This is a genomic window from Streptomyces sp. NPDC029466 (assembly GCF_055574515.1).
Genome location: NZ_JBVHZH010000007.1, coordinates 77,175 through 192,517, shown reverse-complemented (window position 1 = coordinate 192,517; position 115,343 = coordinate 77,175). Strand labels below are relative to the sequence as shown.

77 protein-coding genes and 1 tRNA gene (1 of these 78 only partly in view) are annotated in these 115,343 nt (G+C 71.4%); 36 read left to right on the top strand and 42 right to left on the bottom strand.

Annotated features, from left to right (window positions below):
• The 7 genes from ACZ4XD_RS09215 to ACZ4XD_RS09185 form a co-directional block, all read right to left on the bottom strand.
• On the bottom strand, positions 1-146 hold the 5' end (the start) of the coding sequence (locus ACZ4XD_RS09215) for a DUF8010 domain-containing protein (protein WP_468039761.1). The gene continues 586 nt to the left of window position 1, outside the view; the window shows 146 of its 732 coding nt (coding positions 1-146); it begins with the start codon at positions 144-146; its stop codon lies off the left edge, out of view.
• On the bottom strand, positions 143-577 hold the full coding sequence (locus ACZ4XD_RS09210; protein ID WP_078885802.1) for an acyl-CoA thioesterase: 435 nt from the start codon (positions 575-577) through the stop codon (positions 143-145). The genes ACZ4XD_RS09215 and ACZ4XD_RS09210 overlap by 4 nt, the downstream gene beginning before the upstream one ends.
• A gap of 5 nt (positions 578-582) precedes the next feature.
• Entirely contained in the window at positions 583-2,247 is a 1,665-nt protein-coding gene (gene ettA, locus ACZ4XD_RS09205) for an energy-dependent translational throttle protein EttA (RefSeq protein ID WP_468039758.1), read from the bottom strand.
• A gap of 619 nt (positions 2,248-2,866) precedes the next feature.
• A complete protein-coding gene (locus ACZ4XD_RS09200) occupies positions 2,867-4,276 on the bottom strand; it encodes a Cys-Gln thioester bond-forming surface protein (RefSeq protein WP_468039756.1) in 1,410 nt (469 codons plus the stop codon).
• 227 nt (positions 4,277-4,503) lie between these two features.
• Positions 4,504-5,463 (bottom strand): single-stranded DNA-binding protein, encoded by a 960-nt coding sequence (locus tag ACZ4XD_RS09195; RefSeq protein ID WP_468039768.1) that lies wholly within the window; start codon positions 5,461-5,463, stop codon positions 4,504-4,506.
• Between the two features lie 460 nt (positions 5,464-5,923).
• Positions 5,924-7,984: a YfjP family GTPase gene (locus tag ACZ4XD_RS09190; protein WP_468039754.1), complete on the bottom strand. Its 2,061-nt coding sequence runs from the start codon at positions 7,982-7,984 to the stop codon at positions 5,924-5,926.
• A 953-nt stretch (positions 7,985-8,937) separates the two neighbouring features.
• Positions 8,938-10,992 (bottom strand): ATP-binding protein, encoded by a 2,055-nt coding sequence (locus tag ACZ4XD_RS09185; protein ID WP_468039752.1) that lies wholly within the window; start codon positions 10,990-10,992, stop codon positions 8,938-8,940.
• A gap of 302 nt (positions 10,993-11,294) precedes the next feature.
• On the opposite strand from ACZ4XD_RS09185, the gene ACZ4XD_RS09180 reads away from it, so the two are divergent.
• A tRNA-Arg gene (locus tag ACZ4XD_RS09180) sits at positions 11,295-11,370 on the top strand.
• Positions 11,371-11,589: 219 nt separating this feature from the next.
• Here the strand turns inward: ACZ4XD_RS09180 and ACZ4XD_RS09175 are convergent.
• Positions 11,590-12,147, bottom strand: coding sequence for a MarR family winged helix-turn-helix transcriptional regulator (locus ACZ4XD_RS09175; protein ID WP_468039750.1), 558 nt, complete (start codon positions 12,145-12,147; stop codon positions 11,590-11,592).
• A 250-nt stretch (positions 12,148-12,397) separates the two neighbouring features.
• Here ACZ4XD_RS09175 and ACZ4XD_RS09170 point away from each other — a divergent pair, with 250 nt between their 5' ends.
• From ACZ4XD_RS09170 to ACZ4XD_RS09160, 3 genes are all read left to right on the top strand, one after another.
• Positions 12,398-13,468, top strand: a complete 1,071-nt coding sequence (locus ACZ4XD_RS09170; RefSeq protein ID WP_468039748.1) for an alkene reductase — start codon at positions 12,398-12,400, stop codon at positions 13,466-13,468.
• A gap of 84 nt (positions 13,469-13,552) precedes the next feature.
• Entirely contained in the window at positions 13,553-14,458 is a 906-nt protein-coding gene (locus tag ACZ4XD_RS09165) for an NADP-dependent oxidoreductase (protein ID WP_468039746.1), read from the top strand.
• 145 nt (positions 14,459-14,603) lie between these two features.
• Positions 14,604-15,752 carry an alpha/beta fold hydrolase gene (locus ACZ4XD_RS09160; RefSeq protein WP_468039744.1) on the top strand — a complete coding sequence of 383 codons (1,149 nt, stop codon included), beginning with the start codon at positions 14,604-14,606 and terminating at the stop codon, positions 15,750-15,752.
• A gap of 142 nt (positions 15,753-15,894) precedes the next feature.
• Here the strand turns inward: ACZ4XD_RS09160 and ACZ4XD_RS09155 are convergent, their stop codons facing one another.
• The 3 genes from ACZ4XD_RS09155 to ACZ4XD_RS09145 are packed head-to-tail and all read right to left on the bottom strand — an operon-like array spanning position 15,895 to position 21,397.
• Positions 15,895-16,782, bottom strand: coding sequence for a DUF6339 family protein (locus ACZ4XD_RS09155; protein ID WP_468039742.1), 888 nt, complete (start codon positions 16,780-16,782; stop codon positions 15,895-15,897).
• The gene (locus tag ACZ4XD_RS09150; protein WP_468039740.1) at positions 16,779-17,771 is read right to left on the bottom strand and encodes a hypothetical protein; all 993 of its coding nucleotides are present in this window, start codon (positions 17,769-17,771) and stop codon (positions 16,779-16,781) included. The genes ACZ4XD_RS09155 and ACZ4XD_RS09150 overlap by 4 nt, the downstream gene beginning before the upstream one ends.
• Positions 17,768-21,397, bottom strand: coding sequence for a sigma-70 family RNA polymerase sigma factor (locus ACZ4XD_RS09145; protein ID WP_468039738.1), 3,630 nt, complete (start codon positions 21,395-21,397; stop codon positions 17,768-17,770). Before ACZ4XD_RS09145 ends, ACZ4XD_RS09150 begins: the two co-directional genes overlap by 4 nt.
• Positions 21,398-21,493: 96 nt before the next feature.
• Here ACZ4XD_RS09145 and ACZ4XD_RS09140 point away from each other — a divergent pair, with 96 nt between their 5' ends.
• From ACZ4XD_RS09140 to ACZ4XD_RS09125, 4 genes are read left to right on the top strand one after another with little or no spacing between them, the layout of a single operon-like run.
• Positions 21,494-23,110, top strand: coding sequence for an NERD domain-containing protein (locus ACZ4XD_RS09140; protein ID WP_468039736.1), 1,617 nt, complete (start codon positions 21,494-21,496; stop codon positions 23,108-23,110).
• Positions 23,107-26,265: a helicase-related protein gene (locus tag ACZ4XD_RS09135; protein ID WP_468039734.1), complete on the top strand. Its 3,159-nt coding sequence runs from the start codon at positions 23,107-23,109 to the stop codon at positions 26,263-26,265. Before ACZ4XD_RS09140 ends, ACZ4XD_RS09135 begins: the two co-directional genes overlap by 4 nt.
• 4 nt (positions 26,266-26,269) lie before the next feature.
• Positions 26,270-28,162, top strand: coding sequence for a DrmB family protein (drmB, locus tag ACZ4XD_RS09130; protein ID WP_468039732.1), 1,893 nt, complete (start codon positions 26,270-26,272; stop codon positions 28,160-28,162).
• Positions 28,159-29,256, top strand: a complete 1,098-nt coding sequence (locus tag ACZ4XD_RS09125) for a DEAD/DEAH box helicase (protein ID WP_468039730.1) — start codon at positions 28,159-28,161, stop codon at positions 29,254-29,256. The genes drmB and ACZ4XD_RS09125 overlap by 4 nt, the downstream gene beginning before the upstream one ends.
• Before the next feature lie 168 nt (positions 29,257-29,424).
• On the opposite strand, the gene ACZ4XD_RS09120 is transcribed toward ACZ4XD_RS09125, so the two are convergent.
• Positions 29,425-30,279, bottom strand: a complete 855-nt coding sequence (locus tag ACZ4XD_RS09120; protein WP_468039728.1) for a LysR family transcriptional regulator — start codon at positions 30,277-30,279, stop codon at positions 29,425-29,427.
• A 572-nt stretch (positions 30,280-30,851) separates the two neighbouring features.
• Here ACZ4XD_RS09120 and ACZ4XD_RS09115 point away from each other — a divergent pair.
• The 10 genes from ACZ4XD_RS09115 to ACZ4XD_RS09070 all read left to right on the top strand — a co-directional run bounded on the left by ACZ4XD_RS09115 (position 30,852) and on the right by ACZ4XD_RS09070 (position 39,614).
• A complete protein-coding gene (locus tag ACZ4XD_RS09115; protein WP_468039726.1) occupies positions 30,852-31,625 on the top strand; it encodes an alpha/beta fold hydrolase in 774 nt (257 codons plus the stop codon).
• Positions 31,622-33,196: an amino acid adenylation domain-containing protein gene (locus tag ACZ4XD_RS09110; protein ID WP_468039724.1), complete on the top strand. Its 1,575-nt coding sequence runs from the start codon at positions 31,622-31,624 to the stop codon at positions 33,194-33,196. Before ACZ4XD_RS09115 ends, ACZ4XD_RS09110 begins: the two co-directional genes overlap by 4 nt.
• Complete coding sequence (locus tag ACZ4XD_RS09105; RefSeq protein WP_052718961.1) at positions 33,193-33,456, top strand: acyl carrier protein; 264 nt, start codon at positions 33,193-33,195, stop codon at positions 33,454-33,456. Before ACZ4XD_RS09110 ends, ACZ4XD_RS09105 begins: the two co-directional genes overlap by 4 nt.
• Entirely contained in the window at positions 33,453-34,613 is a 1,161-nt protein-coding gene (locus tag ACZ4XD_RS09100; protein ID WP_468039722.1) for an acyl-CoA dehydrogenase family protein, read from the top strand. The genes ACZ4XD_RS09105 and ACZ4XD_RS09100 overlap by 4 nt, the downstream gene beginning before the upstream one ends.
• A 44-nt stretch (positions 34,614-34,657) precedes the next feature.
• Positions 34,658-35,848, top strand: coding sequence for an acyl-CoA dehydrogenase family protein (locus ACZ4XD_RS09095; RefSeq protein ID WP_468039720.1), 1,191 nt, complete (start codon positions 34,658-34,660; stop codon positions 35,846-35,848).
• Entirely contained in the window at positions 35,842-36,360 is a 519-nt protein-coding gene (locus ACZ4XD_RS09090; protein WP_468039718.1) for a flavin reductase family protein, read from the top strand. The genes ACZ4XD_RS09095 and ACZ4XD_RS09090 overlap by 7 nt, the downstream gene beginning before the upstream one ends.
• 81 nt (positions 36,361-36,441) lie before the next feature.
• Positions 36,442-36,858 carry an aspartate 1-decarboxylase gene (gene panD, locus ACZ4XD_RS09085; protein ID WP_190146187.1) on the top strand — a complete coding sequence of 139 codons (417 nt, stop codon included), beginning with the start codon at positions 36,442-36,444 and terminating at the stop codon, positions 36,856-36,858.
• Positions 36,859-36,889: 31 nt separating this feature from the next.
• A complete protein-coding gene (locus ACZ4XD_RS09080) occupies positions 36,890-37,624 on the top strand; it encodes an SDR family NAD(P)-dependent oxidoreductase (RefSeq protein ID WP_468039715.1) in 735 nt (244 codons plus the stop codon).
• A 74-nt stretch (positions 37,625-37,698) separates the two neighbouring features.
• On the top strand, positions 37,699-38,511 hold the full coding sequence (locus ACZ4XD_RS09075) for a phytanoyl-CoA dioxygenase family protein (protein WP_468039713.1): 813 nt from the start codon (positions 37,699-37,701) through the stop codon (positions 38,509-38,511).
• Complete coding sequence (locus tag ACZ4XD_RS09070) at positions 38,508-39,614, top strand: zinc-binding dehydrogenase (RefSeq protein ID WP_468039711.1); 1,107 nt, start codon at positions 38,508-38,510, stop codon at positions 39,612-39,614. Before ACZ4XD_RS09075 ends, ACZ4XD_RS09070 begins: the two co-directional genes overlap by 4 nt.
• 141 nt (positions 39,615-39,755) lie before the next feature.
• On the opposite strand, the gene ACZ4XD_RS09065 is transcribed toward ACZ4XD_RS09070, so the two are convergent.
• Positions 39,756-40,577, bottom strand: a complete 822-nt coding sequence (locus ACZ4XD_RS09065; protein WP_468039709.1) for a helix-turn-helix domain-containing protein — start codon at positions 40,575-40,577, stop codon at positions 39,756-39,758.
• Between the two features lie 160 nt (positions 40,578-40,737).
• Here ACZ4XD_RS09065 and ACZ4XD_RS09060 point away from each other — a divergent pair, with 160 nt between their 5' ends.
• The gene (locus tag ACZ4XD_RS09060; protein WP_468039707.1) at positions 40,738-41,952 is read left to right on the top strand and encodes an MFS transporter; all 1,215 of its coding nucleotides are present in this window, start codon (positions 40,738-40,740) and stop codon (positions 41,950-41,952) included.
• Positions 41,953-42,067: 115 nt separating this feature from the next.
• Here the strand turns inward: ACZ4XD_RS09060 and ACZ4XD_RS09055 are convergent, their stop codons facing one another.
• Entirely contained in the window at positions 42,068-43,540 is a 1,473-nt protein-coding gene (locus ACZ4XD_RS09055; RefSeq protein ID WP_468039706.1) for an amino acid permease, read from the bottom strand.
• 545 nt (positions 43,541-44,085) lie between these two features.
• Here ACZ4XD_RS09055 and ACZ4XD_RS09050 point away from each other — a divergent pair.
• Together ACZ4XD_RS09050 and ACZ4XD_RS09045 are read left to right on the top strand one after the other, a co-directional pair.
• Positions 44,086-45,585, top strand: coding sequence for a glutamate synthase subunit beta (locus ACZ4XD_RS09050; protein ID WP_468039703.1), 1,500 nt, complete (start codon positions 44,086-44,088; stop codon positions 45,583-45,585).
• Positions 45,586-45,898: 313 nt separating this feature from the next.
• Entirely contained in the window at positions 45,899-47,293 is a 1,395-nt protein-coding gene (locus ACZ4XD_RS09045) for a transcriptional regulator (RefSeq protein WP_468039701.1), read from the top strand.
• Between the two features lie 185 nt (positions 47,294-47,478).
• On the opposite strand, the gene ACZ4XD_RS09040 is transcribed toward ACZ4XD_RS09045, so the two are convergent.
• From ACZ4XD_RS09040 to ACZ4XD_RS09025, 4 genes are all read right to left on the bottom strand, one after another.
• Positions 47,479-48,003, bottom strand: coding sequence for an ATP-binding protein (locus ACZ4XD_RS09040; RefSeq protein ID WP_468039699.1), 525 nt, complete (start codon positions 48,001-48,003; stop codon positions 47,479-47,481).
• 425 nt (positions 48,004-48,428) lie between these two features.
• Positions 48,429-54,770, bottom strand: coding sequence for an SDR family NAD(P)-dependent oxidoreductase (locus ACZ4XD_RS09035; RefSeq protein ID WP_468039697.1), 6,342 nt, complete (start codon positions 54,768-54,770; stop codon positions 48,429-48,431).
• Positions 54,771-54,806: 36 nt separating this feature from the next.
• Positions 54,807-56,141: a beta-ketoacyl synthase N-terminal-like domain-containing protein gene (locus tag ACZ4XD_RS09030; protein ID WP_468039695.1), complete on the bottom strand. Its 1,335-nt coding sequence runs from the start codon at positions 56,139-56,141 to the stop codon at positions 54,807-54,809.
• Between the two features lie 79 nt (positions 56,142-56,220).
• Complete coding sequence (locus ACZ4XD_RS09025) at positions 56,221-56,427, bottom strand: DUF5988 family protein (protein ID WP_042154910.1); 207 nt, start codon at positions 56,425-56,427, stop codon at positions 56,221-56,223.
• A 1,664-nt stretch (positions 56,428-58,091) separates the two neighbouring features.
• On the opposite strand from ACZ4XD_RS09025, the gene ACZ4XD_RS09020 reads away from it, so the two are divergent.
• A complete protein-coding gene (locus ACZ4XD_RS09020) occupies positions 58,092-59,090 on the top strand; it encodes a tyrosine-type recombinase/integrase (protein WP_468039692.1) in 999 nt (332 codons plus the stop codon).
• Between the two features lie 95 nt (positions 59,091-59,185).
• On the opposite strand, the gene ACZ4XD_RS09015 is transcribed toward ACZ4XD_RS09020, so the two are convergent.
• The 4 genes from ACZ4XD_RS09015 to ACZ4XD_RS09000 all read right to left on the bottom strand — a co-directional run bounded on the left by ACZ4XD_RS09015 (position 59,186) and on the right by ACZ4XD_RS09000 (position 65,116).
• Positions 59,186-60,004: an IPT/TIG domain-containing protein gene (locus ACZ4XD_RS09015; protein ID WP_468039690.1), complete on the bottom strand. Its 819-nt coding sequence runs from the start codon at positions 60,002-60,004 to the stop codon at positions 59,186-59,188.
• A 516-nt stretch (positions 60,005-60,520) separates the two neighbouring features.
• Positions 60,521-61,582, bottom strand: a complete 1,062-nt coding sequence (locus ACZ4XD_RS09010; RefSeq protein WP_468039688.1) for an alpha/beta fold hydrolase — start codon at positions 61,580-61,582, stop codon at positions 60,521-60,523.
• A gap of 189 nt (positions 61,583-61,771) precedes the next feature.
• Positions 61,772-62,851, bottom strand: a complete 1,080-nt coding sequence (mreB, locus tag ACZ4XD_RS09005; RefSeq protein ID WP_468039686.1) for a rod shape-determining protein MreB — start codon at positions 62,849-62,851, stop codon at positions 61,772-61,774.
• A gap of 150 nt (positions 62,852-63,001) precedes the next feature.
• On the bottom strand, positions 63,002-65,116 hold the full coding sequence (locus tag ACZ4XD_RS09000) for an FUSC family protein (protein ID WP_468039684.1): 2,115 nt from the start codon (positions 65,114-65,116) through the stop codon (positions 63,002-63,004).
• Positions 65,117-65,384: 268 nt separating this feature from the next.
• On the opposite strand from ACZ4XD_RS09000, the gene ACZ4XD_RS08995 reads away from it, so the two are divergent.
• On the top strand, positions 65,385-66,404 hold the full coding sequence (locus ACZ4XD_RS08995; RefSeq protein WP_468039681.1) for an alpha/beta hydrolase: 1,020 nt from the start codon (positions 65,385-65,387) through the stop codon (positions 66,402-66,404).
• Between the two features lie 31 nt (positions 66,405-66,435).
• On the opposite strand, the gene ACZ4XD_RS08990 is transcribed toward ACZ4XD_RS08995, so the two are convergent.
• The 10 genes from ACZ4XD_RS08990 to iolC form a co-directional block, all read right to left on the bottom strand.
• The gene (locus tag ACZ4XD_RS08990; RefSeq protein WP_468039679.1) at positions 66,436-67,296 is read right to left on the bottom strand and encodes an ABC transporter permease; all 861 of its coding nucleotides are present in this window, start codon (positions 67,294-67,296) and stop codon (positions 66,436-66,438) included.
• A complete protein-coding gene (locus ACZ4XD_RS08985; protein ID WP_468039677.1) occupies positions 67,293-69,992 on the bottom strand; it encodes an alpha/beta fold hydrolase in 2,700 nt (899 codons plus the stop codon). Before ACZ4XD_RS08985 ends, ACZ4XD_RS08990 begins: the two co-directional genes overlap by 4 nt.
• Positions 69,993-70,189: 197 nt before the next feature.
• Complete coding sequence (locus ACZ4XD_RS08980) at positions 70,190-71,437, bottom strand: sensor histidine kinase (RefSeq protein ID WP_468039675.1); 1,248 nt, start codon at positions 71,435-71,437, stop codon at positions 70,190-70,192.
• 290 nt (positions 71,438-71,727) lie between these two features.
• Positions 71,728-72,189 (bottom strand): GNAT family N-acetyltransferase, encoded by a 462-nt coding sequence (locus tag ACZ4XD_RS08975; protein WP_468039673.1) that lies wholly within the window; start codon positions 72,187-72,189, stop codon positions 71,728-71,730.
• A 454-nt stretch (positions 72,190-72,643) separates the two neighbouring features.
• Positions 72,644-73,783 carry a hypothetical protein gene (locus ACZ4XD_RS08970; RefSeq protein WP_468039671.1) on the bottom strand — a complete coding sequence of 380 codons (1,140 nt, stop codon included), beginning with the start codon at positions 73,781-73,783 and terminating at the stop codon, positions 72,644-72,646.
• 179 nt (positions 73,784-73,962) lie between these two features.
• Positions 73,963-75,456 carry a CoA-acylating methylmalonate-semialdehyde dehydrogenase gene (locus tag ACZ4XD_RS08965; RefSeq protein ID WP_468039669.1) on the bottom strand — a complete coding sequence of 498 codons (1,494 nt, stop codon included), beginning with the start codon at positions 75,454-75,456 and terminating at the stop codon, positions 73,963-73,965.
• 37 nt (positions 75,457-75,493) lie between these two features.
• Positions 75,494-77,410, bottom strand: a complete 1,917-nt coding sequence (gene iolD / locus ACZ4XD_RS08960; RefSeq protein ID WP_468039666.1) for a 3D-(3,5/4)-trihydroxycyclohexane-1,2-dione acylhydrolase (decyclizing) — start codon at positions 77,408-77,410, stop codon at positions 75,494-75,496.
• Positions 77,407-78,300 carry a 5-deoxy-glucuronate isomerase gene (gene iolB / locus ACZ4XD_RS08955; protein WP_468039664.1) on the bottom strand — a complete coding sequence of 298 codons (894 nt, stop codon included), beginning with the start codon at positions 78,298-78,300 and terminating at the stop codon, positions 77,407-77,409. The genes iolD and iolB overlap by 4 nt, the downstream gene beginning before the upstream one ends.
• Positions 78,301-78,330: 30 nt before the next feature.
• Positions 78,331-79,218, bottom strand: coding sequence for a Cgl0159 family (beta/alpha)8-fold protein (locus ACZ4XD_RS08950; protein ID WP_468039662.1), 888 nt, complete (start codon positions 79,216-79,218; stop codon positions 78,331-78,333).
• Between the two features lie 113 nt (positions 79,219-79,331).
• Positions 79,332-80,324: a 5-dehydro-2-deoxygluconokinase gene (gene iolC / locus ACZ4XD_RS08945; RefSeq protein ID WP_468039660.1), complete on the bottom strand. Its 993-nt coding sequence runs from the start codon at positions 80,322-80,324 to the stop codon at positions 79,332-79,334.
• A gap of 282 nt (positions 80,325-80,606) precedes the next feature.
• Between iolC and ACZ4XD_RS08940 the strand changes: the two genes are divergently transcribed.
• The 5 genes from ACZ4XD_RS08940 to ACZ4XD_RS08920 all read left to right on the top strand — a co-directional run bounded on the left by ACZ4XD_RS08940 (position 80,607) and on the right by ACZ4XD_RS08920 (position 85,561).
• Entirely contained in the window at positions 80,607-81,527 is a 921-nt protein-coding gene (locus tag ACZ4XD_RS08940; RefSeq protein ID WP_328546971.1) for a sugar phosphate isomerase/epimerase family protein, read from the top strand.
• A 137-nt stretch (positions 81,528-81,664) separates the two neighbouring features.
• The gene (locus ACZ4XD_RS08935; protein WP_468039657.1) at positions 81,665-82,684 is read left to right on the top strand and encodes a Gfo/Idh/MocA family protein; all 1,020 of its coding nucleotides are present in this window, start codon (positions 81,665-81,667) and stop codon (positions 82,682-82,684) included.
• A gap of 356 nt (positions 82,685-83,040) precedes the next feature.
• Positions 83,041-84,462, top strand: a complete 1,422-nt coding sequence (locus ACZ4XD_RS08930; RefSeq protein WP_468039655.1) for a sugar porter family MFS transporter — start codon at positions 83,041-83,043, stop codon at positions 84,460-84,462.
• A 140-nt stretch (positions 84,463-84,602) separates the two neighbouring features.
• Positions 84,603-84,971 (top strand): peptidoglycan-binding domain-containing protein, encoded by a 369-nt coding sequence (locus tag ACZ4XD_RS08925; protein WP_468039653.1) that lies wholly within the window; start codon positions 84,603-84,605, stop codon positions 84,969-84,971.
• A 395-nt stretch (positions 84,972-85,366) separates the two neighbouring features.
• Complete coding sequence (locus ACZ4XD_RS08920) at positions 85,367-85,561, top strand: helix-turn-helix transcriptional regulator (protein WP_018093041.1); 195 nt, start codon at positions 85,367-85,369, stop codon at positions 85,559-85,561.
• 86 nt (positions 85,562-85,647) lie between these two features.
• Here ACZ4XD_RS08920 and ACZ4XD_RS08915 read toward each other — a convergent pair whose 3' ends face one another.
• Positions 85,648-86,766 (bottom strand): LacI family DNA-binding transcriptional regulator, encoded by a 1,119-nt coding sequence (locus ACZ4XD_RS08915; protein WP_468039650.1) that lies wholly within the window; start codon positions 86,764-86,766, stop codon positions 85,648-85,650.
• A 205-nt stretch (positions 86,767-86,971) separates the two neighbouring features.
• On the opposite strand from ACZ4XD_RS08915, the gene ACZ4XD_RS08910 reads away from it, so the two are divergent.
• Positions 86,972-88,003, top strand: a complete 1,032-nt coding sequence (locus ACZ4XD_RS08910; RefSeq protein WP_468039648.1) for a Gfo/Idh/MocA family protein — start codon at positions 86,972-86,974, stop codon at positions 88,001-88,003.
• A gap of 130 nt (positions 88,004-88,133) precedes the next feature.
• Here the strand turns inward: ACZ4XD_RS08910 and ACZ4XD_RS08905 are convergent, their stop codons facing one another.
• Positions 88,134-88,778 (bottom strand): DedA family protein, encoded by a 645-nt coding sequence (locus ACZ4XD_RS08905; protein ID WP_468039645.1) that lies wholly within the window; start codon positions 88,776-88,778, stop codon positions 88,134-88,136.
• A 253-nt stretch (positions 88,779-89,031) separates the two neighbouring features.
• On the opposite strand from ACZ4XD_RS08905, the gene ACZ4XD_RS08900 reads away from it, so the two are divergent.
• Both ACZ4XD_RS08900 and ACZ4XD_RS08895 read left to right on the top strand, forming a co-directional pair.
• On the top strand, positions 89,032-89,319 hold the full coding sequence (locus ACZ4XD_RS08900) for a heavy-metal-associated domain-containing protein (RefSeq protein ID WP_467114612.1): 288 nt from the start codon (positions 89,032-89,034) through the stop codon (positions 89,317-89,319).
• A gap of 4 nt (positions 89,320-89,323) precedes the next feature.
• Complete coding sequence (locus tag ACZ4XD_RS08895; RefSeq protein ID WP_468039642.1) at positions 89,324-91,588, top strand: heavy metal translocating P-type ATPase; 2,265 nt, start codon at positions 89,324-89,326, stop codon at positions 91,586-91,588.
• 423 nt (positions 91,589-92,011) lie between these two features.
• On the opposite strand, the gene ACZ4XD_RS08890 is transcribed toward ACZ4XD_RS08895, so the two are convergent.
• The 5 genes from ACZ4XD_RS08890 to ACZ4XD_RS08870 all read right to left on the bottom strand — a co-directional run bounded on the left by ACZ4XD_RS08890 (position 92,012) and on the right by ACZ4XD_RS08870 (position 99,089).
• On the bottom strand, positions 92,012-93,301 hold the full coding sequence (locus ACZ4XD_RS08890; protein WP_398832534.1) for a citrate synthase: 1,290 nt from the start codon (positions 93,299-93,301) through the stop codon (positions 92,012-92,014).
• Positions 93,302-93,477: 176 nt separating this feature from the next.
• Positions 93,478-95,691: an SF1B family DNA helicase RecD2 gene (gene recD2 / locus ACZ4XD_RS08885; RefSeq protein WP_468039637.1), complete on the bottom strand. Its 2,214-nt coding sequence runs from the start codon at positions 95,689-95,691 to the stop codon at positions 93,478-93,480.
• Positions 95,692-95,938: 247 nt separating this feature from the next.
• Positions 95,939-96,799, bottom strand: a complete 861-nt coding sequence (locus ACZ4XD_RS08880; RefSeq protein WP_468039635.1) for a sugar phosphate isomerase/epimerase family protein — start codon at positions 96,797-96,799, stop codon at positions 95,939-95,941.
• Positions 96,796-97,941, bottom strand: a complete 1,146-nt coding sequence (locus tag ACZ4XD_RS08875) for a dihydrodipicolinate synthase family protein (RefSeq protein WP_468039633.1) — start codon at positions 97,939-97,941, stop codon at positions 96,796-96,798. Before ACZ4XD_RS08875 ends, ACZ4XD_RS08880 begins: the two co-directional genes overlap by 4 nt.
• Positions 97,938-99,089 (bottom strand): Gfo/Idh/MocA family protein, encoded by a 1,152-nt coding sequence (locus ACZ4XD_RS08870; protein ID WP_468039630.1) that lies wholly within the window; start codon positions 99,087-99,089, stop codon positions 97,938-97,940. The genes ACZ4XD_RS08875 and ACZ4XD_RS08870 overlap by 4 nt, the downstream gene beginning before the upstream one ends.
• Before the next feature lie 165 nt (positions 99,090-99,254).
• Here ACZ4XD_RS08870 and ACZ4XD_RS08865 point away from each other — a divergent pair, with 165 nt between their 5' ends.
• The 3 genes from ACZ4XD_RS08865 (at position 99,255) to ACZ4XD_RS08855 (ending at position 103,337) form a co-directional block, all read left to right on the top strand.
• Positions 99,255-100,238 (top strand): bifunctional helix-turn-helix transcriptional regulator/GNAT family N-acetyltransferase, encoded by a 984-nt coding sequence (locus tag ACZ4XD_RS08865; protein WP_468039628.1) that lies wholly within the window; start codon positions 99,255-99,257, stop codon positions 100,236-100,238.
• A 71-nt stretch (positions 100,239-100,309) separates the two neighbouring features.
• The gene (locus ACZ4XD_RS08860) at positions 100,310-101,215 is read left to right on the top strand and encodes a sugar phosphate isomerase/epimerase family protein (protein WP_468039626.1); all 906 of its coding nucleotides are present in this window, start codon (positions 100,310-100,312) and stop codon (positions 101,213-101,215) included.
• A 280-nt stretch (positions 101,216-101,495) separates the two neighbouring features.
• Complete coding sequence (locus ACZ4XD_RS08855) at positions 101,496-103,337, top strand: glycoside hydrolase family 3 protein (protein ID WP_468039623.1); 1,842 nt, start codon at positions 101,496-101,498, stop codon at positions 103,335-103,337.
• A gap of 107 nt (positions 103,338-103,444) precedes the next feature.
• Here ACZ4XD_RS08855 and ACZ4XD_RS08850 read toward each other — a convergent pair whose 3' ends face one another.
• From ACZ4XD_RS08850 to ACZ4XD_RS08840, 3 genes are all read right to left on the bottom strand, one after another.
• Positions 103,445-104,863 carry a S28 family serine protease gene (locus ACZ4XD_RS08850; RefSeq protein WP_468039619.1) on the bottom strand — a complete coding sequence of 473 codons (1,419 nt, stop codon included), beginning with the start codon at positions 104,861-104,863 and terminating at the stop codon, positions 103,445-103,447.
• A gap of 175 nt (positions 104,864-105,038) precedes the next feature.
• Positions 105,039-108,965: an ABC transporter ATP-binding protein gene (locus ACZ4XD_RS08845; protein ID WP_468039616.1), complete on the bottom strand. Its 3,927-nt coding sequence runs from the start codon at positions 108,963-108,965 to the stop codon at positions 105,039-105,041.
• Between the two features lie 209 nt (positions 108,966-109,174).
• A complete protein-coding gene (locus ACZ4XD_RS08840; RefSeq protein WP_468039614.1) occupies positions 109,175-112,108 on the bottom strand; it encodes a discoidin domain-containing protein in 2,934 nt (977 codons plus the stop codon).
• A 222-nt stretch (positions 112,109-112,330) separates the two neighbouring features.
• Here ACZ4XD_RS08840 and ACZ4XD_RS08835 point away from each other — a divergent pair, with 222 nt between their 5' ends.
• Complete coding sequence (locus tag ACZ4XD_RS08835) at positions 112,331-113,170, top strand: ATP-binding cassette domain-containing protein (RefSeq protein ID WP_468039612.1); 840 nt, start codon at positions 112,331-112,333, stop codon at positions 113,168-113,170.
• Positions 113,142-115,220, top strand: coding sequence for a YhgE/Pip family protein (locus ACZ4XD_RS08830; RefSeq protein ID WP_468039610.1), 2,079 nt, complete (start codon positions 113,142-113,144; stop codon positions 115,218-115,220). The genes ACZ4XD_RS08835 and ACZ4XD_RS08830 overlap by 29 nt, the downstream gene beginning before the upstream one ends.
• Positions 115,221-115,343 lie beyond the last annotated feature (123 nt).

Here is a 115,343-nt window from a genome sequence, read left to right as displayed (position 1 = left end):
AAGGACGGCGGGCGGCCGAAAACGGCGAGCACCCCGCCGCCGGCCTGGAGCCGTACCGCGGCGGCGCGGTCGTAGTGGATCAGGCGGGCGAGGAAGGCGGCGAGATCCGCCGCCTCCCCCGCATCGGCCAGGTGCAGCGCCGTCATACCGCGGCGGATCCCCCCTGATGCGCGGCGTCGTCCAGATACTCCTTGAGGATCGCCTTCTCCTCCGCGCTGAGACGGCGGGGACGCTCCTCGGTGAAGTCGAACGGGACGACGACGGTCGAGGCCCGCAGGTAGAGGGTGTCCTCGTCCTTGACCTCGTAGCCGACCGTCATCGACGCGGCGCTGATCTTCGTCACCCACAACTCGACGGTCACCGGGGCGTGCCGGTGGACCAGCGGCCGCACATAGTCGATCTCGTGCCGGGCGACGACCGAGCCGCCCGTGAACGACGGGCTGCCGTCCCCCGGCGCCAGCCGGCGCATGAAGTCGATCCGCGCCTCTTCGAGGTAGCGGACGAACACCGCGTTGTTGACATGGCCGAACGCGTCCATGTCCGACCAGCGCAGGGGGCAGGAGTAGAGGTGTCGCACGCCGGTCAGCCCCGGGTGAGCTTCTTGTACGTGGCGCGGTGCGGGCGGGCCGCGTCCGCACCGAGGCGCTCGACCTTGTTCTTCTCGTACGACTCGAAGTTGCCCTCGAACCAGAACCACCGGGAGTCGCCCTCGTACGCCAGGATGTGCGTGGCGACGCGGTCGAGGAACCAGCGGTCGTGGGAGACGACCACGGCGCAGCCCGGGAACTCCAGGAGCGCGTTCTCCAGCGACGACAGGGTCTCGACGTCGAGGTCGTTGGTCGGCTCGTCGAGGAGCAGGAGGTTGCCGCCCTGCTTGAGGGTGAGCGCCAGGTTGAGGCGGTTGCGCTCACCACCGGAGAGCACCCCGGCCGGCTTCTGCTGGTCCGGGCCCTTGAAGCCGAACGCGGAGACATACGCCCGCGAGGGCATCTCGACCTGGCCGACGTTGATGTAGTCCAGCTCGTCGGAGACCACGGCCCACAGGGTCTTCTTGGGGTCGATGTTCTCGCGGCTCTGGTCGACGTAGGAGATCTTGACGGTCTCGCCGACCTTGATGTCGCCGGAGTCCGGGGTCTCCAGGCCCTGGAGCATCTTGAACAGCGTGGTCTTGCCGGCGCCGTTCGGGCCGATGATGCCGACGATGCCGTTGCGCGGCAGGGTGAAGCTCAGGTCCTCGATCAGGACCTTCTCGCCGAAGGCCTTGTTGAGCTTGTCGACCTCGACGACGACATTGCCCAGCCGCGGGCCCGGCGGGATCTGGATCTCCTCGAAGTCCAGCTTCCGCATCTTGTCCGCCTCGGCGGCCATTTCCTCGTAACGGGCCAGTCGCGACTTGGACTTGGCCTGCCGCCCCTTGGCGTTGGAGCGCACCCACTCCAGCTCTTCCTTCAGACGCTTCGCACGCTTGGCGTCCTTCTGGCCCTCGACCTTGAGACGGGTCTGCTTGGTCTCCAGGTACTTGGAGTAGTTGCCCTCGTAGCCGTGGGCGCGGCCGCGGTCGAGCTCCAGGATCCAGCCGGCGACGTTGTCGAGGAAGTACCGGTCGTGGGTGACGGCGACGACGGTGCCGGGGTACTTGGCGAGGTGCTGCTCCAGCCACTGCACGGACTCGGCGTCCAGGTGGTTGGTGGGCTCGTCGAGGAGCAGCAGGTCAGGGGCCTCCAGCAGCAGCTTGCACAGCGCGACGCGGCGGCGCTCACCACCGGAGAGGTTGGTGACCGGCCAGTCGCCGGGCGGGCAGCCGAGGGCGTCCATGGCCTGCTCCAGCTGGGTGTCCAGGTCCCACGCGTTGGCGTGGTCGAGGTCCTCCTGGAGCTTGCCCATCTCCTCCATGAGCTCGTCGGAGTAGTCGGTCGCCATCAGCTCGGCGACCTCGTTGAAGCGGTGGAGCTTGCCCATGACCTCGGCAGCGCCGTCCTGGACGTTCTGGAGCACCGTCTTGGACTCGTCCAGCGGCGGCTCCTGAAGGAGCATGCCGACGGTGTAGCCCGGGGAGAGGAACGCGTCACCGTTCGACGGCTGCTCAAGACCAGCCATGATCTTCAGCACCGTGGACTTACCGGCGCCGTTGGGACCCACGACACCGATCTTTGCGCCCGGCAGGAAGCTCAGCGTCACGTCATCGAGGATGACCTTGTCGCCGTGCGCCTTGCGCGCCTTGCGCATCGTGTAGATGTACTCAGCCAAGAGAAACCGTCCGGCAGATTGGATCGATAAGGGTCTGTGCGGCACCGCCCCGGGGCCCTCGTGCGCGGCAACCGTGGGAGGCCAGATACACCCCATCTTGCCGTACGCCTGCGCTCAGGCGGAAACGAGTAGGTCAGAGCGCCCCTGCTCAGCCCCGACCTGCCATGCCTCCGTGTCCACTTGATCGCCGTCTGTCAGCGTTGATCACCTGGGGGCGGACTTCGGCTGTGCGTGCTGCGTGATGCGTGCTGTACGGCCTGCCCGGTGTGCGTGGGCTCGGTCGGCCGGCTGTCGGGCTGGCGGGCTGGCGGGCTGGCGGGCTGGCGGGCTGGCGGGCTGGCGGGCTGGCGGGCTGGCCACGATGCGTCTGCCTGGACCGTCGTACGTCGGCCCGGCCCTGCCTTGCCCTATGGGTGCCCTGCCCTGCACGGTGCCCTGCCCTGCCCGCTGTACGTCGGCTGCTGGACAGCGGGGGCCGGGGCGGGGTGGGCACCGAGGCGCCGCGCGAACGCCGACGGCCCCGGAGCGCTGCTGCGCTACGGGGCCGTCGGGGGCTCACCCTCGGGTCACCGAGTGGTTACCGGGTGCGGCCGGACGCTGGGGCACCGGCCGCCGGGTGTTACTGGGCGGGGGTGCCGGTCTTCTTCTTACGGAGGAAGAACACCGCCGCGCCGCCGACCACGACGAGGACGACCGCGATGCCCGCGATCATCGGGGTGGCGTTGCTGGAACCGGTCTCGGCGAGGTCGCCGCCCTTGTCCCCACCGGTGTCCCCACCGGTGCTGCCACCGACCGAGGCCGGGCTGGGCTGGCTGGAGGGCTTGCCGCCGCCGCTGCCGGCGGTCTTGCAGTCCAGGACGCCGGAGAACGACTTCTTGAAGCCGCCCTCACCCTTGATCGTGATGTTGTACGGCTGGTCCTCGGCCACCGGCACGGTCACGGTCTGCGACTTGCCCGGCGCGATCTCGTAGTCCTTGCCGGAGAGCTGGAAGCGGAACGCCTCATCGCCCTTGTTGCTCGCCGTGACGTCCACGCCACCCTTGGCGCAGTTCTTCTCCGCGGTGATCGCCGGGATGGCGCCCTGCTTCTTCCACGAGAACGTGGCGGCCGCGGAGACCGTGGACTCGCTGGAGCCGGCCAGGATCTGGGTCTGGCTCTTGGCGTGCTCACCGATGCCGGTGAAGGCACGGCCGACCGGGACCTTGGTGGCGGCCTGCGCGGTCAGCGAGCTGCTGCCGTCCGCGGCGCCCGCGGGCACGTCGAAGAACAGCTGGGTGCCGTCGGTCGCGCTGGTGACCGGCTTACCGTCCTTGCCGACGACCTTGGCACCGGCAGGCACGCCGGCCGCCGGGGAGATCGTGACGCTGTCGGCGTTGGTGTGCACGGTGACCGGACCGAGCTTGCTGCCGGACTTGCCGGAGACGGCCGGCGGGTCGAGCGTCAGCGAGGCCTTGGGCTCGGCGACGTTCTGCGCGCTCTTCTCGAGGTAGTCGGCGAGCTTCTCGGCCGCCGGGTCGACCGCGTCCACCTTGGCGTGGTCGGAGAAGCGCCAGATCGCGACCTGGGTGCCGGCCGCGGCGGTCTTCTCGGTGAGGTTGCCGGCACCGGCCTTGGCGGCGAGCGCGGCCAGGTCGTTCACCTGCGGGTAGGAGTTCTGAAGAATCCAGCGGATCTTGCCCGCGTCCCCGTTGTTGTGCAGCGACGAGGCGCTCCAGGGCACTTCCTGGTACTTCGCCTGCTGCTGCGTCGGGTTGTGGATGTCGATGCAGTACGTCTGGAGCGTGCCGCCGTTGTCGACCGCCATCTCGAAGAGGCCGGCGCCGACGCGCTGGTCCCCTCCGTCGTTGTGCACGACCGCCTGGTCGAAGGTCTTCAGACCGCCGAGCGTGGCGGTGGCACCCCCATGGGCGGGGGTCGTCTCGTCCGCCGCGGCAGGCCCCGCGGTGGCTATCGCACCCGCCGCGACCAGGCCGGAGGCCACGACCGCGGCGGCAAGGCGGGCTGCGCCCCGCCTCTTTATCGAAAGCATGAAATTCCCCTCTGGGCGAGGCGGTCGAAGTGGGAGAGGTTGCCTCGCCGGAAAGATCCCAAAGAACTCAACAGCCGAACACGTCAGCCCCCGTGAGTACTTGTCGGATCTTATGGAGCAGGTGCATCAGGGTCCCCAGTAATGGCATCCCATAAGCGATCCGAATCGCAATCGTTACCGATCACGAGCACCTTGACCTGGCATTATCGACAAATCACCAGAACTTTTCAGGGCACAGTCACCTTCTCTGGCGAATGGGTCACGGAGGAAGGTGCTGCGGCGGAGTCCCCCGATCCTCCGGCACCAGCTGCAATCCCGCTGGTCATAGGCGTTTTGGCGGTCGTGGAGCCCTTGGCGGCCCTCTGCTCCTTGAGAACTCGCCGACCTCTGACGCCCGTCCGAGGTCTGGAACCCGGCCGTGCTTCACCGGCTGCCCGCGCCTTGGCATCCGTGGGCGGGGTGGCGTCCGTTGGGGAGTTGGCGTCCGTTGAAGAGTTGGTGGTGGGCGAGTTGGCCGCCGTTGGAGTGTCGGTCGTCGCGGGAGAGCCAGCTGACGTCGGCACCTTGGGGACAGTCCGGGTGCCGACTTCCGGCAAGGGGCCTTCCCATAAATCTTGTTGTGCTGGCCTGGCCGGGTGCGGCGGTCGCGATCGTTGTGGGGAGGGAGCGGGAGAGGGAGAGAGGGAAGGAGAAGGGGAGGGGGACGGCGACACGGACTCCGATGGTGGCGATGGCGATAGATGCGGTCTCGGCGCGGGAGAGGAGACCGGTGTCGGGGAGAGTTGTTGAGCTGAGGCCGAGGGGCCGTCCGCTGCCGTACGTACCGCCCGGAGGACCCTTCGGAACGCGGCGGTGCCCCGCGTGAGATCGTGGCCGATCGCCACGGCGTCGACCTCCGCCGAGAACCAGCGCTGCCCGCCCTTCTCGGGCGGCTGCTCCCCCTCCCGCAGCCGTAACCGTCCCTGGACGATGAGTGGTTCACCCACCGCCACCGACGCGGCCACATTGTCGGCGAGCCCACGCCACGACCGGACCGTGTAGAAACTCGTCTCGCCGTCGGTCCAGCGCTCCTGTGCCTTGTCCCACCGACGGGATGTCGCCGCCAGCCGGAACCTCGCCACCGTCACACCGGCCGCCGTCTGGCGATGCTCCACCGCCGTCGCGGCATTCCCCACCAGCGTCACCATCGTGTCGTTCACCTGCTACGCCTCCCCCGTGTCCGGCGGTCGCTCTCGTCGCGTACCGCTCGCGCTGCGATGACCTCATGCTGCACGGATTCGGCAAGCGCCGCGGCGGCGTGTGGACAGGTGGCCGACTGTGGACAACTCGGCCACCCGGAAGGGGGAGAGAAGGAGAGAGAAGGGGGATGAGGGCGGGGTGTTCACGGCCCGGGGTCACCATCTGCTCTCCCCCTCCCCTGGGTCTGCCAGCAGTCGTCAGGCCTTCTCCGCGCTCCCCAGCCGCCATCGGCCCCCCGGTCGTCATCCGCCCCGGCCGCCCTCAGTCCCCTCGCCCTCGGTCCGGTCGTTGCCGGCCCCGGTCACTACCGCCCGGCCGCCTCGGCAGTCCCATCCACCCCGTCGGCCGCCAACTCCCTCCCCCGCCCGGCCGTTACGCCGCGCCCTGCTGCTCAGCCCCCTCCCGCCGTCACACGCCGGATGCCACCGCGTACTGCTCCCGCACCTCGCGATAGCGCAGCAGCTCGGCAGCCACCGGCTCCAGCACCCGCGCCCGCCCGCACGCCGCAGCCGCACTCCGCAGGCGCCGCTCGGCGTCCTGCCCGTAACGCCGGGCCGGGCCGCGCGCCACCACCCGGCACATCCACGCCAGCGCCGGCCCGCCCACCGACCCGAGAACCGCGGGCAGCAGCCCGGAGATCCAGGCCGTCGCATCGCCCACGCCCGTCATCGCACCCAGCAGCCAGAGCACGCCGACGACTTGGAGGACGGACAACATCCCCTGCAACGAGGCGGCAACCGTCCACCACCGCGGCTTCACGGCCGGCCCGCCCCGTAGGGCCTCTTCGGCATCCGCTGCCACCTTGTCCAGCGCCTCCGGCAGCCCGTAGGCACCGCGGTCCGCCGCCTCCCGCACCGCATGGGCCCAGGGCGCCGGCAACCCGTGCGCCGCCTCGGCGGCCACCGTGCGGACGGCGTGTTCCACCACCGGCCGGGCGGCCGCCCGGCCGTCCACCGCCGACGCACCCACCTCACCGGCCCCGGCCTCAGGCCCGGCCCCGCCGTCTCCCGGATGCCCGGCCGCCCACTGCCGCTCCACCAGGCCCTGCCGCCTGCCGCGCCGCCCGGAAGCCGTCAGACCCTCGGGGCCCTCACCGTTCCGACCGGTACGGGCCCGGCCCGTGCCCGTCCGCACCGCTTCGCCGTGCCCCGCGCAGACCTGCCCCATGGAGGTCCGCCCGTCCCGGCTCCACCTCGTTCCCGCCCGCCCCCTACGGCCCCGCGCCGCGTCGATCCGCCCCTCATCGGTCCGTCCGGCGCCCGTCTGCCCGGCGCCCGTCTGCCCGGCACCTGCACGCCCTCCACCCCGGCCAACCCCCGCTCCCGTAACCCCCACTCCGGTCGTTCCCGCTCCCGCCGCTCCGGTCACCCATCCCTCGTTCGCCCCCGCCCCGAAGCCACCGGCCCCCCTCCGACTCCCCCGCAACCGCCACCGCCGCATCCGCGACCACGGAGAGCCGCAGGCACGCTCCGCGTACCGCAGCCAATCGCGCTCCGCCGCCCGCCCGGTGGCCACCGCCCCGACCGCCTCCGCCAAACGGTCGTCGAACTCCGCACGGGCCCGTTCGGTCAGCCCGACCCCGTTCTGCGCCACGTACGCCGACCGCAACCGCTCGGTCGCCGCGTCCACATCCGCCGCCAGCCGACGGTCCGCCGCGCCCCGTTCCGCGACGAACTGGCCCAGCGCCTCCCGCAGTTCCCCCACGCCCCGGCCGGTCGCGGCGGACAGCGCGAGCACCGCCGCCCCGGGCTCCCCGTGCTCGCCGAGCGCCAGCCCGTCCTCGTCCAGCAGCCGGCGCAGATCGTCCACCACCTGGTCGGCGGCGTCCCCGGGCAGCCGGTCCACCTGGTTGAGCACGACGAACATGACCTCGGCGTAGCCCGCCAACGGCCGCAGATACCGCTCGTGCAGCACCGCGTCCGCGTACTTCTCCGGGTCCACCACCCAGATCACCGCGTCCACCAGCTCCAGCATCCGGTCCACCTGGGCGCGGTGCTCAGTGGCCGAGGAGTCGTGGTCGGGCAGATCGATCAGGATGAGTCCGCGCAGCTCGGAGCTGCCGTCCGCCGGGACGTGCCGGCGGTGGGCGGGCACGCCGAGCCGGTGCAGCAGCCCGTCCGCGCCCGGCCGGCTGCCCGGCCAGACGCAGGCCACCGGCTCCGCGGTCGTCGGCCGCCGCGGCCCGACCTGTGAACGGTTCGCCCCCGCCAGCGCGTTGAACAGCGAGGACTTACCGCTGCCGGTCGCCCCCGCGATGGCGACGACGGTGTGCTCACCGGACAGCCGGTACCGCTCGTCCGCCGTCTCCAGCACCCGGCCCGCCCCCGCCAGCGTCCGCCCGTCCAACCGGGTCCGGGACAGCGCGATCAACTCCCGCAACGCATCCAGCCGCCCGCGCAGCCCGCCCCCCGCGGCCCGCCGCCCCCCATCCGCGACCCACCGGTACGCGCCTCCGGCACCGCTCTCCATCTCGGCAGGCAAACGCGGTTGAACCATGGCCTCCATTCGCGGGTCGGCACGCAACGCGCCACGTGCGCCCTCGCCACGCGCCCTCTCCATACGGGCCCCCGCGCCATGAGCTGCCGCCATACGGGACCCCGTGCCATGCGCTGCCGCCATACGGGCCGCCGCGACACGGGCTTCCCCAGTACGGGTAGCCCCGGCACCGGGCCCCTCGGCAGGAGCCGCACCCCCCACCCGCACACCCGCCTCGGCACCCGCCCCGACCGACACACCGGCCGCCGTGCCGCCGGGCGCACCGGCCGACGTGTCATCGGGCGCACCGGCCGACGTGCCGACCGAGTTGCCTGCCGAGGTGCCCACCCCCGCCGCCACAGCTGCCCCCGCAGACGGCTCTCCCCTCGTCCCCGGCCTGGGCACACCCGCACCCCGCGCCCGCCGCGCAATCAACCCGTCATCCCACGCACCGCCCACCGCTGCTTCTTGCGCAGCCGCCCCGGACTCGCGCTCCGCCTCTGACACCACGGCCCCTTGAGCCCCTTGAGCCGCTTGAGGCTCCGCAGCCCCCATCGACGCCTCAGAAGCCACACAAACCTCAGGAGGAGCCACAGCCCCTGCACCCACCCCAAGCTCCCCCTCCACGGGAGACGCGCCCGCAGTCCCCGCCGCCCCCGCCGCCCCTGCAGCCCATGCCGCCCATGCCGCCCCTGCCGCCAACTTCCCCGGCCCCCGCTCTCCCCCAGCCACCTCACCCATCACCGGCAACTCACCCACCACCAACGGCTCACCCACCACCGCCGCATTACCAGCCACCGACGCCGCCCCCCTCCTCAACACCACACCCTCACCCGGCATCCCCGGCATCGCACTCTCACCCGCCGCACCGCCGGCCTCCCCCTCCCCCGTCCCCCGCCGCCCGTTGTTCTCCGCGCCCTCCCCGGAACCAGCCGCCTCGGAATCGCTCACCCCGACACCTCCTCCTTCTCCATCGCCCTCGCCCGCTCCTCCGCCTGCCGCTGCTCCTGCCGCGGTTCGCTCTCCGTCTCCCGCTGCTTCTCCCTCTGCAATACGGACAGCGCGGCAATCAGCTCCGCCTGTTGGTCCAGTGGCACGGTCAGCTGGTCCAGGGGGGCCAGCCGCCGCTCGCGCTCACCGTCCAGCGCGCGCTCCAGATACGTGGCCAGGAGTCGGCCGCCCCGCTCGCAGAGCCGGAGCGCGGTCTGTGCCCCCAAGAGGTCGGCGAGGTTCTCGCCCGCCGTACGGGCGCGACGGCCGCCGAGCAGAGCGGTGGCCAACAGTGCCGCCGACTCCTCCGGCTCCACCGACCCCGCACGCTCCCCGGCCTGTCCGGCGCGCGCCTCGCGGGTCTCCTCCTCGGCCAGCTCCTCCAAGCAGCGCCGCCAGCGCCGGACGATCACCCCGAGCCGGCCGCCCGCACCCGAAGCGCCCGCGGCGGCCGTCAGCGACACCTCAGCCGCCGCGGGGTCCCGCCGCCAGGCCTCCGCTGCCCGCTCGTCGGCCTCGTCCACGGCGCAGGTCAGCAGCGAGGTGAGCCCGTCGGTCAGGGCGTCGAGCAGCTCGTCCGACCGGCCGTCGAGCCCATGGTCCCGCCAGTGGGCGCGCGCGTCCCCGGACAGCACCTCACCGGCCGCGACCTCCTGCCGTACCCGCTCAGCGGCCCGCTCGTACGCCTCCTCGACCCGGCCTGCCAGCCGCAGCGCCGCGGCGTGCTGGGCGGCGGCGGCCCCGGCCAGCGCGGGCAGCCGGCTACGCAGCGAGGCGATCACCCCGGCCGCCGTACGCTCCGCCGCGGCGGAGCGGGCCACGGGGTCCTGGGCGTGCCGCTCCAGCCAGCCCCGCAGCGCCGCGACGGCCGTGGCGGGCAGCAGCCCGCTCCCTCCACCGGCCGATTCGGGCAGCTCGGGAATGGTGAATCGCGGGACATGGCCGAGCCCGGCCCGCTGGAGAAGTTCGGCGTACCGCCCGGCGATGTCGGTGGCGATCTGATGCGGCACCCGGTCCAGCACGGTCACCAGCGTGACGTCGTACTCCTTGGCCGTACGCAGCAGATGCCAGGGCACCGCATCCGCGTACCGGGCGGCCGTGGTGACCAGCACCCAGACATCCGCCGCGCAGATCAGCTCGGCGGCCAGCTCCCGGTTCCGCGCGACCAGCGAATCGATGTCCGGTGCGTCCAGCAGCGCCAGCCCACTGGGCAATGCCGGATCCGTCTCGATCCGCACCGTCAGCATCCCCGCGTCGGCCCCGCCCCTGTCCCTCCCGATCCCTACGCCACTCCCCCCGCCGCCGTCGCCATACGCCCCATAACCCCCACCAGCCGCACTCCCACCCACCACGGCCCCATATCCATGCCCCTCCGCGGCCCCCGCCGCCTCCTCCTCCACATACAGCTCGGACGCCCTGCGCTCCGCTCCCGCCCCACCAACACGCGCCACCCCATGCGCGCCAGCACGGCCCTCCGGGCCGGCCTCCGGCCCATGCCCCCCATGAGGCTCACGATGTCCCCCGTGAGGCGCATGACCCGCGCAGGACCCATGCGCCATACGGGCGCCCGGCCCGCTGGCCGCCCCACGCCCCCCACCCGCCGCATACGCACCCTCGCCGCCGTCATCCTGCTCAGGGACCCACACCCGGGCGAGCTGCGGCAGAACGCGTGGGCCGGCGAACCATTGGAGATCGTCGGGATGGCAGACCAGCACCGGCGTACGCGTCGTCGGGCGCAGCACCCCGGCCTCCGAGACCCGCCGCCCGACCAGCGAATTGACCAGAGTGGACTTGCCCGCCCCGGTCGATCCGCCGATCACCGCGAGCAGCGGGGCCTGAGGAGAGCGCAGACGGGGAATCACATAGTCGTCGAGCTGGGCGAGCAGCTCGGCCCGGTTGCGCCGGGCGCGGGCAGCGCCCCGGAGTGGCAGTGGAAAGCGTGCGGCGTCGACGCGGTCGCGCAGAACGGACAGTGCGTCGATCAGCCGGGGTCGTACGTCCAAGGTCGCCACATGTGCAGAATGCCCAATTTCGTTAGGTTTTTGAAGCGTATAACCCCTCGTGCGCGCCGCAAGAACCCCTACAGAACGGGATAAGTGGCGCGCGAGACGTCCGCGACAAGTGAGGCGCAGGCATAACGAGTGCACAACACCCGCCGCACGAGGCGCCAAAAGCGGTGCAGGATTCGTACCTGCCTGCGATTATCGGGACCGCTTCACCGAACCTCCACAACGTGCCACGGAGGTGAAGCAACCGGGACGAGGCACCCGGACCTCTATCCTTGTCCGCGGTCCGTGATCCACGTCCACACCCGGCCCCCGTAGCTCAGTGGATAGAGCAGGTGCCTTCTAAGCACTTGGCCGCAGGTTCGAGTCCTGCCGGGGGCGCCAGACCAGACCCTCCCCCTTGGGAGGGTCTTTTTGCTGTTCAGGGCAGGTTCGGCCACACGCAGAAGAGCGCCTGACGCTCCCCCGGCGGCCCAACAACCTCCGACACCGGCGCCCCCCAGAGGGCGCAACGCGGGCCACCCCTCTGAACGCTTCGAGCCCGCAGCGCACTTGGGCCGGCCGTGCGACTACAGCCCCGTTCGCATGGCGGCGCCTGTTGCGCTATGCATCCCCGCCCGTAGCCGTCGCCCCCGCATCGCCGGCCTCGCTCCCCTCAGCCGCCGCTCGGACCAGGTTCTGTTCCAAGCGTTCCAGGGTGTGCAGGGCTGCCGTCCGTTCCCCGTCGGAGAGGCCTGCCGTGGAGAGGTCCTCCAGGTGGCTCCAGACCTGTTCGACCTCGCGGCGCAGGGCGTGGCTGGCCGCTGTGGGTTCGATGAGGGAGGCGCGCTTGTCGGTGGGCGAGGGGCGGCGGCGGACGAAGCCGGCCTGCTCCAGGCGGCGGACGGTGCGGGTCATGGTGGCGGCGTCGGAGTCCATCAGGCGCACCAGGTCGGTCTGCCGCTGGGGGCCGAGTTCCCACAGGTGCATCATGACCAGCTCCTGACCCGGGTGCAGGCCGATCCGGCGCAGGAGCTGGCCGGCGAACATGCGGTGCAGACGGGCCAGGCGGAAGATCGCGTGACTGACCGGCCCGCCACTGGCCGCGGCCGGTACCGGGACGGTGGCTTCCTGCCCGATCCCTGCGGGGCCCTTCCCGGCTTCCGGCGTGGACTGCGTCATCTGAATCTCACTTTCCTGTTTGGGCAAGTTAATCCTACCTCCCGGGCTGGAGGCTCCGTGGCGTCCACTCCCCTCTGTGGCCGATAGGGGCAGGCAGGAGTGGGTTACGTACTTCACATCGGAAAGCGGGAAGGGATTCGAGGTCGTTACTTGTTCGGACAGGTGGTTTACTTGTTCAGACAGGCATTCGCGGCAGCGGGCACCCCGAGCGTCCGTGCCGCGGCACCTCACGACTCCCGAGGAAGAGACCATGACCACTGCTTTTGATCCGATCGTCCTGGGCGGCAAGCACCTGGCGAACCGCCTGGTGATGGCACCGATGACGCGTAGCCGCGCGTACGGGCCGGGCTCCGGGCCGACCGAACTGATGGCGACGTACTACGCGCAGCGGGCCGGCGCCGGGCTGATCGTCACGGAGGGCATTCAGCCCTCGCTGCTCGGCCAGGGATACCCCGACACCCCCGGTCTGCACACGGCCGGACAGGTGCGGGCGTGGCGGACGGTGACCGACGCCGTGCACCGTGAGGGCGGTGCGATCTACGCGCAGCTGATGCACACCGGCCGGATCGGCCACCCCAGCCTGCTGCCCGACGGACTGGTCCCGGTGGGGCCGTCGGCGGTCACCGCCAAGGGCCAGGTCTTCACCCATGAGGGGCCGAAGGAGTTCGTCACGCCGAAGGAGCTGACCGAGGCGGAGATCCGGCAGACCGTCGCCGACTTCGCCGAGGCGGCCCGTAACGCGGTCGCGGCCGGGTTCGACGGTGTGGAGCTGCACGGTGCCAACGGCTACCTGATCCACCAGTTCCTCGCGCCCAACACCAACCTCCGCACCGACGCCTGGGGCGGCGACACCGAAGGCCGGATCCGCTTCGCCGTCGAGGTCGTCACCGCCGTGGCCGAGGCGATCGGGAGCGACCGGGTCGGCCTGCGGATCTCGCCCGGGAACCAGTACAACGACATCGCCGAGGACGACCCGGACGAGGTCTACCTCGCGCTGCTGGACCGGCTCGCCGGCCTGGACCTGGCCTATCTGCACCTGATGGAGGGGCCGAACCGCGAGCTGACCCCGCGGCTGCGCAAGGTCTGGCCCGGCACGTTCGTCCTCAACCCGTTCACCTACCCGGACTCCACGGGTCCGGACGCGCTGGGGCTGATCGAGGACGGCAGCGCGGACATGGTGGCCTACGGCGCGCTGTTCCTGGCCAACCCCGACCTGCCGCGGCGTCTCGCCTCCGGCGGTCCGTTCAACTCCGCCGACAAGGCCACCTTCTACGGCGGCGACCACCGCGGCTACACCGACTACCCCACCCTCCCCGCCTGAGCGGTGCCCCCGCCGAGGCGGCCGCAGCGTGCGTGACAGCGCGTGCGGTTTCCTTCTCCACCCGCCCCCACCTGGGAGTTTGCGATGTCCAAAGCGATCACCTTCTCCGAGTACGGCGCACCCGAGGTGCTGCGACTGTCGGAGGTCCCCACGCCGGAGCCGGGCCCGGGCCAGGTCCGGATCCGTGTGCGGGCCGCCTCCGTGAACCCTCTTGACCTCAAGATCCGGTCCGGTCTGATGGCCAAGGCCGCCCCGGCCCGCTTCCCCGTGGTCCCCGGTCTGGACGCGGCCGGTGTCGTCGATGCCGTCGGCGAGGGGGCCGGCGTGGCCGTGGGCGACGAGGTTCTCGGTGCCGCGGTCGGCGGCAGCTACGGCGAATACGCCCTGCTCGACCGGCCGGTGGCCAAACCACGGGCGCTGTCGTGGGAGGTCGCCGCCTCGCTGGTCACGGTCGGCCGGACCGCGTTCCGGGTGCTGGGGCAGCTGGAGGTGAGGGCGGGGCAGACCCTGCTCGTCCACGGCGCCGGCGGCAGCGTGGGCACCGTCGCGGTGCAGCTGGCCGCCGCCCGCGGCCTCGATGTCGTCGGGACCGTCGGCGAGCACGACATCGAGCGCGTCACGGCGCTCGGAGCCACCGCGGTCCGCTACGGCGACGGCTGGGTGGAGCGGGTGCGGGCCGCGGCTCCCCAGGGAGTCGACGCCGTCTTCGACGCCTCCGGTGCCGGCGTACTCGCCGACTCCGTCGCGCTGACCGGTGACAGCGACCGTGTCATCACCATCGCCGATATGTCCGCCGCACAGCACGGCGTCCGCTTCAGCGCCGGCGGCGCCGACGCGGCAGACGACCCGCTGAGGCAGCTGGTGGATCTGGCCGCGGCCGGCGAGCTCGATCTCCCCGTATGGCGGGCCTATCCGCTGGACGAGGCCGCCACCGCACACGGTGACATCGAGGCCCGCCGCAACCGGGGCAAGGTCGTTCTCCTTCCCTGACCCCATGCCCCTGGCTTCCTGGCCCCCTGACCGCCGCCCCGCGGCGCCGGAGCGGCCCGGACGGGCCGCAGTCGAGACCCCGGCCGGCTGCGGCCCACCCACCCACCTGACACCCCCTCACCAAGGACGCGAGACCGCGAGACCCATGGCAGTCCGGCCCCACCCCGTGCCGCTGACGGCCGACGCGGACCTCGTCGCCGCGTTCGAGGTCCTCGGCCAGAAGTGGACCGGCGTCATCCTCCACACCCTGGCCACCCGCCCCGCCCGTTACGGCGAACTGAGCGCCGCCATCGAGCGCATCAGCACCAAGGTGCTCGCCGACCGGCTGCGCGAACTCGTCGGGGCCGGGCTCGTCACCCACGTCCAACTCCCGCCCGGGCCCGCCACCTACACGCTCACCGCCGACGGCCGGGCCCTGCTGCCCGCCCTGGAACAGCTCCGCTCCTGGTCGCGGCTCCGCCCCCACCCACCCCGTCACTCCTCAAGGAAGGCAACTCCCATGTCCGCACGCACCCTGCCCGAAGCCACCTTCGCCCGCACCGTCCTGGGCTCCGGCCCCGGCCTCGCCCTCGCCCACGGCGCCGGCAGCAGCGTGGCCGGCACCTACGGCCCGATCCTGGACGGTCTGGCCGCCCACCACACCGTGGTCGGTGTCGACTACCCCGGCAGCGGCGACACTCCCCGCTCCGCCACGCCGCTGTCGCTGGACGACCTGGCCGATCAGCTCGTCGCCGCCGCTGTCGCCGAGGGCCTGGAGACTTTCGCGGTGTCCGGCTACTCCCTCGGCGGCCCGGTCGCCATCCGCGCGGCGGCCCGCCACCCCGAGCGCGTCACCGCCCTCGTCCTGACCGCGACCTTCCCCCACCGGGACAACCGGCTCGCGCTCGCCGTGCCGGTCTGGCGCAAGCTGGCCGAGTCGGGCAACCGCGAACTGCTGGCCGAGTACCTGACGATGATGGCCCTGGGCGCCGACGCGCTGGAGGCGATGCCGGACGAACAGCTCCAGCAGGCCATAGGGTTCACCGCCGCGAGCATCGCCGAGGGCACCCCCGAGCACGCCGAGCTGGCCCCCCGGGTCGACGTCCGCGACGACCTGCCGGGCCTCCAGGCACCCACCCTGGTCATCTCCACCACGCAGGACTGGTTCACCTCCACCCGCCTGCACCGGCAGCTCGCCGACACCATCCCGCACGCCCAGCTCGTGGAAATCGCCACCGGCCACCTGCCCATGGTCGAACGCCCCGAGGAATGGCGGCAGCTGATCACCGACTTCCTCACGCAGCACAGCGCCTGAGGACCCGCGGGCGTCGAAAGGCGTGGGGCCGCATCGGCAAGGGCGGTGCGGCCCCGCGCGGGGTGTTCGCCCTTCGGCGCAACAGGCCTTGACGGACCCTCGGCTTCTCGGTGCGGTGGCCCGGGGCGCACGCAGCGCAAGATCACCCTCGCTCCTCGGAGACTCGCCCCCTTACCGATACATCCGCGAAGAGCCCTTCGAAATGAGCGGCCAGACGCTCCACGGACTCGTCCGGCGCAGGATCCTCCGCCGGCCCCTCCGGCAGAACGTGTCGGGAGACCGCGCGTGAGGTCTCGGCGGCCGCGATCCAGTCCCGCAGTGGATCAGGGTCGTACTCCACGTCAGGAGCAATGAGGTCATACATCAGCGTGGCAGCCGACGCGTTCACAGCGGCCACCAGAGCGTTGACCTCTCGACCGGTCTGCACGATCTTGTGGTCCATGAGACGTACGAGCGCCTGAGCGGTGGGGCGATGGTCTATGACATCCAGGCGAAGCGTGGTGTTCAGCATGTCCTGGTTGCCGCATGCCCTGGCCGCCGGCCCGTAGTCGGCCCCGTCGCGGAAGAGCTCGGCAGCCCACCAGAGGCGAGCGAATGCCTGGGTGTGGTGCGGACCGAGAAATCGCTTCCGGGCGACGCCTCGCGGCGCCTCGTCCGCCTTCGGCTCGGGCCGGTGCCGCCACACGACGTAGTCCGGTGCGACACCAAGTGCCAGGTAGGACCAGAGTCCGGCATCGGCCGCTTCACGCCGGCTCAGGCGGAGCGTCGCGTGCAGGCGCGGCGCCAGCCAGGCGTCGGCCGCCGTGGGGCGGGTCGCCTGAAACTCCTGAAGTGCCTGCTCGATCAGATCCCGCACGGGGTGGAGACGACCCCGCTCGTCGTCCCCCTCGAGTGGTTCGGCGACCTTGTTCAACGCGATCGACGCCACGTCCTCGCGTCCGGCGAGCAATCCCGCGGAGATGAACTCGGCAGCCTGCATATCGGAGATCCGAGCAAGCCTCTCCGGCAGATGCTCAGGCCTGGCGGTCATGCGTGGTTCTCCTGCTCAAGTCGCTCGATCTTACGGACGGTGTCGGTCAGGGTCCTGGGAACTCCGGCACGGCGCGTGGCCGCGATATGGATACGCGGCTGAAGTTCGGCCCAGCTCCCGTCGCCGCGACGGCGCGTGTGGACCTCGCGCAGGGCGTCCTCCACCGAGTGTCCGGGCACGACGTCCGGGAGCATCTCGCGGAGCACCTCCCCGCGCCAGTCCGGCGGCAGGAGCGGGGTTCCATCGTCCTCGATCTCCAGGTCACCGATGGCGGTGTGGAACACCGCCGTCCACACGTCGGTGCACATCTGGGCCATCAGCATCTCCCCGACGACGCTCTCGACCTTCGATGCCTCGCCTTCCACGAGCGCGAGGAGCCCCTCGAAGTCGGAGTTCAGCCGGACGGTGGGCATCCGCCCCGAGGGGTCCACGATCCAGGGCGCGTCCCGATAGGGGCGCAACCAGGCGGCACCGCGCGCGAAACTGCTGGTGGTGACGTCCAGTTCACGGTCCCTGAGCGGTACGTCCGCCGTCACGTCGACCATCCATTCCCGCTCGGTGGAAGCGATGATCCGTCCTGCCACCCCGTCGACGGTCGCCACCACGTGCACGGCAAGTGAGGCGCGGTCAACAAATCCGGGCCGGTGAACCTCTATCTCTCCCGCCCACTCCTTGCCGTCGCCGGCGGGACAACCGAGTCGCGTGACGAACCGTGCGTTGGTGGCCTTCTCCGTCAGAACAGCCACCACGGCCACTTCGGACCATCGCCCCTTTTCCGCGATCTCGCGCGCGGGGATCGTCGCCGACAGAGAGAGCCGGGCCGTGTGCCAATCGTCCCGCTCGGCCCGCCCCAGAGCCACGACGTGCTCCACCACGGAGAAGCCCTTGGTGTCCAGATCCTCCCGCACGTCGCCGGGGCCCCTGAGTCGCACAGCCGTGACACGGGCCGTCACCGCTCCGGAGAGACGTGGATACGGATAGGCCCTCATGCGGGGTCTCCCTTGCCTGCCTGGAGTTCGACGACGAGTCCGGTGAGCGCCGCGCGGACCGGATGGGTCGACACGTCCGTGACGCCCCTGAAGACAGCACGACGCGTACCCGGCGTGAACTGAATCGTGTCGCCATCGAATTCACAATTGCTCACGGCTTCGAGCTTGGCCCACTTGACCACCGGGCGCGGGCCCGATCGCACCTCCAACTTGGCCACAGGACTCATGCGCCAGGTCTCTCCACCGGTCGGCACCTTGACCTCGGCCGTGACCTGCCACGCTCCGGACGTGTCGACCACGGCATCGAGGTCGTCGAGCTGCGGAGGTTCGGTCGGACCCTTGACCTTCGCCGACGCATTGCCGGTGATTTTGAGCCGCTTACGCACCTTTCCCGTGCCGCTGGGCTTCTTCTCCTGCGGGATGGCCACGAGCTCACGCACGGCCTTGTTCGTCTCCGTGGTCAACGCTGCGATCCTGCGATGAGCCGAGGGCGTATAGCGCATCCTCAACTCCTCCGTCTGGCCCCACTTGTTGTGCTCCGGTGGCTCGGAGGTCCGCAGAAAATCCTCTGCCTCCGCGGCGAACGGGGCGTCCTCACCCGCGGCCCGGCCCGCGAGCAGAACAGCCTGAAACGGATTGGTTCCGATGGGGAGGTCCGGCACCCGGCTCGTCTTGACCGTCATGCGATTGCCGCGCATGGCCGTCACCTGGTTGATCCTGCCGTCGGCGTCCGATGCCTCGGTGACGAGGAGAACAGCCCGGTGTTCGCCTACCGCTCCGGTGGTTCCGTCCCGCGCCGGCACCTTCAACGGGACGGTGGTTGCGGCCACTTGCCCGGCAGAGGTGAGGCGGTCCACCGTGGTGCCGCTGAAGAACGCCTGAAGGGCACGCGAGCGCGCCGGCTGATGAACCTGCGGATCGATGCGTTCCTCCTCGATGAGCTCGACACCGTTGCGCAGCGTCCGCACCGAGGCCTCCAGCAAGGGCCGTTGAGCGCCTCCTGCCGTCATCGCAGCCCAGAAGTTCCGGCCGAGTGCCCGGACCAGACGCTGGTGCATGACCTCGAGGCTGTCCTCGTCGTCGTCTCCTTCGTTGTCCCGGCCGACCTCCGCGAGGCTGGCAACGTCGTGCGCTCCGACGATCAGGAAGGAGGTACCCGGGTCATCGCCCTCGCGGGTGAGGTGAAGGTTCTCGACCGTGCTTTCGTCGCCCCACCAGGAGCGCACCACGTCCGCATTGTCCGCCTCGGCGTCGGGACGGCCGAGCCAGGCCGGGCCGGAGTACCGCTTGCCTTGCACCTCCCGCCACGGCAGATCGAGTCGTCCGACCAGCCGGCGCGCCAGGCGCCCCTCGTGAGGTTCGGAGAGCGTGGAGTTCATGAGGACCAGTCCCAATCGGCTGGTTGCCCAGAGAGTGGCCTTGCCCAGGCCGTACGAGCCCCCTGCCGCGACATCGGACTTGTGGCTGTCGAGTTGACGCCGCACAACGGCGGAGAACCGACCGTCCTCGTAATCGTCTCCGGTCAGTCCGTTGGCGTTGTAGTCGTCGACGCGGAGGAGTACCAGTCGGTCCCGCTTCCGCATCTCCCTCAGGCCGACGCTGATGACACGTCCGACCTTCTGATCCTGGAGGGCGGCCGCCTCATAGTGCGGCAGAAGGTCGTCCCAGCGGATCGCCGTACGGAAACGAGCCAGGGCGTCTCCGGTCAGTTCATGCAAGGTGTAGCGAACCCGGACCGGCCGCTCGTTCCCCTTGCAGCGCTCGTCCAGACTGTTCTGAGTCGCCTCCCGTGCCAGCACCTCCAGGTCGGCCTCGAAGGCAAAGGCCGCTGCGTTGCCGAACTCCCGTCCACCGTCGTCATGTCCAGGGCGGTGGTACCACACGGCCGGGGTCTCCGACGGTTCGTCCCGACGTTCCGGACCGTCCGCGGGGCCACGTCGGCTCTCTTCGTCGGGCGTGAACACCTCCCGCACCGCGGCCAGGCGGTCCGGGCCCGGAACGGAACGGGCCTCCAGCCAATCGGAGACAAGCTCCCGGGTCGCTCCCAACCTGCGCGCCAGCTCGACTTCGTCCATCCCACTGCTGTGCATCCGCTCGGCCAACCAGCGGCCGACGTCTTGCTCTTCTGAGCTCAATGCTCCATCTCCATCTCCCCCTTCGGAACCCTTCTCCGCCTCGAAAGTGAGGTCCTTGCCACTGGATGGCTCTCCGACATCTGGTCCCCCCTGTCCCTCCGCGCATTCCTGGCGTCCCACCCGTCCAGCGGCCTCCTTCGCACTGTCCCGGGCTGCTCTTTTACGACGTCGCTCCTCGGCTGGATCGTCGGGATCCAGGCCCATATAGGTCCTTATCTCCTGCATGGCGCGTTTCTCGATCTGCCTGATGCGCTCCCGCGTGACGCCGACTCTCCCGCCGATTTCTTCCAGCGTCCAGGACCTGCCGTCGACGAACCCGTACCGCAGGAGAAGAACCTCTCTCACCCGATCCGTAAGTGCGCATGCCTGGAAGAGCTGAAACAGTTCCTCGCGCTGAAAACTCGAATGAAGAGTCTGCTCGGGGCCCGGCACCGATTGCCCTTCGTCGACGATCAGTTCTGCGAGCGTGGTGTTCTCACCGACAGGAAGTTCGAGGGAGACCACCGGACGGCGACTGAGCCGTAGGCACTCCACCACCTTCGCCGGACTGATACCACACGCCAGGGCCAGATCCTCCACATTGGGCTTGATGCCTTGGTTCAGGAATATCCGCTCTCGCTTGCGAACCTTCGCGATCTGGTCCCATATGTGAACCGGAAGCCGAATGAACGAGCCTTCGTTGATCACCGCTCGACTGATGTGCTGGCGAATCCACCAGGTTGCGTAGGTCGAAAACTTGCAGCCCAGCGAAACATCGAACTTCTCCACCGCCCGTATCAAGCCGGTCATACCGTGCTGAGCAAGGTCTTCGTAATCGGAGCCCCCCTCCCGGTATCCCAAGGTGTTCAGAATCTTGTGAACAAGTCGCTGATTGTGGACGATCATCGCAGTGAAGGCCCCGTAGGGTTCGCTGTCTCTCGGCAGTCGTGCCGCGTAACCGGAGGTCAATGACTCCGATGGCGTCCGCACCGCCCGGAACAGGAGACAGAGCCCCACCTCCTCCTCGGCGCTCAGCAGTCGCTGTTCCAGGTCCACCCCCTTGGCATCGGCCGCGAGGAGGGCTCGCGCAGCGCGTCTTGCCGCATGGTGGTCTTCGACGCGCACCGTGCCTCGAAACGACTCGAGGTCCGGGACCTCCTCCACCCCTTCCTCGGGATCCTCCTCAGGGGAATCGAAATCGTCGGCGAGCTCATCGATCTCGGCACCCTCCCCCGCGCCGCACTCCCGTTCGAATGTGGTTCCTTTGCTCTCCGCTTCCTTGGCTGTCACCGCCGCGTGCAAGGCCTGCCCCTGCGACGCATCGAGTCGCGCAGCCCTCATCACCTGCACCAGGGCGACGCGAAGTTCGATGCCCTCCGCCATGAATCGCCGCACGAGCCGGACAAGCGCATTCCAACCACCGGCCCCCACCGACTCGTCGGATGCACCGTCCCGTTCCCTCGTCATCACACCCCCGAGCTCCGCTTTCGCTCCTCCCAGTCCATCATTCATCGAGCCGCACTGCCGGCAACTTCCTCAACGGCTCTGCAACGTGACGATCAATCACTCGATACCTTGGGGGCGTTGGCGTGACCATGGGGAGAGTTGATGCGGATCATTCCGAGCGAGATCTCGAGCAGTACCAGGAGCCGGGCCGAGCGCAGCGTGTTCGCCGCGCTCAAGGCCATCCCGGACGACGAGAGCGTCGCGCTGCACACAGTCCACCTTCCCAAGCACCACAAGAAGCGACTTGGCGAGATCGACTTCATCGTCATCACGCCCGACCTCCTGCTCTTCATCGAGGTGAAGGGCGGCCGCGTGCACCACAAGGACGGAAGGTGGTTCTACGGTCCCGTCGGCCGCGAAGTCGGGCCCAAGGAGAGCCCCTGGGAACAGGCCAACGGGGGTATGCATGAGTTCGAACGCGAATTGGGCGCGCTGGTCGGTAACTTGAGGCACCTCGGCGTACCCAGCGGCTACCTGGTGATCACCCCGGACGTCAACATCCAACGTATGACCCAGTTCGAGCCCCAGCAGTACCTGGGTCGGGATGCCTACGCCGGCGGGCGCGGCTTGGCCCAGGGTATGGAACGGGCTATCCGATTCTGGCTTCCACGGAACAGTTGGGCGCGCACCCCCATCCCCGCCCCCCTGCGCAAGAAGATGCTCGAGGCGGTGCGGCCGGACTTCGACCTCGTTCCGAATCTGCAGTCCCGGTTGACGCATCTCGAAGTCGCCTTCGAGCGACTGACCGCCGAACAGCTCGACAGGCTGGATGAGTTGGAGTCGACCCCACGCCTCATCTGGACGGGCGGAGCCGGCACGGGCAAGACGTTTCTCGCCGCCGAGGCGGCCCGACGCAAGTCGGCCGTCGGCACAGTCCTGTTCACCTGCGCCAGTGTCACGCTTGCGACTCACATGGGCGGCATCCTCACCGATGAGGCGATCACCGTCTTGCCCTTCGACCGTCTCGACGAAGTTCGAGGACGCACCTTCGACCACCTGATCGTGGACGAAGCACAGGATCTGATGAACTTCGCGAGCCTGGACACCCTGGAGAAGCTGGTCGATGGCGGTCTCACAGAGGGCCGATGGCTCTTCATGCTCGACCAGAACAACCAGGTCTTGGCTCCGGAAGCCTACGACCCGGGTGCCTGGGAGTACCTGCACCCGCTCGGATTCCCCTACGGACCGTTGAAGCGCAACTGTCGCAACACCGTGCAGATCGTCAAGCAGGTGTACTTCCACACGGGCGCGAACCTGGGCGTGGCCTCCGCGGGCGAGGGTGAACCGGTTCGGTTCACCGAGGTACGCAGTGCGCAGGAGGAGGCGACTGCTCTCGATGCCTATGTGAACGAGCTCGTACAGCAAGACGTGTCCCCCAAGGACGTCACCCTGCTGTCTGTGTCCGGGGACTGGCAGACGAGTTCAGCCCGCCTCTCACAGCGCGCCTCCAAAATCGAACGATTCGCGGACGTGGTCGGAACCGATCGCACCAAGCACCGGCTCACCTGGTCCTCGGTCGCCGACTTCAAGGGCCACGAGAACAATGTCGTCTGCCTCATCGACCTCGAACCCGAACACCTGGAAGGCAGGCTGGACGCCATCTATGTCGCCTGGACGAGAGCCCGCGCTCAGCTCTGGGTGGCTTGCCGTCCCGGCACCCGCCCAGTGCTCAAAGAACTCGGTGTGGCGGTGCTGAAGCGGGAGGGACGTCTCGGATGAACGACATCGACTCCCGGCTCTCCAAGCATCGCGACGACTTCGTTGAGTACCTCCGCGACCAATTGGTCGGGCCGGCCATGGGCGAGGACGAGACGCTCGTCGACCCCCCTGACCGGCGCTATCTCATGGGCACCTTGTATCCGCGTGGTGCTTCCCTGACGAAGCACTCGCAGAACGACGGCGAACAAGACTTCAACGAGACCGCGGCGGGCATCGGGGAAGAAGACGGATTTGCCGACGACCCCGTGGCCGAGGCGAATGCTTGGCTCCCTTCCTCTCTCGGATTCTCCTTCTTCACCAATGCCCGTCATATCGAGGTGACGTGTGCGGCATCCCGTTACGTGACATCCCGCGACGGCGGGCGGCGTAGTTGGCAACGGCAGCCTCGGCTGTCCGCCACGGAGACCATCTCCGTGGAGCAGACGACTCCCGTCCCGGTTCTGGACGGACACGGGCGCCTCCATGTCCGTTGGCGCCCCTTCGGTCGTGGATATCTCGTCACATGCGTGCTCGCCAATGCGCATGACGAGGAGGAGAGCTCCCACAAGGACCGGGACCTGATGCTCTTCCAAGCCGAGTTGTGGGCCACGACAATCGGCGGCACGATCCGCGAGTACCCGAGCACCCGCCTCAACAGCCGAGACGAGGAAGAGCAGGAGCTGCGGGTCCAGTACCGACACATCCTGACGCGAGCCGTGGGGCACGGATGCGCCGTCGAGTGGGACGAGGACTCCGAAGAGGTCACCACCGTAAGGGCACAGATCATGCCCTCGCAGGTGGTCGAGCACATCAAACCCGACGGGCCGAAGAACCTGTCGGTGCTCAACCTCGCGTATCTCTCCCGACCGGCACTCACAGTGGACGATCTGCGGGCCGGGCTGGACTCCTTCGTCCTCGGATATCGCGAATGGTGCGATACCCAACGGTCGGAGGCCGCGACCCTGGACTCGTGGGCCTCGGCGCCCGCCGCCCGAATTCTCAAGCGCATCGATACCGCGCTCCACCGCATGGAATCGGGCGTGCGGGCTCTCACCGCATCGACCCCGGCGGGGGCCCAGGCGCGCGAGGCGTTCAGGCTCGCCAACCGCGCCATGGCACTTCAAATGCTCCACAGTTCCCCCGAGTTGGCGGGCCGCCGCCGCAAGAGGGACAGCGAGGTAATCGAGCTGGCCGAGCCCCCCGCCCACTACGCATGGCACCCGTTCCAACTCGCCTACTTCCTTCTTGTCGTCGAGGGGCTGATGAACCCCGAGCACGAGGACCGCAAGACAGTCGATCTCATCTGGTTCCCCACGGGCGGTGGCAAGACGGAGGCATACCTCCTCACGGCCTGCTTCGAGATCCTCTGGCGCCGGCTGCGCTTCGGCGCAGCGGGCGGAGGCACTGCCGTCCTGAGCCGATACACGCTGAGCCTGCTCACCACTCAGCAGTTCCAACGCACGGCAACGGCCATCTGCGCCCTCGAGTACATCCGTGCGGGACACGACGGTCCCCTCTCCCACGACCTGGGGGAGGAGCCCATCTCCATCGGGCTCTGGGTGGGCAAGGACACCACACCGAACAAGATCGCCGCCGCTCGGGACGAGCTCAGCGTCCTCAAGCAGATGAACCAGCCCGATGATCGGTTCCTGCTGGAGCGCTGCCCTTGGTGCGGCACCGAGATCGTCCCGGCCCGGCAGGGACAGGACAAGGACTTCGGCATCAAGGCGGACGGGGTCACCACCTCGTTCTTCTGCCCTCGCGGCACCTGCATCTTCCACGAGCGACTTCCGGTTTCCGTGGTGGACGAGCAGATCTACGAAGAACCGCCGACCTTCGTGCTCGGCACCGTGGACAAGTTCGCCCGACTGGCGTGGGAACCGAAAGCGGGAAACCTCTTCGGCCGGAACGGCACACGTAAACCCTCGCTGGTGATCCAGGACGAGCTGCATCTCCTGGCCGGTCCTCTGGGAACAACCGTCGGCCTGTACGAATCGGCGATCCTCGAACTGTGTGCGTGGGACGGTACCGTCCCGAAGGTCATCGCTTCCACCGCAACCATTCGGCGTTCGCAGGAACAGGTCCGCAGTCTTTACGGTCGCCCTGCCCAACTCTTCCCCCCGGCCGGTATGAAGGCCGGCCACTCGTACTTCGCCTCACCGGACAAGGAGAAGCCCGGCCGCCGGTACGTCGGCGTCATGGCTCAGGGGCACACGGCGTCCACCTCGACCGTCCATGTGGGGGCGGCCGCACTGCAGGCCCCCAAGGAGATCTGCGACGATGACGCCCTTCGGGACACGTACTGGACCGTGGTCGCCTACCACAACAGTCTGCGAGAGCTGGGCCGAACCGTCACGATCGCCCGGGACGACATCCCCGCCCGCCTCGCGCACCTGACGAACGACGCCACACGACGCCGGACGCTGAATGAGGACTCGGTGCTCGAACTCACCAGCAACATCCCGCGCGCCGTCCAACCACGGCTCCTCGAACGTCTGGGCAAGCATTTCAAGGAACGCGACAGCATCTCCTTCCTCGCCACGACCAATATGCTCTCGGTCGGTGTCGACGTTCCACGACTCGGCCTCATGCTCATGAACGGGCAGCCCAAGACGACATCGGAATACATCCAGGCCACCAGTCGCGTTGGCCGACGTCACGTGCCCGGATTGATCGTCACGCTGTTCCGCTCCAGCAAGCCACGCGATCGATCGCACTACGAATCCTTCGGTATCTACCATCGCTCGCTCTATCGTCACGTCGAACCCACCAGCGTCACGCCGTGGTCGATGCCCTCCCGCAAACGCGCCCTGCATGCAGTCCTCACCATCCTCGTACGTCATGGACTCGGCCTGAGCGCCGAGAATCGGGCGGGCGAAATCCTCGATGATCCGGACGGTGTCGCACGGGTCCGCGAACTCATCGTTGATCACGTACGGCGGGCCGACCCGATGGAAGCCGATGACGCAGCCGAGAAGCTCGACAGACTGATCGAGACCTGGCAGCAGGAGGCCGAAATCGCTCGAGGCGATGGCAGCCGCCTCTATTACCAACCCCAGGGGCGCTTGCACACATCGCTCCTCACCGACTTCGGCAAGCAGGGCGGCATCTGGGAAACACCGCAGTCGATGCGCAATGTCGACCGCGAGTGCCTGATTGCTGTGAGAGGAGCATGAAGCAGTGAAGGACATTCGTCGAAAAGTTCGCAGGGCTCAGACCATCGTGCCCTTCGGTGTCGGTGGGATCATCGACATTCGAGGCGAATCCTTCGTCGCCGCAGACATTCGCAGTTGGGCGGCCAACGGAGAACGAGTCGAATCCCCCCGGCTGGCGGCAAAACTGGGCGTGCAAGGCTTTCGCTCGGCACCCGTCATTCCCTCCGGCAAGGCCGCATACGCGACCCGCATCGGGCCCACGTATGTACGATTTCCCAAGTGGTTGTTCTGCCCTCAGTGCAGGAAGATGGTGCTCTGGCGGCAGAACCTGGAGCAATGGGAGAAGCAGGCGGTATGTGGCATCTGCCCGGGAAAGCCGCAACTGGCCCCGATGCGTTTCATCCAGGTGTGCCGGGAAGGCCACATGGCTGACATCGACTGGCGGCGATGGGCCCACTCCAGGAGCGAAGGACACGACCAACGCCAGTGCCGAGTTTACAAACTTCGATTCGTGGCAACTCCCGAATCCTCCGGGTTGGAAGCCCTGCGAGTCGTCTGCTTCGCCTGCCATGCCGGAAGGAATCTGGCAGGGATCAGCCAGAAGAACGTTCTCAAGCAGGTCGGCCTGGAATGCACGGGAAGCCATCCATGGCAGTCCACGGATGATGAGGCGGATCCCTGCGAGGAAACACCGCAAGCTGTGCAGCGCGGCGCATCCAACGTGTACTTCCCGATCACGCACTCGGCCCTGGACATCCCTGCACCCGAAGGGCTTTCCGAGGACGACGAGATGGCGCAGCTGGTCGTCAACCACCGCATGTGGCCCGACTTCAAGAGCTCCGAAAACAGTCCGGCCTCCGATGTCTTCAGAGAGTACATCGCACGGGACTGCGGGGTCCCTGAGGAGTTCATCGAGACTCTGCGTCGCCGGTACGCGGACGAAGCCGCCTCGATGCCGTCAGCGGATGACCCTGACGACGATCTCAGCATCGCCGAATGGGCGGCCTTCTCCGCGCCGAAGCCCGGTGCCGGCTCTCAGACGTTCTCCGTCCGTCGCACTCACCTCGGAGTGGACCATGACCACCCCGAATCCATGCGTGAGCTGGACGCGCGAATCTCCGGGGTCGTCGTGGCCGATCGGGTGCGCGAAGTCCGCGCGCTCGAGGGTTTCTCGCGATACGAACCCAGCACCGGCGACGGCGAGGAGGCCGACGGCGGCCGCGTGGTATCGGTCAACACGCAAGGACGGCCCCTGTGGTTGCCCGCCATCGAGACTTACGGTGAAGGGATCTTCATCTCCGTCGAGGAGCATCGTCTGCGCACTTGGGAGGAACTTTCCTCGGTTCGCGACTGGACTCTACGGATCGAGCAGAACCTGGACGCCTCGTTCAAAGCCGACCGCCTCAGGGATAAGTCCGGCCCGAAGCTTCTCCCGCGATTCGTGATGCTGCACACCTTGGCCCATCAGTTCATCCGCCAGCTGTCCTACGACAGTGGCTACAACTCGGCCGCACTGCGTGAACGCGTCTATGCCCGAAGCCACGCCCCGGGCAGTGAACTGCCACCACAGGCAGGGGTGTTCATCTATACGGCCGCAGGGGACTCGGAGGGCACACTGGGCGGGCTCGTCCGTCAAGGTCAAGCACCGAATCTGGTCGAGACCCTGATCCGTTTGCTCGAATCGGCGCAATGGTGCTCCCAGGACCCGCTCTGCGCCGATTCGACGGGGAGGTCCCTGGCCAACCTCAATCGAGCCGCTTGTCATGCGTGCACGCTCCTCCCCGAGACCTGTTGCGAGATCGACAACTCCCTGCTGGACAGGACCCTGCTGATCGGTGACGGCGCGGTCCCCGGGTTCTTTCGGGACGTTGTCCAAGCGGCACTGGACGAGTCGGCAGAGGTCATTGATCTGCCGTGAGATTTCCTTCCCTTCTCGGCCTCGAGCCCGAGCAACAAACGGTCGTCGATCTCCCCTTCCACGGATGCCACGTGGTCACCGGAGCACCTGGTGCCGGTAAGAGCGTGATGGCCGTCTATCGAGCCTGGATGCTGGCCACGGCAGGTCGCGAAGTCACCCTCTTCGCACGCTCCAACCTGCTGCGGCAGTACCTGGCCCAGGCGGCCCCTGACCTCACCGCGGCCCTGACCGTCACCACATTCCATCGATGGGTCAGAGATTTCTGGAAGGCACGATTCCAAACTGCTCCCCCGCAGACGGACGAGGGTGGTTGGAGCTACGACTGGTTCGAGATGCAGCGGCACTGCATCCTGCAGCACGTCACATCCCAAACCCATCTGGTGATCGACGAAGGTCAGAATCTTCCAGTCGCCTTCTATGATTTGTGCCGAATTCTCAACATCAGCGTCACTGTCTTCGCCGACGAGGAACAGCGAATCGGTGAAGACCAGAGCACCCTGCTTGAAATATGCGAAGCGCTCGCAGCACATTCCGGTCCACTCGTCCTGCGCAAGAACCACCGAAACAGCCGCGAAATCGTCATGCTGGCGTCCGAGTTCCATCACCCCTGTGGAGAGAAGGGGCTTCCTGCAACCGCCGGGCAGCTGCCCTGTGTCCTGAAGGTCCCCTCCTTGGGGCACCTCCTGACCAGGATCGCTCAATACTTCAACGCGCAGCCGGAGCAGAGAATCGGGATCATCTGTAGGTCGACCCTGCTGATCCGGGAAATCCAGAGCAGACTCACGCAGCACGGTCTCGCCAAGTACACCCAGGCGTATGTGCACGACGACGAGCATCGAAAGCGTATGGACTTCTTGGGGAGATCCATCCGGATTGTGAGCACGGCGAGCATGAAGGGCCTCGAGTTCGACAGCGTCTTCGTCCCGGACCTTGACACATACACGGAGGATCCGACGAGCGTCGACGCGCGTCTGCGCTTCTTCGTGCTGTGCACTCGTGCTCGCGAAGATCTGCACTTCGCCTATCGCGGCTCCCAGGAGCCCGCCATCTTGTCCGGCATCCCGGAGTCCGTGCTGGCCCGACGCTCCGATTGAGCTTTCGGCGCAGTCATTTGCACCCCAGGGCAAGATCATCCATGGAGGGCTTTCTGCTGGTCAGCGGCAGGCTCGTGGAACTCGGGCAGCCGGCGGGCAGGCGACGAGGTCCCGACCGGAGCATGGCCGGGACCTCGTCGCCCGGAGGCACCGGCGCTCCCGCCGCCCCTACTCCCGGAGTTCCTGGGCCGTTCGCCTGGCCAGATCGGCGAAGCGGGGCGCCTGGGGGTGGGCGCCGTGGGAGGGGTGGGCGAGGTAGGCGCGGACGGTGGGGGCGCCGGTGAGGGGGACGAGGCGGACGGAGGGGTGGGTGTAGCGGCGGGCGGCGGAGACCGGGGCGGTGCCGACGCCGAGGCCGACGGCCACCTGTTCCAGCCATTCGTCCATGTTGCGGCATTCGGCGCCGACCACCGGGCGGCGGCCGTCGGGCCACATGTCGGGGAAGGTGACGCCGCTGACGGTGTTGATGATCAGCGGCAGGTCGGCGAGCTCCGCCCAGTCGAGTGCGGTGCGTTCGGCCAGCTGCCAGCTCGCGGGGACCGCCGCGATGCGAGGCTCCTCGTAGAGGAGGACGGTGCGCAGGCCCTTCGGCAGGGGTTCGCCGCGCAGCAGGCCCAGATGCGCCTGGCCGGTGTCGAGTCCGGCCTGGGGGGTGTCACAGCGGATGAATTCGACGCCGACGCCGGCCTCCGCGCCGAAGCGGGAGGCGAGTCGCGACAAACCCTGGGGCAGTCCCCAGCTGAAGCCGATGCGCAGTTTCTCCCCGTTCTGTAATTCCCGCAGCGTCGCATCGAGTTGGCGCAGCAGCGGGGTGACGGCGGCTCGCAGGGTCTGTCCTTTTTCGGTCAGCTCCGTTCTCCGGGTGCTGCGTTCGAAGAGCCGCACTCCCAGGGACTCCTCAAGCGTTCTGATGTTGCGGGTCAGGGTCGGCTGGGCGAGATGCAGCCGTCGGCCTGCGGCCGTGAAGCCGCCTTCCTCGGCTACCGCGAGAAAGCAGCGCAGATGACGCAGATCGACGTTCATTCGTGGGGCGTATAGGCGGTTCAGCAATTTCATTTCTCCAGCCCCTGCCCAGTGTCTAGTCTTCTTGATGCCACCGAGCGGACCGGGTGCCAGGAAGCCGGCACCGGTCGTCGACACCGCTGGTGAGCAGTCATGCGTGCAACGGGGCGTTCAACGGGGGGCATGTGCAGGGGCATTGGTGCAGCGCCGTCAATGGGCACGGCGCAAAAATTGACCAAAGTGAATGTAAAAGAATGTCTGGCCGGCCGGGCCGTCCAGCAGGTTTCCGTGCTTGAAGTTGCTTTGTCACCGCCTCTGAGAACGTTTCGTAGCTGAGTTACCGGCCGGCGCCGTCCACGGGTGGCGCCGGGTGCGGAACGAGCGATTCGACGTCATGTGATGCGTCGTTCCCGCGTCGCCGTCCCATTGATGACCACCACCCTATCCAACTATTTTTCTTCAACTATTACTGCCGCCCGCCGGCCCGTCATTCACCTTTCTGCCGCGTTCCGGCACGCCGCCGTGGCGTGCCGCCGGCTTGCGTTTTCCGGAATTCCCCTGCTGCTGCCGTACATCACTGAGAAGGATTTGCTGTGCCCGTAATCGATACGCGCAACGGTCCCCTTGAACATGTCCTGATCGACGGTGACCCGGACCTGGCGCCCCTGGTCTTCCTGCACGGCGGACTCGGCTGCCTCGCGGCCTGGGGACGCTTCCCCGCCCGGCTGGCCGCCGCCACCGGACGCCGCGCCCTGGTCTACTCCCGCCACGGCAACGGCGGCAGCGGCCCCGACCCGCTGCCGCGCACCCCCCGCTATATGCATGAGCACGCCCAGGACGTCCTGCCCGAACTGCTCGGCGCGCTGGGCCTTGACCGCCCCGTCCTGGTCGGCCACAGCGACGGTGCGTCCATCGCCCTGCTGTACGCCTCGGCGCACCCCGTCGAGGCCGTCATCGGGATGGGCCCGCACATGTACTTCGAAGAGGAGAACCGCGTCGGCATCGAGAACGCCCGCGCCTCCTACGACGCGGGCCCGCTCGCCAGGAAGATGGCCATGGTGCATGACGACCCCCGGGGCGTCTTCGACCGCTGGAGCGGGGTGTGGCTCTCGCCCGCCTTCCGCAGCTGGTCCCTGGAGCACGACCTCGACATCACCGCGCCGGTACTGATGATCCAGGGAGACGCGGACGAATACGGCTCGCTGGCCCAGGTCGACGCCGTCGAGCGCGCGGTCAGCGGCCCGTTCCGGCGCCTGGTCCCCGAGGGCTGCGACCACTACCCGCACCTGGTCCGCCCCGGCCTGGTCACCGACACCGTGTGCGACTTCCTCGCCGGGCACGCGCAGTCCGCGGGGGCCGCCCGATGACCGCGCCCGCTCCCGTACGCCTCGACGCCCTGCTGGCCCGCTCTGCCCGGGTCCACCCCGACCGCACCGCCCTGGAGGGGGCCGGGGAGAGCTGGACGTACGACCGACTCGACCGTGCCGTTACCGCGTTGGCCGCCCGGCTGACCGCCGAGGGCGTGGCACCGGGCGACCGGGTCGGCGTCTACGCCCCCAAGACCCCGGCCACCGTCATCGCCCTGTACGCGGCGCTGCGGGCCGGTGCGGTGACCGCGCCCCTGGACACCGCCGACCCGCCCGAGCGCACCGCCCGGATGATCCGCAACGCGGGGCTGTCCCTGCTGGTGACCGTCGACCGGGCGCTGCCCGGGGCCCGCCGCGCCGCCACCCGCGCCCGCGACGGCGCCCCGGCCGACGAGGGCACCCTCGACCACGGTCTGCACCGGCTGCGGATCCTCGCCCCCGAGGAGCGGCCCGCACCGCTGCCCGCGCCCGCCGGCTCCGGCGGCTACATCCTCTTCACCTCCGGCAGCACCGGCTGGCCCAAGGGCGTGCTGCTCTCGCACGAGAACGTGGCCCACTACGCGCTGTGGGCCGCCGGGGAGTTCGGCCTCACCCCGGACGACCGGATCGGCTCGCAGGCCGCGCTCACCTTCGACCTGACCACCTTCGACCTGTTCAGCGCCGCCGCCGCGGGGGCCTGTACGGTCCTGATGCCGGATCTGCTGCGGGCCTTCCCGCGCGATGTCGTCGGCTGGCTGACCGAACAGCGCATCACCGCCTTCATGGCCGTGCCGTCGCTCTACCACAACATGCTCCAGCAGGGCGGTATCGCCGACGCCCCGCCGCCCGCCCTGCGCATCGCGGCCTTCGGCGGGGAGGCGTTCGCTCCCGAACTCCTGGAGCGCTATCTGCGGTTGCTGGACGGGGTGCCGTTCTACAACCTGTACGGGCCGACCGAGACCAACGCCTGCACCTACTACCGGGTGCCGGCCGACTGGACCGCCGACCGGGAACTGCCCATCGGCCGCGGGATCGGCGGCGTCCACATCGAGGTGCTCGACGAGGACGGCGCGCCCACCGACGGCGAGGGCGAGATCCATATCGCCGGGCCCGTCGTCTTCCAGGGCTATCTGCGCGGCGGCGCCCCCGACGACCCCACCACCATCATCGCCTGCCGCGACGGCGTCGCCCGCCGCGCCTACGCCAGCGGCGACCTCGGCCGGATCACCCCCGACGGCCTGGTCTTCCTGCGCGGGCGGCGCGACAACCAGGTCAAGCGGCGCGGGCACCGTATCGACCTGATGGACGTGGAGAACGCCGTCCTGGAGCTGCCGGGGATCGCCACCGCCGCGGTCGTCGCCAAGGACGGCCCGCACGCCGGCCAGATCTGGGCCTACGCACAGACCGACGCCACCGAACGGGAGGTCCTGGCCGCGCTACGCGAGGTGCTGCCCCGGCGGATGCTGCCGGACCGGATCGTTCCGCTCGCCACCCTGCCCACCACCACCAGCGGGAAGGTCGACCGCCGCGCGCTGCGCGACACCGACGGCCACCCCGCGGCCCCCGCACTCCCCGAGGAGCTCACCGTATGAACAGCGTCGAAGAACTCTGCACCCTGATCGGCAGCCGGATCACCTGGGGACCCGGCGAGGACGCCGGCTCCCTGGACGCCGACACCCCGCTGCTGGAACGGGGTCTGGTCGACTCGCTGGCGATCATGGAGATCGTCGCGGCACTCGACAAGGAGGCCGGCGTCAGCCTGCCCGACACCGAGATCGTCGCCGCCAACTTCCGCAGCCCCAAGGCCCTGTGGGCCGCCATCGAGAAGCTCTCCGCCGAGGGCGGCAAATGAGCGCGGCGGCCACCGCGGCGCTGCGCACCGGCGCACCGGAGACCGAGGGCTTCGTCGACACCTACCAGGCGCTGGCCGCCCCGGTGCTGGAGCAGCTGGCCGGCCAGGACTTCCGCGCCCAGTGGCAGGCCATGGCCGACCTCGGTGTGCTCAAGCTCGCCGCGCCGGAGGCCACGGCACCCGGCCCGGTCACCCGCTCGCTCGCCATGATCGAGGGGATCGGTCTGGCCGGCGCCGACCCGGGCCTGTGCTACGCGCTGGCCTCGCAGATCTTCGGGATGCAGTTCCCGCTGCGGGACGCCCTCGGCGCCGACGCCTGGCGCGCGGTCGCCGAGGTCCAGGAGGGCCGGGAGCTGCTGTGCCACGCGCTGACCGAACGCGGCGGCGGCAGCGACCCGTTCTCCATGGAGACCCGCGCCCGGCGGGACGGGGACGGCTTCGTGCTCGACGGCGCCAAGACGTTCATCACCGCCGCCCCGGTGGCCGACCGGGCGATCGTCTTCGCCCGTACCGCCGAGGGACGCTCACCGTTCGCGCTGTCCGCGTTCCTCTTCCCGCTCGATCTGCCGGGGATCCGCCGCGGGGAGACCTTCACCAAGACGGCGCTGCCCACCGTGCCCATGGGGGAGCTGCTCTTCGAGGGCGCCCGGCTGCCGGCGAGCGCGCTGCTCGGCCAGGAGGGCTCCGGGCTGGCGGTGATGGCCTCCACCACCGCCTGGGAGCGTTCCCTCGTCCTCGGTTACGCCCTCGGCCCGATGCGGCGCCTGCTGGCCCGTACGGTCGACTGGGCCGCGGAGCGCGACCACTTCGGCCGCCGCATGGGCGCCAGCCACCAGGTCGCGGGGCGGATCAGCGAGATGGCCCTGGCGCTGCACCGCTCCCGCGTCCAGCTCTACGCGATGGCCGCCCGGCTCGACGCCGGTACCCCCGCCCGGCAGCTCGCCGCCGGGGCGGCCCTCACCAAGATCTCCGTTTCCGAGGACTACGTACGGATGACCGAGCACGCCACCGCGCTGTCCGGCGTCCGGGCCTTCCTCCCCGGCTTCGACCTCGCCGCCGACCTGGCCGCCCCCATGGCGGCCCTCACCTACGCCGGTCCGAACGACCTGCTGCGCGTGGGTGTGGCCCGGCAACTCGGCCTGCCCGTCGAGAACTGACCGGTCGGAACCCGACCGGCCGATCACCGACCCGAAGGACTTCGATGACGCTGCCGACCCCCCTCAACGATCTCCGCAAACTCGCCGCGGAGACGGGCGAACGGCTCGCCCCGCTCGCCGCGGACACCGACGCCGGACGCGACAACGGCCACGAGAGCTACCGCATCCTGCGCGAGTCCGGTCTGCTCGCCCTGCTCGTCCCCCAGGAGGCGGGCGGCGCCGGCCTCGGCTTCGGCGACTACTGGCGGGTGCTGGCCGAACTCGGCGCGCACCACGGCGCCGCCGCCCTCGGCTTCAACATGCACCATGTCGTCATCGGCGCGCTCGCCGATGCCGCCGGCACCCGGCTGCCCCCGGCCGCCGAGGCCTTCCGCGCCTGGATGCTGGACGAGGTCGTGCACGGCCGCAAGCTGTTCGCCTCCGCGACCTCCGAGGCCGGCCGCGGCGCCAAGCTCCGCGGCATGCAGACCCGTTACCGGCTCTCCGACGACGGCACCCACTACCTCCTCAGCGGCACGAAGTCGTTCGTGTCGCTGGCCGGCGCCGCCGACTACTACGTCGTCGCGGCCGCCCCCGACAGCGGCGGCGAGGACACCGGCGAGGCCTCGCACTTCGTCGTCGCCGCCGACGACCCCGGGGTCAGCTTCGGCGCCGTGCCGCAGCTGTCCGCGATGTACGGCACCAGCACCGCCCCGATGACGCTGGACGAGGTCCCGGTGCCCCGCTCCCGGCTCTACCTCGGCGTCGAGGGCATGTCCCTGTTCAAGGTCGTACGCGAACCGCACTGGATGATCGCCGGCTACACCGGCGCCTATCTCGGCATCGCCGAGGCCCTCTTCCAGCACACCGTCGACCATGTCACCGCCTCCCCCGCCCGCGCGGACTCGCCCGTGGTGCAGCAGGAGCTGGGCCGGATGTCCGCCCGGCTGCGGGCCGCCCGCGCCCTGGTGCACGAGGCCGGTGATCTCGTCACCGCCCAACGCGGCAGCCTGGAGGCGAACGCCATGGTGCACGCCGCCAAGTACGTGGTCGGCGAGGTCGGGCCGCGGCTCGCCCAGGACGCGCTGCGGCTGTGCGGCTCGGCCGCGATCAGCCGCAGCCATCCGCTGGAGCGGCTGATCCGCGAGGTCCAGTTCGCCCATGTGATGCCGGCCAAGCCGCAGGAGTGCCTGGAGTACCTGGGCAAGGCCGCCGTCGGGGTCAATCTCTACGACGCCCGGGCGTTCGCATGGTGACCCCGGTCCAGGACGAACTCGCGGTGACCCGGGACGCGTTCCGGGCCCTGATGAGCTCGCACCCCAGCGGGGTCGCCGTCATCACCACCGCCGACGCCGGGGGCACGCCGTACGGCTTCACCTGCACCGCCTTCTGCTCGGTCTCGCTGGACCCGCCGCAGCTGCTGGTGTGCGCGGGCAACAACGGCAGCACCCTGCCGGTCCTCGCCGCGCGCGGGGCCTTCACCGTCAACCTCCTGCACAGCGCGGGGCGGCGGGCCGCCGAGGCGTTCGCCGGGCCGGCCGCCGAACGCTTCCGCACCGTCCCCTGGCAGCCGGCGCCCGCCACCGGGCTGCCGGCGCTGATCCAGGACGCCCATGCCACCGCCGAGTGCCGGGTCGCCCGGCTCACCCCGGCCGGCGATCACACCATCGTGATCGGCGAGGTGCTGGGCATCCGGACGCACACCCCGGCCGCCGAAGAGGCGCCGCTGCTGTACGGCATGCGCCGCTACGCGACCTGGCCGGCCTGACCCGGCCGTTGCCCCACCGGCCGGCCCCACCCGCGGCCGCGCCGTGCCATCACCCCCTCCCACCACACGTGAGGAATCCGCATGTACCGCACCCTGATGAAGTCGAAGATCCACCGCGCCACCGTCACCCAGGCCGATCTGCACTACGTCGGCTCGGTGACCGTCGACGCCGACCTGATGAAGGCCGCGAACCTGATGGCCGGCGAGAAGGTCGACATCGTCGACATCGACAACGGCGCCCGGCTGTCCACCTACGTCATCGAGGGCCCGGCCGGCTCCGGCGTCATCGGCATCAACGGCGCCGCGGCCCGGCTCATCAGCCCCGGCGACCTCGTCATCCTCATCGCCTACGCCGCCATGACGGACGACGAGGCGGCCTCCTTCGTCCCGAACGTCGTCTTCGTCGACGCCCACAACGGCATCAGCGGCGTGGGCGGCGACCCGGCCGAGGTGCCCGAGGGCTCGGGCCTCCGGCGCGGCGACCTCGTCGCCAACTGACCGTTTCCACACGCCACTTCAGGGAGATGTCATGACGCTCTCCGTGGTCAGCGGGGGCACCCGCGGCATCGGGCGGACACTGAGCCTCCGGCTCGCCGCCCTCGGCCACCGGGTGATCGCCCTCTACCGCGGTGACGACGCCGCCGCGCAGCGGACCGTGCAGGCCGGTGACGGCCGGATCGAGGCGCTGCGCTGTGACCTCGCCCGGCCCGCGGAGATCCGGGCGGTCGGCGCCCGGATCACCGACGGGTACGGCGCCCCCGCCGTCCTCGTCAACAACGCCGGCGTCAACCGCGACCGGCCGTTCCTGTCGATGGCCGACGAGGACTGGGACACGGTGCTGGCCACCAACCTCTCCGGCCCCTTCCACCTCACCCGGGCCCTGGCGCCCGCGATGGTGGCGGCCGGGGGCGGCGGCATCGTCAACGTCGCCTCCACCACGGCGATCCGGCCCCGGGCGAACGGCGTCAACTACTGCGCGAGCAAGGCGGGGCTGCTCCAGCTCACCAAGTGCCTGGCCCTCGAACTCGCCCCGCACATCCGGGTGAACGCCCTGCTGCCCGGCTTCACCGACACCGAAGAGGTCACCGAGCGCTACCGCCTCGATGACCCGGAGCGGCTGGCCGCCGTCCTGGGCACCATCCCCGGCGGCCGGCTCGGCACGGCCGAGGACATGGCCGACGCCCTCGAATTCCTGGTGACCGCGCGCAGCGGCTATGTCACCGGACAGCAACTCATCGTCGACGGCGGGCACTTCATGGGCTGACCCCCCACCCACCGGTCCGCTCACCCCACCGGTCCGCCCCGACGGATTCCCTCACCTCTCAGGAGAAGAACCGCATGCGACTGACCCAGCAACAGGCCGACCAGTACCACGAGCAGGGGTTCCTGCTGCTCGAATCCCTTCTCGACCCGCACGAGGTGGCGGCCCTCCGCGCCGCCTTCGAGCGCGACGCGAGGGTGCCCGGCCCGCAGGTGGTGACCGAGGACGGCGGCACAGAGGTGCGCGCGGTCTACTCCTCGCACCAGCGGCAGCCCGAGTACGCCGGACTGATCCGCGACCCGCGCATCCTGGAGCCCGTCCGGCAGCTGCTCACCGACGACGTCTACATCTACCAGTTCAAGATCAACGCCAAGCCGGCGTTCGGCGGCGACAAGTGGGCCTGGCACCAGGACTTCCTGGCCTGGCGGCTGGCCGACAACCTGCCCGCTCCGCGGCAGGTCAACATCGGCGTCTTCCTCGACGAGGTCACCGAGTTCAACGGCCCGGTGATCTTCCTGCCCGGCTCGCACCGCGGCGGACTCGTCCACGAGGGCCGCTCGGCCGCCGCACGGTCCGAGCAGCACCTCGACCCGGACGACATCTCGCTGTCGCCGCAGCAGCTCGCCGAGCACGTCGACCGGCACGGGATGACCAGCCCCAAGGGCCCGGCCGGCTCCGTCGTGCTGTTCTCCCCGGAGATCGTGCACGGCTCGTCCCCCAACATGTCGCCGTTCGCCCGCCGGCTGCTGATCGCCACCTACAACGACACCGCCAACCTGCCGCGGCCCGTGGGCGAACCCCGTCCGGAGCATGTGGTGTGCCGCGACACCGAGCCACTGCGCCCGCTGGCGGCCCCGTTCTCCCGGAGCCTGAGCGCGGTGACGGCATGACCGGGCGCACCGGACGCGCCGTCGTCCTGGAGGAGTTCGGCCAACCGCTGCGGCTGCGGGAGTTCCCGCTGCCCCCGGCCCCCGCCGGCGGGATGGTCGTGGCCTGCGGCTACGGCGGCATCTGCGGCACCGATCTGCACCTTCAGCAGGGCCATCTGGACATCCCCGTCCCGCTGGTCCTCGGGCACGAAGGACTCGGTGTCATACAGGAATTGGGGGACGGCCTGTGCCAGGACGCCACCGGCGCCCCGCTCGCGGCCGGCGACACGGTGATGTGGGCCTCCTCCCTCGCCTGCGGGGTCTGCCCGCCCTGCCGGCTGCACCGCGAACCGACCCTGTGCGAGCGGCGCCGCACCTACGGCGTCAACCGCGCCCTGGCCGACGGGCCGGAACTCTCCGGGGCCTGGGCCGACCACATCGTGCTCCAGCCCGGCACCACGGTGATCAAGGTCCCCGACGGCACCGACCCGCTCGCCGCCATGTCGCTGGCCTGCGCCGGTCCCACCGTGGCGCATGCGCTGTACGAGCGGCGGCCGGTGCGGCTCGGGGAGACCGTCGTGGTGCAGGGCAGCGGCCCGGTCGGGCTGGCGGCCGCCGCGTTCGCGCAGCTGGCCGGGGCCGCCAAGGTCGTGGTCGTCGGCGGTCCGGCCGGCCGGCTGGAGCGGGCCGCGGCGGCCGGCATCGGGGACGTCCACCTGAACATCGCCGACGCCGACGACCCCGAGAAGGTCCTGCGCGAGGTACGGGCCGCCACCGGAGGCGACGGCGCCGACCTGGTGATCGAGTGCGCCGGGGTGCCGGCCGCCGTCGGACAGGGCCTCACCCTGGCCCGCCGGGGCGGCAGCTACCTGATCATCGGCCAGTACACGGACGCCGGGGACACCCTGATCAACCCGCACCAGATCGTCCACCGGCAGCTCGACGTGGTCGGCTCCTGGGCCTTCACCGGCGCCCATCTCGTCGAATACGTCCGGCTGTTGCCGGCCCTCACCGCCCGCTTCGACCTGGCGAGCCTGGTGACGCCGTTCCCGCTGGAGCGGCACGCCGACGCGCTCACCGCGGTGGCCGACGGGTCGGTGATGAAGGCGGTGCTCACGTCCTGACACCGCCTCCCTGACGCCCGCCCCTGCCGCACCGACCCCCGCGGTGCGCAGTCGGCGCGGGCGACGGCCCGGCCGCAGCCCTCCGGCGCGGCCGGGCCGGCACCGTTTCCCCCGCGCCCCGCCGCACGGAGCGGCGCCGGCTCACCCGGTGAGCGCCGTCAGCGCCTCCTCCGTCGCCGGGTCGTCGGGAAGGTAGGCCAGCAGATGGTGGCCCGGCTGGTCCACGGCGGCGAGTTTGACGTACCGCAGCCGCAGATCCCCGGCCACCGGGTGCCGGAAGTGGCGGACGGCGGGGTGGAACGCCGAGGTCTCCCGGCGGCCGTACCAGCGGACCGCGTCCGGGTCGGCCAGCAGCTCCTCGGTGATCTCCGCATAGCGGCCGTCCTCCGGATGCCGGGCCGCCTTCGCCCGGAACTGGCCCAGCAGACTCCGCGCCTCCGGCTCCCAACTGGCCAGCAGCGACCGGGCCGGCGGCCAGCGGAACACCAGCCACAGCAGATTGCGCTGCTTGGGCGCCAGCCGCGCCAGGTCGGTGAGCAGCGCCGTGTAGCCCGCGTTCCAGGCCAGCAGGTCCCAGTGCGGGTCGAGCACCACGGCCGGGTTCGGTGCCAGCTTCTCCACCAGCGACAGCAGATTGCGCGACACCCACCCCGGTGACCGCTCGGCTGGTGCGGCGTGCTCCACGAACGACAGCACATGCGCGGTCTCGTCCGGGTTCAGCCGCAGCGCCCGCGCCACGGACCGCAGCACCTGCTCCGACGTACGGACCCGCCCCTGCTCCAGCCACGCGTACCAGGAGCTGCTGACCCCGGCCAGTTGGGCGACCTCCTCGCGCCGCAGGCCCGGGGTGCGGCGCCGCGGTGAGCCGGGCAGCCCCACGTCGGCGGGCGCCAGCCGCTCACGGCGGGAGCGCAGGAACGCGCCCAGTTCGCGGCGCGGGCCGCCGGATCCGCCGTCGTTCACGCCCCACTCCCCCCCGCACCGCCGGCCTGCCGCTGGGGCCTCGGCCGTGCCCCAGGGTGTGAGCAAGGGTAATCGGCTGCGGGGTCCCGCCGGCCGGCCGCGGTGATGGGCTGGAGCCGCCGGTCCGACCACACCGGCAGTGCACGCCACGAGGAGCCCCATGGACACCGCCGACGCACCCCGCACCACTCCCCCGCCCGCTCCGGCCGCCGCCACCGGCCCGGCCGCCCCGCCGATGCCCGCCGCCTCGCTGCGGCTGCTGCGCACCGCCGGATTCGTCAGCAACTTCGACCGCTTCTGCATCACCCCGATGCTGCTGCTCATCGGCACCCAGCTCGGCGTCCCGCTGACCACGGTGATGCTCGCGGCCAGCGGCTACTTCCTCGCCTACGGCCTGATGCAGCCGGTCTGGGGGCTGCTGAGCGACCGGCTGGGCCGGGTGCGGGTGATGCGGCTCTCGCTGGCCGGGGCCGCCGTCGCCGCCCTCTGCTCGGTGCTCGCACCCGGCGCGACGGTCCTGATCGTGGCGCGGGTGGCGGCCGGCGCGTTCTTCGCCGCGTCCATCGCCGCGTCCATCACCTACGTCGGGGACACCGTGCCCGCCGCGGTCCGCCAGCGCCCGCTCAGCGAGCTGATGACCGCGTTCGCGCTGGGCACCGCCGTGGCCACGGTCGTCGCCGGGGCGCTGGCGCACTACGTCAGCTGGCGGCTGGTCTTCGCCCTCCCCGGTGTGATCGCCGGCTTCCTGGTCGTCGCCCTGCGGCGGCTGCCGGAACCGCCGCGGGCGGCTCCCGGCGCGCTGCTCGCCCCGTTCAAGGTCGTGCTGCGGTCCCGCTGGCAGTGGTACGTCATGGCCGTCGCGATGCTCGAAGGCGCCGTCCTGCTGGGGTTCCTGACCTACCTCGCACCGGCGCTGGAGGCCCAGGGCGCCTCGGCGACGCTGGCCGGTGCGGTGTCCGCGCTGTACGGCGTGGGCTCGATGGCCGCGGCGCAGCAGGTCAAGCGGCTGGTGGGGCGCTGGACGCCGGTGCGGCTGATCGTGGTCGGCGGGGTGCAGATGGCGGTGGCGTTCGGCCTCGCCACGGCGAGCCAGTCGGTGCCCGCGCTGGTGGGGTGCGCGCTGCTGCTCGGTGGCGGCTGGTCGTTCATGCACTCCACGATCCAGTCCTGGGCCACCGCGCTGTCCCCGGCGGCCCGCGCCACCGGCGTCGCGATGTTCGGCGTGGCCCTCTATGTCGGCAGCGCGCTGGCCAGCGCGATCGCCGCGGGCCCTGCGGAACACCACGCCTACCGAGGGATGTTCCTGACCGCGGCGGTCCTCACCGTTCCCCTGACGGTGGCCGCCGCCGTGGGCCGGGCCCGGTACCGCGACTGACCGGTCGGGTCCGGCACACGCCGACAGGGCGCCCAGGCTGTCCGTGCCTGGGCGCCCTGTCAGGGCTTCGACGGCGTCACGGCCGTCTGTCCGGGGCCTTGGCGGCCCCTCCGGGTCAGCCGCGGGGCTGCCCGGCGGACTCCAGCTGCTTGTCCTGGTGCGTCGACCTCGCCGCGATGTGCGGGTTGCGCGCCTTGAGGACGGCCCAGCCGATGGCCAGGCAGACGGCCCAGCCGGCACCCACGTACAGCGAGATGCGGCTCTCCGGGTCGATGGCGATCAGGCAGGTCACCAGGAGCAGGAAGGCCACCGCGATCCAGCTGCACACCGTGCCGCCGGGCGCCGGGAAGGACGAGGCGGGCAGGCGGCCGGCGACGACCGCGCGGCGGTAGAGGATATGGCTGACGAGGATCATCAGCCAGGTCCAGATACCGGCCGCGGTGGCCACCGAGGTGACGTAGGCGAAGGCCTTCTCCGGAACGACGTAGTTGAGGATCACGCCGATGCCCATGAGGGCGGCGGAGAGGGTGATGCCGAGGGCCGGGGTCTTGGTGGAGCTCAGCTTGCCGAGGACCTTGGGGGCCTCGGAGTTGGCGGCGAGGTCGCGCAGCATGCGCCCGGTGGAGTACATACCCGAGTTGCAGGACGACAGCGCGGCGGTCAGCACGACGAAGTTGATGATCGCCGCACCGGCCGGGATGCCGATCTTCGCGAAGGCGGCCACGAACGGGCTGACGCCCGGCTCGAACTCCGTCCACTTCACGACCATCAGGATCACGCTCAGCGCACCGACGTAGAAGACGATGATGCGCCACGGCAGCGTGTTGATGGCCTTGGGCAGGGTCTTCTCCGGGTCCTCGGACTCGCCCGCGGTGACACCGACCAGCTCGACGGCCAGGTAGGCGAACATGACGCCCTGGAGGGTCATGAGGCTGGAGCCGATGCCGTTGGGGAAGATCCCGTCGTGGGCCCAGATGTTGGAGACCGCGGCGGCGTCTCCCGCCTGGCTGAAGCCGAAGGTGACGACGCCGAGACCGATCACGATCATGCCGATGAGCGCGGTGACCTTGACCATCGAGAACCAGAACTCGATCTCACCGAAGAGCTTCACCGAGATCAGGTTGGCGACGAACAGCAAGACCAGGAAGACCAGTGCGGTCACCCATTGCGGAATGTCCGGGAACCAGAAATGGACGTAGATCGCGGCGGCCGTCAGCTCGGCCATGCCGGTGACGACCCACATGAGCCAGTACGTCCAGCCCGTCACGAACCCGAAGAACGGGCCGAGGAACTCACGGGCGTACTCCGAGAAGGACCCCGACACGGGGCGATACAGGAGCAGCTCGCCGAGCGCCCGCATGATGAAGAAGACGATCACGCCGGCGAGGGCGTACATGAGGATGAGACTGGGCCCGGCCTTCGCGATGTTCGCGCCCGCGCCCAGGAAAAGACCGACGCCGATGGCGCCGCCGATGGCGATCATCTGGACCTGACGGCTGCCGAGACCTCGCTCGTAGCCCTCTTCCGGCGTGGTGCCCGAGGCTCCGCTGCCGTCGCCGAGGTTGGTGCCGACCTGCTTTGAGGTCATGTGTGGTGCGCCTTTCCGCTCCATGCCGACCCGCGCCTAGCTTGGCGACGGATCGGGTCTCGATCCCCCCGGATGCTGATGGAGTTGCATGCCGGCGGTGGCCGGCTCAAGCGCCCCCTACGCGGACATGGGTGACGTCCGTCAGGTGGTCGTGAAGATGTACCACGGGCGAATTTCAGCCAGCGTGATCCAGATCACGGATCGAAACGACCAAAATCCTCTGAACTGGGCAAATTAACGGCCGCTGTGACCTAATCGATATGCGGATCAGGCAACTCACCGGGGCGATGCCCACTCCCTGCCGACACTTCGTGGCCCTCGGTACACGCGTTTTGCCCGATATTGCCGTGCGGCAGGCCGACCCTTCGTGAACATCGGGGGGAACGGACAGCCACCGGGCGGACACCCAGGGCGTCTACCCGATGGCGAGATCTGGCCCATGATCAACCCCGCGATCGCCCATATCGGCCCAGGAAACCCGCACAAACCAGGCGTAGGCTGGCAGAACGCCTTATTGCGCCGTGAGTGAGCGATGGAGGCGCTGCATGACCGACCCACACGGCTTCCTCAAGGCCCCTCGCCGGCCCGTTCCCGCACGCCCCGTCGAGGAGCGGCTGAACGACTGGAACGAGGTCTACGCGGGACAGGCGCTGCTGCCCCTGGTGGCCGAGCAGGCGGGACGCTGCATGGACTGCGGCATACCGTTCTGCCACAGCGGCTGCCCGCTCGGGAACCTCATCCCCGAGTGGAACGCCTACGCGACACGGGGCAACTGGCGGGCCGCGGCCGAGCGGCTGCACGCCACCAACAACTTCCCCGAGTTCACCGGACGGCTGTGCCCGGCGCCGTGCGAGGACGCCTGTGTACTGGCCATCAACGCCGACCCGGTGACGATCAAGAACGTGGAGCAGACCATCGCCGACCGGAGCTGGGAGCAGGGGTTCACGATCCCGCATCCGCCGGAGCGGCTCAGCGGGAAGAGCGTCGGGGTCATCGGCTCCGGACCCGCGGGACTGGCGGCGGCGCAGCAGCTGACCCGTATCGGGCACACCGTCGCCGTCTACGAGCGCGCCGACCGCATCGGCGGACTGCTGCGTTACGGCATCCCCGCGTTCAAGCTGGAGAAGCGGTATCTGGACCGCCGGATCGCGCAGATGCGGGCCGAGGGCACCAAGTTCCGTACGGGGATGGACATCGGCGGCGCGGTCGACGCGATCGAGCTGAGCAGGCGGCACGACGCGCTCGTGGTGGCCGTCGGGGCCACGGAGCGGCGGGAGCTTCCCGTCCCCGGGCGGGAACTGGGCGGTATCCACCAGGCCATGGAGTATCTGACCCTCGCCAACCGGGTCGGGGAGGGCGACCGCGCCACGACGCCGGTCACCGCCGAGGGCAGGCATGTGGTGATCGTCGGGGGCGGCGACACCGGTTCGGACTGTCTGGGCACCGCGCTGCGGCAGGGCGCGGCCTCCGTGGTGCAGCTGGACATCAACCCGGAGCCGGGCGACGCCCGTACGGACACCGAGCCCTGGCCCGTCTACCCGAAGGTCTACCGGATCTCGCACGCCCATGAAGAGGCCCGCGGCCGGGCGGGCACGGACCCGCGGTTCTTCTCCTCCGCCACCCTCCGGTTCGAGGGCGACGCGGCCGGCCGGGTGCGCGCGCTGCATCTGACGGAGGTGGAACCGGTCGCTCGGGCGCCGCGGCCGGACACCGAGCGGGTGATCCCGGCGGAGCTGGTGCTGATCGCCCTCGGTTTCTCCGGTCCGGAACGGGGCACCGGGCTGATGACACAGCTGGGGCTCACGCTGGACGCCCGGGGGAACTTCGCCCGGGACGCCGGCTTCGCGGCCGTGCGGGGCGAGCGGCCGGTGGAGGCCGGGACGGACGGCGTCTTCGTCGCGGGCGACGCGGGGCGGGGGCAGTCCCTGGTGGTGTGGGCCATCGCGGAGGGCCGGGCCGCCGCCGCGGCCACCGACCGCTATCTCACCGGCGCCACCGCGCTGCCGGCCCCCATCGCCCCGACGGACCGGCCGATGGTGGCGTGACGCCGCGGGGTGCGGGGCTCCGGTCCGTACGGCTCACCCGGGCGCGTGGGGCCGCGCCCGGGTGGTGGCGGTTGTGCGCGGTGGGGTGCGCTGGGCGCCGGAGGGGACGGCAGGGGCGTGCAGGGCAGGCGCGGGCGAGGGGCGGGCTTCTGGAGCCCCCGTATGCACCTTTGCTACTGGGCGCAACGCCCAGGCGGCGACTTGACTTTGGTCATGGCGATTCAGCCCCGCTTGTTGGGTATTGACCTTCCTGTCCCGTTCTCTCTGGATATGCCAACGTGAATCGTTGGCGGCATGTGCTTGGAGGCGCACCATGGCCGCCCGACCACTCGTCGCGCGTCAAACCAACCAGCGGCTGCGGTCGCTCATCCAGGAAGCCTCACTGTCCAACTCCGCACTGGCCCGCCAGGTGAACGTCCTGGGAGAGGCGCAGGGGCTGGATCTGCGGTACGACAAGACCTCCGTGAGCCGGTGGCTGAGCGGTCAGCGGCCACGCGGCCGGGTGCCCGCCATCATTGCCGAGGCGCTGAGCGGCAAACTCGGCCGCACGGTCTCGACGGAAGAAATCGGCATGGCCAACGGCAACAGCGTGACCTGCGGGGTCGGCCTCCACTTCGCGGCCACGGTGGAGGACGCACTGGAACAGGTCCGTGAACTATGGCATATGGACGCCGAGTCCAGGGGGCTTTTGTCGCGTTCCGCCATGACCGCCTCGGCGCTGGTCGAACCCAGCAGGGACTGGCTGATCAGCTCCCCGGACCCCCAGGTGGCCCGCAACTGGCGGCTGGGGCCGCGGGTGGGGACCAGTGATGTGGAGCTGGTCCGGTCGACCACCCAGGCGCTGGCCGAACTCGATCACCGGGTCGGCAGCGGATATGTGCGACCGGTCATCGTCAGCTGCCTCAGCAGTGTGCTGTCCGGTCTGATGGACGGGAGTTACGGCGAGACCACCGGGCGGCAGCTGTTCGCCGCGGCGGCCCGGCTGACGGAGCTCGCCGGATACACGGCGCTGGACGTCGGGCAGCCGGGTCTGGCGCAGCGGTACTACATCCAGGCGCTGCGGCTCGCGCAGGCCGCGGACGACCGGTGCTACGGCGGCTATGTGCTGGCGGCCGGGCTGAGCCATCTCGCCGTCGGCGCCGGCTGCTCCCGGGAGGCGGTGCAGCTCGCCCGTGCCGCGCAGGAAGGCACCCGCGGGCAGGCCCCGCCGGCCGCTCAGGCCATGTTCTACGCGACCGAGGCCCGCGGCTACGCCATGCTCGGGGACGCGCGGATGTGCAAAATACTGGCGGACAAGGCGACCGAAGCGATGGCGCAGGTCGTTCCGGGGGGCGGTCCCGAGTGGATCGGGCACTTCGACCGTGCCTATCTGGCCGATGAGTTGGCCCACTGCTACCGGGATCTGAAGCAGCCGCGGCCGGCCGCCCGGCGGGCCGAGGAGGCCCTGGCCCGGCATCCGCGGACCCGGGTACGGCGCCGGGCCATCGATCTGCTGTTGCTGGCCACCGTCTTAGTGCAGGCCGGCGATGTCGAGGAGGCGTGCCAGGTCGCCGTGCAGGCGGTGGCACTGCTCAGCCGGCTGAAGTCGGCGCTGGGGGAACGGTACTTGCAGCACTTCATGGACGAACTGCGGCCCTTCGGCGACACGACGCCGGTACGCGAATTCGACGCCCTGGTACAGGAGAGCGGTGTGCGGGTGCCCCAGTGACGCCCGCCCGGGGCCGGCTTCCGCCCCTGAGGCCGGCACCGACGGCCGGCGGGCCCGAACCGTCCCGCGGGGAGGGGGTGCGGAGCCGGAGCCTGCCTGACCGTCGGCGGTAGGGAGCCACCCGCGAGGGGTGCGGCGGAGGTGCACCGGCCGCCGGTGGCGAACCGGCCCGCCGCTCGGGGGTGTTACGGCGCCACGCCGTGCGGTACGCCGACGGCCAGCGGCACCGCGGCCCACACGGTGCAGCTGTGGTCCGCCTCGGCCCTGCGGCCCCATCGCGAGGAGGACTTGGCGACCAGTTCCAGGCCGCGGCCGTGTTCCTGGCTCGGTCCCGGGCGGCGCATACGGGGCACCGAGGGTGTTCCCCCGCGGTCGTGGACCTCGATGTGCAGGTGGTCCTCCGACTTCCATATCCGGCAGGTGATATGGGGGCCGGCGGAGTACTGGATGGCGTTGGTGAACAGTTCCGACAGGACCAGCAGCACCAGATAGCGGGTGTCCTCGTCGTGTATCCGCTGTCCGTCGAGCCAGGAGCGCACCAGGCTCCGGCAGACCGGTACGGCCCGTTTCAGTGCCGGCATACGCAGCACCACGCGCTGCGCGGAACCCCAGCAGTCGGCGGGGACCAGGGAATCTCTTTCCTCGGGCCAGCCGGCGATATGCCGGGCGGTCACCATGACTTCGGCCGAATTCATTGTGGTGGGTAACATGACTACCCCTTTCGTACCTGCCTCATGGACTCCGATGCCGCTTTCGCCTCATGAAGCACGCCGGCGCCATCGCTGGGTCCGTCCTGGCGGCCTTGGGAGTTCGCCGCGCCTCCGATGTGTGCACCGGACCGCTTCCGCCCTCTTTCCCGTATTTATTCAAGCAGCGCGAGCGGCCGCCCGGGAAGGCGTACGGTGCGGCATCGGTAGCGGCCGGGGATATCGGCGACGCGAAATACTATCACCATAAGAAAACGGTTGCGCATTATTCGGCAATACCCTTGAGGAAAGGGCAGCGAGAGGGCCGCCGGAAATTAATGCGGCAAGAATGCGGAAGAAATGCTACCGCTTCCGCGGTCCCGTGAACAGACGGACGCCCGGCGGGCTTTGCAGCCCGCCGGGCGTACTGTGCCCCGATGACCGGGGAATTACGGTGCCGTCAGTTCCAGGCCCAGCTGCTCGGCGATACCGGCGGCGAGGGCGGCCAGCGTCGGATGCTCCCACACGAAGTTCCGCGGGAGGCTCAGATCGAAGGAGCGGTCGATACGGGCCCGCAGCTCCATGGCCAGCAGCGAGTCGAACCCCAGGGACTTCAGCGGGGTCTGCGGGTCGAGCGAGCTCTTGCCCAGCCGCAGGACGTCACGGACATGGCCCGCCAGATGCTCCTCCAGCGCCGCCCGCCGGGCCAGGCCCGGAGGAAGCGCGGTGAGCCGGGCCCGGATGTCCTCGGCGCCGTCGGCCGCCGGGGCGGTCTGCTCCGCCGGGGCGTCGTCGGACATCCCGCTGAAGAAGGGGAGACGGCGGCCGGCGGGCGGCAGCCAGGTGTCCGGCGGGCCGGGGAGCACCCCGGTCTGCACCCGCCGGTGCGCCAGCAGCGTCTGGAGCGCCGCCAGGCCCTGGTCGGTGGGGATGGTGCGGTAGCCGCGGCTGCTGAAGTCGGTGGCGACGCCGATCTCGCCCCACGGGCCCCAGTTGACGGCCAGCGTCGGCAGGCCCTGCGCCGAGCGCCAGGCCGCGAACCCGTCGAGCCAGGAGTTCGCCGCCGCGTAGGAGCCCTGGCCGGGATTGCCCAGCAGCGAGGCCATCGAGGAGAACACCGCGAACCAGTCCAGCGGATGCCCGTCCGTGGCCCGGTGGAGCTGCCAGGCGCCGTCCACTTTCGGCATCCAGACCCGCTCCAGCTGGTCCTCGGCGACGTTGGCGATCACCGCGTCGTCCAGCACCATGGCGCAGTGCACCACGCCGTGCAGCCGGAATCCGTCGGCCACCGCCGTGGACACCAGCCGCGCGGCGACATCCGGCTCGGCGATGTCACCGAGGACCACCGACACCTTGGTGGTCTTGCCGATCACCGTGGCGAGGGTCTGCGCGACCTCGGGGGACGGCGCGGAGCGGCCGTTGAGCACGAGATGGCCGGCGCCGTGGCCCGCGAGCCATTTCGCCGTGGCCAGCCCCAGCCCGCGCAGCCCGCCGGTGACGACATAGGCGCCGCCCTCCTGTACGGGCATGTCCATATCGGGCAGCACCGCGGGGGCCTCCCCGCTGTCGGGAACGGTCAGCACCAGCTTGCCGACATGATCGGCGGCGGCCATCGTGCGGAACGCCGTGGTGGCCTCCGACAGCGGATACTCCGTGCAGTGCAGCGGCTTGAGCCGGCCCTCCTCGAACGCTTCGAGGACCTCCTGCCACACCGTGGCGAAGGTGTCCGGGCGATTGCGCCGCAGCTCGATCAGGTCGACCGTGCTCAGGCTGATGTTGTGCCGCAGCGGCAGCATGCCCAGCGGCGCGTCCGCCAGGATGTCGCGGACCCCCAGCTCCACGAAGCGGCCGAACGGGCGCAGCGTCTCCAGGCCCGTGCGGATGGCCGCGCCGGACAGCGAGTTGAGGACCACGTCCACCCCCTCGCCATGGGTCGCCTCACGGGTGCGTTCGCCGAACTCCAGCGTGCGGGAGTCCATGACGTGGCGGATGCCCATGCCCCGCAGATAGCGGCGCTTGTCCTCGCTGCCGGCCGTGGCCAGCACCTCGGCACCCAGCATCCGGGCCACCGCGATCGCCGCCATACCGGTGCCGCCGGTGGCGGAGTGGATCAGCACCCGCTCCCCCGCGGAGAGCCGGGCGACCGAGCGCAGCGCGTACCAGGCGGTCAGGAAGGCGATCGGCAGCCCCGCCGCGACGGTTGGTTCGATGCCGAACGGGACGGGTGCCACCGCGTCGGCGGGCACGGTCAGGAACGACCCGAAGGCGCCGCCGCTCAGATCGACCGCGATCACCTCGTCGCCGACCTGCCGGTCCACCCCGTCGCCGACCGCGGTCACCACCCCCGCGCATTCGAAGCCGATGCGGTAGCGGACATCCGTCTCGCCGGGGAGCAGGCCCATGGCCGTGAGCACATCGCGGAAGTTCAGGCCGGCGGCGGTGACCCGCAGCTCGACCTCGCCGGGCCGGGGCGCGCGCCGTTCGGTGACGGCGTACTCCAGGCTCGACAGATCACCCAGCCGGCCGGCCCGCAGCCGGAATCCGTCCACCCCGTAGCGCACGGTGCACGCGGTGGCCGCCTCCTCCTGCCCGCCGCCCGTCCCGGCGTGCTCCAGGCGGGCCACGTACCGGCCGTCGGCGCGCAGCGCGACCTCGTCGTCATCCGCGTCCGCCAGCAGTTCCAGGGACACCTCCTCGGGATCGGCGTCCTGCGGATCGGCATCCACCAGCACCGGCCGGAGCTCGGGGTGTTCCAGGGCGCCGACCCGCAGCAGTCCGCGCAGCGCGCTCTGGCCGAGGTCGACCTCGTCGCCCGGCACCACGCCGCGGGCCCCGCGCGTGACGACGTACAGCCGTGGCGTGTCCGTGGTGGCGGTGAGGGCCTGGAGGGCGCCGAGCAGCCGGCGGGTGCGCCGCAGGGACTGCTCGGTGGGCTCCCCGCCGTCCGCGGGGCCGCACACCAGCACCACCCCGCGCGGGGTTTCGAGGGCGGCGGCCAGCCGCCCGGTGAGGGCGTCCCGGAAGGTGTCGAGGGAGGTGTCGTCCAGCGGACGGTCCCAGACGACCGTACGGGCGCAGCGGGTGCGCAGTGCGGCGGCCAGCGCCTGGGCCGAGCCGTCCGCCTCGCCCACCACGACCCAACTGCCCGGCGCGTGACCGCCGTCGGGGGCCGCACGGGGGGTGGCGCGCCAGCCGATCTCCAGCAGCCAGTCGTCGACCGCCGGGGTGGCGCGGGAGGCCGCGCGCCGTGCGAAGCGCAGTCCGTTGACGACGAGCACCACGGCGCCGCTGTCGTCCAGCAGGCGCACATTCGCCACGATGGCTTCCGGCGTGATCTCGCTGACGTGCGCGTGGCAGTACACGGCGGTCGCGGGGTCACCGATCAGCCGCAGCGCCTGCATGCCCACCGGCAGCACCAGCGCCTGGTCCTCCTCGTTGATCAGGGGCGCCACGGCGAGCTGGGCGCAGACATCGAGGAGGACGGGGTGCACCGGCAGCCCGGGGGGCGGGCTGCTGGCCTCGCGCGGTACCGCGACCTCGGCCCAGAAACTGTCGTTGTGGCGGCCGGCGTTCAGCCGGCGCACGCCGGTGAAGGCCGGGCCGTGTTCCAGGCCGCGCCGGCGCAGCCCGGCGTAGAGGTCGGCGGGATCGACGGACAGCGGGTGGCGCCGGCTCATGTCCTCGACGGACCGGGGCCGCAGTTCGGGCCGGACGCTGAGCCGGTGCAGCACCGCGTCGGCCTGCGCCTCCCAGTCGCCGCTCTCGTTCCGGGCGAGGATCTGGCATTCCGCCCGGTCCGGCGCCGTCATCGTGACGACGGTGGAGACCTCGGTGTCCGCCTCCAGCCGCAGCAGGTGCTTGAAGTGGATCTCGGTGACCTCCACTTCGTGCGGTGCCGCGCCGAACGCCTCGCAGGCCACCGAGAGGGCCAGCCCGCAGTGCGCCGCCCCGGGGAAGACGGCGTTGCCGTGCACCCGGTGGTCGGCGAGCCAGGGCAGCGCGCCGGTACCGGCGTCGGCCCGCCAGCAGTGCCGCACCGGCTCGCCGGGGAATTCGGTGTGATGGCCGGGCAGCTGGGCCCGGGGGGCCTCGGCGACGGCCGGGGGCTGCGGGGGGTCGGCCCAGTGGTGGCGGCGGTCGAAGGTGACGGTGGGCACGTCCACCAGCTCGCCCTCGGCGTAGAGGTGCCGCCAGTTCACCGGGACCCCGGCGCAGTGCAGCGCGGCCAGCTGGGTCCGCAGCGTGGACTGGTCGTCCTCGTCGCGGCGCAGCGTGGGCAGCACGACCGGGTCCCCGACGAGACCGGCCAGACTGCTGTCGACGGAGTGGGTGACCACGGGGTGCGGGGAGACCTCGACGTAGACCACATGCCGGTCGGCGGCCGCGGCGGCGACCGCCTCGGCGAACCGCACCGGGCGGCGCAGGTTGTCGCACCAGTAGTCGGCGTCAAAGGCCGGTGTCTCCCCGGGGTCGACGACCGTCGAGTAGAACGGCACCTTGGGCTGCCGCGGCGCGAGTCCGGACAGCGCCGAGCGCAGCGCCGGCAGCACCGGGTCCACCAGCGGACAGTGCGAGGCGACGTCCACCGCGATCGGGAACACCGGGATCTTCCGGGCCTCCCAGGCGGCGGCCAGCCGGCTCACCTCGGTGGTCCGCCCGGCCACGACGGTGGAGTCGGGCGCCGAGAGGACGGCGACCGACACCGTGTCGGCCGCGCTGTCGGCGAGTTCGGCGCGCACCGTGTCGGCGTCCAGACCGACGCTGAGCATGCTGCCGCTGCCGGCGATATCGCTGAGCAGTCCGGAGCGCCGGCAGATCACCCGCACCCCGTCGGCCAGGGTCAGCGCCCCGGCCACCACCGCCGCGGCGACCTCGCCCATGGAGTGGCCGATCACCGCGGCGGGTTCGACGCCGTACGAGCGCCAGGTGGCGGCGAGGGCCACCTGGAGGGCGAACAGCACCGGCTGCACCGTGCCGCAGCCCTGCACGGGTCTGCCCTGCCGCACCACATCGAGCACCGACACCTCGCTCTGCGCCCTGATGAGCTCGTCGAGCTCGGTCAGCGCGTCGAGGAAGGCCGGTTCGGTCTTCAGCAGGCCGCGTCCCATGCCGGGCCACTGGGAGCCCTGGCCGGAGAACACCCACACCGGCTGCCGCTCGACCGCGGCGCCGACCGAGCCGGTCACCACCGCCGGGTGCCGCTCCCCGGACGCGAAGGCCCGCAGGGACCCGATGAGTTCGCGGCGCGCGGAGGTCACCACGCCCATCCGGCCGCGGCCCGCGCAGCGCCGCAGGGCCAGGGTGTGTGCGATATCGCGGAGCGGCACGTTGGCGCCGTCGCTCTCCATCCAGTCCGCGAGCCGGGTGGCGGCGGTCGGCAGCACGTCCGGGGAGCCGGCCGACACCAGGAAGACCTCGGACGTCGTCCGGCTGGGCCGGCCGAGGTCCTGGCTCGGGGCGGGCCGCCGTTCCGGGGCCTGTTCGAGCACGACATGGGCGTTGGTCCCGGAGAAGCCGAACGAGGACACGGCGGCCAGCCGGGTGGCGGTGCGCAGCGGCCAGGCGGTCAGTTCGGTGGGGACGAAGAAGCGGGTGCCCCCGGGGGTGATGGCCGGGTTCCAGCGCCGGAAGTGCAGGTTCGCCGGGATGGTGCCGCTCCGGAGGCACAGCACGCTCTTGATCAGCCCGGTGACCCCGGCGGCCGGTTCCAGGTGGCCGACGTTGGTCTTCACCGACGTCAGGGCGCACCGGCCCGGCCCGTAGCCGTAGACCTCGGCGAGGCTGGCGAACTCGATCGGGTCCCCCACGGGGGTGCCGGTGCCGTGGGTCTCGACCATGCCCACGTCCCGCGGGTCGACCCCGGCCTGGGCGAGGGCGTCCAGATACAGGGCCCGCTGGGCGGTCACCGACGGTGCCGCCAGCCCCTCGGACGAGCCGTCCTGGTTCGTGGCCGAGCCGCGCAGCAGCGCCAGCACCCGGTCGCCGTCCCGCACCGCGTCGGCCAGGCGCTTGAGGACCACGACGCCGCAGCCCTCGCCGCGGACGAACCCGTCGGCGTCGGCGTCGAAGGTCCGGCAGCGGCCGCCGGCCGACAGCATGCCCATACGGGCGAAGGACTGGGTGATGCGCGGCTGGAAGCTCAGCGTGACGCCGCCGGCGAGCGCGACCTCGCACTCACCGGCGGCCAGGGCCCTGCGGGCCATGTGCACGGCCACCAGGGAGGAGGAGCAGGCGGTGTCCAGCGCCACACAGGGCCCGTGCAGACCGAGCAGGTAGGAGATCCGGCCGGCCGCCACGCAGTGCCCGTTGGTCAGGATCGAGCCTTCCAACTCCTGTGGCTGTCCGGCCAGTTGGTCCATGTAGTCGCTGTAGCTGATGCCGGCGAAGACGCCCGTACGGGTGCCGTTCATCCGGTCCGGCGGGAGACCGGCGTGTTCCAGGGCCTCCCAGGTGACTTCCAGCAGCAGACGGTGCTGGGGGTCCAGGACGTCGGCCTCGCCGCCCGCGACGCCGAAGAAGGCGGCGTCAAAGCCGGTCACCTCGCGTAGATAGCCGCCCTGACGGGGCGTCGGTGCCCGGCTCCCCGGACCGGGGGAGCCCTCGGGAACCAGGCGCCGGCGCTCCGCGGGCAGCTCGCCGACGGCGTCGCGCCCGTCGACCAGCAGCCGCCACAGGGCCGCGGGGGAATCGGTGTCGCCGGGGAGCCGGCAGCCCATGCCGATCACGGCGACGGGCTCTGTCTCATGGAGGGGTCGTGACTCGGCTGGCGAGCCGTGCATGTCGTTGCTCATCGGGGTCTCCGTATGTGGGAGGTGATCTGCCCGTGGTCACACGGCTTCCGGACTGCCGAGGAGGATGGCGTTCTTCACGCCGCCGACCTGGTAGTTGAAGCTCAGCGCGTAGTCGAAGTCGAGCGGGCGGGGCCGCACGCCGGGGACGGGGTCGAAGGGCAGCCCGTCGGCCGGCTGCTCGCAGTTGGCGGTGGGGCAGACCTGCCCGCGCTCCATCATCATCAGCGTCATGGCGACGCCCAGGCAGCCGGCCGGCGCCCCGTTGTGGCCGAAGCAGCCCTCCTGGGACGTCACCAGCACCTCGCTCTCCGGCCCGTACAGCTCCCGGATGGCGGCCGCCTCGAAGGCGGTGACGACGATGTTGCCGTCGCTGCCGCCGTGGACGTACGGCACGTCGTCGATCCGCCACCGGTCGCCGAGGCAGCGGCGGACGGCGGCGACCAGCTCCGCGCCGGTCTCGTCGGACGCGAGGGGGTTGGCCAGGCCGTCCCGGGTCATGGCGGTGGCCAGCACCTGGCCGTACATGTGCGCACCGCGCCGGGCGGCGTGCTCACGGCTCTCCAGGATCACCGTGGCGGCGCCCTCACCGTGGTTGATGCAGTCCGCCCGGCGGTCGTAGGGCCGCATGAGGGAGGTGAAGGACGGCAGCAGCTCCGGCATGTCGGTGGTGCGCAGGGCGTCATAGGTCTGCTGCGCGCCGCTCAGCAGCCGCTGGATGTTCTGGATGAGGTGGACGTTGAAGACGTCGACGCCGGTCACGACCGCCACGTCGACCTCGCCCTGGGCGATCATCCGCCGGGCGTTGCCGATCTGTACGGCGGACGAGGCGCAGCCGCACGAGACGGTGTAGCAGGGGCCGTTGGACTGGGTCAGCGCCGCCTGCACCAGCGCGACGTCGGAGGGTGTCACGGCCTGTTGGGCCGCGACGAAGAGCTCCATGGCGTCCGGTGCGCTGGTCTCGCCGGGGTCGGCACTGAGCACCGAGAGATAGCTCTCGATGTTCGCGTCGACGCCGCCGCGGCCGACCAGGATCGCCGCCTCGCTCAGGGCGCCGCCGTAGGTGGTCAGCCCGGCATCGGTGGTGGCCTCCGCCATCGACACCAGGCCGAAACGGTGCGCCGAGGTGTAGTGGTGGGAGAAGAACGGCGGCACATCCGGGAGGCGTTCGTCGAACATCTCCTGGGTGAGCTCCACCGAGCCGTAGTAGACCTCGTCCCGCTTGAGGCAGGACCGGCCGTTGGAGATCACCGCCCACATGTCGTCGGCGGTGAAGACCGGCTCCGTCTGGCCGGGCAGACAGAATCCGACGCCGGTCACCACCACATCGCGGTTCTTGTTTCGTTCTCCGGAGTTCCCGGACCGTTGGTTCATGACAGAACTCCGTCCCTCACGAGGTTCAACATGTTCGTTCTCCTCTGCACATCGCTTTCTTCTGCGGGCCGCACGACGCCTACTCGGCGATTCGTGTGCGGTAACACCAGCGGTAGACCGGGACCTGTTGTCCGCCCAGGTCCGCGTATTCGCCGTAGAATTCGAAACGCTCGTACCCGTTGCCCCGCAGGAGCCTTATCGGGTCGCCCGCATCGTCACGCATGTGCTGCGGCAGGGCATTTCCCTCCGGCCCGTCGACGAGGATCACCATTCTTCTTTTCGCCATACTGTTCTCCCGATGTTCTGTCGCAGTGGGTTGTGGGGGGCAGGCTTCAGTGGTGGGGGTGGGGGGACCTGGTGGCAGATCACTGCGGGACCGGTTACGGCGGGATGACAACTGCCGCACCGGGCACGGCGGATGGAGCGGCGACGGCGACGTCGGGGGGCGTCGCCGACGGTGCGGGCGCGGCGTAAATCGGTGACCGTTTGCGGTCCCGGCGGCGCCCGGGGCAGGCTGCGGGATTCCGGCCCGCTCAGGCCTTGTTACTGCATTCCGTCGCGAGAAATGCGGCGGGACGGGTGCCGGTGCCGCGGGCGGCGTTCACCGTCACGCTTCCGTTGCCGGGGGAGCGATTCGCGCCGCGCGGCAGACAATTCCCGTCCGCCGGGGCGGAGATGAGGGATTCCGCCCTCCCGCTCGGGGCGATATCGCCGTCGGTGCAAGGGAATGCGGGCCGGCCGCCGCGAACGCCGGGGCCGGCCGCCACGGGGCGTCCGCCGGAGCCGGGGACCGGAACGGCCCCGGCCGGTACGAGGGCGCGGAAACACCGGGCGGATTCCCCGCGGACGGGGAGGGGGCACCGTCCCGCCGGGGAATCCGCAGTGGTGGTGCGCCGGCGCATGACCTGCGCGCTTCCGTTGCCGTGCGGAGCGTGGATGCGGTGCGGCGCCGGGATGACGGTGCCGGACGCGGGGGCCGGGCCGGCCGCGGAGAAACGCGCGGATTCCTCGCCGGGCATCGGGATCGGGAGACTCAGGGCACCGCCGGACCGGTGGGGTTCCGGTGCGGTCGCGGTGCGGGCCGGGATCAAGGCACCTACGCCGTTGACCCAGCGAATGGTGGAAATGGTTCGCATGACGCCCCCTGATCCGAATGTGGGGGCCGATCAGCCGGTGCCGAGGTGCCGGCACCGGCTGACGGATCCAAAACCCTCTACCGGGGACGCCCATACGGCATCTCGGTCTGACCGCAACCAGGCGCTGGGCCGGGCCAACGGGTAGGCCAGGTGCCGCTCCCCGGAGAGGATGGGCGGCCCACCGGTTGGATGCGACTAGTTATCCATGCGGCTCGGCGCGCTACAACAGTCAACCGATAAGGCCACCCGTTCGGAGCAGCGCGAAAAGCGGAAACTCGTACCAACTTGCGCAATGGCCTTAGAAGATGCCTTTATTCCACTCATGACTGATGCAGCGTTGGATTGTGCACTGTGCCGACATGATCGCAATGAAGAACCGTGTGCAGCAGCAAGCTCCACGCTTGTCATTCTTGTGTGTGGTGGAACACAGCGGGAACCGACGCGCCGTCAATAGCCCGACCGCCGCCGGCCGCCGCTGACAGTGACAATGGAAGTCACTTCGACAAAGCCAAAACCTGTGCCGCCTTGCATCTTCCGTTGTCCATAAGCGAGTTGGAGGTGCGTCACAATACTCCCGCACCGGTGAGTGATCCGCGGGAGGGCCGTCGGCGCGGACCGTCCGTGCGGTGCAGCCCGGTCTTTTGCACCGCCCACAGCCACGATGTGGTCACGATTTCCCGGCTTCGGTTTCGCGCTCAAGAGCGCCTCGCGCCAAGAGCCCCGCCGGCCGAATAACTCCCCAGCAGACAAGGGTGATCCGATAATGAACGATAACGCCGGGTGCCGGATTCCGCCCGGGACCGACACACACACGATGTCACTCACCGCCTACGGCGAACGGAGGTGGGAAGCGGCGATGCACGGCCTGGAAACCCTGACCATGTCCCCCTACCAGGCCGGGTGGCGGCTGCGCGTCGTCCCCAGCATCGGCCATGTCCCCGTGCGCCAGGTCACCCGCCGTGTCGTCAACCGCGCCCTGCACTGCTGGATCGCCGACGAATGCGGCCTGTCCACCGTGAAGAACAGCCTCGCCGTCCTCGTCCGCGTCCTGGAACAGGCCGTCCGGGACGGGGTGCTGGACGCCAATCCGGCGCGGGTGGCCGGCTGGCAGCAGGAGTACCAGCGGGCGCAGGCCGAGCGCACCGCACCGCGGTCGCTGGCGCTGCCCGACGCGGACGCCCTGGAGCGGCTGGCGACCGCCCTCGTCCGGCGGGCCTCCGACGGCTACGAAGGGTGGGGCGACATCGTCCGGTTCGCCGCCTGGACCGGCACCCGCTTCAGCGAGGTGTCCGCCCTCCGGGCCCAGGACATCGATATGAGCACCTGGACCTGGCAGGTCCAGCACTTCACCGTGTCCGAGCCGGAAGGTCTGCACGACCGCCCCTGCCGAGGCCGGCACCACCGGGTGGTGCCGCTGCGCCCCGCCGCCCGCGAACTGGCGGCCGGACGGCTGGAGACGGCGCGGCACCGGCCGCAGGCCCGGCTGTTCACCGGCCCGCACCGGAGCCGGTTCACCGCCGCGGCACTGCGGGACGCGACCCACTGGGACGACGTGGTGGACGAGCTCGGCCATGAATACCTCCGGCGCCAGGACCTGCGCCATACGGGCCTGACATGGATGGCGGACGCCGGGCTCCCGCTGCCGCTGCTGTGCGGCGCCGCCGGGCGGCCCCCGCAGGACACCCGGCGCTATCTGCCCCCTGACGGGCCTCGCCTTCCCGCGCAGAGCCCCGGGGAGCCACCGGCGAGTTCGGCCCCCGCCCGGCGTACGGGCGGGGGCCGAACCGTTTTCCTGCGTCCCCCTACGGAGTGACGGTGCCGGGCCGCCCGGCTGGGCCCGGCCGGGGACCGCGCGAGCGGTGGACCTCGGACGCCGGGACCCGGACCGTCCTCCACAGGGGCGGGCCGTCACAGGTAGGTGAACGACCCGGCGTTGACGCTGCCGACCGGGGTCTGGACGGTCACCTGCACCGTCGTCCCGCTGGTGCCCGGCGGGATGGTGCCGGTCACGGTCGTACCGCTCGCATTCACCGTCACCCCCGGGGCGGGTGTGGCCCCGAAGAGCACACTCGCCCCGAAGAGGTTGGTTCCGACGATGGTGAAGGTGCCTCCCGCGGACCCGGTGGCCGGCGTCACCGTTCCGGTGACCGTCGGAGGCAGCTGCAGGTAGGTGTAACCGCCCGGGACGGTCGCGGTGCCGCCCGCGGTCGTCACCACGACCGGGACATTGCCCCCGGCGGGCGGCCCGGCCGGCGTGACACCGAACAGGACGGAGCCGGTGGGGTCCGTGCCCAGCACGGTCGCCGCGCTGCCGCCGATGGTGACGGTGGCGCCCTGAAGGTTCGAACCGACGATGGCGAACGGCTGGCCGCCCGCGGTCGGCCCGGAGTTGGGGCTGATGGACGCGGCCGCCGGAGGGCCCGCCACGAGGTAGGTGTACGACGCCGGGTTGCTGGTACCGGCCGGGTTGGTGACGGTGACCTGCACCGTACCCGCGGCGTGCGCCGGGGCCAGGACCGTGAGGGTCAGCCCCAGCGGGTCCTGCGCGACGATGGTCGCCGACGTTCCCCCGAAGAGGACGCTGGTGGCGCCGCCGAGGCCGAGACCGACCAGCTGCACCGTGTTGCCGCCCGTGGTCGGCCCCGTGGCCGGCACCACGCCGAGCAGCAGCGGCCCGATCGCGAGCGGCAGGGCCGGGAGGCCCGGCTGGAGTGTGGGTGTAGTCATGAAGGTCCTCCTGCTGTGTGAGCTCGTTGCTCGGCCGCTCGTGGCAGACAGGGCACACAAGCCGGAACCCGAGCACTTGGCAGCAGCCGGCCGCACAGGAGGACGACGCAGACGGGCGGACACGGCCGGCGCACACCTGGGCGGCGTGGGGGGCCGTCGCGCTCCTGGCCGCCCTTCACAGCCCCTCAGCGAAGAGGACTGGTGGGCGGGCCGGCTACCGAAACCCGAGGGGGATGGACGGCCCACCGACAGGCCACACCAGTAACCCAGAAGAGTTGCCACCTGGCAATCGCGTTGACCCCTGAGCACCCGATCGGCGGAGCGCGAAAATGGGGGGCTTCACTACGGGCGGGGGGACTGGGGGGCCGGGGGGCCATGGGGGGCTTTGCCGGTGGCTGTTCGCCACTGGCAGGGCAAGGCCACCGTGAGCCCTGCCCCCGGCCCGGGCTCACCGTGTCTCCTCCCGCCGGCCCCGGCGCCGACACCGACCCCGACCCCGACCCGCCGGCCGCGGTCCTAAGGCGCCCGCACCCCGGCCTCCGGCAGGGACCGCAGCCAGTCGGTCATCAGCCGGTTGACCTCCTCGGGGCGTTCTTGCTGGACCCAGTGGCCGCAGCCGTCGAGGAGGTGGGCGGCGGAGAGGCCGGGGAGGGTGCGGGGGAATGCCTTGATGGCGTCGGCCAGCCACTGGGTGGTGACGTCGTGTTCGCCGCCGATGAAGAGGGCGGGCTGGGTGAGCGGGGCCCCGGCCCAGGCGGCGAGGTCCTCCCAGTCGCGGTCGACGTTGCGGTAGCGGTTGAGTGCGCCGGTCAGGCCGGTGCGCTCGAACTCGGCGGCGTAGAAGTCGAGATCGGCCCCGGTGAGCCAGGAGAGGGGCCGGGGCTCTCCGGCGGGGAAGCGGTCGGACAGTTTGCCGCCCGGGGGGACGGAGAAGATGCCGGGGCCGGAGGTGGGCTCGGCGTCGCCCGAGAGGCCGGCGTAGAAGCCGGCGAGCCAGGTACGGACATCGGGTTCGATCTCCGCCTCCGCCCGGCCCGGCTCCTGGAAGTAGTTGATGTAGAACTCCTCGGCGCCGCCGATTCGGGCGAAGGCTTCGGTGGGGCGGGTCGCGCCGCGCGGGGTGTACGGCACGCTCAGCAGGGCCACGGCGGTGAAGACGTCGGGCCGCAGCAGCGCCGAGTGGGCGGCGATGGGTGAGCCCCAGTCATGGCCCGCGATGACGGCGGTCTCCTCGCCGAGGGCGCGCACCACGGCGGCGTTGTCGGCGACATGGGCCAGCATCCGGTAGGCCGCCACGTCGCGGGGCTTCGAGGAGCGTCCGTAGCCGCGTACGTCGAGGGCGACCGCCCGGTAGCCCGCCGCGGCGAGGGCGGGGAGCTGGTGGCGCCATGAGTACCACGACTCGGGGAATCCGTGGACCAGCAGGACGAGCGGTCCGGTCCCCTGCTCCACCAGGTGGATGCGGCCGCCGGGGACCTCGACGGTGCGGTGGGTGGCCGGCGGGACGGCGGCGGGACGGTCCGGTGCTTCTCCCGGGGGCGTGGCCGGCGGGGGCGTCGTCTCGGCGGACTGCGGCATGTTTCCTCCTGGGGCGAGTACGGCCGCGCTCATGAGGGCGGTGGGCGGTGGACGGACGCGGGGCCGACGGGTCGTCATGCCCCGCCGTGGCCCGGCCCGCTCCGCCACGATCATGGCGCGGCCGGCCCGGCGGGCGCGAGGATTCTTGCCGGAACGGCAAACGCCCGCCGCGGACGCCGGGTTCGCCTCCTACAGTCGCACCGTCTTCCGCGGCTGCTGCTTCGCGCCCGTCAACAGGCCGTGCAGGGAGGCGAATTCGTCGACGCACTTGGCGGTTCCGTTGACCACACAGTCCAGCGGCTCGTCGGCGACCCGGACCGGGACGCCCATCTCCTGGCGCAGCCGCCGGTCCAGGCCGCGGAGCAGGGCGCCGCCGCCGGTGAGGGCGATGCCGTGCTCGACGATGTCGCCGGAGAGCTCGGGCGGGCAGTCGTCGAGGGTGCGGTGGACGGCGCGGACGATCGCGTCGACGGGTTCGGCCAGTGCCTCGCGGATCTCCTCCTCGGTGATCTCCTGGATGCGGGGCAGGCCGTTGACGTGGTCGCGGCCGCGGACGGTGTAGGAGGACGGACGGTCCGGTTCGCCGTCCTCGTCGACGTCGACCGGGGTCCAGACCGCCGAGCCGATGGCGATCTTGATGTCCTCGGCGGTGCGCTCACCGATGTCCAGGGCGTGCTTCTTCTTGATGTAGGCGCTGACGGCGGCATCCAGGGCGTCCCCGGCGACCCGTACGGACTGGGCGGTGACCAGGCCGCCCATGGAGACGACGGCGACCTCGGTGGTGCCGCCGCCGATGTCCACCACCATGCAGCCGACCGGCTCGTCCACCGGGAGGCCGGCGCCGATCGCGGCGGCCATCGGCTCCTCGATGAGGTGCACTTCGCGGGCGCCGGCGCCCCGGGCGGAGTCGATGACCGCGCGCCGTTCGACCCCGGTGATGCCGGAGGGGACGCAGATGACGACCCGTGGCCGGGAGAAGCGGCGGCTGGGCAGGGCCTTCTTCATCAGGGCGCGGAGCATCTGCTCGGCGGCGTCGAAGTCGGCGATGACGCCTTCGCGCAGCGGGCGCATCGCGGTGATGCCGGACGGGGTGCGGCCGATGGTCCGCTTGGCCTCCAGGCCCACGGCGATCACCGCACCGGCGGCGTTGACCGCGACGACGGACGGCTCGTTCAGCACCACGCCCTTGCCGCGGGCGTACACCAGGGTGTTGGCGGTGCCGAGGTCGATGCCTATGTCATACGTTCCGGACGAAGTGCTGGAGGCCATGGGGGGTTCGTATGCTCTCTCGCGACGGGGTGGGTTCCCGGGGCATTGCGCTTCAGACAACCCCATGGGCTACCAATAGCGTTCATTGCGGGCAACTGTTAAGACTACCGGGGACGCCGATTGGTTCCCCGCCCTGCCGCTCCTCTCCGCTCACCGGCTGCTGTTCTCCTCGGCGCCGCGGGTCTGTCCGCGGTCGGTGTCCGGCTGTCTGGACAGCGCCTCGGCCAGGTCGTCGAGGGCGTCGAGAAGCAGGTCCGCGACGCGCAGGGCGACACCTCGGTTCTCGTCCTCCGCGTCCCACCTCTCCCATACGGCCCGCAGCTCGCTCCAGTTCAGTGCGCCCCGTTCCCGGACCGCCCGGGTGGCCTCCTCCAGGGAGGCCCGCAGCTCGAAGGCGAACGCGGTGGCACCCGGTGAGGACGCGGCGTCCCGTTCGGGGAGGTGGACCTCCAGGATCATCGTGACCCGGCCCATGGTGGCGAGCGCGGTACCGGCCGCCTTCGCCGAGGCGGGCGAGAGGCCGCGGTGGCGTACGGGTTCCTTCTCGGCGCGGGCCTCGCTCTCCTCCCAGGCGGCGCGCGCTGCCCGGGAGTCCAGCAGGGCGTCGCGGATCTGCCGGGGGCGGCGTTCGGCGGGCGTGGCGTACAGGTCGTACACGGCCAGGGCGTACTCCCCGTTGGCGGCCAGCCAGTCGGCGAGGCCGTCGCGGAGCCTGGGTGTCTCCCAGGCGGGGAACAGCGCGTACGACAGCATCGCGAGCAGCCCGCCGAGGAGGGTGAGCACGACGCGTTCCTGGACGGTCTGTTCCCAGCCCGCGCCGGCGATGCCGAGCAGGAAGACGACATAGGCGGCCACACACGCCGAGGTCACCGCGAAACCGGTGCGCATCAGCAGGTACATCAGCGCGACGCAGACCACGGCCAGCCCGGCGCTGACGTACCGGCCCGGATGCGCCACGGCCATCAGCGCGCCCGCGATGCCGACGCCGACGAGGGTGCCGCAGAAGCGGGCGACGCCGCGGGAGTAGGTCTGGGCGAAGTCGGGGCGCATCACCATGACGGAGGCGAGCGGCGCCCAGTAGCCGTGGCCGAACGGGAGCGCGGTGCCCAGCAGATAGCCGGCCGCGGCGACCGCGGCGACCCGGAGGGCGTGCCGGAAGATGTGCGAGGTCCAGCGGGCCTCGCGGTGCAGGGCGCGCAGGGCGCCCGGTACCAGCCGGGGGACGCTGGGGCGCAGCAGATGGCCGCGTTCGGCCTCGGTGGTGGGGCGGGTGGCCTCGACCGGCTCATCGGTGAGTTCGACGGCGTCGGCGAGCAGGGAGATCAGGCGGTAGGCGGAGCGGCGGGCGGCCCCGTGGAGCATCGGGCCGGTCGCGGGGACTTCGAGGGTGGCCATCGCCTCGGGCGGCAGCCGGACCGGCTTCGCGTGCCGTACGGCATGGGCGACGGCGTCCAGGACGGTGGCGGCGGCGCCCAGCAGATCGCGGACCCGGTCGCGTTCGGGGCCTTCCGTCGGGGCGCCCACGACCGGGTCGGCGAGGGCGGCGAGGACCGGCCGGACGCGTTCGGCGAGGCCGCGGGGGCCGTGCAGTTGTACGGGGCGGCGGCGGGCCTGACGCGGGGTCACGGCGGAGGCGAGCCGGGCGTCCATCAGGGGCGCCGGGTCGAAGGGGGCGACCGGGTCGTGCCGCAGCCGCCGGGCGTAGTCGGCCTCGGCGGCCAGGGCGTCGGCGAGCGCATCGCGCTGGACGCCCCAGGGGCGGACCGGGAAGACCACGATGAGGGTCGCCTGGACGAGCCCGCCAAAGAAGATCAGTGCGGCGTGTTCGGCCGCGCCGAGGACGGAGGTCGGCAGGGTCACGGTGACCAGCATGATCGCCACGGTCTGGGTGCCGGCCAGCCCGGAGACCGGGCCGATCGCCCAGGCCATGCCCGCCAGGAACGTCCAGCCGGCCAGCAGCAGGACGAACGCGACGACATGGGCGGCGGCCAGATAGCCGAGGAAGGTGGAGACCGCCAGCGCACCGGCGACGGCGAGCGCGAGCACCGGGCGCGGCCGCATGCTGCGCTGGAAGGTGACGATGCCGGAGGAGAACGCGCCGAAGGCGGAGGAGACCGCCAGCGCCGGGTCGCCCAGCCACAGGCACAGCCCGATGACGATGGCGACGCCGACCGAGCCGCGCAGGGCGATCAGGGGGGTGAGCTTGGTCCGCTCGATGGTCAGCCCCGAGCGGGCGGCTTCCTTGAGCGCACGCGACCAGGTCATGGCGAGAGGATACGGGGACGGAAGCGGGAGTTCCGGAATGCCCTGAGCGGGTTCCGCGTCCCCGCGCGCCGCCCGCACACCGGGAAAATCCTGGTAAAACCCCCTTCCCGCGGCACGGACAACATCCCAGGTCACCAAGGGGATGCCGGCATTCCGGACGGGCGGTGCGAGGAAGCCGACACCCCGGTGGGGAAACCGGGGGCCGGGCCGCTGCCCTCTTGCTCCCCAGCCGGGACAAGTCCCGGGTGTCCGGCAAGGAGAAAGACCCGTGCGCAGAGCCCTGTTCCGCCCGGTGATCGCGCTGATCACCCTGACCGTCCTCGCCGCCACGGCCGGCTGCGGGACCAGCGCCTCCCCCACCTCCCCCGTCCGGTTCGGCGCGACCCAGGCCGACGCCGCACTCCACGCCGGCCCGCCCGGGAAGCAGTCGCTGGTGCAGTGGCCCACGCGACCGATCAGCTTCGAGGAGGAGAGCCGGGTCGGCGGAGCGGGCGGGAACACCCCGATCGGCGTGACCACCCTGCACGGCCCGAAGTCGGGCTTCACCGGGAAGGTCTGGGTCTGGGCGCCGCCGGAGTACTACGAGAAGCGGAACGCGCACAAGGGCTTCCCGGTGATGGAGGCGCTGCCCGGCGCGTACGGCTACCCCGTCAACTACTGGATAGGCGCCGACCTCAAGCTCCAGGAGAACCTCGCCCGGTGGTCGAAGAACGGCAGCAGCCTGCCGTTCATCGTCGTCATGCCGGTGCTCAACCCCGATGCCGAGCACTACTACGACGGCAGCGACATACCGGGCCAACCGAAGATCGGCACCTGGCTCAGCCAGGACGTGCCCGACCTCGTACGGCAGAACTTCCGCACCCTCAGGACCCGCGACGCCTGGGCGATCATGGGCTCGTCGTCGGGCGGTTTCGCGGCGCTGAAGAACGTGCTCCAGCACCCGGACACGTTCAAGGTGGCGATACCCAACGGGCCGGACATCGTGCCCGACTCACCGCTGTGGAAGGGCCATGCCCGCCAGGAGCGGGAGAACAACCCGGAGGTGCTGGCCCGCCGGCTGATCGCGCGTGGCGGACCGGACGTCTACCTCGCCTTCCAGGACGGCTCCCGGGAGCACACGGTGCTGCCGAAGGTGCGGAGGTTCCAAGCCCGGTACGGGCACGGGCCGGTGCACACCCGGCTCCAGATAGTGCCGGACGGCACGCACAGCGCGGCGACCTACGTCCAGGGCCTGGGCGAGGGCACGATGCGCTGGGTCAGCGCGCACATGCAGGGGCCGACCGCCTGACGGGGCCGGCCCCGGGGGACGGGCGCCGGCGTCACGACACCACGTCCTTGCGGGCGAACCCCCGGAACGCCAGCGCGCACAGCACCAGGGCGTACGCCGCCGAGACCGCCGAGCCCTGGATCATCCCGGACCACTCCATCCGGGGCTGGAGGGCGTCCGCCCAGGAGTACTGCCAGTGCGCGGGCAGCACGTTCCGCCAGCTGCCCAGGGCGGTGACCTGGTCGAGGACATTGCCGACGATGGTCAGCCCGACGGCGCCGCCGACCGCGCCCAGCGGCGCGTCGGTCACCGTCGACAGCCAGAACGCCAGGGCCGCGGTGACCAGCTGACTGACGAAGAGGTAGCCGACCACGACCGCCAGCCGCGGCACCGCCTCACCCGCGGGCAGCGCGCCGCCGGCGGGCAGTTGCAGCGGCCCCCAGCCATACGCGGCGCTGCCCACACCCAGCGCCACCAGCGGCAGCAGCAGCATCGCGGCGGCGCTGAACAGCAGCCCCACGGTGAGCTTGCTCAGCAGCAGCCGGGCCCGGGGGACCGGGGCGGCGAGCAGATAGCGCAGCGAGGCCCAGCTCGCCTCCGACGCGACCGTGTCCCCGCAGAACAGGGCCACCGGCACCACCAGCAGGAAGCCGGCGGACACGAACAGCGTGGTGGCGGCGAAGTTGCCGCCGGACGCGGTGGCGGTGTCCATCAGGGTGATCCGGCCGTTGCCCCGGCCGGCCGGGTCGCCGCCGATCGCGAACGCCGCCACCAGCACGAACGGCAGCGCCGTCAGGATGGCGGCGATCACCAGCGTGCGGCGGCGGCGCAGCTGGCGGCGGGCCTCGACACGCAGCGGGAGGGTGCGGCGCGGGCGGTAGCCCGCCGCCCGCGCGAGGGGGGTCGCGGTCATCGGTCCCCTCCGATCAGGGTGAGGAAGGCGTCCTCCAGGCGTCGGTGCGGGCCGACGCGGTCCACCGGCACCTCCAGCCGGAGGAGCCCGGCGAGCAGTTGGGGCGTGTCGATGCCGTCCAGCCGTACCAGCAGGCCGCCCTCGGCGCGTACGGCCGAGGCGACGCCCGGCAGCGCGGCCACCTTCTCCACCACGGCGTCATCGAGGTCTTCCGCGACCCCGACCAGCAGGGTGTCGCCGGAGCCGGTGATCTCGGCGACCGGGCCGGCCTGCACCAGCCGGCCGCGGTCCATGACGACCAGATGGGTACAGCTCTGTTCGACCTCGGACAGCAGATGGCTGGAGACGATGACGGTGCGTCCGGCGGCGGCGTAGCGGATCATCACGTCCCGCATCTCCCGGATCTGCGGCGGGTCGAGCCCGTTCGTCGGCTCGTCGAGGATCAGCAGATCCGGCAGGCCGAGCATGGCCTGGGCCAGGGCGAGGCGCTGCCGCATGCCCTGGGAGTAGGTGCGCACGGCACGCTGGAGGGCCTCGCCGAGGCCGGCGATCTCCAGCGCCTCGTCGAGGTGTGCGTCGGCGGCGGGCCGGCCGGTGGCCTGCCAGTACAGGTCGAGGTTGGCGCGGCCGGACAGATGCGGCAGGAAGCCGGGGCCCTCCACGAACGCGCCGACCCGCGACAGCACCGGGGCGCCCGGCCGGACGGCGTGCCCGAAGATCCTGATCTCGCCCTCGTCGGGCGTGATCAGCCCCATCAGCATCCGCAGGGTGGTGGTCTTGCCGGCGCCGTTGGGCCCCAGCAGCCCCAGCACCTGGCCCTTCTCGACGCGGAAGGACAACTCCCGTACGGCATACCGGTCGGTGGACCCGGCGTACCGCTTGCTCAGTCCGCCGATCTCCAGCGGGACCTCGGCGAGCGCCTCGTCGGGCGCGGGCGCCGCGGTCCGGCGGCGGGCGGTGAGCAGCAGCAGCGCGGCCACCACCGCGGCCGCGGCCGGCAGCGCCCAGGTCCAGGCGGGCAGCGGGGCGGCGGCGCTGCGCACCTCGGGCGCGGTGGGCACGTCGAGGGCGCCGTCCTTCAGGGAGACGGTGTAGGCGGCGGGTTCGGCCGGGGAGGCATAGCCGAGGTCGGTGGCGGAGAGCACCAGCCGCAGCCGGTGGCCGGCCGCGAAGTCATGGTCGACGGCGGGCATCCGGAGCCGCACCGTCCGGCCCGCCTCGGCGTCCTTGATCCGGTACGGCGTGACGAGCTGGGACGGCAGTACCTGGCGGCGGCCGTCCGGGCCGACGTCGTAGACCTTGGCGAAGAACACCGCGTCCGGGGAGTCGGAACGGACGTGGACGGTGGCGGTGGGGCTGCCGGTGAGGTGGACGGGGGTGCGCAGCGGCGCCGAGTCGAAGCGGGCGTACTGGCCGGAGAAGTCCAGCGACAGCCCGCCGGCGCCGAGCGAGGAGAGATTGCCGAGCGCGCCGACCCCGGGCACCGCGGAGATCGCCGGCGGTCCGGCGCCCGGCGGGTTGCGGAAGGTCTGGGTGCGGCCGGCCAGGTGGACCCGCCGCGGGTCGTGGTCCAGTCCGGCGTAGCGGTCCGCGTGCGCGCCGCGCAGCCGCACCGCGCCGTTGGTGGAGTCCACTCCCCCGCTGCGGCTGATGCGGAACCCGGGCCCGGTATCGGCATGTTTGTCGCCCTTGAGATAGCGGTCGAACCACGCCTTCGTCCGCCCCTCCAGGCGGGCGGCCTCCCGGTCGCCGCCGTCGTGCCCGCCGGAGATCCAGTCGACGCCGACCGGCGCCCCGTTCCCGCGGAGCTTCTTGTAGAGGGCGTCGGACTGGTCGAGCGGGAACAGCGAGTCGGTCTGGCCCTGCATGATCAGGGTCGGCACCTTGATGCGGTCGCCGACGGCGGACGGGCTGCGTCCCGCCAGGAGGTCCCGGGCGGCGTCGTCCGGCCGGCCCTGGACGGCGACCCGCTGGTACATCCGGCACAGCGCGGGCTCGAAGCGGCCGCAGCCCCCGGACGTGGTGGGCGCGGGGACCGCCGAGCCGGTCGCGGTGCCGGCCGAGCCGGTGGTGAAGAAGATCCCGGCCCACAGCTTCTTGAACACCCCGTGCGGGAAGAGGGCGTCGGCGAGGTTCCAGTAGGTGATCTGCGGGGCGATGGCGTCGACCCTCCGGTCGTGGCCGGCCGCCAGCAGCGAGATCGCCCCGCCGTAGGAGCCGCCGGCCACCCCCACCCGGGGGTCGCCGTCCTTGTCGAGCCGCACCTCGGGGCGCTCGGCCAGCCAGTCGATCAGCCGGCGGACATCGGCGACCTCACCGTCCGGGGCGTTCAGCCCGATCTTGCCGGTGGACTTCCCGAAGCCGCGCGCCGACCAGGTCAGCACGGCGTAGCCGTCCCGGGCCAGCTGCTCGGCCTGGGGACGGAGATTGGCCTTGGTGGCGCCGAAGCCGTGGGCGAGCAGCACCGCGGGCCGCCGTCCGCCGGAGTCGCCCGCGGTGAAATAGGAGGTGTCGATCCGCACCTTCTTCGCGCTGCCGGGCTGCTCCGGCATCGTCATCAGCCGGTCCGTACGGTGCACGGCGGGCGCGGCATCCGAGGAGGCGGCCGCCCAGGTGCCGCCTCCTATGAGGACGGCCAGCGCGCCCGCGGCGGCGAACCAGCGCCGGCCGCGCGGTCGGATACCTCGGAGATCCATACCGTGAATCCTAGGGAGGGCCCGGCGCGGGCGGCCGGTACCCCGGGCGGAACCCGGCGGACTCCCTGGGGAGTAGGGTGCGGCCTCCCGTACCACGGACGCGGTACCGGGGCGGGGAGCCGGGGCCCGGGCCCGGACCGGTCGATCCGGGCGATCCGGGCGGTGCGCGACGGCACGGGACGGGACGGGACCCGCGCCTACCGCGGCAGGACGACCCGCATGATCAGCCCGCCGCCCTCACGGGGCTGCGCGGTGATGCTCCCGTCATGAGCCCGCACCACCGACCGCACGATCGACAACCCCAGACCCACACCCTTGTCACTACCGGTGCGCTCGGTCCGCAGCCGCCGGAACGGCTCGAAAAGATTCTCCACCTCATACGCCGGCACCACCGGCCCCGTATTGGCCACCACCAACACCGCACACCCCGGCTGCGGCTCGGTGACCACCTCCACCCAACCCCCCTCCGCCACGTTGTAGCGCACCGCGTTCTGCACCAAATTCAACGCAATCCGCTCCAGCAGCACACCATTCCCCTGCACAAACACCTGCTGCCGCACCCCACGCAACTCCACCCCCTTGGCATGCGCCTCCTCCCGCGTCTGATCCACCGCCTGCGCCGCCACCTCCGCCACATCCACCGGCTTCTTGTCCACCACCCGGTTCTCACTGCGCGCCAACAGCAACAACCCCTCCACCAACTGCTCACTGCGCTCATTCGTCGCCAACAACGTCTTACCCAACTGCGCCAGCTCCGGCGACGCCGCCGGATCCGCCAGCTGCACCTCCAACAACGTCCGATTGATCGCCAACGGCGTCCGCAACTCATGCGACGCATTCGCCACAAACCGCCGCTGCGACTCAAACGCCCGGTCCAACCGGTCCAGCATCTGATCGAACGTGTCCGCCAACTCCTTCAACTCATCATCCGGACCCCCCAACTCGATCCGACGATGCAGATCCGAACCCGCCACCCGCTGCGCCGTCCGCGTAATCCGCCCCAACGGCGACAACACCCGCCCCGCCATCGCATAACCAAAAGCGAACGCCACCACCGTCAGGCCCACCAGAGCGGCCAGCGAGTGGTTCAGGAAGCGGTGCAGCGCCCCCGCACGCTGGTCGTGGAGGCAGTCGCTGATCGCCGCGTTGATCTCGCCGATCGTGCCGAGCGACGGCAGACCGGGACAGCTGGCATTGCCCACCCGGACGTCGGTGCCGAAAATCCGGAACTCCGGGGTGCCCTTCGTGAGGGTCTGGGCCACCAGGACGTAGATGAGCGTGAGCAGTACGACGCCGGCCACCAGGAACATGCCGCCGTACAGCAGCGTCAGCCGTATCCGGATGGTGGGGCGCAGCCATGGCGGCGGGCGGCGCCGCGGCTCGGGATCCACGGTGGGCGCCGGCGGCAGGGCCGGCGGTGCGGGTGCCTGGGAAGCAGGTGGCAAGGCGCTCAGCCCCGGGGAGCCGGTGAAGCGGGCATCACGGACGGTATCGGGGCAAGAGGTAAACGCACGACTGATCCTTCCTCAGATGCCATAAGGCACAGGACAGTTGCCAGGCATGTGCCATCCTGCACAAAGGGGGCATAAACCGGCAGTAAACAACGGTTCACCTCCCGGCCCCACAGCCCCGCCCCCACCAGCCCATTCCGCAAAACGGGCACGCTGCCGGGGCCGTCTTACGAGCCCGTGAGACGAACCCGTGAGACGCGCCCCGGCAGCGTGCCGTACGGGGACTAGCCGGCGGCCGGCTCCGGCACCGTCAGCCGGTATCGCGCGAGCCGGTCATCGCTGCTCCAGCGCACCAGCCCGGCCTTCTCCAGGACCCGGCCGGACGCCGGGTTCGACAGCTCCACGTCCGCGCACACCGTGCGCACGCCCGGTGCCGTGCACGCGAACGCCACCATGGCGCGGGCGGCCTCGGTGGCATAGCCGCGGCCCCGCCGGGACGGCACGATGCCGTAGCCGAACTCCAGCGACCCGTCGCGCGGCGGCCAGAACAGCCCGATGGCGCCGACCACCCGGCCGCCGTCCCGTTCGAGGATCTGCCGCTGGCCGTACACACCGCGGGCGTCGGGGTTTTCCGCGGTGAAACCGGCGATGACCCGGTCGCCCTCGGCGGGGAAGTCCGCCGCCCAGTGCGGCTGCGGCGTCCCGTCGAGGACGGCGGCGAGCTCGCCGTCGGTCCAGGGCCGCAACAGCAGCCGCGCGGTGCGCAGTTCCGCACCGTTCAGCGAGAAGGCGGAATGCGGGGATGCTGGGGATGTCTGTGATGTCTGTGATGCCGGGGATACCGGGGATGCCGGGGGTTCCGGGACATCAGAGAAAAGCGGGGAATCAGCGGAGAGAAAGGAAGACACGCGTCGCTCCTGGTCGTTCGTCGACGACCGGGCCGCGCTCAGGACATCGTGCGCTCAGGACATCGTGCGCTCAGGCGTCCCGCTCAGGCGGCGGCCCGGACAAGGGCATGCTGATGAGGCGTCCGGCGGGCCATATTCATCAACCTCCCTCGTCCAGCGGTGATCGCGCGCGGGCGCGCGCCGCCGCACCGTATCAACCAGCGGGCGGCCGCCCCCAGTTGTTTTCCGCACGCGGTTCCGCCGGGGCCGGACACGCACAGCGGGCACCGCCCCTGCGCGCCCCGGCCCCCGGTCAGTACCGCGGCGGCCCGAACCCGCCCTGCGGGGGCTGCGGGGTGCCGGGCGGCATCGGCGGGGCACCGGCCGGCGGCATCGGCGGACCGCTGACCGGGGGCACCGGGCCGGGCGGCGGCTGCCAGGCCGGCGGGGCCTGCGGGCCGGGCGGCGGGACGAAACCGGGGGCGGCGAACTGCGGGGCCTGGGACGGCGGGTACCAGGCGGGGGCGACCGGCTCGCCACGGCCCATCAGGAACAGCAGGGCCACCGAGCCGAACAGGTCCAGCGCCAGCTGGAGGTGGTTGATGATGCTCATGCCCGGCACGGCACCGGACAGTTCGAACAGGGTGCCGTTGCCGGCCATCCCGATCACCGACAGCAGGGCGCCGGGCAGCGACACCACCGCCAGCCCGATGGCCAGCCCGCGGGCCGCGGCGCCGCGCAGCAGGCTGTTGAGCGCGGCCGGCGCGGTCAGCGCGAGGAAGAGCAGGCCGGACCAGCCGGAGGACAGGCCCAGCAGCGCGCCGAGAGCACCCTTGCCGAGGTAGAACAGGTCGAAGAATTGGGTGCCGCCCTCCACCAGCATGTAGACCTGCCAGACCAGGTTGAGCAGCACCATCGCGCCGAGCACCAGACCGGCCGCCACACCGGCCGTCCTGACCGGGCGCATCGGCGGGTCGCTGGGCTTCTGGCGCGGCCAGGAACGCATCCCGGCGAGCAGCACGATGCCCGCGACGAGGGTCAGCGGGAACAGCGCCAGGCTGCTGAGGAAGACGCCGTCGAAGGTATCGGTGGCCGTTTCGGCGTGCCGGAACCAGCGGTCGTCGCTGGTGTGGTTGCCGACGCTGACGAGGGCCTGGAGCACGGTGCCGAAGGTGAGGGTGGTGGCGACGGCCAGCAGCCCACCGGCCACCCGCTGCCCCGCGAACGCCGTGAACGCCGCCGCCAACTGGACCAGGGCCAGTCCGAAATGGAACGGGTTCGTGACCTGGTTGACGCCGCCGGAGCTCTGGAACGTCCAGGACTCCCAGACCCCCACGAGGCCGAACTCACTGAGGTCGACCACCATCCAGGTGGCGAGGAAAAGGAAGAACAGCAGGCAGAAGATCCCGCCGGTGATACGGGCGCCCTTGGCGAGCGCCATGGATTGAGGCATGTCATCCCCCGTTGTGTCCGTGCTATGCGAGGGAGCACGGTAGCAATGCACCGGGCCGGGGTCTCCCCCTGGACCTGGGGTTTTCGCGGGCCGGCGACGGCGGCCGGGGAGACCTCGGCGGCCGGACATGCCGGCCCCCCGGCCGGCGGGGGGCCGGCCGGGGGTCCGTCAGGACGTCCTCAGTGGTTGCTGGGGAAGCCCAGGTTGATGCCGCCGTCGGCCGGGTCCGGCCAGCGGGTGGTGACGACCTTGCCGCGGGTGTAGAAGTGCACCCCGTCATTGCCGTAGATGTGGTGGTCGCCGAAGAGCGAGTCCTTCCAGCCACCGAACGAGTGGTAGCCGACCGGCACCGGGATCGGCACGTTCACGCCGACCATGCCGGCCTCGACCTCCATCTGGAAGCGGCGGGCCGCGCCACCGTCCCGGGTGAAGATCGCGGTGCCGTTGCCCCAGGGCGAGTTGTTCATCAGCGCGATGGCCTCGTCGTAGGTCTCGACGCGGACCACGGACAGCACCGGGCCGAAGATCTCGTCGCGGTAGGCGTCCATCTCGGGCGTGACGTGGTCCAGGAGGGAGACACCCATCCAGTGCCCGTCCTCGTAGCCCTCGACGGTGTAGCCGCTGCCGTCGATGACGACATCGGCGCCCTGGGCCGCGGCGCCCGTGACGTACGAGGCGACCTTGTCGCGGTGCACCTTGGTGATCAGCGGGCCCATCTCGGAGGCCGGGTCGTCGCCGGGGCCGATCCGCAGCTTGTCGGCGCGCTCCTTGATCTTGCCGATCAGCGGGTCGGCGGTCTCACCGACGGCCACGACGACGGAGATCGCCATGCAGCGCTCACCGGCCGAGCCGTACGCGGCGTTGATCGCGGAGTCCGCGGCCAGGTCGAGGTCGGCGTCCGGCAGGACCAGCATGTGGTTCTTGGCGCCGCCCAGCGCCTGCACCCGCTTGCCGTTGGCGGTGCCGGTGGTGTGGATGTAGCGGGCGATGGGGGTGGAGCCGACGAAGGAGACCGCGGCGATGTCCGGGTGCTCCAGGATGGCGTCGACCGCCACCTTGTCGCCGTTGACGACATTGAGCACACCATCGGGCAGCCCCGCCTCGGCGGCCAGCTCGGCGAGCTTGAAGGCGGCGCTGGGCACCTTCTCGCTCGGCTTGAGGACGAAGGTGTTACCGCAGGCGATGGCGAGCGGGAACATCCACATCGGCACCATCGCCGGGAAGTTGAACGGCGTGATGCCGGCGACCACACCGAGCGACTGGCGGATCGCCGCCACATCGACCCGGGTGGAGACCTGGGTGGACAGCTCCCCCTTGAGCTTCTCCGGGATACCGCAGGCCAGCTCCACGATCTCCAGACCGCGGGCGACCTCGCCGAGCGCGTCGGAGTGCACCTTGCCGTGCTCGGCGGTGATCAGCTGCGCGATCTCCTCGCGGTGCGCGTCGAGCAGCTCGCGGTACTTGAACAGCACCGAGGTGCGCTTGGCCAGGGAGCTGTCGCCCCAGGTCCGGAAGGCTTCCTTGGCCGCGCGGACGGCCGCGTCGACCTCGTCGGCCGAGGCGAAGGCGACCTGCTTCTCCTGGGCGCCGGTGGCCGGGTTGTAGACCGGGCCGAAGTTGCCGGAGACGCCCTCGACGGGCTTGCCGCCGATCCAGTGGCTGATGGTCTTCATGCGGGGGCCTTTCTGGGCTGACGGCTTCGGGCTGGGGTCAGAGGTGGCGGCGGCGCCCGGCGGCGTGCCGGTCGTACGCCTCGCGGGCGGCCACCGCCGCCGGACGTGTCGCGGTCTCGGCAACAGGCACATCCCACCAGGCCTGTGCCTCCGGCGCGCCCGGCACAGTGTCAGCCGTTTCGGTCTCGACATAGACACATGTGGGCCGGTTCGCGCCACGCGCCTCGGCCAGCGCGGCACGCAGCTCACCGACCGTGGCCGCCCGCAGCACCTCCATACCGAGCGAGGCGGCGTTGGCCGCGAGATCGACGGGCAGCGGCGCGCCGGTGTACGTGCCGTCCGCGGCGCGGAAGCGGTAGTCGGTGCCGAACCGCTCACCGCCGGTCGCCTGGGAAAGCCCGCCGATCGAGGCGTAGCCGTGGTTCTGGATGAGGACGAGGTTGATGGGGAGGCCCTCCTGGACCGCGGTGACGATTTCGGTGGGGTTCATCAGATACGTACCGTCGCCGACCAGCGCCCACACCGGCCGGTCCGGCGCGGCCATCCGCACCCCGATCGCGGCGGGGATCTCATAGCCCATGCAGGAGTAGCCGTACTCCAGGTGGTACTGCCTGCGGGACCGGGCGCGCCAGAGTTTGTGCAGGTCACCGGGGAGGGACCCGGCCGCGTTGAGGATGATGTCGGTGTCGTCGACGAGGGCGTCCAGCGCCCCGAGGACCTGCGTCTGGGACGGCCGTACGGACGGGTCCCCGGCTCCGAAGGCCGCGTCCACCCGGCGCTCCCAGTCCGCCTTGGCCGCTCCGTATCCGGCCTCGTACGCGGCGTCGACGCGGTGTCCGGACAGCTCCTTGGTGAGCGCTTCGAGTCCGGCGCGGGCGTCGGCGACGAGCGAGGCGGCGCCGAGCTTGTGGGCGTCGAAGGGGGCGATGTTGAGGTTGAGGAAGCGCACCCCGGGCGCGGCGAACAGGGTCGCGGAGGCGGTGGTGAAGTCGGTGTAGCGGGTGCCGACGCCGATGACCAGGTCCGCCTCGCGGGCCAGCGCGTCGGCGGTGGCGGTGCCGGTGTGGCCGATACCGCCGATGTCGGCGGGGTGGTCGTAGCGCAGCGAGCCCTTGCCGGCCTGGGTGGACGCGACCGGGATGCCGGTGGCGTCGGCGAAGGCGCACAGTGCGTCCTCGGCCTCGGAGTGGTGCACCCCGCCGCCCGCGATCAGCAGCGGCCGGCGGGCGCCGCGGATCGCCCGGACCGCGTCGGCGAGGGCATCGGCGTCGGGGAGCGGCCGGGCGACGCGCCAGACCCGGTCGGCGAAGAACTCCTCCGGCCAGTCGTACGCCTCGGCCTGCACGTCCTGCGGCAGCGCCAGGGTCACGGCGCCGGTGTCGACGGGGTCGGCGAGCACCCGCATCGCCTGGAGGGCGGCGGGGATCAGCGCCTCGGGCCGGGTGACCCGGTCGAAGTAGCGGGAGACCGGGCGCAGCGCGTCATTGACCGACACGTCGCCCGCGTGCGGGACCTCCAGCTGCTGGAGGACCGGGTCCGCGGGCCGGGTGGCGAAGGTGTCACCGGGCAGCAGCAGGACCGGGAGGCGGTTGACGGTGGCGAGCGCGGCGCCGGTGACGAGGTTGGTGGCGCCGGGGCCGATGGAGGTGGTGACGGCGTGGGCGGACAGCCGGTCGCACTGCCGGGCGTAGCCGACCGCGGCATGCACCATGGCCTGCTCGTTGCGGCCCTGGAGGTACGGGAGCACCGGGGCCCCGGGGGCTTCCCCCTGGCGGGACGCGGCACCGGACTCCAGCAGGGCCTGGCCGAGACCGGCGACATTGCCGTGGCCGAAGATGCCCCAGCAGGCGTTGATCAGGCGGTGCCGGCGGCCGTCCCGCTCGGTGTACTGGTGGGCGAGGAACTCGACCAGGGCCTGCGCGACCGTGAGCCGGCGCGTCGTCGGGGCGTTCATCGGGCGGCTCCTGCGGGCGCTTCGTAGAGGGGGAGGCGGGCATCGACCGGCTGCTCCGGCCAGGTGGAACGGATCCAGCCGTGGTCCGGGTGATCGCAGATCAGCCACTCACGCGTGGCCCCCGGACCGGCCATCACGTTCAGGTAGTACATGGCGTGGCCGGGCGCGGCGATGGACGGGCCGTGCCAGCCGTCGGGGATCAGCACGGCGTCACCGCTGCGGACCTCGGCCAGCACATCCGTGCCGCGGCCGCGCCCCGAGGGGCTCACCCGCTGGTAGCCGACACCGTCCGTGCCGTGTGCGGACTCGATCTCGAAGTAGTAGATCTCCTCCAGTTCGGACTCCTCGCCGGGGCGGCACTCGTCGTGCTTGTGCGGCGGGTAGGAGGACCAGTTGCCGCCGGGGGTGAGCACCTCCACCGCGATGAGCCGGTCGCACTCGAAGGTGCCCGCCGCGCCGAAGTTGTTGACCTGGCGGGAGCAGTTGCCGGTGCCGCGCAGCTCCACGGGGACGCCGGACGCCGGGCCGTAACGGGCCGGCAGGCGGTTCTCGCAGCGGGCGCCGGTGAGCGCGAAGCGGCCGCCGGCCCCGGTGTCGATCCGGACCTGCGCGTCCCGCGGTACGTAGGCGAAGTCCGTGACCCCGCTGAACACGCTCTCCCGGCCGGTCAGTTCGAAGGTCTCGCCGTCGTCGGTCAGCACCGTGCAGCCGCCGGACAGCGGCAGCACGATCCATTCGCTGTCGCCGGTGGCGAAGGAGTGGTGGGCACCGGGCGGCAGGTCCAGGACACGCAGCGAGGAGTAGCCCCAGCCGGCCCGCTCCGGGTCGATGTCCAGGGCGTACGGGCCCGCTGCCGCGGCTCCGGCCCCCAGATGGAATTCAGTGCTCATGTATCGAGTCTCCTGCGGAATACGCGGCGTTCACAGCAGGCCCACGGCGGTGTCCACGGCGGCCGCGACATCCCCGTCGGCGGGGTAGAGCAGGGAGCGGCCGACGACCAGGCCCTGCACCGTCGGCAGCCGCAGCGCCTTGCGCCACTTCTCGTAGGCGGCTTCCTGTTCCTGGACGGTGCTGCCGACGTCGCCGCCGAGCAGCACGGTCGGCAGGGTGGTGGTCTCACAGACCCGGGCCATGGCGTCGGGGTCGTCGGTGACCGGCAGTTTGAGCCAGGTGTAGGCGGAGGTGCCGCCGAGTCCGGAGGCGATGGCCACGGAGCGGGTGACGGCTTCGGGGCTCAGATCGTTGCGGACCGCGCCGTCCGCCCGGGAGGAGAGGAACGGCTCGACGAAGACGGGCAGCTGCCGCTCGGCCATCGCGTCGATGGCGCGGGCGGTGGCCTCCAGGGTGGTCAGCGAGCCGGGGTCGCGGTAGTCGATGCGCAGCAGCAGTTTGCCGGCGTCGAAGCGGAGCCGGGCGAGGTCCTCGGGGCGGTGCCCGGTGAACCGGTCGTCCATCTCGAAGGCGGCACCGGCCAGCCCGCCGCGATTCATGGAGCCCATCACGACCTTGCCGTCGAGGGCGCCGATCAGCAGCAGGTCCTCCAGTATGTCGGCGGTGGCCAGCACCCCGTCCACACCGGGCCGCGACAGCGCCAGCACCAGACGTTCCAGCAGGTCGAAGCGGTTGGCCATGGCGAGCTGCCGGTCACCGACGGCCAGCGCGCCACGGGCCGGGTGATCAGCGGCGACGATCATCAGCCGGCCGCTGTCGCCGAGGAGCGGCCGGCGGGCACGACGGGCGGCGGCCTCCGCGACAGCTTCGGGATGCCGGGCCCGCAGCGTCGCGAGGTCACTGATCCGAGGAGTCAAGGCTCAACTCACCTTCTTGAGTACACAGGTGGAGGGGGTGCGACCGGCGGGCGAGGCGGGCGTGGGGGCGGGGCCCGGCCGCGGGATCACCCGGCGGATCCGGGTCACCGGACTCACCGGTCGGCCAGGAACGCATCGACCTCGTCGGCCGTCGGCATCGCGGAGGAGCAGGCGAGGCGGGAGGCGACGATGGCGCCCGCGGCGTTGGCGTAGCGCATCATCGGCGCCAGCTCCCAGCCGGCGAGCAGCCCGTGGCACAGCGCCCCGCCGAAGGAGTCGCCGGCGCCCAGACCGTTGACGACCTCGACGGGGGTGGGCGGAACCTCGGCGGTGCGGCCGTCGCGGTGGACGGCGAGCACACCCTTGGGGCCCTGTTTGATGACGGCGAGTTCGACGCCCATGTCCAGCAGCGCCTGGGCGCAGTCCTTGGGCTCGCGCAGCCCGGTGGCGACCTCGGCCTCATCGACATTGCCGACCGCCACGGTCACGTGCCGCAACGCCGCTTCGTAATACGGGCGGGCGGTGGCCATCGCCGCGGCCCCGGTCGCCCCACCGTCCCCGGAGGCGCCGCCCGCACCGCCCCAGAACATCGGCCGCCAGTCGAGGTCGAAGACGGTGGTGCCCACCTTGGCACGGGCCTCCAGCGCGGCAAGGGTGGCGCTGCGGCTGGGCTCCTCGCAGAGCCCGGTGCCGGTGATCCAGAAGATCCGGGCCGCCGCGATGGCGTCCTGGTCGAGCTCCTCGGGCCGGATGACCAGGTCAGGGGCCTTCGGCCGACGGTAGAAGTAGAGCGGGAAGTCGTCCGGCGGAAAGATCTCGCAGAAGGTGACCGGCGTCGGGTAGGCGTCGACGGAGGTCACCCAGCGGTCGTCCACCCCGAAGTCACGCAGCGCCTGGTGGACGTAGTCGCCGAACGGGTCGCGGCCGGTGCGGCTGATCACCGCACTGCGCCGCCCGAGCCGCGCGGCGGCCACCGCGACATTGGTGGCGGAGCCGCCGAGGAACTTCCCGAAGGTCTCGACCTGGGCCAGCGGCACACCGGTCTGCAGCGGGTAGATGTCGACTCCGATGCGGCCCATGGTGATCAGGTCGTACGGCTGGGTCATGTGCGCCCCTTCGGGTCGCCCGGCGCGGCGGGTTCGGCGGGTTCGGCTCCGAGGAAAGGTCTAACGGGGAGAGCCAGACCCTGTCAACAATTTGTCCTTACATACTGACGTCAGGGAGAACGATGAAGGCACCACGGAGGGACAGTCGCAGGTGACAAAGTCCTTAAGTCCTTATGTCAGGACGAAGTCTTGACACTCCCCGGGGCGACAGAGAGGCTGTGCCCCACAACCCCGCCCCAGCGCCTCCCGGTCACCGCCGACCGGCGAGAGGAGAGCCGCAGCATGTCCGTTCCCCATGCCGCCCAGCCCGTCCTGGACCGCATCCGCGTCGGTTCCGCACCCGACTCGTGGGGAGTCTGGTTCCCCGACGACGACCAGCAGGTCCCCTGGCAGCGCTTCCTGGACGAGGTCACCGAGGCGGGCTACGAGTGGATCGAACTCGGCCCGTACGGCTACCTGCCCACCGACCCCGCCGTCCTGCGCGACGAGATCGCCCGCCGCAGCCTGCGGGTCTCGGCCGGCACGATCTTCACCTCGCTGCACCACGGCCCGTCCGTATGGGACAAGACCTGGGCGCACGTCTCCGAGGTCGCCACTCTCACCCAGGCGATGGGCGCGCGGCACCTCGTCGTCATCCCCTCCTTCTGGCGCGACGACAAGACCGCCGAGGAGATCGAACCGCGCGAGCTGACCACGGAGCAGTGGAAGCAGCTGACCACCGGCATGGAGCGGCTGGGCAAGCAGGTACGCGACGAGTTCGGGCTGGACATCGTCGTACACCCGCACGCCGACACCCACATCGACACCGAGGAACATGTCGAACGGTTCCTGCACGCGACCGACTCCGACCTCGTCAACCTCTGCCTGGACACCGGCCATTACGCCTACTGCGGCGGCGACAGCGTCAAGCTGATCCGCACTTACGGCGAGCGGATCGGCTACCTCCACCTCAAGCAGGTCGACCCCGACATCCTCAGCGATGTCGTCGCCAAGGGCACCCCGTTCGGCCCCGCGGTCAAGCAGGGCGTGATGTGCGAACCGCCGCTCGGCGTACCGGCACTGCCGCCCGTCCTGGAGGCCGCCCAGGAGCTGAACGTCGACCTCTTCGCCATCGTCGAACAGGACATGTACCCCTGCCCGCCCGACCAGCCCTTCCCCATCGCCGAACGCACCCGCCGCTTCCTGCGCTCGTGCGGCGCGTGAGCCACCGATCTGCACGCCTCGCGTCTGCCCGCCTCGCGACGCCTCCTCCTCTTACCCCGGCAACGATTACAGAGAGTAATCGGTTCCGTTCTCAGGGTATCTCTCGCACTCCGAGCACGTAAGGACTTGTGGACCACATGACTTCGCACGAAACGCTGGGTGTGGCGGTCGTCGGTACCGGCCGGATGGGCGCCGACCACGTACGCCGGATCAACGAGGTGATCAGCGGCGCCCGGGTGGCGGCGGTGGTCGATATCGACGCGGCGCGGGTCAAGCACCTCGCCGACGGCATCGAAGGCTGCACCGCCTACACCGACCCGGCCGCCGCCATGGACGACACCGGGGTGGACGCCGTACTGATCGCCTCGCCGGGACCCGCGCACGAGGCGGCGCTGCTGGACGCCTTCGCGCGGGATCTGCCCGTGCTGTGCGAGAAGCCGCTGACGCCGGACGCCGCCTCCGCGCTGCGGGTGCTGGAGGCCGAGCAGGCACTGGGGCACCGCCGGGTCCAGGTCGGTTTCATGCGCCGCTACGACGCCGACTACCGCACCCTCAAGTCCCTTCTGGACCAGGGCACTTACGGCCGTCCGCTGATGCTGCACAACAAGCACCGCAACCCCGACTCCCCGCCCGGCTTCACCAACGCCATGATGGTCAACGACTCGCTGGTGCATGAGATCGATGTGACCCGCTGGCTGCTGGAGGAGGAGATCACCGCGGTGCGGGTGCTGCGCCCGGCCCCCACCGGCAACGCCCCGGAGGGCCTCAGCGACCCCCAGTTGGTGCTCTTCGAGACCGCGGGCGGCCAGGTCGTGGACACCGAGCTCTTCGTCAACTGCGGCTTCGGCTACCAGGTCAGCTGTGAGGCGGTCTGCGAGGGCGGCACGGCCAGGATCGGTGACGACCACGGGGTGTTCAGCAACACCGCGGGCCACTGGGGCGGTGCGATCACCCCCGGTTTCGTGGAGCGCTTCGAGGAGGCTTACGACCGGCAGGTGCAGCGCTGGGTGAACGCCACCCGCCGTGGCGAGGTCGAGGGCCCCAGCTGCTGGGACGGCTATGCCGCGGCCGCGGTGTGCGAGGCGGGCGTACGCGCCCAGACGACGGGCGAGCGGGTCACGGTGGAACTCATCGAGCGGCCTGCGCTGTATCGGTGAGGCGGCCGGACGCTGCGGCGATTCCGCGCCGGGGCGGCACGGCACATCACAGAAGCCGCACTCGCCCCTGCACGTCGCAGAAGCCGCACTCGCCCCTGCACGTCGCAGAAGCCGCACTCGCCCCTGCACGCCGCCCCGCCGCCCCACGCCGCCCGTCCCGTCCCGCCCCCAGTCACGCCCCTCCCCGGCCCACCGGGCCGCCGGGCCACCGGGCCGCCGCGCCCACCCCCGCTCCACCGAAAGGTCCCACCCATGCACGCCACCCCACACCTCCGCGTCCCCCTCCCCCTCCCCCCACACGCATCCCCCGCTCCTGACGCCGGGGTGGCCGCCCGCGCGGCGGGCCGGGGCTGATGATGGCGGCTCCGACCGGACAGTTGGCGTCCGCCGGCCCGTGTGAGGGGGCGGGGGCCCGCCGCGCCAGGCGCTTCATCGTGGGCATCGCTGCCGTCGCCGCCCTTGGTGGCGCTCTCTTCGGCTACGACACGGGGGTGATATCCGGCGCGCTCCCGTTCATGGAGGGCCACTTCGGCCTCACGTCCCTGGGTGAGGGCGTCATCACCAGCGCGCTGCTGATCGGCGCGGCCTTCGGCTCGCTGGTCGGCGGGCGGATGTCCGACGCGCTGGGCCGGCGCGACTCGCTGCTGTGGGCGGGCGCCGTGTTCATCGGCGGGGCGCTGGCCGTGGCGCTCGCCCCCGATGTGCCGTTCATGACCGTGGCGCGCTTCGTCCTCGGCCTCGCCGTCGGCAGCGCGTCGGTCATCACCCCGCTCTATCTCTCCGAGATCGCGCCTCCGCACATCCGGGGCCGGCTGGTCTCGTTCAATTCGCTGATGATCGTCAGCGGCCAGTTGCTCGCCTATCTCCTCAATGCCTTCCTGGCGCAGTGGGGGGCCTGGCGCTGGATGCTGGGCCTGGCGGCGCTACCCGCCGTGGCGCTGTTCGTCGGGCTGTTCTTCCTGCCCGACACCCCGCGCTGGTACATCAGCCAGGGGCGGCAGGACGAGGCGGCCCGGGTGCTGCGCCGTACGCTGCCCGCCGAGGACGTGCCCGCCGAGCTGGCCCGGATCGATCACGCCCGCGGTCTGGAGGCCGACGCCCGGCGCGGCGGCCGGCAGCAGCTGCGCACCCCATGGGTACGGCGGCTGTTGCTGGTCGGTATCGGGCTGGCGGCCGTGCAGCAGATCACCGGCGTCAACGCGGTGGTGTATTTCGCGCCGAAGATCCTGGCGTCGACGGGGCTGGGCACCGGTGCCTCGATCACCGCCACCATCGCGATCGGTGTGATCTCGGTGCTCGCCACCGCGCTCGGGATGTCCCTGATCGACCGGGTCGGCCGGCGGCCCCTGCTGCTCACCGGCCTGGCCGGGATGGCCGTCTCGCTCGCCCTGCTCGGCGCCGCGTTCCACCTCCCGCACTCCCCCGCCGTCAGCATCCTGGTCCTGGGCCTGATGGTCCTCTACATGGCCTTCATGCAGGGCACGCTCAACACCGGGGTCTGGCTGCTGCTGGCCGAGATGTTCCCGCTCAGGGTGCGTGGACTAGCCATGGGGGCCGCGGTGTTCATGATGTGGCTGGTCAACTTCGCGGTGGCGCTGGCCTTTCCGCTGCTGCTGGACGCGGTCGGCGCCGGCACCACCTTCTGGTTCTTCGGTGTGATGTGTGTGCTGTCCCTGGTGTTCTGCAAGCGGTACGCACCGGAGACGAAGGGGCTGGCGCTGGAGGATCTGGAGGACGAGCTGAGGAAGGTGGCGGGCGCCGCAACGGGCGCGGGCTGACGGGGGCGGCGGAGCGGAGCTTACGGTGCGACGGTCCATCGCCCCTTGACGGGGAATCAGCGGGACCCCGGGAACCACGGACCGCGTTCCCGGCGTCACAGCGGGTGGAATCACATCCAACGGGGGAAACGGTGGAATTCGTGAAGACCAACGCACTCAGCCGAACCGTCCAGCGCACGGCCGTCCTCACCGCGACCGCGGGCCTGCTGACCGCGGGGCTGCTCACCGGCCCGGCGGCCGCGGACGCTCCGGCCGGCGGACCGGCCGACACCCGGGCCGCCTGCGCCTATTACAACGGCAACGCCCTCACCGTCTACGGTCAGCGCGGCGACCGTGTCTCGCAGGCGCAGTGCCTGCTGGCGAACCGCCGCTATCTCCCCTGGGGAGATGTGACGGGGTACTTCGGCCTCAAGACCCGGGCCGCGGTGAAGAAGTTCCAGTCCCGGCACCATCTGACCGCTGACGGCAAGGTCGGCAAGAAGACCTGGTACGCGCTGTACCACGCCTGATTCGCTTCCGACCGTCGACAACACCCTTGTGGCGGGCCGGTTTCCCCAGCCGGGGTACCGGCCCGCCACACGGCTGTGTGCCCACGGCGCCGGGCCGCACCCACGGCCCGCCGTCCTCGTCACCCCGCCCGTCCCTCGTCGGTCTGCCCCCGCCCCGTCCCTCACCCGAGCGTCCCGCCCTGGCCCCTGATCGTCCCGCCCCCGTCACAGCCGTCCGCCCCGCGTCACCGCTGTCACCGTTACGCGCGCCTTACGTCACAGCCGTTCAACAGCCCCTCCCCGATGGTTACTCGGTGTCGTTGTCCAGGCACAGGGTGAGTGATCACCAGGCCGTACCCAGCCCCCTGCCGGCTCTCCGGGCCGACCCTGCGTACGGCACTCAGGAGGTGGCAGAGATGACCGACCGCAAGCTCTGGTCGTACAAGGAGATCGCCGCGCACATCCAGGTGCAGCCGGACACCGTCCGCTCCTACCGCAAGCACGGGTTGCTGCCCGAACCGGATCTGGTGGAGGGCGGGAAACCGTACTGGTTCGCCGACACGGTCAGAAGGTGGGTGGCGCAGCGGCCGGGCCAACGCGGCCGCCGCTGAGCCACCGGACCGGCCCCGGCTCCGGCGCCCCGGGCGGCACCGGGGCCCGGACGGCAGCGCGTCCTGACCCACCCGGCCGCTGCGGGTCAGTCGGGCCGGGGTGCTGCCGTCGAGCCTCTGATCTCCAGTTCCGGGGCGACGAGTTGCCGACCGGCCGGGGTGTCGGGGCGCTCCATACGGTCCAGGAGGCAGCGCGCCGCGCGCCGGCCGACCTCGTGGCTGGCGTTGTTCACCGAGTTCAGCCAGAGGTGGCGGATGCGGGCGAGATAGGTGTTGTCGTAGCCGACGAGGGAGAGGTCGGCGGGTATGCGCAGGCCCAGTTCCTGGGCCGCGGACAGCGCACCGACACCGGAGATGTCGTTGAACGCGAAGACGGCGGTGGGGCGTTGGGCGGCCGGCGTCCGGGCACCGGGGCGTGCGGGGGCGGACGGTGGGGTGAGGAGTCGGACGGCGGCGCGGTAGCCGCCCTCCTCGGTCCCGTCGCCGCTGGTCACGACGGCACTCTCGGCCAGGCCGTGGGCGTGCATCGCCGCCTCGAAGCCGCGCCGTCTCAGCTCGCCGACCAGGCCCTGTCCGGCGATATGGGCGATCCGGCGGTGGCCGAGGCCGATGAGGTGCTCGGTGGCGAGCCGGGCGCCGCGCTCGTCGTCGTTGGCGACGAGGTCGGCATGCGGCAGCCGGGGTTCGTGGTTGCCCGCGATGACGGTCGGCAGCCGCGCGGCGACCTCGGCGAGGCCGTCGGTGTCCGGGAGGGTGCCGACGACGACGAGGCCGTCGACCCGCAGCTCCTGAAAGGTGCGGGCGAAGTCCTGCCCGGCCCGTCGGTCCAGCCGTCCGTCGGCCATCAGCATCCGCAGCCCGTGCGCCTGAAGCAGCGAGTTCAGCCCGTCGAGCACCTCGACGAACCAGGGGTTGCGCATATCGTTCAGCAGCACCCCGACGGTGTGCGTACGGCGGGCCACCAAGCTGCGGGCGGCGGCGTTCGGCCGGTAGCCGAGCTCCTCGATGGCGTCCAGAACGGCCTGCCGCTTGGTGTCACTGACCCGTGGTGAGCCCTGGAGCACCAGCGAGACCAGCGATTTCGAGACGCCCGCCCGCTCGGCGACTCCGCGGATCGTGGGCGGCCGGCCCGGGGCCGCTCCCGCCCTCGCGTCGGCTTGCGCGTCGGGGCGCCCGTTGGACGGGTGGCCGTTGGACCGTTCCATGGACGAAATCTTTCCATCGGCGCAGGTCGGCGTCAATGCGCAACCATGCGGCCCTGCAAGGTGGTTGACATGCGGACATCAGGACATGCAGGGTGCGGTCATCGCGGCCTATTGGACCGTTCCAAAGCCCCATAGGGGCCACCCCGCCACTCGCCTTCCCCTCCCCCTCGGCGGCTCCCCTCCCCCTCCGGAAAGGACCCCAGCCATGAAGATCGGCCTGATCGGCACCGGGCGCATCGGCGCGTTCCACGCCACCACCCTCCGGAGCGTCCCGGGCGTCACCGACGTCGTGGTCGCGGACCTGGACGCCGCGCGGGCCGCCGCGTTGGCGGACACCCTTGGCGTGCGCGCCGCCGCGGGGATCGAGGAGATGTACGCGGACGGCCTGGACGGTGTGGTGATCACCGCCGCGACCAGTGCGCACGCCCCACTGATCCACCAGGCCCTGGACGCGGGGGTGCCGGTGTTCTGCGAGAAGCCGGTCGCCCTGGATGTGCCCGGCACGGTCGGGGTGGTGGAGCGGGCGCGGGCCGGCACCGTGCCCGTACAGATCGGTTTCCAGCGGCGCTTCGACGCGGGCTATCGCGCCGCCCGCGAGGCGCTGCGCTCCGGCGAGCTGGGCTGGCTGCACACCCTGCGCGCCTGCACCGGCGACCGGACGCCGCCGCCGGCCGGCTACATCCCCACCTCCGGCGGGCTGTTCCGGGATTGCAGCATCCATGACTTCGACATCCTGCGCTGGCTCACCGGCCGCGAGGTGGTCTCGGTCTTTGCGCAGGGGGCCAACCGCGGGGCGTCCTTCTTCGCGGACGGCGACGATGTCGACACCTGTGCGGCGCTGCTGCGCTTCGACGACGACACCTTGGCCACCGTTACGGCGACCCGCTACAACGGCGCGGGCCATGACGTCCGGCTGGAGGTGTGCGGCTCCGAGGGTGCGCGCTTCGTCGGGCTCGACGACCGGGCGCCGCTGCCGTCCGCCGAGGCGGCGCTGTCGTGGCGGCGGGCGGCCGATCCGTACGCCACGTTCATGGAGCGCTTCCACGACGCCTACGTCACGGAGCTGGGCGTCTTCGCCGAGGTCGCGGCGGGCCGGATGCCGAGCCCCTGTACGCCGGCGGAGGCGCTGGAGGCGCTCTATGTCGCCGAGGCGTGCGAGCGCTCGCGGCGCACCGGTGAGCCGGTGGCCGTCGCGGATGTCCGGGCCCCGGCCGTCGGCGCCGGTCCGGGGGCGTGAGGGTGCTCGGGGGCGGCCCTGTCGGTGGCGCTCCGTTCGGGCGGAGCGTTTTCCAGCCTCGGTCTCGTCAGCCTCTTCCGTAGGCGCGAAGGGCCACCTCGCCCCCGCCCGCCGGGCGCCCCTCCCTCCGTCATGTGGCGGCCACGGAGGAGGCCCGGCCGCCGGGATCCTCGCCACCGTTGTGGGGGCCGCCGTCGCCTTCGCCGCCGCCCTCCGAGGGATCGCGCAGGGCGCGGCGGCGGGCGGCCCATTGGATGGCGGCGCCGACCGCGGCGACCGCGCAGGAGACGCCGAAGCCGATGGCGGCGGCGTACAGCGGGCGGCCGGTGGTGGCGGTGCCGAGGTAGCCGAGGCCGACGGAGTAGGTGGCCCAGGTGGCTTCGGCGATGCCGGCGCCGAGGGCGTATTTGCGGAGCGGGTAGCGCAGCACGCCGGAGGCCAGTGCGCCGGCGATCCGCCCACTGGGCAGGAATCGTACAGCGATCACGAACGGCAGACCGTAGTGCTGGATCCGGCCGGAGGTCCATTCCAGTAGTGCCCGGCGGCGGGGTTTGCGCCGCATCCAGGCCCGTACGGGTCCGCCGAACCGCCGGGCGGCCAGGTACATCAGCAGGTCGCCGAGCAGGGCGCTGCCGGCGACGATCAGCAGGATCAGCGGGAGGAACAGTTCGCCACGGGAGGCGAGCACTCCTACGGAGACCAGCAGGGCGGAGTTGGGCACCAGCGGCGGCAGCGTGGTGAGCACCAGCAGTCCGTAGAGGGCGAGTACGTCCATCCGGCCGCCTCCTCGGATCCGCCCCGAGCCCGTATCCCAAGGCTGACGCGTGGTGGGGCGCACGGCAACGCGGATGGGGGTCTCCGCGCGGTTCAGGCGTGGGGAGCGCGGACGGCTTGGATTGATACCCCCTAGGGGTATAGGGTGCCTAAGGTCGGGGGAAGTGGCAGTCGCCGGGGCCTCGCATGGCACGCTTCGGTACTCCGACACTTGCACCACACGGAACGCATCAGCACCACAAGGAGAGTCCCCCATGGCTGAGAACAGCTCCTGCTGCACCCCGGAAGGCTCCTGCCACTCCGGCGGCACCGATGTCCAGGTCGGGGCGGTGACCACCACCTACCGGGTCACCGGCATGACCTGCGGTCACTGCGAGGGTGCGGTGTCGGCCGAGATCGGCGAGATCGCCGGGGTCAGCTCGGTGCAGGCGGTCGCGGCCACCGGCCTGGTGACCGTCACGTCGAAGGCCCCGCTGGACGAGGAAGCCGTCCGCGCGGCCGTCGACGAGGCCGGCTACGAGCTCGTGGGGCAGGCGGCCTGATCCCATGTCCGGTTCCCCCGCACAGGCGCGGGTCGAGCTCGCCATCGGCGGGATGACCTGCGCCTCGTGCGCCGCGCGGGTCGAGAAGAAGCTCAACCGCATGGACGGCGTGGCAGCCACGGTCAACTACGCGACCGAGAAGGCGCAGGTCTCCTACGGGGGCGGGGTCTCGGTCGGGGATCTGATCGCCACCGTCGAGCGGACCGGCTACACGGCGCGGCCCCCGGCGCCGCCGCCGGAGCCCGCCGGGCCGGCCGGTGCGGCGCGGGCCGGCGGCGCGGACCTCTCCACGGATCCGCGGGCGGATCTGCGCCCGCTGCGGCAGCGGCTGACGGTCTCCGCCGTACTGGCCGTGCCCGTGATCGTGCTGGCAATGGTGCCCGCGCTTCAGTTCCCCTTCTGGCAGTGGCTTTCGCTGGTCCTCGCCGCGCCGGTGGTCGTCTGGGGCGGACTGCCGTTCCACCGGGCCGCCTGGACGAGCCTGCGGCACGGCGCCGCCACCATGGACACCCTGGTCTCCCTCGGCACGCTGGCCGCCTTCGGCTGGTCGGTGTGGGCGCTGTTCCTCGGGGACGCGGGGATGCCGGGGATGCGGCACGGCTTCGATCTCACCGTGTCCCGTACGGACGCCGGCACCCAGATCTATCTGGAGGCGGCGGCCGGGGTGACCGCGTTTCTGCTGCTCGGCCGGTATCTGGAGGCCCGCTCGAAGCGGCGGGCGGGGGCGGCGCTGCGGGCGCTGCTGGAGTGGGGCGCCAAGGACGTGGCCGTCCTCCGGGACGGGCGCGAGGTGCGGATCCCGGTGGCGGAGCTGGTGGTCGGTGACCGTTTCGTGGTCCGGCCCGGGGAGAAGATCGCCACGGACGGGCGGGTGGTGGCGGGCGCGTCCGCCGTGGATACGTCGATGCTGACCGGGGAGTCCGTCCCGGTGGAGGTCGCGCCCGGGGACGGTGTCACGGGCGGGACGGTGAACGCGTCGGGGCGGCTGGAGGTCGAGGCCACGGTGGTGGGCGCGGACACCCGGCTCGCCCGTATGGCGCGGCTGGTGGAGGAGGCCCAGAACGGGAAGGCCGCGGTGCAGCGGCTGGCCGACCGGGTCTCCGCGGTCTTCGTTCCGGTGGTGCTGCTGCTCGCGGCAGGCACCCTGGCCGGCCGGCTGCTGGCGACCGGGGAGGCCAGCGCGTCGTTCACCGCGGCGGTGGCGGTCCTGATCATCGCGTGTCCGTGCGCGCTGGGGCTGGCCACGCCGACCGCGCTGATGGTCGGCACGGGGCGCGGCGCCCAGCTCGGCATCCTCATCAAGGGCCCGGAGGTGCTGGAGTCGACTCGCCGGGTGGACACCGTGCTGCTGGACAAGACCGGCACGGTCACCAGCGGCCGGATGCGGCTCCAGGAGGTCGTGGCGGCCCCGGGTGTCGCGGAGGACGAGCTGCTGCGGCTGGCGGGGGCGCTGGAGGACGCCTCGGAGCATCCGGTGGCCCGCGCCCTCGCCGCGGGTGCGGCCCGTCGGGTGGGCGCGCTGCCGGTGGTGGCGGATTTTGAGAACGTGCCGGGGCTGGGGGTGCGCGGGACGGTCGGCGGGCACCGGGTGCTGGCGGGGCGGGAGCGGCTGGCCGAGGAGGCCGGGGTCGGGCTGCCGCCGGAGCTTCGGGAGGCGCTGGCAGGCGCCGCGGCCGCGGGCCGTACGGCCGTGGTGGTGGCCTGGGACGGCCGCGCGCGCGGGGTGCTGGCGGTCGCCGATGCGGTGAAGCCGGGCAGCGCGGCGGCGGTGCGGGAGCTGCGCCGGCTGGGGATGACCCCGGTGCTGCTGACCGGTGATCACGAGGCCGTCGCGGCGGCGGTGGCCGCCGAGGCCGGGATCGACGAGGTGATCGCCGGGGTGCTGCCCGAGGGCAAGGTGGCGGTGGTGGAGCGGCTGCGGGGGCAGGGCCGTACGGTCGCGATGGTCGGCGACGGGGTCAATGACGCGGCCGCGCTGGCCACCGCGGATCTGGGGCTGGCGATGGGGACCGGCACGGATGCCGCGATCGAGGCCGGTGATCTCACGCTCGTACGGGGCGATCTGCGGGTGGCGGCGGACGCCATCCGGCTGGCGCGGGCCACCCTTCGCACGATCAAGGGGAATCTGTGCTGGGCGTTCGGCTACAACGTCGCGGCGCTGCCGCTGGCCGCGGCCGGACTGCTCAACCCGATGATCGCGGGGGCGGCGATGGCGTTCTCGTCGGTCTTCGTGGTCGCGAACAGTCTGCGGCTACGAAATTTCACATAGCCCTTACAACTGACACAACACCCATACTGCAGGGCCTCGATCTCCATATCGGGGCCCTTGACCGTATTCGCCCCCATATGGCAAGAGACCCAGATCACATAGATTGGAACGTAACCATTGAGGGGGGTCGTGAGTCTAACCGGGCAGTGCAGGCACCCCGGCGGGGCTTGCACAGCAACAGCCGTGCTGGTCTTGGGGGATCTGCCCGGCTACGCGTGGCCGGGGCGACGTGCCCGGGGAGCTTTGAGCGGCCCTCCCGAACGTGCGCGTCCCGGCAGATCGCGGTGCAACCCGGAACGCCCGGACGGATCCCGTGGGGGGAATCCAACCGGGACACGGGAAGCGCCCCGCACTCTGGACCCGTGGGGGGATCCGGAGGCGGGGCGCTTCTTTATGTCTGCGGGCTGCCTCGAAGGGCGGCCGTCAGCGCTGCTCGACCGGCACGAAGTCGCGCTCGACGACACCGGTGTAGATCTGCCGCGGACGGCCGATACGGGAGCCGGGCTCCTTGATCATCTCGTGCCACTGGGCGATCCAGCCGGGCAGCCGGCCGAGCGCGAAGAGCACGGTGAACATCTCGGTCGGGAAGCCCATGGCCCGGTAGATCAGGCCGGTGTAGAAGTCCACGTTCGGGTAGAGCTTGCGCTCGACGAAGTAGTCGTCGGAGAGCGCGTGCTCCTCCAGCTTCAGGGCGATGTCCAGCAGCTCGTCGGACTTGCCGAGCGCGGAGAGGACATCGTGCGCCGCCGCCTTGATGATCTTCGCCCGGGGGTCGAAGTTCTTGTAGACGCGGTGCCCGAAGCCCATGAGCTTCACGCCGTCTTCCTTGTTCTTCACCTTGCGGATGAAGGAGTCGACGTCGCCGCCGTCGCGCTGGATGCCTTCCAGCATCTCCAGCACGGACTGGTTGGCGCCGCCGTGCAGGGGGCCCCACAGGGCGTTGATACCGGCCGAGATCGAGGCGAAGAGGTTCGCCTGCGAGGAGCCCACCAGGCGGACCGTGGAGGTGGAGCAGTTCTGCTCGTGGTCCGCGTGCAGGATCAGCAGCTTGTCGAGGGCGCTGACCACGACCGGGTCGAGCTCGTAGTCCGCGGCCGGCACCGAGAAGGTCATCCGCAGGAAGTTCTCGACGTACCCGAGGTCGTTGCTCGGGTAGACGACCGGGTGGCCGACCGACTTCTTGAACGCGTAGGCCGCGATCGTCGGGAGCTTGGCCAGCAGCCGGATCGTGGAGATGTGGCGCTGCTGCTCGTCGAACGGGTTGTGGCTGTCCTGGTAGAAGGTCGACAGCGCGCTGACGACCGACGACAGCATCGCCATCGGGTGGGCGTCCCGGGGGAAGCCGTCGTAGAAGCGCTTGACGTCCTCGTGCAGCAGGGTGTGGTAGGTGATGTCCTGCTTGAAGTTCGCCAGCTCATCGACGGTGGGCAGCTCGCCGTTGATGAGGAGGTACGCGGTCTCGACGAACGTGCTGCGCTCTGCAAGCTGCTCGATCGGGTACCCGCGGTAACGGAGAATGCCGTTCTCACCGTCGAGATAGGTGATCGCGGATTTATACGCCGCGGTGTTGCCGTAACCGGAATCCAGGGTCACCAGACCGGTCTGGGCGCGCAGCTTCGAGATATCGAAGCCCTTGTCGCCAACAGTGCTGTCGACGACCGGGTAGCTGTATTCGCCGTCCCCGTAACGCAGTACTACAGAGTTGTCGCTCACGTCATCCCTCACCGACGTTGTGCCTCTTCTTCGAGGTGCCCTGACTGCCTATACCTTCCCCCATTTGGGCCTTGGATGTGCACTCGGGGTCGGCCATAGGGCCTGTCTGCGGCACTCAGTGCCGCCTGAGCGCCCATCCTGCCCCTCTTCGCCCCGAATGGGAAAGAGGGGTGACATCACATCGCACCGGCGAGCCGGTGATCGAGCGCCGTACACCGCCGACCGGCGGATACCGTGCGGACGGCCTGTCCCAGGGCTTTCCGGGAGCCGACCAGCACCACCAAACGCTTTGCCCGGGTCACGGCGGTATACAGCAGATTGCGCTGAAGCATCATCCAGGCACTGGTGGTGACCGGAATCACCACCGCTGGATACTCACTACCCTGCGAACGGTGGATCGTCACGGCATAGGCGTGGGCGAGTTCGTCGAGTTCGTCGAAGTCGTAAGGAACCTCCTCGTCCTCGTCGGTGCGCACGGTCAGCCGCTGCTCGTCGGAGTCCAGAGCGGTGACCACGCCGACCGTGCCGTTGAAGACGCCGTTGCGGCCCTTTTCATAATTGTTCCTGATCTGGGTCACCTTGTCGCCGACACGGAAGACCCGGCCGCCGAAGCGGCGCTCGGGCAGGTCGGGGCGGGCCGGGGTGACGGCCTGCTGGAGCAGGCCGTTCAGGGCCCCTGCGCCGGCCGGGCCGCGGTGCATCGGGGTGAGCACCTGGACGTCCCGGCGCGGGTCGAGGCCGAACTTCGCCGGGATGCGGCGGGCCACGACATCCACCGTCAGCCGCCCGGCCTCTTCGGCGTCCTCCTCGGCGAACAGGAAGAAGTCCGTCATTCCGGACGTCAGGGGCGGGGTGCCGGAGTTGATGCGGTGGGCGTTGGTGACCACCCCTGACTGCTGGGCCTGGCGGAAGATCCGGGTCAGCCGGACGGCGGGCACGGGGCCGGACCCGTCGAGCAGATCCCGCAGCACCTCCCCCGCGCCCACCGACGGCAGCTGGTCGACATCCCCGACCAGCAGCAGATGGGCGCCCGGCGGCACCGCCTTGACCAGCTTGTTGGCGAGCAGCAGATCCAGCATCGAGGCCTCGTCGACGACCACCAGATCGGCGTCCAGGGGGCGGTCCGCGTCATAGGCGGCGTCCCCGCCGGGCTTCAGCTCCAGGAGGCGGTGGACCGTGGAGGCCTCCGCCCCGGTCAGCTCCGAGAGCCGCTTGGCCGCCCGGCCCGTGGGCGCCGCCAGCACGACCGTGGCCTTCTTGGCGCGGGCCAGCTCGACGACGGAGCGGACCGTGAAGGACTTGCCGCAGCCGGGGCCGCCGGTGAGCACCGCGACCTTCCGGGTCAGCGCCAGCCGCACCGCCTGCTGCTGCTCGGGGGCCAGCTCGGCGCCCGTACGCCGCGCCAGCCACGCCAGCGCCTTGTCCCAGTCGACGTCCCGGAAGGCCGGCATCCGGTCCTCGTCCGTGCGCAGCAGCCGGGTCAGCCGGCCGGCCAGGGAGATCTCGGCGCGGTGGAACGGCACCAGATAGACGGCGGTGACCGGGGGCTCGCCGTCCGCGCCGCCCGGTACCTGCTCGCGGACCACGCCCTCCGGGTCGGCGGCCAGCTCGCCCAGGCAGTCGATGACCAGGCCGGTGTCCACCTGGAGCAACTTCACCGCGTCGGCGATCAGTTGCTCCTCGGGGAGGAAGCAGTGGCCCTGGTCGGTGGACTGTGACAGGGCGTACTGGAGGCCGGCCTTGACCCGGTCCGGGCTGTCGTGCGGGATGCCCACGGACTGCGCGATGCGGTCGGCGGTCAGGAAGCCGATGCCCCAGACGTCGGCGGCCAGGCGGTAGGGCTCGTTGCGGGTGACGGAGATGGCGGCGTCGCCGTACTTCTTGTAGATCCGCACCGCGATGGAGGTGGACACCCCGACGCCCTGGAGGAAGACCATGACCTCCTTGATGGCCTTCTGCTCCTCCCAGGCCGCGCCGATCAGCTTCGTCCGCTTGGGGCCCAGGCCCGGTACCTCGACGAGGCGGCCGGGCTCGCGCTCGATGATGTCGAGGGTGTCCGTGCCGAAGTGCTCGACGATACGGTCCGCGATCCGCGGGCCGATGCCCTTGATGAGGCCGGAGCCCAGATAGCGGCGGATGCCCTGGATCGTGGCGGGCAGGACGGTGGTGTAGTTCTCGACCGTGAACTGCTTGCCGTATTGCGGGTGGGAGCCCCAGCGGCCCTCCATGCGCAGCGACTCGCCCGGCTGCGCGCCGAGCAGGGCGCCGACGACGGTCAGGAGATCGCCCGAGCCGCGGCCGGTGTCGACCCGCGCGACCGTGTAGCCGTTCTCCTCATTGGCGTAGGTGATCCGCTCCAGGACCCCTTCGATCACGGCTGCGTTGACCATGCACCGACCGTACCGCCGGGGTCTGACACCGCGCGGGGTCCGCCGTCGCGCCGGGCCGGAACACCGGGTTCCCATCGAGGGGCCCGTCCGATGGTCGGGCCCCTCGATTCCCCCTCCATGCCGGCCCCGGATCCCCCCGGATCCCTCCCCATTTCGGGACCAACGTCAGCTATGACCTTTGTGGGCGGCCAACGGTTGCACTCTTCCGCGGAGTTATTTCCCGATCGGGCCAGGGGCGGTTCCCCGGTCATCCGACGTGCGTCCGGAAGCGTTGCACGACCTCGGCGAGGACCTCGGCGCCGTCCCGTGCCCACAGCGCCGGGTTGAAGATCTCCACCTCGACCGGCCCCCGGTAACCGGCCGCCTCGACCCGCTCCCGGAACCACCGCAGATCCACCGAGCCGTCCCCGAGCTGCCCGCGCCCCAGCAGGACGCCTGCGGGCAGCGGGGTGACCCAGTCGGCGAGCTGGAAGGCGGCGATCCGGGAACCGGCCGCGCCGCCGGAGCCGCCCGCGCGCCCGATCTGCGCGCCGACCGTGTCGTCCCACCACAGGTGGTAGGTGTCCACGACCACCCCCACCCGGTCGGCGGGGAACCGCTCGGCGAGGTCCAGGGCCTGCGCGAGCGTGGAGACCACGCAGCGGTCCGCGGCGTACATCGGGTGCAGCGGTTCGAGCGCCAGACGGACGCCCCGCTCGGCGGCGTACGGCGCCAACTCGCCCAGCACGTCCGCGATGCGCTCCCGGGCGCCGGCCAGGTCCCGGCTGCCGGGCGGCAGTCCGCCGGAGACCAGGACCAGGGTGTCGGTCCCGAGGGCGGCCGCCTCGTCGAGGGCCGCCCGGTTGTCGTCCAGGGCGGCGGCCCGCTCGCCCGGTTCCAGGGCGGTGAAGAATCCGCCCCGGCACAGGCTGCTGACCCGCAGCCCGGCGTCCCGTATCAGCCGGGCGGCCGCGGCCACCCCGTACTCCCGCACGGGTCCGCGCCACAGGCCCACGCCCCGTACGCCGGCCCGTGCGCAGCCGTCGGCCAGTTCGGGCAGCGACCACTGGCGGACGGTCTCCTGGTTGAGGCTGAGACGGTCGAGGAGGGAGGGGGTGGGGTGGCTCATGCGCCGCCTCCCCCGTAGACCGCGAGCAGGGTGCGCATCCGGTGGGCGGCGCGCTCGGGGTCCGCGAACAGGCCGAGCGCGTCGGCCAGTTGGTGGGCGCGCCGCAGATGCGGCAGCGAGCGGGCCGACTGGAGGCCGCCGACCATGGTGAAGTGCGGCTGGTGGCCCGCCAGCCAGGCCAGCAGGACCACACCGGTCTTGTAGTGGCGGGTGGGTGCCGCGAAGAGGTGCCGGGCGAGCGGGACGGTGGGGTCGAGGACGGCCCGGAATCCCGCGGTGTCCCCGGTGTCGAGGCGGCGGACGGCCGCCGCGGCCAGGGGGGCGAGCGGGTCGAAGACGCCCAGCAGGGCATCGCTGAAGCCGTGTGCGTCGCCCGCGATCAGCTCCGGGTAGTGGAAGTCGTCGCCGGTGTAGCAGCGCACGTCCGGGGGCAGCCGGCGGCGCAGCCGTACCTCCCGGCCGGGGTCCAGCAGGGAGATCTTGACGCCGTCGACCTTGCCCGGGTGGTCGGCGACGAGCGCGAGGAGCGTCTCGGTGGCGGCGTCGGGATCCGCGCTGCCCCAGTAGCCCGCCAGCGCCGGGTCGAACATCGGGCCGTGCCAGTGCAGGATCGCCGGCCGGGCGGTCTGGCGCAGCAGGTGGCCGTAGACCTCCCGGTAGTCGTCCGGGCCGGTGGCGGCCGCGGCGAGCTGGCGGGACGCCATCAGGACGGGCCGGGCGCCGGCCGTCTCGACGGCGCCGAGCTGTTCCTCGTACGCGTCCCGGACCTCGGCCAAGGAGGCGCCGTGGGCGGGGAGTTGGTCGGTGCCGGCGCCGCAGGCGAGCAGTCCGCCGACCGCGCGTGCCTCGGCGGCGGAGCGGCGGATCAGCTCGGCGGCGGCGCCCCAGTGCAGGCCGGCACCGCGCTGTGCGGTGTCCATCGCCTCGGCCACGCCCAGGCCGTGCGCCCACAGGTGGTGCCGGAAGGCGAGGGTGGTGTCCCAGTCGACGGCGGCCGGGCCGTCCGGGGTGGTGTCGGCGTGCGGATCGGCGACCACATGGGCGGCGGCGAAGACCGTACGGGAGCGCAAGGAGGGCGGCGGGGAAGGGGGCGGGGAAACGGGGTCCGGCGCGGAACGGGCGGGGTGCGCCGGGGCGTTCACCGGCTCAGCTCCGGTACGTCCAGGCGGCGTCCCTCCGCCGAGGACCGCCGCGCCAGTTCGGCGAGCTGGACGCCGCGGGCGCCCGCCGTCAGGTCCCAGCGCCAGGGCTCGTCGCGTACGACGTGCCGGAGGAACAGCTCCCACTGGACCTTGAAGGCGTTGTCGAAGCCGTCGTTGTCGGGGACCTCCTGCCACTGCTCGCGGAACGGCTCGGACGCCGGGACGTCGGGGTTCCAGACGGGCTTGGGGGTGCCGGCGCGGTGCTGGATGCGGCAGTGGCGCAGCCCGGCGACGGCCGAGCCCTCGGTGCCGTCCACCTGGAATTCCACGAGTTCGTCGCGGTGTACCCGGACCGCCCAGGAGGAGTTGATCTGCGCGACGATGCCGCCGGCCAGTTCGAAGATGCCGTAGGCGGCGTCGTCGGCGGTGGCGTCATAGGGGGTGCCCGACTCGTCCCAGCGGCGCGGGATATGCGTGGTGAGGTGCGCCTGGACGCTGCTGACCGGGCCGAACAGTTCGTGCAGGAGGTACTCCCAGTGCGGGAACATATCGGCCGCGATGCCGCCACCGTCCTCGGCGCGGTAGTTCCAGGAGGGGCGCTGCGCCGGCTGGGTGTCCCCTTCGAAGACCCAGTAGCCGAACTCGCCCCGTACGGACAGGATGCGGCCGAAGAAGCCGCTGTCGACGAGGCGGCGGAGTTTGCGCAGGCCAGGCAGGAAGAGCTTGTCCTGGACGACACCGTTCTTGACGCCCGCCTCCTGGGCCAGCCGGGCCAGCTTCAGGGCGCCGGTGAGGCCGCTCGCGGTGGGCTTCTCGACGTACAGATGCTTTCCGGCGGCGATCGCCTTGCCCACCGCTTCCTCGCGGGCGGCCGTGATCTGGGCGTCGAAGTAGACGTCGATGGTGTCGTCGCCCAGTACGGCGTCGAGGTCGCAGCTGAAGTGCTCCACGCCGTGGCGGTCGGCCAGCGCCCGCAGTTTGTGCGCGGAGCGGCCGACGAGGACGGGCTCGGGCCGGATCCGGGTCCCGTCGGCGAGCTCCAGGCCGCCCTGGTCGCGCAGGGCCAGGACGGAGCGGACCAGATGCTGGCGGTGTCCCATGCGTCCGGTCACGCCGTTCATGGCGATGCGTACGGTCGTGTGTGGCACGGCCCGGCCTCCCTCGCTCGCGGCGGGTGGGGAGCGTCCTGCGGTGCGTGCTCTCCCGCGAGGACGCTAGCCCGCACGCGAGGTCATCAACAGGGTGCGAAATCGCCGTGCGCGGTGCGGCGGCCATCGCTTATCCTTGACTCAGTCAAGGGTGAGGGGTCGACGATGACAACCGGGACGGCATCCGACAGGACATCCGGCGCGGCGCGCGACGCCGCGCCCGACGTCCGCGAGCTGCGCCGATTCAACCGCTTCTACACGAACCTGATCGGCGCCCTCGACTACGGGCGGCATCTCTACACCCCGTTCACCCTCACCGAGGCCCGGGTGCTCTACGAGGTCGCGCACCACGAGCGGGTGGACGCCGCGGACCTGCGGGCCTCGCTGTCGCTGGACGCCGGCTATCTGAGCAGGCTGCTCGGCAAGTTCGAGGACCGCGAGCTGATCACCCGCGGCAAGTCCGAGCAGGACCCCCGCCGGCAGCGCATCACGCTGACCGACGGCGGACGGGAGGCGGCCGGCCTGCTGGAGGAGCGCTCGCAGGACGCCGCCGGGTCCCTGCTGGAGCAGCTGCCGGACGAGGACCGGGCCCGGCTGGTGGACTCGATGCGGACCATCCGCGCCCTGCTCGGCGAGGGCGCCGGACACCCGCCCGAGCACCGGACGGCGGAGCTGACCCTGCGCACGTCCCGCCCCGGGGACCTGGGCTGGATGGTGGAGCGCAACGCCGCGCTCTACGCCGCGGAGTACGGCTTCGATCTGACCTATGAGGCGCTGGTCGCCCGGATCATCGCGGAGTACGCCGAGGGCTTCGACCCGCGGTGGGACCGCACCTGGATAGCGGAGCTGGACGGGCGCCGGGCGGGCGCGGTGATGTGTGTACGGGACGAGCGGCCCGGGGTGGCCCGGCTGCGGCTGCTGCTGGTGGAGCCGGACGCCCGCGGGCACGGCGTGGGCCGTCAACTCGTCGATGCCTGCGTGCAGTTCGCCCGGGAGGCCGGGTACGGCGAGATGGTGCTGTGGACCAACTCCGTCCTCGGCGCGGCCCGCCGTATCTATCAGCGGGCCGGGTTCGAGCTGGTCAGCGAGTCGGCGCACCACAGCTTCGGGCAGGACCTGGTCGGCCAGGACTGGCGGATGGTCCTGTGATGGCGCGCGCATTGCGGGCAGGGTGGAAGGGACGGATGACGATGGTGTGAACCACGAGGAGGAGCCCAGGCATGGTCAGCACCGGCAACACGCACGGCACCGCCCCCGCGATGCGCTTCGCTTTCTCCACTCTCGGTGTGCCCGGCATGCCGGTGGCCGACGTCCTGCGGCTGGCCACCGACACCGGATATCAGGGCGTGGAGCTGCGGGCCCATCCGGAGGAACCGGTGCATCCGCTGATCGGGGTGCGGGAACGGGCCGCGGTGCGCAAGCAGTTCGCGGACGCCGGGGTCGAGATCCTGGCGGTCGCCGGATACGCCCAGGTGGCCGCGGCCCGGGACACGGCGGGCGAGGAGGAGCTGGCGCAGGAGCTGAGCGAGCTGGTGTTTCTCGCCGCCGATCTGGGGGCGCCGTATGTCCGGGTCTTCCCCGGCGCCGGGGAGCGCCCGGCGGACGAGGCGGACGCGGACGCCGCCCGCCGGCTCGCCGCGGTGGCGCCGCTCGCGGCCGAACGGGGCGTGCGGGTACTGCTGGAGACCCATGACTCGCACCGTACGGGCGCGGCCGCCGCCCGGGTGCTGGGCCCCGTGGGCCACCGTCAGATCGGGGCGCTCTGGGATGTGCTGCACAGCTGGCTCGGTGGCGAGGAGCCGGCCGACACCCATGCCGCGCTCGCCCCGCATCTGGGCTATGTCCAGGTCAAGGATGTCGCCTCGGCCGAGGACCGCACGCCCCTCCCGCTCGGTGCCGGTGCCGTGCCGCTGGCCGCCGCCCTGGGCACCCTGGGCCGGCAGCCCGCCGACGCGCACGGCCCGGTGCCGGCTCCCGAGGGCACCTATGACCAGGGCGCGGGCGGCTGGCTGTGCTGGGAGTACGAGAAGCGCTGGTATCCCGGGGCGGCCGACCTCCCCGCCCTGCTGGCCCCGGGCCGCGCCCACCTCCAACAGCTCCTGGGAGACGGGCCCGCGGCACCCTGAGGCCGGATGTTGCGGGATGCGGCGGGCGGCGGCTCCGGACGGCCTCGGGAGCCCGCCGCCGCCCCACCCCGCGCGCCGCAACCCGCCTCCCCCCCCCCCCCCCGGTCGTCGCCCCACCCCGGCTCCGCTGCCCGACGCCCCATCACACATCCCCCGCCGCCGCGCAATAGCTGGGCGCCACCACGGATCGCGTCATTGACCGACAATAGTTTTCCGGCTATCCGTGTCTCCTTGGAAGTTTCCTTCAATGAGCCGAGGAAGCCCTCCGGAAGGAGCGCAGATGCACTCCAGACGTACCGTCCTGACCACCGCGGCCGCCGCGGCCACCGCTGTCGCGGGCGCGGGCGCCGGCCCCGCGCACGGCACGGCGCCCGCCATCGGACACCGGCCCGCCGACCCCGCCCCGTCCGCCGCCACCCGGGCCCGGCTGCGCCGCCTCATCTCCCGTATGACTCCGGAGGAAAAGGTCGGCCAGCTCTTCGTCATGCGGGTCTACGGGCACTCCGCCACCGACCCCGACCCGGCCGATGCCGCCGCGAACCAGAAGGAGCTCGGCGTCGCCAACGCCGCCGAGCTGATCGCCAAGTACCACGTCGGCGGCATCATCTACTTCGGCTGGGCACACAACACCCGTGAGCCGCACCAGATCGCCGAGCTCTCCAACGGCATCCAGAAGGCCGCCGCCGCCCAGCGCGTCCCCGTACCGGTGCTGATCTCCACCGATCAGGAACACGGCATAGTGGCCCGCGTCGGTGCGCCCGCGACGCTCTTCCCCGGGGCGATGGCGCTCGGCGCGGGCGGCTCCCGCGACGATGCCCGTACGGCGGCCCGGATCGCCGGCGAGGAGCTGTTCGCCATGGGCATCCGGCAGGACTACGCGCCGGACGCCGATGTCAATGTCAACCCCGCCAACCCGGTCATCGGCGTGCGCTCCTTCGGCGCGGACCCGCAGGCCGTGGCCCGTATGGTCGCCGCCGAGGTGAAGGGCTATCAGGGCGCCGGGATCGCCTCGTGCGCCAAGCACTTCCCCGGCCACGGCGACACCGACACCGACAGCCATGTCGGGCTGCCGTACATCCACCACAGTGCCGAGGAGTGGGAGCGGCTGGACGCGCCGCCCTTCAAGGCCGCGATCGCCGCCGGTATCGATTCGATCATGACGGCGCATATCGTCGTGCCCGCCTTTGACCCCAGCGAGGACCCGGCCACCCTCTCCCGCCCCATCCTCACCGGCATCCTGCGCGAACGCCTCGGCTACGACGGTGTGGTGGTGACCGACTCCCTCGGGATGGAGGGCGTACGGGTGAAGTACGGCGACGCCCGGGTGCCGGTGCTGGCCCTCAAGGCCGGCGTCGACCAGCTGCTGAACCCGCCGGACCTGGCCGTCGCGCACGGCGCCGTCCTCACCGCGCTCAAGGAGGGCGAGCTGACCGAGCGGGACCTCGACGCGAAGCTGCTGCGCATCCTGCTGCTCAAGGAGCGGCGCGGACTCTTCAAGGACCCGTACACCAGCCAGCGGGCCGTGGACCGGGTGGTCGGCACCCGCGCCCACCTCGCCACCGCCGACCGGATCGCGGACCGCACCACCACGCTGCTGCGCAACGACACCGGCATCCTGCCGCTGTCCCGGCGCCGGGAGGGCCGGGTGCTGGTGGCGGGCGTCGACGCGGCCGCGCCGTCCGGGACCGGCGGCCCGCCCACCACGGTGCTGGCGCGGGCGCTGACCGAGCTGGGCTTCACGGCCACCGCCCTGTCCACGGGCCAGACGCCGACCCAGCAGCGGATCGACGAGGCGGTGGCGGCGCTCCGCGAGCGGGACGCGGCGGTGGTGGCCACCTACAACGTGACCGCGGCCTCGGGACAGCGGAAGCTGGTCGAGGCGCTGCTCGCGACGGGTAAGCCGGTGGTGCAGCTGGCGGTCCGCAATCCGTATGACATCGCCCAGTTGACCGGGGTCACGGCGGCCCTGGCGAGCTACTCCTGGACCGATGTGGAGCTGCGGGCGGCGGCCCGGGTGATCGCCGGCCTGCGGAGTCCGGCGGGCCGGCTGCCCGTCCCGATAATGCGCGCCGACGCCCCGACCCGGGCGCTCTACCAGATCGGCCACGGGCTGACGTACTGAGCCGCCCCGGACACGGCGCGCTCCCCCGGTCCCTCGGGGAGCGCGCCGTTCGGGCTGCCACCGCACCACGGCCGCGGGGCGCGGCGGCCCCGCGGCGGGCGGCGGACTCAGGGCCGCAGCAGCGGCATCCGCCGGATCTCCTGCTTGTCCAGCTTCTTGTTGTCCGGGGCCAGCGGGGCGGGCTTGCCGGCCGGGGCCTGGACACCGGCCCAGTCGAGAAGCTCGGCGGTGGCCTTGGTGCGGTCGGCCTCCTTCAGCTTCGCGATGTTCGAGCCGTGGTTGCCGCCGGGCACGGTGAAGACATAGGAGTCCCGGGCGCCCTTGCCGACCTCGAAGTGCTCCGAACTCCACGGGTCGTACTCACCGTTGACGAACATCATCCGCTCTGCGTGGTGGCGCACCCAGCGGTCGATGTCGGGCATGGCGCGCCGGTCGAAGCGCATCGGGATGTCCTTCGGCACGAACGACCGGGAGTTGTTGATGCCGGGGTACTTCAGCAGACCGGACAGCTGCGGGTAGCCGTAGCCGGGCTCTCCGAGCTGGGTGCCCGCCTGGTAGTAGTACGGCGTGTACGGCTCCATGCCCTGGTCGGTGTAGCTGTCAAAGCCGCCGACCTTGTCCATCCACTTCCACAGCTCGTCGGTGGAGACGGTGGGCTTGGGCACCTCGGCGCAGGCGGTCTCGGCCGGCTGGTACTGCCAGAACCCGAACACCAGGTCCGTGACCATGACTTCATAGGCCCGGTCCGCGTTGCCGACCTTGGTGAAGGTCTGCTTCTCCTTGTCGGCCCAGTCCTGGAAGCGCTTGACCATCTCGCCGCGGCGCAGCAGGGCCTCGCGCTCGATGGCGGTGAGGGCGGTGCGGCACTGCGCGGTCCCGACGGTGCGGAAGAACCGGTCGTACGCCGAGTCCTCGTCGTTGCGTACGTCATTGGGCGCGACATAGGCGACGGTGCCGTCCATGTCGTGCGGGAAGAAGCGGCGGTAGTACGTGGCGGTCATACCGCCCTTGCTGCCGCCGGTGTCGATCCAGTTCTTGCCGTAGATACGGTGCAGCGCCCGGAAGATACGGTGCTGGTCGTTGGCGGCCTGCCGGATGTCCAGCTTCTTCCAGTCGGTGGGCGTGGGCCGCGACGGGGTGAAGTACCGGTATTCCATCGAGACTTGATTGCCGTCGATGATCTTGGTGGGTTCGCTGCGGGACGGTGTGGTGTTCACGTTGTACCCGGAGGTGAAGAACACCGTCGGCCGGTCCACCGACTTGTGCAGCAGGGTCAGTCGCTGCTGGAAGGTCCCCTTCGAGGGGTGCCGGTGGTCAACCGGCTGGGTGTAATTCAAAACGAAGTAGCGGTAGCCGTCGACCGGCTTTTCCTCGATGAGGCTCATCCCCGGGATCGCCAGGATCCGGTCCTTGATGTCCTCGGTCTTCGGCTCGGCGGCGGTGGCCGCTCCTGCCGAAGCACTGCCGGCTCCCGCCGTGCCTATGAGCACCGCGAGCGACAGCAGCCATCTGGTGGCCTTGCGCATGCACCCTCCCCTTGGGATAGCAAAGGTCGGGCTGAACCTATCGGCGCGACGGGGGTGCCACCAGCCCTTGGCGCCGTTCGGCGGATCGGCCGTTCGCGGCACGGCCGCCGCGGCGCTGTGGTGGAACGGCCGCGGACGGGGACCGGGGCCGCCCGGGGGCGGCCCCGAACGGCCCTCAGGCGGCCAGTTCCTCCTCCTCGCCGGTGAAGGTGCGCCACAGCTCCGCATAGTGGCCTTCGCGGGCGAGCAGCTGGCCGTGGCTGCCGTCCTCGACTATCCGGCCCTGGTCGAGCACCACCACCCGGTCCGCGCGGGCCGCGGTCGTGAGCCGGTGGGCGACGACGAGGGTCGTGCGGCGCCCCACCAGCCGGTCGGTGGCGTGGTTGACGACCGCTTCGGTGGCCAGATCCAGGGAGGCGGTGGCCTCGTCGAGCAACAGCACGTCGGGGTCGACGAGTTCGGCGCGGGCCAGGGCCAGCAGCTGCCGCTGGCCGGCCGAGAGGTTGCGGCCGCGCTCGGCGACCTCGTGGAGGTAGCCGCCGTCGAGGGTGGCGATCATCGCGTGGGCGCCGACGGCCCGCGCGGCGGCCTCCACCTCGGCGTCGGTGGCGTCCGGGCGGCCGTAGGCGATGGCGTCGCGGACCGTGCCGGCGAAGAGGTAGGACTCCTGGGGGACCACGCCGAGGCGGCGGCGGTAGCCGGTCAGGTCCAGCTCGCGCAGATCGGTGCCGTCGACCCGGACGGCGCCCGAGGACGGGTCGTAGTACCGCGCGACCAGCTTGACCAGCGTGGACTTACCGGCGCCGGTCTCGCCGACGAAGGCGACGGTCTGGCCGGCCGGGATGGTCAGCGCGATACCGGCCAGCGCCGGCTCCTCGCCGTCGCCGCCGTAGTGGAAGTTCACATCGTCGAAGGTGATGGCGCCCCGCAGTGCGGGCACCGCGCGGGGGCGCTCGACGGCCGGAGTGGTGGTCGGCTCGCGCAGCAGCTCCTGGATCCGGCCGAGCGAGACGGACGCCTGCTGGTAGCCGTCGAAGACCTGGGAGAGCTGCTGGACCGGGGCGAAGAACAGATCGATGTAGAGCAGGTAGGCGACCAGCGCACCGGCGGTGAGGGTCTCGGAGCCGACCCGGCCGGCGCCGACGATGAGCACCAGCGCCGCCGCCACGGACGACAGCAGCTGGACGAAGGGGAAGTAGACGGATATCAGGAACTGGCCGCGGACCCGGGCCTGCCGGTAGGCGTCGCTGCGGGCGGCGAACCGCTCCGCGCCCTGCCCCTCGCGCCGGAAGGCCTGCACGATCCGCAGTCCGGCCACGCTCTCCTGGAGGTCGCCATTGACGACGCTGATCCGCTCACGGGCGAGCTCGTACGCCTTCACGCTCTGCTTGCGGAAGAAGTACGTGCCGATGATCAGCGGCGGGAGGGTGGCGAAGACGACCAGGGCCAGCTGGAGGTCGATGGCCAGCAGTGCGATGAAGATGCCGAAGAAGGTCAGCATCGAGACCAGGGCGGTGACCAGACCGGTCTGGAGGAACGTGGACAGGGCGTCCACGTCCGTGGTCATCCTGGTCATGATCTTGCCGGTCAGCTCCCGCTCGTAGTAGTCGAGCCCGAGGCGCTGGAGCTGCGCGAAGATCTTGAGGCGGAGGGCGTAGAGGATCCGCTCGCCGATGCGTCCGGTCATGCGGTTGCCGCCGATCTGCGCGGCCCACTGGGCCAGGACCACGACCAGGGCGATGGCGGCGGCCGTCCAGACACCGATCAGCGCGCCGCGGCGGACGCCCTCGTCGATGCCCTGGCGGATCAGCACCGGCAGCAGCAGCCCGGCGAGCGCGTCCACGGCGACCAGCGCCAGCGCGAAGGCCAGCGGTCCGCCGAAGCCGTGCAGCAATCGGCGCAGGCCGTAGGAGCGCTCGGGGCGTACGGCCCGGTCCTCGTCGACGTCCGGGGTGTCCGTGGCGGGCGGCAGCGCGGCGACCTGGGAGAGCAGCTCGGGCGTGGCCGGCAGTCCGGCCATCGCGGCGCCGATGCCGGGCCCGGCCGCGACGGCCGCGCGGGCCGCCATCCCGGCTCCGCCCGCCTCGGCCTCCTGCTCCCGGCGGACCCACAGTTCGGGGGTGATGGTGCCGTCCGCCCCGGCCCGGCCCGCCGCGCCGTCCCGTACGCCGTCGCGCCCGTCGGCGTCTGCTGCCGGGTCCCGTGGTCCGTCGGCGGCGAACTCTCCGTCGAAGGCGCCGGCCAGCTCACCGGCCGGGTCCCGCTCGACACCGCCCAGCTCCTCCGGGTCGGTCAGCAGCCTGCGGTAGAGGGGGCAGCGCTCCGCCAGCTCCTCCTGGGTGCCGAGGTCGACCAGCCGGCCGCCGTCGAGGACGGCGACCCGGTCGGCGAGCGCCAGGGTGGAGGCGCGGTGCGCGATGAGCAGGGTCGTACGGCCCGCCATGACGCCGCGCAGCGCCTCATGGATCTCGTGCTCGACCCGGGCGTCGACCGCCGAGGTCGCATCGTCCAGGACCAGCAGCCGGGGGTCGGTGAGGATGGCGCGGGCCAGGGCGATGCGCTGGCGCTGGCCGCCGGACAGGGTCAGCCCCTGCTCGCCGACCTTGGTGTCATAGCCCTCGGGGAGCTCGGATATGAAGCCGTCGGCCTGGGCGGCGCGGGCCGCGGCGCGCACCTGCGCATCGGTGGCGTCCGGATGGCCGTAGGCGATGTTGTCGCGCACGGAGTCGGAGAACAGGAAGCTGCTCTCGGGGACCAGGCCGATCGCGGCCCGCAGCGACTCCAGGGTCAGCTCCCGCACATCGTGGCCGCCGACCAGGACCCGGCCCGCGGAGACGTCGTAGAAGCGCGGCAGCAGCAGCGAGACCGTGGACTTGCCGCTGCCGGACGTGCCGACCACGGCGACGGTCTCCCCGGCCTCGATGCGCAGCGAGAAATCATCGAGGACCGGGCGGACGGGACGGGCGGCGTCCGGGGCGTCCGGGGCGGGGCCGGTGCCCTCGTCCCCGTCCGCGCCCCCGTGCAGCGGCGCGTATCCGAACGTCACCCGGTCGAAGACGACGGTGGCCGGGGCGTCGGCGGGCAGCTCATGGGCGTCCGGCCGCTCGGCGATCGTGGGCTCGGTGTCGATCAGCTCGTAGACCCGCTCCACACCGGCCCGGGCCTGCTGGCCGACGGTCAGCATCATCGCCAGCATCCGGACCGGTCCGACCAGCTGCGCCAGATAGGTGGAGAAGGCGACGAAGGTGCCGAGGGTGATCTGCCCCTGGGTGGCCATCCAGCCGCCGAGGGCCAGCATCGCGACCTGGCCGAGCGCGGGGACGGCCTGGAGGGCGGGGGTGTAGCGGGCGTTGAGGCGGACCGTGCGCAGCCGTCCGGCGAACAGCCGGCGGCTGACCTCGCGCAGCTTCCCGGTCTCCTGCTCCTCCTGCCCGAAGCCCTTGACGACCCGCACCCCGGCGACCGCGCCGTCCACGACCCCGGCCACCGCGGCCGCCTGTCCCTGGGCGTACCAGGTGGCGGGGAAGAGGCGGGCGCGGCTGCGCTTGGCGATGAACCACAGGGCGGGGGCGACGGCCAGCGCGACGACGGTGAGCAGCGGCGACAGCACCGCCATCACGGCCAGTGAGACCGCGAACAGCAGAACGTTCCCGATCATCATCGGGAGCATGAACAGCAGGCTCTGGATCAGCTGGAGGTCGCTGGTGGCGCGGCCGACCACCTGGCCGGTGCTCAGCTCGTCCTGCCGCCGGCCGTCGAGCCGGGCGATCGCGCCGAACATCCGGGTCCGCAGATCGTGCTGGAGATCCAGGGCGAGCCGGCCGCCGTAGAAGCGGCGGATGTAGGTGAGGACATAGACGGCGATCGCGGCCACGACCATGAGGGCGGCCCAGGGGCCGAGGGGGCGGGCGTGCCGCACGATGACATCGTCGATGATCAGCTTCGGTACGAGCGGGACCAGGGCCAGCACGGCCATCCCGGCGAGCGAGGAGCCGAGGGCCAGCAGCACGTCTTTCCGGTACTGCCAGCAGTCGCGGGTCAGCCGCCGCGCCCAGCCCGCTCGTTCCGTATCCGTCCCCGCCACCCGGTGCCTCCCGCCCATCGACACTTTTTCGAACTGTTCGAGGGCACCAACACCGCGTGGAGCGGATTTCATCCCGCTGTCACAAACTTCTGTGCGCGCACCGCCCCCGGCACGGCGGACGGCCCCGTTCCGGATGGTCCGGGACGGGGCCGTCGCTCAGCGGGGCCATCACTCAGGCGGCGCGCCGTTACTCAGGCGGCGCGGCGGGACTCAGGTGGCGCGGCGGGCTACTTCCCCCGCCCCGCCGCCGGGTCGTCCTGCACCCGCTCCACGGTCAGCTCCGAGATGCCCGGATGCGGCTTGGGCTTCCCGTCGGCCGCCGGGCTCGGGTCACCGTGCACCGTGACCCGTACGTACCGGGCCGGGCTGCGGCCCGCGTATCCGGTGCCCGTCCAGTGCTTGCCGTCCCGGGAGACCTGGACGTTGTAGGACCTGGGCCGGGTCTTGTTCCAGTGCGGGGTGATCTGGCCGACGCGGGTGGTCCGGCCGAGGTCGACGGTGAGGGTGCCGGTGGCGGCATTGGGCACCCAGGCCGTGGTGGTGTTGCCGTCCACCGCGGCGCCCGCGTAGAGACCGGGCTCCTCCGAGGTCGCGGTGGCCGTGGTGCACCGGGCCGCGTTGGAGGTCGCCGCCAGATCCGGACGGCGGGTCTTGAGGACGGCGGGCACGCCCCGGCTGACGACCTTCTCGCCCTCCGGCGACTCGATCCGCATCGGCGCTCCGGCGGTCAGCCGCACGGTGGTCTGGTGCGCGCCGATCTCGATGTCGTAGGTCCGCCCCTGCCAGTGCAGCCCGCGCAGGGTGACGCCGTCGGAGAGCTGCGGCGGCAGCATCGGGTCGAGCCGCACCCGGTCCTCGCGCAGCCGCAGCCCCGTCAGCCCGTGGGTGAAGGTCTGCAGGAAGCCGCCCTTGCCGGTGAGGAAGTCCTGTGCGGGCTTGCCGGCGTGCGGGTCCTCGGCCCCGGCCTTCTCGCCGCGCGCCTCGGAGAACTGGTGGAACGGCCCGCGGACGAACGGCCTGATGGACCGCTCCAGATAGGTGTACGTGGAGCAGCCGGCCTCGCCGATGCCGGCCGCGTCGATGGCGTGCACCGAGTCGGTCATGGCCGGGCCGTCCGGGTCGGTGTGCCCGGCGTAGAAGTCCAGCGTGCGGGTCGCCTGGGTCTGCGACATCGGCCATTCCAGCGGGTACATCAGTAGCACGGTGTCGGCCTGCTTGATGGTCGTGCCCTTGTACCCGGCGTACTGCTCGAAGATCTTCTTCTTGCTGTCGTACGGGATGCGCAGCTTGTCGGCGATGGTCTTCCAGGAGGCCGGTGCCTTTTCGCCGAGGATCGCGGCGACCCGGCCGGCGTGCCGCAGCGCGGTGGCGGCCCCGGCGTTGGTGAAGACCGCGTCGTTGACGCCGTTGCTGTACTCGTCGGGACCGGCGACGTTCTTGACGGAGTAACTGCCGTCGGTGTTACGGGTGGCCCGGGACGCCCAGAATTCGGCGATGCCCTTGAGGACCGGCCAGCCGCGGGACCGCAGCCAGGCGGTGTCCTTGGTGGCGAGGTAGTACTGCCAGGTGGCCAGGGAGATATCGCCCATGAGGTGGTTCTGGGTCTTGCAGTGCGGCGGGTCCCAGCTGTGGCACTCGTTCCACAGATCGCCCTTGCTGCCGCTGGTCCAGGAGTAGAAGAGCCCGTCGTAGCCGAGCTTGCGGGCGTTGGCGGCGGCCCCGGCCCGGGTCTTGTAGCGGTAGTCGACGATCGATTTGGCGAGCGCGGGGTGGGCGGCGAGCAGACCCGGATACATCCAGGTCTCGGCGTCCCAGAAGATCTCACCGGCGTAGTTGTCGCTGGTCAGGCCGGTGGGGCCGATGCTGTTGCGGTTGCCGGCACGGGTGTTGGCCAGCAGCCCGTACTGCGCCGAGCGGACCCAGGACTGGAGGTCCCGGCGGCCCTTGACCTCGATGTCGCTGCGCCACAGCCGCTGCCAGGCGGCGCTGTGCCGGGCGAACAGGGCGTCCCAGCCGCGGTCGGCGGCCCGGCGCGAGGCGGCGTCGGCGGCGGCGCGCGGGGTGCGGGAGGTGAGCGCGGTGTCCACGCCGACGTACTTGGTCAGCTCGTACGAGCGGCCGCTGCGGACCGGGAAGGACACCTGCTGCCGGTTGCTCAGCTTGTCCTGCGCCGCCGGCCGGGGCGGGTTGGCGCGTACGCCGGGACCGGTGCGCAGGGTGGAGGCCACCGCGCCCTCGGTCTTCGTCCCGTCCGTACGGAACCCGACGTCCATGGTGCGGCCGGCGCCCGCGCCACCGGCCTCCTTGCCACCGGTCTCCTTGCCGCCGGCCTCCTTGCCCGCGGTCGCCTCGCCACCGGCCTCCTTGCCCCCGGTTTCCTTACCGCCGGCCTCCTTGCCTTCTGTAGTGGCCCCGTCCGCGGACGGGGTCATCCGGCGGGCGCCGCGGCCGTCGAGGCCGTCGGTGACCGTGGCCGAGCCACTCCAATGGGGCGTCATCCGCAGGCGTACGGCGCCGGTGTGGGCGTCGGTGCGGTCGGCGAGCACGTCGTAGACCAGATCGGTGACCCGGCCGTCGGCGGCGGTCCAGGTCAGCGACGTACGGACGAATCCGCAGCGCAGCGAGAGCGTCTGACGGTAGTGCGAGATCCGGCCGGGTGCGGTGGCGGAGGAGAAGGTGTCGGGGTGTGCGCCGCCGGTGGCGACGTCGAAGGTGGTCCAGGTGGGGATCGCGGCGATGGCCTGCCGGCCCTTGAGGTCCTTGGGCCCCTTGGCGTACAGCCCGGAGACGAACGAGCCGTCGTATTCAGGGGTCTTGAGCGGCCAGCCGGTCGTTCCGCCGGGTGCCGCGTAGCCGGTGCCGTTGGGCGGCACCCGCTGCCCGAGGTAACCGTTGCCCACGTAGGCGTGGTGACTGTCCTTCGGGTCGATCCTGGTGGCGGTGGCGGTCCAGCCGTCGTCGCCCTTCAGACAGGGCCCCTGCGCCGAACCGGCCGGTCCGGGCGCCGGGGTGGGCGCCGCGGCGGAGGCCGAGACGGGGGCGAGGACCGCTATCAGGGCGGTGGCGAGCAGGGGGGCGACCAGCTTGCGGGAGCGCGGCGCGGACGGACCGGCCGTGTGCTGCGGCGGCCGGTCCACGGGGTGCTGTGCCGAAGGATGCATGCTTCTCCGTCGTCAGTGCGCGGTCCGCACCGCATGCCGCGGCACGGACTCACCATGGACATCATCAGGCCCCCGCCTGCCCTGCACCCTAGGGCGGCTCCGCCGTTCGGGTCACGGGATCGACGGGGCCGGCTTCAGCCCGCGCACTCCGATTGGTCAACCGGACCCTCCATAGGGCACACTTTTAGACTGACCAGTCAGATCAAAAGGGGAGGGGTGTCGGTGAACACCACCCGCCAGGGGGCGGCGGTCAACGCCCGCGGAATCGGAGTGGAGGGCCCACGGGGATGGGCCTTCCGAGCGGTCGACATCACCGCGGAACCGGGCTCGCTGATCGCGGTCCAGGGCCCCTCCGGCTCCGGCCGCACCTGTCTGCTGCTGGCCCTCACCGGCCGGATGCGGATCACCGAGGGGGAGGCGACGGTCGCCGGGCTCGCGCTGCCCAAGCGGATGGGGTCGGTACGCAGCCGTACCGCCCTCGCCCATGTGCCGGGCGTCGCCGACCTCGAACCCGCCCTCACGGTCGGCGAACACCTCAAGGAACAGGCCCTGCTGGGCCCCCGCATCCAGGGATCGCCGCTGGCTTCGCTCCCCTGGGGCAAGCGCCACAAGGAAGCCACCCGGGCGCGGATCGACGCCGCCCTCGCGGCCGCCCGGCTCGACCCCGGCACCCTCCCCAAGGGTCTGCGCACGACCGTGCGCGACCTGGAGCGGATCGAGGCGCTGCGGCTCTCCGTCGCGCTCGGTCTGATGCACGGCCCGCAGCTGCTGGCCGTCGACGATGTGGACCTCAAGCTCGACGGCGCCGAGCGCACCGAGATCTGGCAGCTGCTGCGGGACCTCGCGCGCGAGGGCCTCACCGTGGTGGCCGCCGGCGACGGCGCACCGCAGGACGCACTGATCGTCCGCACCGCGCGCAAGGACGCCGACGCCGCCGCCGGACCCGCCGATGCCTCCGAAGGCGCCGAAGCCGCCGAGCCCACCCCCGCCCCCGTCCAGGACGACGCCCACACCACCGAGGAGGAGGCAGCGGATGCGTTCGCCGAAGCTGGCCGCGCTTGAGCTCAGGCGGTTCAGCAGGGGCAAGCTGCCCCGGCTGGGCCTGGTGGCCCTGACGCTGATCCCCCTGCTCTACGGAGCCCTGTACCTCTGCTCGTTCTGGGACCCGTACAGCCGCCTGGACAAGATCCCGGTGGCCCTCGTCAATGAGGACCGGGGGGCCACCAGCGGCGGCAAGGAGATCCACGCGGGTGACGAGCTGTCCGAGAACCTCAAGGACAGCAAGAAGTTCCACTGGGAGGACGTCAGCTCCGCCGACGCCGCCAAGGGCGTCGAGAACGGCACGTACTACCTCTCGCTGACCGTCCCCAAGGACTTCAGCGAGCGGATCGCCTCCAGCTCGGGGGACACACCGCAGACGGGCGCGCTCAAGGTCCGGACGAACGACGCCAACAACTACGTCGTCGGCTCGATCTCCAAGACGGTGTTCTCCGAGGTCCGCGCCAAGACCTCGGCCAGCTCGTCGCGGGCCATGCTCGACAAGATCTTCATCTCGTTCTCCGATCTGCACGACAAGACCGCCGAGGCGGCGGACGGGGCCGGGAAGCTCGATGACGGCCTCGGCACCGCCAAGGACAAGACCAGCAAACTGGCCGACGGTCTCGGCGAGTTGGACAAGGGCGCGGACCGGATCAGCAAGGGCACGGCGGAGGCCGCCACGAAGGCCCGGCAGCTGAGCCTGGGCGCGCGCAAGGTCTCGGACGGTACCCAGCAGCTCGCCGACAAGGTCCACGGCATCGCCAGGAAGGACCTCCCCTACCTCCGCGAGCACGGCAAGGACATCGGCCGCAAGGCACAGATCGTCGCCGACCTCACCGAGCAGCTCGACGAGGACCTCGGCAAGCTGCCGGGTGATTCCGCCAAGGCCGCCCGCCAGGCACGCGAGAACGCCGACAACGCCGCGCAGCTCTACCAGGACCGCTGCAACGGCCTCGTCGACACCGACCCCGACTGCCCCAAGCTGAAGGCGATCGCGGACGGCACCGCCCTCGCCGCCGACACGGCGGAGAAGGTCAACAACACCGTCGCCCACACGGACTTCGGGCAGCTGCGCACCAAGGTGCGGGAGCTGCACCAGGGTGCCGCGATGGTCGCCGCGGAGGCACCGGGCATCGCGAACCGGGCCGACAAGGCGATCGGCCAGATCAACCAGCTCAACGCGGGCGCCCACAAGGTCTCCCAGGGCGCCGGGCTCTTCGCCGACGGCATCGGCACGCTCGCCGACGGCGCCGGCAAGCTCCACGACGGCCTGGGCGTCGCCAAGGACGGTGCCGACAAGATCTCCGGCGGTCTGTTCAAGCTCAAGGACGGCAGCAACCAGCTGTCCGACGGGCTGCACAGCGGGGTCTCCAAGATCCCCGACTACAACAAGAAGGACCGCGACCACCGCACCGAGGTGATGGCCGACCCGGTCGAGCTGGCCGCCAAGTCGCTGCACAAGGCGCCCAACTACGGCACCGGCCTGGCGCCGTACTTCATCCCGCTCTCCCTCTGGGTCGGCGCGATGGTCGCCTTCATGCTGCTCCAGCCGCTGGGCAAGCGCGCACTGGCCGCGGGCGCCCCGGGCTGGCGGATCGCCCTCGGCTCCTGGCTGCCGGCCTACGCGATCGGCGTCGTCCAGGTGCTCGCCCTCATGGCCGTCCTCCACTGGGGCCTCGGCCTGGAGATGGCCCGCACGGCCGGCACCGTCGGCTTCCTGCTGCTGGCCACGGCCTGCTTCACCGCCATCATCCAGCTGCTGGGCGCGTTCTTCGGCCCGGCCGGCCGGGTGCTGACCCTGGTCGTCCTGATGCTCCAGCTGACCTCGGCGGGCGGCACCTACCCGGTGCAGACCAGCCCCGGTTTCTTCGCCGCCATCCACCCCTTCCTGCCGATGAGTTACGTGGTCGACGGCCTGCGCCGGCTGATCACCGGCGGTGACCTCGCCATCGTGCAGCAGGGCTGTGTGGTCCTGGCGGTCTTCACCCTCGGCGCGCTGGCGCTCACCGCTCTCGCGGCGCGCAGCCGGCAGGTCGTCCGGATGAAGGATCTGCATCCGGAGCTCAGCCTGTGAACGGGCCCCAGGGGGCCCGGGGGGGGGGGGGGGGGGGGGGGGGGGGGGGGGGGGGGGGGGGGGGGAGCCGCCCGCTTCCCCCTCCGCCGGGACGCCCCTTCCGGTCCTCTTCCCTTCTCCCTC

Excerpts from the sequence above, each read along its gene's own strand:
- ACZ4XD_RS09070 (WP_468039711.1), top strand. The coding sequence starts at position 38,508 with ATGACCGGGCGCACCGGACGCGCCGTCGTCCTGGAGGAGTTCGGCCAA.
- iolD (WP_468039666.1), bottom strand. The coding sequence starts at position 77,410 with ATGAACGCCCCGACGACGCGCCGGCTCACGGTCGCGCAGGCCCTGGTC.
- ACZ4XD_RS09155 (WP_468039742.1), bottom strand. The coding sequence starts at position 16,782 with ATGACCGCCAGGCCTGAGCATCTGCCGGAGAGGCTTGCTCGGATCTCC.
- recD2 (WP_468039637.1), bottom strand. The coding sequence starts at position 95,691 with ATGGTCAACGCAGCCGTGATCGAAGGGGTCCTGGAGCGGATCACCTAC.
- ACZ4XD_RS08905 (WP_468039645.1), bottom strand. The coding sequence starts at position 88,778 with ATGGACGTACTCGCCCTCTACGGACTGCTGGTGCTCACCACGCTGCCG.
- ACZ4XD_RS09120 (WP_468039728.1), bottom strand. The coding sequence starts at position 30,279 with ATGAACGTCGATCTGCGTCATCTGCGCTGCTTTCTCGCGGTAGCCGAG.
- ACZ4XD_RS09175 (WP_468039750.1), bottom strand. The coding sequence starts at position 12,147 with ATGACGCAGTCCACGCCGGAAGCCGGGAAGGGCCCCGCAGGGATCGGG.
- ACZ4XD_RS09045 (WP_468039701.1), top strand. The coding sequence starts at position 45,899 with ATGGCCGCCCGACCACTCGTCGCGCGTCAAACCAACCAGCGGCTGCGG.
- ACZ4XD_RS08840 (WP_468039614.1), bottom strand. The coding sequence starts at position 112,108 with ATGCATCCTTCGGCACAGCACCCCGTGGACCGGCCGCCGCAGCACACG.
- ACZ4XD_RS08895 (WP_468039642.1), top strand. The coding sequence starts at position 89,324 with ATGTCCGGTTCCCCCGCACAGGCGCGGGTCGAGCTCGCCATCGGCGGG.
- ACZ4XD_RS08985 (WP_468039677.1), bottom strand. The coding sequence starts at position 69,992 with ATGGATCTCCGAGGTATCCGACCGCGCGGCCGGCGCTGGTTCGCCGCC.
- ACZ4XD_RS09105 (WP_052718961.1), top strand. The coding sequence starts at position 33,193 with ATGAACAGCGTCGAAGAACTCTGCACCCTGATCGGCAGCCGGATCACC.
- ACZ4XD_RS09095 (WP_468039720.1), top strand. The coding sequence starts at position 34,658 with ATGACGCTGCCGACCCCCCTCAACGATCTCCGCAAACTCGCCGCGGAG.
- ACZ4XD_RS09040 (WP_468039699.1), bottom strand. The coding sequence starts at position 48,003 with ATGTTACCCACCACAATGAATTCGGCCGAAGTCATGGTGACCGCCCGG.
- ACZ4XD_RS09160 (WP_468039744.1), top strand. The coding sequence starts at position 14,604 with ATGGCAGTCCGGCCCCACCCCGTGCCGCTGACGGCCGACGCGGACCTC.
- ACZ4XD_RS09055 (WP_468039706.1), bottom strand. The coding sequence starts at position 43,540 with ATGACCTCAAAGCAGGTCGGCACCAACCTCGGCGACGGCAGCGGAGCC.
- ACZ4XD_RS09150 (WP_468039740.1), bottom strand. The coding sequence starts at position 17,771 with ATGAGGGCCTATCCGTATCCACGTCTCTCCGGAGCGGTGACGGCCCGT.
- iolB (WP_468039664.1), bottom strand. The coding sequence starts at position 78,300 with ATGAGCACTGAATTCCATCTGGGGGCCGGAGCCGCGGCAGCGGGCCCG.
- ACZ4XD_RS09080 (WP_468039715.1), top strand. The coding sequence starts at position 36,890 with ATGACGCTCTCCGTGGTCAGCGGGGGCACCCGCGGCATCGGGCGGACA.
- ACZ4XD_RS08910 (WP_468039648.1), top strand. The coding sequence starts at position 86,972 with ATGAAGATCGGCCTGATCGGCACCGGGCGCATCGGCGCGTTCCACGCC.
- ACZ4XD_RS08930 (WP_468039655.1), top strand. The coding sequence starts at position 83,041 with ATGGCGGCTCCGACCGGACAGTTGGCGTCCGCCGGCCCGTGTGAGGGG.
- ACZ4XD_RS09170 (WP_468039748.1), top strand. The coding sequence starts at position 12,398 with ATGACCACTGCTTTTGATCCGATCGTCCTGGGCGGCAAGCACCTGGCG.
- ACZ4XD_RS09190 (WP_468039754.1), bottom strand. The coding sequence starts at position 7,984 with ATGGAGAGCGGTGCCGGAGGCGCGTACCGGTGGGTCGCGGATGGGGGG.
- ACZ4XD_RS08935 (WP_468039657.1), top strand. The coding sequence starts at position 81,665 with ATGACTTCGCACGAAACGCTGGGTGTGGCGGTCGTCGGTACCGGCCGG.
- ACZ4XD_RS09000 (WP_468039684.1), bottom strand. The coding sequence starts at position 65,116 with ATGACCTGGTCGCGTGCGCTCAAGGAAGCCGCCCGCTCGGGGCTGACC.
- ACZ4XD_RS09145 (WP_468039738.1), bottom strand. The coding sequence starts at position 21,397 with ATGAATGATGGACTGGGAGGAGCGAAAGCGGAGCTCGGGGGTGTGATG.
- ACZ4XD_RS09035 (WP_468039697.1), bottom strand. The coding sequence starts at position 54,770 with ATGAGCAACGACATGCACGGCTCGCCAGCCGAGTCACGACCCCTCCAT.
- ACZ4XD_RS09015 (WP_468039690.1), bottom strand. The coding sequence starts at position 60,004 with ATGACTACACCCACACTCCAGCCGGGCCTCCCGGCCCTGCCGCTCGCG.
- ACZ4XD_RS09090 (WP_468039718.1), top strand. The coding sequence starts at position 35,842 with ATGGTGACCCCGGTCCAGGACGAACTCGCGGTGACCCGGGACGCGTTC.
- ACZ4XD_RS09050 (WP_468039703.1), top strand. The coding sequence starts at position 44,086 with ATGACCGACCCACACGGCTTCCTCAAGGCCCCTCGCCGGCCCGTTCCC.
- ACZ4XD_RS09020 (WP_468039692.1), top strand. The coding sequence starts at position 58,092 with ATGTCACTCACCGCCTACGGCGAACGGAGGTGGGAAGCGGCGATGCAC.
- ACZ4XD_RS09075 (WP_468039713.1), top strand. The coding sequence starts at position 37,699 with ATGCGACTGACCCAGCAACAGGCCGACCAGTACCACGAGCAGGGGTTC.
- ACZ4XD_RS08845 (WP_468039616.1), bottom strand. The coding sequence starts at position 108,965 with ATGGGCGGGAGGCACCGGGTGGCGGGGACGGATACGGAACGAGCGGGC.
- ACZ4XD_RS08880 (WP_468039635.1), bottom strand. The coding sequence starts at position 96,799 with ATGAGCCACCCCACCCCCTCCCTCCTCGACCGTCTCAGCCTCAACCAG.
- ACZ4XD_RS08900 (WP_467114612.1), top strand. The coding sequence starts at position 89,032 with ATGGCTGAGAACAGCTCCTGCTGCACCCCGGAAGGCTCCTGCCACTCC.
- ACZ4XD_RS08965 (WP_468039669.1), bottom strand. The coding sequence starts at position 75,456 with ATGAAGACCATCAGCCACTGGATCGGCGGCAAGCCCGTCGAGGGCGTC.
- panD (WP_190146187.1), top strand. The coding sequence starts at position 36,442 with ATGTACCGCACCCTGATGAAGTCGAAGATCCACCGCGCCACCGTCACC.
- ACZ4XD_RS09100 (WP_468039722.1), top strand. The coding sequence starts at position 33,453 with ATGAGCGCGGCGGCCACCGCGGCGCTGCGCACCGGCGCACCGGAGACC.
- ACZ4XD_RS09060 (WP_468039707.1), top strand. The coding sequence starts at position 40,738 with ATGGACACCGCCGACGCACCCCGCACCACTCCCCCGCCCGCTCCGGCC.
- ACZ4XD_RS09200 (WP_468039756.1), bottom strand. The coding sequence starts at position 4,276 with ATGCTTTCGATAAAGAGGCGGGGCGCAGCCCGCCTTGCCGCCGCGGTC.
- ACZ4XD_RS08970 (WP_468039671.1), bottom strand. The coding sequence starts at position 73,783 with ATGCCTCAATCCATGGCGCTCGCCAAGGGCGCCCGTATCACCGGCGGG.
- ACZ4XD_RS09140 (WP_468039736.1), top strand. The coding sequence starts at position 21,494 with ATGCGGATCATTCCGAGCGAGATCTCGAGCAGTACCAGGAGCCGGGCC.
- ACZ4XD_RS08860 (WP_468039626.1), top strand. The coding sequence starts at position 100,310 with ATGGTCAGCACCGGCAACACGCACGGCACCGCCCCCGCGATGCGCTTC.
- ACZ4XD_RS09110 (WP_468039724.1), top strand. The coding sequence starts at position 31,622 with ATGACCGCGCCCGCTCCCGTACGCCTCGACGCCCTGCTGGCCCGCTCT.
- ACZ4XD_RS08990 (WP_468039679.1), bottom strand. The coding sequence starts at position 67,296 with ATGACCGCGACCCCCCTCGCGCGGGCGGCGGGCTACCGCCCGCGCCGC.
- ACZ4XD_RS08855 (WP_468039623.1), top strand. The coding sequence starts at position 101,496 with ATGCACTCCAGACGTACCGTCCTGACCACCGCGGCCGCCGCGGCCACC.
- ACZ4XD_RS08865 (WP_468039628.1), top strand. The coding sequence starts at position 99,255 with ATGACAACCGGGACGGCATCCGACAGGACATCCGGCGCGGCGCGCGAC.
- ACZ4XD_RS09165 (WP_468039746.1), top strand. The coding sequence starts at position 13,553 with ATGTCCAAAGCGATCACCTTCTCCGAGTACGGCGCACCCGAGGTGCTG.
- ACZ4XD_RS08940 (WP_328546971.1), top strand. The coding sequence starts at position 80,607 with ATGTCCGTTCCCCATGCCGCCCAGCCCGTCCTGGACCGCATCCGCGTC.
- mreB (WP_468039686.1), bottom strand. The coding sequence starts at position 62,851 with ATGGCCTCCAGCACTTCGTCCGGAACGTATGACATAGGCATCGACCTC.
- iolC (WP_468039660.1), bottom strand. The coding sequence starts at position 80,324 with ATGACCCAGCCGTACGACCTGATCACCATGGGCCGCATCGGAGTCGAC.
- ACZ4XD_RS09025 (WP_042154910.1), bottom strand. The coding sequence starts at position 56,427 with ATGGCGAAAAGAAGAATGGTGATCCTCGTCGACGGGCCGGAGGGAAAT.
- ACZ4XD_RS08920 (WP_018093041.1), top strand. The coding sequence starts at position 85,367 with ATGACCGACCGCAAGCTCTGGTCGTACAAGGAGATCGCCGCGCACATC.
- ACZ4XD_RS09010 (WP_468039688.1), bottom strand. The coding sequence starts at position 61,582 with ATGCCGCAGTCCGCCGAGACGACGCCCCCGCCGGCCACGCCCCCGGGA.
- ACZ4XD_RS09135 (WP_468039734.1), top strand. The coding sequence starts at position 23,107 with ATGAACGACATCGACTCCCGGCTCTCCAAGCATCGCGACGACTTCGTT.
- ACZ4XD_RS09195 (WP_468039768.1), bottom strand. The coding sequence starts at position 5,463 with ATGGTGACGCTGGTGGGGAATGCCGCGACGGCGGTGGAGCATCGCCAG.
- ACZ4XD_RS08850 (WP_468039619.1), bottom strand. The coding sequence starts at position 104,863 with ATGCGCAAGGCCACCAGATGGCTGCTGTCGCTCGCGGTGCTCATAGGC.
- ACZ4XD_RS09030 (WP_468039695.1), bottom strand. The coding sequence starts at position 56,141 with ATGAACCAACGGTCCGGGAACTCCGGAGAACGAAACAAGAACCGCGAT.
- ACZ4XD_RS08830 (WP_468039610.1), top strand. The coding sequence starts at position 113,142 with ATGCGTTCGCCGAAGCTGGCCGCGCTTGAGCTCAGGCGGTTCAGCAGG.
- ACZ4XD_RS08915 (WP_468039650.1), bottom strand. The coding sequence starts at position 86,766 with ATGGAACGGTCCAACGGCCACCCGTCCAACGGGCGCCCCGACGCGCAA.